The organism is Taklimakanibacter deserti (assembly GCA_003574785.1).
This window is the reverse complement of the sequence record QORU01000014.1, coordinates 1-113735: the sequence shown is the minus strand read 5'-3', so window position 1 is coordinate 113735 and position 113735 is coordinate 1. Positions and strand designations below refer to the sequence as shown.

Sequence of the window (113735 nt, the reverse complement as noted above, 5' to 3'; positions counted from 1 at the left end):
CTGCTCCGTGGCATCGGGGGTTGCGTGGGCAAACAAGGTCGGGCGCATTTGTCCGGTCCGTTTTCCTTCCGCCAGCAGATAGCCCAGCATCGAGATCATCGGCGTAATGCCAATACCGGCCGAGATGAAGGCGCAGGGCCTGTCAAGATACGGGTCGAGGTAAAAATCGCCGTGTGGGTCAAGCGCTTCCAAGACATCCCCAACCTTAAGCTGGTCGTGGATTTGCCGCGACAGATTATGGCCTCGCTTGATCGACAGGCGCAGCTGATCGGCGAACGGCGAGGCGGAAATGGTGTAGACGCCGTTGAGCGGTCGGGCCCTGCCCGCCGGTGTCCACCTGATCGGGAGGAACTGTCCTGGCTTGAAGGCTGGCCGCGGCCTACCGTCATGGGGCGCAAGGTAGATCGAGCGGACAAGCGGAGTTTCGCTCACGACAGATTCCACGCGATAGGATCGGTAGATCTCCCTGCCCCCCGTCTCCTCGAGCACTTGTTTCGTCTCGGGCCAGGACCCTGTCAGGTGGATGGAGGGTGCGCTCTCCTGGAAGGCCCAGCGAAAAGGCAGCATTCCTTTCAGCCGCCAGCCATGCGAGATGCTGACCCGCCATAGCCTCTCGGCGCCACGCCAGGCTCTCAGTTCGGCACCATCCCAGACGATCTGTACCGTACCGGCAAGATAAATCAGGTCGCCGGTCGAGAAGTCGGGAAATAAGAGGCCCGCTTTCGGGTTGATCAGGAAGTTACCAAGCGTATTGAAGAAGGCGTTCCCCTTGAAATCGGGGATTACGAGGTCATTCCCATCGACGCCTACAAAGCCCGGCTTGCCACCGCGGTGCGACATGTCGGCGCCGTGGACCGCTGGATCGCCTGGAAGGCCGCTGACAGACGCTACGAAGAATGTATCTGCTCTCGCGACAGCGGCGCGCATGCTGTCGTCGAGGCCAGGAAACCGCTGAACGACTGCGGGCCTGGACTGCGCCGATATATTGAAAGGACTGCATATTCTCGTCTGAATGTATTGCGGACAGTTGCCAAAGCTCTGATCGACCTGGATCATGAAACCGACCCTGGACATTTCTATGATCCGTCCATTCATGCGATTGCGCCGACGCGTTGCCAGATCGAGTCCGAGCACGCCAACGGCGCTGCCAACACGAAGGGCGGCTGCTGCGGGGTCCTCCGGTACAAACTGCGCACCGATATGCAGCAGCCGCGGATCAGGACTGGAAATGAAGCCCGGAGATCTGTGCAGCATGGTCGCGATGGGCCACCCATCTGCATCAACCGCGCTGAGGAAAACATAGGACAGGAGCGAGAAGAAGCTGCGGTGCTGGTCGGGCATGAAGTCGCGGATCGAGCGTTGCCCTTGCGCTTCGCTATAGTCGCGGCTGCCAATCCGCCGTTGCATTTCCTGCTCGCCCCGATGGAAAGGCGATGGCCGGGCATTCAGCTTCTGTTCCATGGCTCGCTCCTCACTCTCGAAAGTCTGACCAGCCAAACATATCGATTCCACTGCCAGCCATAAGTCGAGAAGAAGCGAATTCACTCTTTCATTTTTTGGAAGAACGCAGCGCGCAGCAAAGGGCTCCTGCCCGGACTAGCCTCCCAAATCGGGGGCCCTGTTGCCTCCGGCGCTCGCCCGGTCCAGATTTCCTGCAACGAACAGGGAGGAAGCGATGTCCGGCTTCGACTGGAACGATCTTTCATACTTTCTCGAATTGGCCCGGCAGGGCAGGCTGATGCCTGCGGCCAAGCGCCTTCGCGTCGACCATACGACGGTGAGCCGCCGCATTGCGGAACTGGAGAAATCGCTCGACTGCAAGCTTTTCGATCGCAACAATTCCGGCTTCGCTCTCTCGGATGCCGGTCAGCGCCTGCTAAGCTATGCCGAATCGATCGAAGCCAATGTGCTGGCGATCGCGCAGAATGTCAGCAGCAAGCCGGCGCAGATTTCCGGATCGGTACGTCTCGGCACGATGGAAGGCATTGCCAGCATGTTCCTGGCCGAGCATTTCCATGAGTTCCATCAGCGCCATCCCGCCGTGCTGGTCGAACTCCTCACCGAACGCCACGTCGCCAACCTGCCCAAGCGCGAGTCCGACATCTTGTTGTCGTTCATACGTCCCAACAGTCCTCGTCTGGTGGTGAAGAAGATCGGTGAGTTCGCGCTGCGGCTCTACGCATCCGCCGGCTATCTCGAGCGCCGCGGCACGCCGGCCAGTGCCAGCGATCTCGTGAACCACGTCTTCATCGACTATATCGAGGATATCGTGATCGTCCGCGAGACTCACTGGCTGCTCGATGTCATCAAGGATCCGACTGTCGTTTTCCGTACATCATCCATGCTTGCCCAGCAGCATGCGGCGGCGAACGGTGTAGGCATCGTCCTATTGCCGGCATTTTCGGGTTCCCTTGACAAGCGCCTTGTATCCGTCCTGCCCGATCAGGCTTCGCCCAAGCGAGACCTCTGGCTCTGCGTCCATGAGGATCTGGAATATATTGCCCGTATCAAGGCGGTCATGAAGTTCGTCGCCGAGCTGGTCGAGCGGCGGCAGGCATTCCTGATGGGCAACTCCTGATTCAGGCTGAGAGACACGGGACTGCACTTCGGCGCAACACCGGTTGCATCAATCCCAGTAGGTCCTCGGCTGCCGCCGTCCTAGATTCGCCAACAGTGATGACTGCAAAGGTCAGGCCGCATGAACCCCCGTCCGCCGCTAAGGCCACAAGGCATCGTCCGTCGGGTTCCACTCCTGCCGCATCAGATGTCGGACCCCATAACACCCGCAGGCGATCTCTTCGTCCTGGCGCATTGCGGCATTCCCGATATCAACGACACCACATGGTCGCTGACAATTGATGGCCTTGTCCGCAAGCCGCTCCGACTTACCCTGCACGACCTGAAGCAACTGCCGCCGAAGCAGGTGGAAGCGGTCCATCAATGTGCAGGCAATCCCCTGGAGCCGCATATTCCGGCGCGACGGGTCGCCAATGTAATCTGGCGCGGCGTCGATCTGCGCGACGTGCTCGCCCATTGCCAACCCAACGATGCAGCTTCATTTCTCTGGTCTTATGGCGCGGACTACGGCGACTTCGCGGGATTTCCTTGCGATTTCTATCTGAAGGACTTGCCGATGGACCGGGTTATACGGGGTGATGTGCTCCTCGCCTATGAGGTGAATGGGGCCCCAATTCCCCGCGAGAATGGCTTCCCGCTCAGGCTGGTCGTTCCCGGCTTTTACGGCACGAATTCGGTCAAATGGCTCTACCGGCTCACCTTGAGCGACCGGAGGGCCGACGCGCCCTTCACAACACATTTCTACAACGACCAGATCCTCGATGCCGGCGAAGGCGGTCACGATCAGAGACGCCCCGTCTGGGGCATAGCTCCGGAATCGCTCATCGTCGCGCCGGCACCGGGAACAACAGTGAAGCTCGGCCAAGCAATCTGCATCTGGGGCTGGGCCTGGTCGGAGCACCCGCTGGAGACGGTGGAGCTCAGCTTCGACCAGGGCCGCTCCTGGACGGGCGCCGCGCTGTATCGGCGAGCCGATTGGGCATGGCATAGGTTCAACCTGGATTGGACGCCCATTGAACCGGGTCGAAAAGCGATCCTAGCCCGCGCGACGGACGCAACGGGAACAGTTCAACCCATGCACGGATATCGCAATGCCGTCCACAGCGTCGAAGTCTGTGTCGATGGGTAAGTTGTGAATGATTGGCGCCGTCCCGTCCCGCCCCGCGCTGCGCTTCGCAGTCAGCCAGCCCGTCCAACACGCTCGACCTCGGCGTCGATGGCATCCCATACAATCGCCTCCAACCGAGCATCGTTGAGCCGGTTGATTTCCTGAATGCCAGTGGGACACGTCACGTTGATCTCGATCAGATAGCCGCCAATCACATCAATTCCGGCCAGGAGCAGTCCGCGATCGACCAGGATCGGGCCGATCACCGCGCAGATTTCCTTATCGCGGCTGGTCAAGTCGGATTTGACGGGCCGTCCCCCGGCATGGAAATTTGCGCGGGTTTCATGCTCGGCCGGTTGTCTCAGGACTGCGCCGATCGGCTTGCCATTGACCAGGATGATCCGCTTGTCCCCGGTACGCACATCCGCAATGTATTTCTGGATCACGAGCGGTTCGCGGCCGCGCGCGGCGTGCAATTCCAATATGGCCGGTAAATTCCGATCATCCGGCTCCAGGTGCACGACTCCAAAGCCACCAAACCCATAGAGCGGCTTGATGACAACCGCGCCGTGCTGTTGACGGAATGTGGCAATTTCCTCGACAGTCGATGAAATCAATGTCGGCGGCACCAAGTCCCGGAATTGTGTCACCATGAGCTTTTCCGGTGAGTTGCGGATTTGAGTAGGGTTATTGACGACCACGGTTGTCGGCGGCAGGCGCTCGAGCAGGTACGTCGCGGTGATATAGGCCAGGTCGAAAGGAGGATCCTGACGTACCAATACGACCTGGCATCGATCCAGCGACAGACGCTCGCTCGGGCCGAGGCGAAAATGATCTCCCTTTACTGGACGCAGCTCAAGCCGCTGCGATTGAGCGACGACCTTGCCGTCGGCCAAGCTGAGCGAATTCGGATTGAAGTAATAAAGCGTATAGCCGCGAGAAAGGGCTTCCAGGCCGAGCATGAGAGTTGAATCGGTATCGAAGTTGATCGATCCAACGGGGTCCATCTGAATGGCAACTGTCAGTCCCACGCTCCTCAGGCCCTCGGAAATTGCTTTCACATCGGCAATGGGGAAATTTCATTCCCACCGAGCACAACTTCGCTCACTGTCGGGAACGTATGAAATGCCTAAAACCGTTCGATTTCATAAATGGGCGGCATGATCGGAGTCGCTCACCCTTTCTCAGAGTCGCAGGCCTCCGATCGTATAACCGCCGTCCACCGTGATTTCCTGGCCGGTCACGAAGGCGGCATCGTCCGACAGAAGCCAGGCGACCGTGCCCGCCACATCCTCGGGCGTACCATTGCGGCGCAATGCGGTATGCGCGGCAAGACGGGCGGCCAATTCCGGGCTCAGTGCCGCATCGGCCATTGGCGTGAGGATAATGCCAGGATTGATAGCATTCACCCGAATCTTGCGAGGCCCCTGCTCCACCGCCAAGGTGCGCATCATGGCCAGTAACGCCCCCTTTGTGCCGGCATAGGCACCGGCCCCTGGCATCACGGCATTTGCAGTCCACGAGGCATTGATGAGGATTGCGCCCCCTTCCAGAACGGGCAGGCTGTGTTTGATTGTCAAAAAGGTGCCACGCAGGTTCGTGGCGATCAGAGAATCGAAATCCTCCACTTCGGCATCGGCGAGTGACTTGAACTCTCCCAATGCACCGGCATTGGCAAAGAGCGCATGCAAATGCCCGAAATGTGCGACGGCTTCCGCCATGGCGCGGGAAACCGCGCTCTCCTGCGAGATGTCACAGGCAATTGAGATGGCCGAGCCGCCGGCGGCCCTGATGTCCGATACCAGTTGATCGAGCGGATATTGCCGTCGCCCTACCAGGACGAGTTTCGCCTCCTCTTCAGCCAAGCGCAGGGCGGCGGCCCGTCCAATCCCGGTGCCGGCACCGGTGATGAGAACCGTTTTCCCCGTAAATCGTGATCGCGCCATGCCGCACTCCTTCTCAAGGCGGCAGCTACTGTAATCAATGGCATTTCCATGATAATGGGGGAGATATATGGATCTTTCTAAAGAAACTCTATTGAATGAACCTCTTCCGCTCCATGCAGGTCTTTGTTTCGACGGCACAGGCGCGTTCAATGAGCGCCGCTGCCAGCAAACTTGGCATCTCGCCAGCCATGGTCGGACAGCACATAGCCGCATTGGAGGAGCGGTTAGGCACGCGTTTGCTGAACCGGACGACGCGTCGGCAGAGCCTGACGGATTTCGGATCGAGCTATTTCGAGCAATGCCGCGACATATTGGACCGCGTGGCCGTCGCTGAACAGGAAGCGCAAGTTTCGCAAATCGACGCGAGAGGCCAGTTGCGAATCACCGCACCGATGACGTTTGGGACCGAGGTTCTGGTTCCGGCTTTGGGCCGCTATCGTGAACTCGCCCCTAAGGTAAAGCTAGACATCATTCTGACCGATCGCAACGTAGACCTGATCGAAGAAGGAATTGATGTCGCCTTTCGAATCGGAACGCTGCCCGACAACCGCCTGATCGCGCGCCGACTTGCTCCCTATGGAATGATGATCTGCGCGGCCCCGGAATATCTGGCGCGCAACGGCGCAGTGGACCATCCGACTGGGCTCTCGCATCACGAGATCGTTGCTTTTACACCCGCCGCGAGGTCGCCCTGGAAGCTGTCGAGAGGCAATGAGACGGTGGAAGTCACACCTCTCCAGATCACCAGCGTCAACAGCGGCCAGGCCGTAAGAGCCGCAGCCCTTGCCGGACTGGGCGTTGTCATGCAGCCGGTTGTTCTACTCGCCCCGGATGTCCAGTCAGGCAAGCTTGTACAGCTCTTGCCCGACTGGAGCCTGCGCCAACGTCGCATGTCATTACTTTACTATCGCGATCAGCGCATGACTCCCCGCCTGCGCAGTTTCATCTCTTTTGCCATGGCCGAATTTGGGGGGCCACCAGATGATCAGATTTCCGAACGCAATGAGATGTCTACTGGTAACCTGTAACAGGCGCGTATCATGTGTCCGCGGACTCGGCGTGTGGCCTCGGTCAATTCGTGAGGCTCGAGTGGAGGCAGCTATGGTTCAGCTGCGCCCCGTCATCCATTGATCGAGATCGGTGAGGTTCCGGCTCACGATTACCTTCTCCCCATCAAGCTGTTCCAGCGCGCCGCCTAGTCGATTAACCCAAATCGTCGGATATCCGAACCACGAGGCACCTGCAGCATCCCATCCGGCAAAAGCCACAAAGGCGATTTGCTCCTTTGGGAGGCGGAAGGCTTCAACACCAAGCCGATAAGCGTTCGGATCCGGCTTAAATGACCTGATAGCATCGGTGCTCAGCACGTGATCGAAAACATTCGTCAGATCTGAATTCACCAGCCCGGCTTCAAGCATACTGGCAGTCATGTTCGACAACAAACCAATGCGGTATCCTCTCGCCTTGAGGGCCTTCAGCGCTGCCGCTGAATCGGGCCAAGCCTTGAGGTTCAGGAAGGCGCCCCGCAACAGCTTGAGCGCATCTTTGCTTGCCACATCTCCGGTTTGCGCAGCAGCAAATATGTGGGCGTCGTCGACAATGGACAGGAAGTCCTTGTAGTGCGCGCCGAGCGCACGCAACCACTGATACTCGAAAAGGCGGGATTGAAAGATGCTGACGAACGCGTCCCCTGCTTGTGGATGCAATTGTTTGGCCAAGACAAGAGCCGGGCGCGGATCAAGGATGGCAAGACCGTCAAACGCAACCGCTCTGATCGGCTGCTCCGGAGTTGCAGCGGCTCCGCTGCCTGCTGCAACAGCCGCGGCCATCATCGCTAACATGTTTCTGCGAGTGTGGAACATCCCAATATGACCTCTTAATAACTTATGCAGCACATACGCTTTGGCAACAGCAGATGTTACAGCGGCCATAGGTGTTCTTGGACCGAGCAATTCGGATACCGATCACCGTGGAGATTGGGGACCGCGATTTCTGGCTAGAAACGCAAGGTAGCCCACTGATCACGGTTGAGTTATCGAGTCGAGTTCACGACCTTACCTTGAGAAAAATCACTTGTAGACTTTGCTTGATTTCTCGTCCGGCAGTCCCAACTCGCGGCGACAGACCCGCCTGATTGTCGGATTGGCGCTTCGCTGCGTGTCTGCTCGTTGCCTTCATAGCAAGCTCTGCGTGACATTGGAGTTGGTCACTTTGAGAAGATCACTCCGCTTCACGTAGTGCACTGTCTGTTACTGCACACGCTGCGCACACGACGATCTCTAACTCATTGATTTCTTTTGATTGTCGTGCCCATCCATCATGGGGGCCACGGAAAACCGGTGCCCGGGAAGCGGCGTCTTCGCTTCCGTTTCAATTGTTCCTAACATGCGGAGCGTTTTAGCCTGCCTGCCTTACCCTCTCAATTGGAAAAGGCGGGCAAATGCGGGTACGTCATCGTTCAGGCCGCCGTTTCGATATCGACGCCAGCGATCAACGAACCCGCCGAAGCGCCCGCTATGCGTCCGAAGACAGCGCCTGATGTCAGGCCAGTCCCGCCCGGATAGTTGAAATAGAAAATGCCCCCAACCAGCTCGCCCGCCGCAAAGAGACCAAGTATGGGTTTGCCGCCGACGTCGAGAACCCGCGCATGGCTGTCGATCGACAAGCCGCCGAAAGTGAAAGTGATCCCACAGGTGACGGCATAGGCTTCGTATGGTGGTGTATCGAGCCGATTGGCCCAGTTCGACTTGGGAACATCCAATTCTCTGGCGGCGCGTCCATCTTTCACGTTGGGATTGAACGGGGTCGCTGTATCGACGGCATCATTATAGGCGCGGATCTCCCGAAGAGCTTGCTCCTGATCGACGTCGCCAAGCTTACGAACCAGTTCCTCAATTGTGTCAGCAGTCACTTTCGTCACCTGCTTGATCCGATATTCATCGCGCAGGAGATGCGTCACCTTGCTGTCGAATATCTGCCAGGCGAATTGCTCGGGCTGCTCGAGGATGACGCGGCCATATTTGGCGTAGGTATAGTTGCGAAAATCGGCACCCTCATCGACGAAGCGGCGGCCGCGCGCATTGATCATGATGCCGAACGGGTAGCTGTGCTTCTGAAAATTGTCCCCAACGGCAAGATCGCCATAATCGGGCGCGTTGCGCTCCCAGCCTACCGCATGGCAGCCTGACCAGTTGCCACACGCCGCCGCACCGATGTCGAGCGCCATGCGCAAGCCATCGCCCTGGTTGAATCGCGTGCCGCGCACCTTGGCGAGATCCCAGCCCGGCCCCAGATAGCGCGTGCGCCATTCGGGATTGGCCTCAAATCCACCGGAGGCGAGCACCACGGCTTTTGCCGCTATGGTCACCACTCTGCCCATGGCGCGGACAACAACGCCGGTTACCGAGTCACCGGTGCGCAACAACCGCTCCGCGCGACAATCATAGAGGATCTCGATCCCGGCCAGCCGGCAGGCTTGAGTCAAGGCAGAGACCAGACCCGGACCGCCACCCCAGGCTTCGACCGTCAATCCGCCCCAGAACTTGAACCTGCCATCGACTTTGAAGGCCTGGCGGCCGTAGATCGGCGCGAAACGAACACCCTTCTCACGCATCCACAACAAGGTTGGAAAGCTGCGACTCACCACCAGGTCGGAAAGCTCAAGACTCGTACGGTACTGCGTCACCCGCGCCATATCATCGTAGAAGTCGCCGGCACTGTAGCTACCGAAGTCCGTGCGGTCCTTCTCCGCTTGCGAAAGATCCGGCATCAGCTGGGAGAGATCATCGACGCCGTTATAGACGACCCGCATTGCTCCGGCGGTGAACCGTGTGTTGCCGCCGCTTTCGGCTTCCGGCGCGCTTTCGAGCATTATGACATGGGCGCCCTTCTCGCGCGCGGCAAGGGCGGCACAAAGAGCGGCGTTGCCGGCTCCGACGACAACAATGTCAGTATCGCGATCGTTCATGCTTCCTCCGGCTATTTCGTCCTGAACCGCAGCTTGCCACTGGCAGATATGACACCACGACCGTGGATCTTGACCGAGCTGCCGTGAATGTCGGCCTGAATGATGCTGGGGCGACCCATGGCAGTGCCTTGCTCTATCCTGATTTTCCCAGGACGTGCGAGACCATGAGAAACGAGGTGATAGGCCAACGGACCCGCTGCCGTGCCCGTGGCTGGATCCTCGAGGATGCCAATCGTCGGATTGAAGAACCGCGCATAGGCGGTTGTGTCCGCCAGCCGGGTGTCCAGGCTGAACACATAGCAGCCCTCACCGGCCACGCTCTGGAGCACCGAGAGCAGGGCTTTCGTGTCCGGCTTGATGCGATCGACTGTCTCGCGATCTCTGATCGGCACCAATAAATGCTCCGCCCCGGTCGAGACAACCTGGGCCGGGACCTTCGCCTGAACAATATCCTCTGCGGCGAGACCCAGTGCGGCTGCCAGGGCTTCGACATTCTCGAGCCGCTTGTGTGCGACAGCGGCTTCCTGGTCCATGATGATGTTCTCGGGCTTTCCGCCGGCTGCCGATATCGACAGTGGCAGAACGCGATCGCCGATCTCCTGATGGAAACCTGTCCCGCCCTCTGAGAGCGTCAACCTGCCCGACTCCGCCAGCCACCACCATGCGCCAAGCGTGTTGTGTCCGCCGGCGCCGAACACCTCAACTCCCTCTGTCGAGAAGGAGCGCAACCGCCAATCTGCACCTGGCCGCGTGGGTGGAAGCACGAAGGTGGTTTCCGACTGGTTGAATTCCCGCGCGATGCGCCGGAAGACTTCCAGGGGCAAGTCCGCTCCGCCATCAACAACCGAAAGCGGATTGCCCGTCAGCGGTTCGACCGCAAAAACATCGACGAGATAGAAAGGAAGCGTTCCATCCTTGGTCATGTTCAACCTTTCACCAAGCCCGCCCGATACGCAGCCCCCTCAATCCATTTCGATCACGAGATTGAATGAGGCATCGATCCGGGCCTGCGCATCGGGCCCAATGACGCAAGTCGACTCGCGCTCTTCGACGAGAGCCGGACCGGCGAAGGCTGTCCCGGGGGGAAGCAAATAGCGATCATAGACCGCGCAGTCTTTCCATCCTTCCCCCTCGAATAGCACTTTTCGCGTCTCACGGCGTGCGGCGGTGAGGCTCGCCTTCGTTTGCTTGTGGCCCTCGCTGATGTCGATGTCGATGCTTGGCGCCGTGCAGGACAGGCGCCAATTCACTGCTTCGATCGGATTGTTCTCGAGCGCGCGGCCAAACTGCATCCGGTAACTTTCGAAGAAGTTGGCCCGGATGACGTCGAGATCGGCATCAGAGAGAACGAGTGACGGCAGGTCGAGCGAGATCTCAAAACCTTGCCCCGTATGCCGCATCTCAGCCGTCGGCCGGAAGGAGATGGTCTCAGGCTCGGCGCCAGCCTCGGTGAGGAGCCGCAGACCCTCGGCCTTCATTTCCGCAAAGTGAGCGTTGACCACCGCCCAGTCGACACGGTCGAGCCGAGCCACATGCGAGCGCACCATATCGGTCGCGGGCGGGGCCACCAGGAAGCCAAGGGCTGAGGCGACGCCGGCACCAAGCGGCACGACGATCTTCTTCACTTTGAGAAGCCTCGCAAGATTGAAGGCATGGACCGGCCCAGCTCCGCCAAAAGCAATGAGCGTATATTCGCGCGGGTCCTTGCCCTTCTCGGCCAGATGCATGCGGGTTGCTGCCGCCATCATCTCATCGACGATACGCTGGACGCCGAGCGCCGATTCCTCTTCGCCAATGCCGATCGCCGCCGAGATCTTCCCGGCGAAGGCCTTGCGCACGCGAGCGACGTCGAGTGAAAGCTCGCCCCCCAGGAAATAGTCGGGATCAAGCCGGCCGAGCACCAGATCCGCATCGGTGACCGTGGGCTGCTCGCCGCCTCTGCCATAGCAGACGGGACCTGGCACCGAGCCGGCGCTGCGCGGCCCGACTTTCAGGAGCCGCGAGGCTGGATCGATGCGGGCAAGGCTGCCGCCACCCGCGCCGATCTCGATCATGTCGACGACCGAGACCTTGAGCGGCATGCCGGAGCCCTTCTGGAAACGGCGCACGCGGCCAGCCTCGAAGTCAAATTTGTGATCGGGCCTCCCGTCCTCGACGAGACAGATCTTAGCGGTCGTGCCGCCCATGTCGAAGGAGATCACCCTGTCGATGCCCGCGGTCTTCGCGATGAATGACGCCGCCATCGCCCCCGCCGCCGGACCCGACTCGATCAGCCGGATCGGAAAGTCCCTAGCGTCGCGCGGTGTCGTGATGCCGCCGCTCGACAGCATGATATAGAGCCGGCCGGCAAAGCCCAGCGACTCGAGCTTGGCTTCGAGCTTGTCGATATAGCGATGCATCAAGGGCTGCACATAAGCATTGGCGCAGGCGGTCGTCGTCCGCTCGAATTCGCGGATCTCGGGCGCCACTTCCGATGACAGGCTGAGCGGCAGCGAGGGGTAGAGATTGCGCACGATCTCGGCCGCGCGCCGCTCATGCGCCGGCGAGCCATAGGAGTGCATGAAGGAAATGGCGAGCGCCTCGGCGCCTCCCTCTTCGACCAGCCGGCGCGAGGCATCGGCAACCGCATGCTCGTCGAGCTTGACCAGGACTGCGCCGTCGACGCTCACCCGCTCTGCCACTTCGAGCCGGCGCGAGCGCGGCACGATCACTGGTGGGCGCTCGAGGAACAGATCATAGAGGTCATAACGCGTCTCGCGGCCGATCTCGATCGTATCGCGGAAGCCTTGCGTCGTGATCAAGCCGACCGTTGCTCCGGTCCGCTCGATGATCGTGTTCGTCACCAGGGTCGTGCCATGCACCACGCTGTGCAGGTCGGCGGGCATGAGGCCCGCCTCACCCAGGACGCGGGTAATACCGCTGACAATGGCGACGCTCGGATCTTCCGGCGTGGTGAGGAGCTTGCCGGTGAGTGCCAGCTTGCGCACCGGATCATGCAGCACGAGGTCGGTGAAAGTGCCCCCGACATCAACGCCAATGCGCGTGGAACGTACTTCTTTGGCCATATTCGTCACTCCATCCCGTAAAGCTGGCGTGCCGCTGCTTGCGATATGTAGCCATCGGCGATGTCCGCCCGCACCGCATCGCGGTCACGCGTCTTCGGATCGCCATAGCCGCCTCCCCCGGCATAATGGAGCAGAACACGACGGCCGGACTGAACGATGCTGCGCGACTTGGGATGAGGTTTCGTGCCGTCCTCGAAGACGATCAGCGAGGGCGCACCGGCAAGACCGCCCAGCATCCCGGAGGCAGGATGGTCGTGCCGGTCGGAGAGCAGCGAGAGCCGGGCGGCGCCCGGTGTGCGCAATTCGATCTCGACCTCCTGGCCGAGCCCGCCGCGGTACTTCCCGGCGCCGCCGCTGTCGGTCAGGAACTGCTTCTTCCATACGAGCAGGGGCGCCACGCTTTCATAGGCCTCGATGCTGCCCGCGCCGACATTGGTGGGGAAAGCCGTCGTCGAGAGACCATCCTTCACCGGTGTCGCGCCCATGCCGCCGCTCGCGAACAGCACTTGCGAGAAGGGCGACCCGTCGCGGCGCACGCCGCTGAACAACGCGCGCATGGTCGGCGCACCACCACTCTCGGCGATCACTTTGTCGGGCAATACATCGGCCAGTGCCTGATAGATGACGCCCGCCAGCAGATGTCCGGTGAGCTGGCGGGCGCTGCAGGGCGCCGGAAAGACCGGGTTGAGGATCGAGCGTTCGGGTGCGGCCACCGTGATCGCCTGATACGATCCTTCATTGCGCGGCGACAGCGGATCGAGCGCGCATTTGATCGGATAGACGGAATAGGCATGCGTGTATTTCATCACGCAATTGATGCCGCGATTGAGCTGCGGCGAGGTGCCCGCATAGTCGATATGCATGCGTTCGCCGGCGACCGTCACGGCACAAACGATGCGGGTGATGTTGTCATCGAAGCCATCTGCTTCCAGTGTCGCGCGATAGATGCCGTCGGGCACCACGGCAATGGCGCGCCGCATCGCGGTGTCCGCGCGCTCATGCAGGATCGCTGCAAGCGCCTGAAGGTCAGGGAGCTTCGTGTCTTTCAGGAACTCGACCACACGCCGCGCCGCCACGTCATTGGCGACGACTTGGGCGCCGAGATCACCGAACACCTGGTCGGGCACGCGAACATTGCCGAGAAGCACATCAAGCAGCGTCTCGTTCCATTCGCCGGCGCGCAGCAACCGGCTCGGCAGGATGCGGATCCCTTCCTCGAAGATCTCGTGGCAATCGGCCGACCACAGCGCGCCGCCGACATCCGGGGAATGCGCGATCGATCCGGCGAAGCCGACGAGCCGCCCGTCATGGAAGATCGGCGAGACGACGGTGAAATCAGGCAAATGGCCGGTCGCCAGCCACGGATCGTTGGTGATGGCGGCATCGCCAGGGCGCCATGTCTCGATCGGATATTTTTCGAGGAACGCCTTGGTGGTGCGCGGGAGGATGCAAGAGAAGGACGCGATGCCGCCGGTGTTCTCGCAGATGCTGTCGCCATTGCGGTCCATGATGACGGTTGCGTAGTCGTTCGACTCGCGCACGATGGTGGAGAAGGCCGTCCGGACCAGACTGGTCGCGGCCTCGTCAGCGATCGAGATCAGCCGGCTCCAGTAGATCTCGAGCGAGATCGGGTCGAAGGTTTTGGTCGGGCTGTCGAGCATCGCAAATCTCCGGGAAGGCTCTGATGCTCCCGAGAGTGCTTCACCCCATTGATATTGTACAATACATGTTACGACCGCTATGATATGTTCTGCATATGGAACTTCGTCATTTCCGTTATTTCGTGGCCGTCGCCGAGGAACTGCATTTCCGCCGCGCGGCGGAGCGCCTGAATATTTCGCAGCCGCCGCTCAGCCAGCAGATAAGGCTTCTCGAACTGGAGCTCGGCACCGAACTCTTCGAGCGCACCAACAAGCGCGTCGCGCTGACCCAGGCCGGCCGCTTGTTCCTGCCCGAGGCGCGCGCTGCGATCGCGCAGGCAGAGCACGCGGCCGAAGTTGCGCGGAAAGCCGAGCTCGGCGAATTGGGCGAATTGCGCATCGGCTTTTTCCCTTCGGCACCGCTGCTTCCGGAAATCGCCAAGGCGATCCGGACCTATCGCGAGAAGAACAGCGGGGTCAGCCTCATCCTCAACGAGCTCGAAAGCCGCGAGCAGATCATCGCTCTTGCCGAGGAGCGCGCCGACATCGCCGTGGTGCGCAGCATCACCGCCCCGATCCTGCCGGCGGGCATTGTCTCGCGGCTGATCACCGAGGAGCCTCTGGTCGTGGCACTGCGCGCCGATCACGCGCTCGGCAAGCGCCGCGTCATCTCGATCGAGCAATTAGCGGACGAGCCCTTCGTCTTCTATGGCGACAAAATGGGCGTCGTGCTGCCGCAGATCGTGCTCGAACTGTGCCGCAGTGCCGGCTATGAGCCGCGCGTCAGCCAGCTTGCCAATGCCAATACGACGATGCTCGGCCTGGTCGCGGCGGGCGTCGGGATTGCCATCATTCCGCGCGCGCTGGCCCACCTTGCGCATAAGGATGTCGCGATCCGCCCCCTCAAGCAGCCGAAGGCAACGATTGCCGCCTGGGTCTTGTGGGATTCGCGCCGGCAATCGCCGCTGGTCGAGAAATTTCTCCGGCTGATCTAGCCCAGCGAGGGCTGTCGCTTGTGCCAGTCGGTGACGCGTTGATAGGCGTGAGCCGCCGTGAGCACGCCCGCTTCGGCAAAATGCCGACCGATGAGCTGGAAGCTCGCCGGCAAGCCGCTGGCGGTGAAGCCCGCCGGAATGCTGGCCGCGGGCAGTCCCAGATAATTCATCGCGCGCGTGAAGTCCATGATGTCGCTGGCGCCGGTTCCGGCCTCGCCTTCCTTATCCTCAGCGATCGAAGGAACGGGAACCGGAATGCAGGGCAGAAGCAGCAGATCCGCTTTGGCGAAAGCCCGCTCGACGAAGCGTCTCGCGATCTTGCCGCGCAGCGTCAATGCCTCAGCGTAGCGTGTCGCGGGCAAATGCAGGCCGGTCTGCAGCCGGCTCAGCACATGAGGCGAGAAGTCCTCGGGCCGCTCGGCCACTTCGCGCCGGTGCTGGGTCGAAGCCTCGACCACCAGCACGGTGCGGTTCAGCACATTGACAGGCTCGAACGCGTCGATGTCGGCCTCGACGATCCGTGCCCCCAGATCTCTGAAGACCGCCTGGCTGCGCTCAAGGATGGCCAGAATCTCGGCATCGACACGCGCGAGCAAGGATTGAGGAAGGACACCGATGATTGGCGCTTTCCATGGCCGCCTGATCGCCGCCGAATAATTCACATGCGGCGCATGCAGTGTCACCGGATCGGACACATCCGGTCCGGCAATGACATCGAGCAGCAGCGCGCAATCGGCCGCACTGTGCGCCATCGGGCTGATGCAATCGAGCGATGAGGCCAGCGGCAGGACCCGATCCTTGGCAATGAGGGAATAAGTCGGCTTGATGGTGGTGATGCCGCAGGCGCCGGCCGGCGCGCGGGCCGATCCGCCGGTATCAGAGCCCAGTGATGCCGGCACAAGTCTTCCGCCGACCGCGGCGGCCGAGCCGCTCGATGATCCGCCGGTGATGAAGTCCGTGTTCCATGGGTTGCGGCAATAGCCCAGATGCGCGTTGTAGCCGGTCGGGCTGAGGCAGAGCTCCGACATATGCAGGCTGCCGAGATTGATCGCCCCCGCCTGCTCCAGCTTGCTGATGGCGCTGGCCGTGCCTATCGCGCGGTAATTGGCTCTCACTTTCGAGCCCGCCGCCACGATGCGGCCCGCAACATCGAACGCATCCTTGTGCGCCATCGGCACACCGTGCAAGGGGCCGCGGCTCGCCCCGCGGGCGCGATCCTTGTCGGCCCTTTCGGCCGCCTCCATCGCCTCATCGCGATATGTCGCGACAGTGCAGTTCAACTTGCGCCCAGTCGTTTCGAGGGCGTCAAGGCTAGTTTGCGTCGCGTCCCGCGCGCTCACATCGCCGGCCGCGAGCAAAGCCGCCAGGTCACAGAGCTCGAGCTCAAGCATTTGCCTCGGCCTCCGCCTTTTGCGCCGCTTCGATCAGCAGCTTGGTGAAATCGGAAGCCGAGAGGTCCGGCTCCATCTCTTGCGCCGCCAATTCCCGCACGAGATCATTGGTCTGACGCGCCAAAAGAGCGGTGGCTGGTGACAGCCAGTCGGTTCTGCCCAAACCTTGCAGTCCGGGCATGCCGTCGTCAGCTTGATCAGGCTTCATGCTGTTCTTATCCCTGCAATACGGCATTGAGGAACGCGCGTGTGCGCTCGCTGTCGGGCCGGGTGAATACTTTCTCAGGCTTGCCTGCCTCGGCGATGCGCCCGTTCTCGAAAAACAACACGCGATCGGCGATCTCGCGGGCAAAGCCCATCTGGTGGGTCACCATGATCATCGTCAGATCATGCTCGTGGGCCAGCATTCTGAGGACATTGAGCACCTCACCGACAAGCTCAGGATCAAGCGCTGATGTTACCTCGTCGAACAGCATGATGCGTGGCCGGAGCGCCAGCGCGCGTGCGATTGCGACACGTTGCTGCTGCCCGCCCGAGAGCCGGCCCGGATATTCGTGATGCTTGTCCTTGAGCCCGACAAGCGCCAGGAGCTCCTCCGCCCGCGCTTTGGCTTCCTTGGCAGGGAGGCCGAGCACGGAGCAGACCGGGTTCATGACATTCTTCAGCACCGTCCAGTGGGGGAAGAGGTTGAACTGCTGGAAGACCATGCCGACCTTAGAGCGCATCTTGCGCAGATGCGCTTCATTGGCCGGCACCAGCCTGTCGCCCTTTTTCATATGCCAGAGCGGCTCGCCATCGATCTCGATCTCCCCGCCATTGATGCGCTCAAGCGTCATGATCGTGCGCAGCACGGTCGACTTGCCCGAACCGCTCGGACCGATCAGCGCTACCTTCTCGCCTTGCGCCACTTCCATATTGAGGCCATCGAGAACGGTCAGCGGACCGAAGCTCTTGTGCACATCGGTAAGTTTGACGATCGGACTCATCGCGCGAGCCTCCCTTCAAGAATTCGCACGCCGGCGGAGGCAATCAGGCTCATGGCCAGGAAGATCAACCCGACGAGCGTCATGGGCTCGACATAGAGGAATCTCTCCGAAGCGATGATGTTGGCCGTTTGCATCAGTTCGATCACGGTTATCGATGCAAGGATCGGCGTATCCTTGAACATCACGATCATATAGTTGGTGAGGACAGGCACCATTGGCGGCAAGGCCTGCGGCAGGATGATCTCCGCCATGGCCCTTGGCTTGGAGTAGTTGAGCGCCACCGCCGCCTCCCACTGTCCCTTGGGCACCGATTCGAGCCCGGCGCGGTAAACCTCGGCGATATAGCAACTGTAGTGAATGCCAAGCGCGATCACGCCCGTCGTGAAGGGGGGCAGCGTGATGCCGAAATCCGGCAGCACGAAGAACAGGAAATAGATCTGAATCAGGAGCGGCGTCGAACGGATGAACTGGGCCACCGCCCAGATCGGCCAGGAAATCAGCCGCAGATGCGACCGCAAGGCAAGAGCCAGGATCAAGCCGCCGATCAGCGCGACGAACATCGCGAGGAATGTCGCTTCGACCGTGATGATCGAGGCCTTGAGGAGAAGCGGCAGAATCGCGCGCGCATATTCGATATCGAAGGGCATTAGCGCAGCCCTCCCCTGTCGAGCCCCGTGCTCGCCCACCTCTCGAGAAGCCGGAAGAATCCGGTGATCACGAGCGCCATCAGGAAATAGCTGATCAGAACCACGGTGAAGGGCTCCATCGTGCGCATCGTCGTCTGCTGCAAGGTCAAGGCCTGGAACGAAAGGTCATGCACGGTGATGAGCGAGACGAGAGCCGTCACCTTGAGGAGCTCGATCATCAGATTGCCGAAAGGCGGCAGCATGAGCGGGATCGCCTGCGGGACGACAATCAACCATAGTGTCTGGAGTCTCGAATAGTTGAGCGCGCAGGCCGCTTCGCGTTGCCCCCTGGGCACGGCAGCAACGGCCCCACGCACGATCTCGGCGCCATAGGCGCCGCTGCACAGGCCGAGCGCCAGAATGGCCGTCGTGATCGGCTCGAGATGGATATCGAAGAAGGGCAGCACGAAAAACATCCAGAAGAGCTGGACCAGGAGCGCCACGCCGCGGAACACCTCGATGTAGATGAGCGCTATCCAGCGCACGATGGCGAACCGGGAAAGCCGTGCGAGGCCTGCCGCGAAGGCCAGCACGAAAGCGAGCGCTCCTGCCGCCAGCGTTATCTCGATGGTGTTGAGCGCGCCTTCCAGCAGCACCCAGCGCGCCTCGTAGATCAGCGACATCAAACGACCCTTCGACCTGTGCCTGCGGGCGCCGTGCCGGCAACGGAACAGCGCACCGCCAGCACTCACCCGTTACTCAGCACACGCCTTCTCGGTCGTCATGCCGGGCTGGACCATATCATCCTTGGTCAGGGCATACTTGTCCATGAGCGCGGCATATTCCGGCGTATCGCGGAAGGCGACAAGCCGCTTGTTGATCTCGGCAAGCAGGTCCTGGTCGTCGAGCCGGACCGCGAAGCTCCCAATGCCGTATCTGGGCTTGCCGTCGACGACCGGCTGCTCGAAGGGATGCGCCCTCTCCACGCTGTCGTCCTTAAGATTGCGCAGTTGCGTCTCGAGGACGATCGCCACGTTGACAAAGGCGTCGGCACGGCCGGCCTTCACCGCAGCATAGCCGCTGAGCTCGTCCGGAATGGTGACGATCTGCTCGTCCTTGACGCCCAGCGCCTTGGCGTTGTCGCGCAAGCCGGTGCCACCTGCGGTATTGGCTAGCTTGAGCGAGGGGTCCTTGGCGATATCGGCATAGCTGTGGAGCTTCTTCGGATTGCCCTTCGCCACGGCAATGGCGTCACCCAAGACATAGAGCGGCTCGGCGAAGGCCACCTGCTTGCAGCGGTCGGGACGAATATAGATCGCTGACGTCACCAGGTCGAAACGCTTGGCGACGAGGCCCGGAATGAGGCCACCGAAATTGGTGAGCCCGCCATCGAGATCCTTTATGCCCATATCGGTGAAGACATGGCGCAGCACTTCGATATCGAAGCCGGTGAGCTCACCATCGGGCGTCGCATAGGAGAACGGCGTTTCGTTGGCGAAGCCCACGCGAATGGTGCCGCTCGCTTTCGCCTTTTCGAGCGTGTCTCCGGCATGCGCCGCGATCGTCATCATGGCGAGAGCAGATGCAAGCGATAGTGCGGCGGCCGCCAGATGGCGGGCCGTCAATCTTTTTACTGTGTTCAACATCGGTCTTCCTCCCTTGTTATTCGGTGCAGGCTTTTTCGGTGGTCATGCCGGGCTTGACCGCTTCGTCCTTGGTCAGCGCGTATTTGTCCATCAGCGCGGCGAATTCAGGCGTGTCGCGGAAGGCAACAAGCCGCTGGTTGATCTCAGCGAGGAGATCCTGGTCGTCGAGGCGAACCGCATAGCTCGCGAGGCCGCGGGGCTTGCCGTCGCCAAAATCCGGTTGCGCGAAAGGATGGGCCCGTTCGAGGCTGTCGTCGTTCAGATGACGCAGCTGTGTCTCGAGAATGATGGCGACATTGACATAAGCATCGGCGCGCCCGGCCTTGACCGCCGCATAGCCGCTCGTATCGTCGGGGATGGTGACGATCTGCTCGTCCTTGACTCCCATGGCCTTGGCATTGTCGCGCAAGCCCGTACCGCCTGCCGTATTGGCCAGCTTCAGTGACGGATCCTTGGCAATGTCGGCATAGCTGTGCAGCTTTTTGGGATTGCCCTTGGGCACCGCGATCGCGTCACCCACGACATAAAGCGGTTCGACAAAGGCCACCTGCTTGCAGCGGTTGGGCCGGATATAGATCGCGGGGATGATGTCGAAGCGCTTGGCGGCGAGACCGGGAATGAGACCGCCGAAATTGGTGAGTCCGCCTTCCAGGTTCTTGATGCCCATATCCGCGAGGACGTGCCTCAGCACTTCGATGTCGAAACCGGTGAGCTCGCCATCGGGTGTGGCATAGGCGAGCGGCGCCTCATTGGCGAAGCCGACACGCAGCGTGCCGCTCGCTTTCGCCTTGGCGAGCGTGTCACCGGCCTCAGCGTCGATTGCCGCGGCGGACAGTAGTGACAGCGCCGAAATGGCCGCCACTGCGAGGTGCCGAGTTGTACGTCGTGCTGCTGCCTTCAGCATTGATGTCTCTCCCCGTTGTTGCTGGCACCTGTTTCGGCGCTCGTTAACCTGGCGAATAATTGACAACAATTTTGTCATCTTTGTCAAGACAGTTATCGCATCCTCATTCTATTGTTCACTTAAGCTACTGTTTAACATATACAATATTAAACTACAAATTTTATCCAACGGACCAGCCATGCGAAACTGCGATTCAAAATATTGTTGACAAAAATGCTGACCGCATTCTACGAAAGAGGGAAAGCACAGCATCCAAGGGACGACAGAAGACGATGCCGAGAGACCGCGCCATTGCTCACCGCGTAGCGAGCCTTCGCCCTTCCGCAACGGTCGAGATGACGGAGAAAGTCCGTGCCGCGAAGGCCGCCGGCCGCCGCATCCTTTCGCTGGCAAGCGGCGACCCCAACATCCCGACCGATCCGCGCATCATCGAGGCGGCGCATGCGGCACTCAAAGCCGGTGACACCCGCTACGGCCCCGTGCTCGGCGATCCGAGGCTGCGCGCCGCGCTCGCCGCGCATGAGCAACGTCGCTCCGGCGCGCAATATGAAGAAGCCGACATCATCATCACGCCCGGCGGCAAATTCGCCCTGCTCACGGCTCTCATGGGTATTGTCGAACCCGGTGCCGAGGTGCTGGTGCCCGAACCCGGCTGGGTGAGCTATGGTCCGTGCGTCGAGCTCTGCGCCGGCAAGCCGGTGCTCCTGCCCATGCTCGATCGCATCGGCCTTCCGGCCCTCGAAGCCGCCATCACCGAGCGCACGGTCGCGGTCATCGTCAACTCCCCCGTCAATCCAACTGGCCGCGTCATCACCCAGAAAGAGATCGACGGCCTTGTCGATCTCGCCGAACGCCACAAACTGTGGATCGTCTTCGACCAGGTCTATTCGGATCTCGTCCACGACACTTCCTTTCCGACCCCGCAAGGGACAGCAAAGGGCCGCGCCTTCACCTTCGTCGTCGACAGCTTCTCCAAGACCTTCGGCATGACGGGCTGGCGGCTCGGCTATCTCGCGGTGCCGCCGGGCCTGTCGAAGCCTATCAGCCGTTTCATTCAGCATTCGATCTATTGCGTGCCCGGTGCGGTCCAGGCGGCCGGCCTCAAGGCTCTGCAAATCTACGACGAGGTCCTGCCCGGCTACCGGGAGATGTTTCGGCGCCGTCAGCGCGACGCGGCGGCCCGGCTCGATGCCGTTCCCGGCATCAAATGCGCAGCACCGAACGCCTCTTTCTACCTCTTCCCTTCTGTCGCGGCCGACGACCGCGCGCTGGCTGCACGCTGGCTCGACCAACATGATGTGGCAACCGTCCCCGGCTCCGCTTTCGGCGGCACAGGGTCAGGCCACTTGCGCCTGACCGTGACCGCGTCGGACAAGGAGATCGATGAGGCGCTCTCTCGCATCGCGGCAGCGGGCGTAGCGTGAGGCGGCCATGAGCAGCGGCCTCACCGAAATCCCCTGCACCTTGATGCGCGGCGGCACCTCCAAGGGCCCGTTCTTCCTCGCCCAGGATCTGCCATCCGATATCGCGACGCGCGACCGCGTCCTCCTGGCGGCGCTCGGCTCACCGGACACGCGGCAAATCGATGGTGTCGGTGGTGCTGATCCCTTGACCAGCAAGGTCGGGATCGTCTCGCGCTCATCGCGCAGCGATGTCGATCTCGAATTCCTCTTCGCGCAAGTGAGCGTCGACAAGGCGCAAGTCGATACCACGCCCAATTGCGGCAACATGCTCGCCGCGGTCGTTCCCTTCGCGATCGAGCGTGGCTTGATCGCAGCGCGTGACGGCTCGACGACGGTTCGCGTATTGACTCTCAATACCGGTACTATTGCCGACATCACCGTCGAGACACCGGCCGGTGCGCTCACTTATGTCGGCAACACCCGTATAGATGGCGTTCCTGGAACGCATGCGCCGATCTCGATCGCCTTCCGTGACACCGCAGGCTCGGTCTGCGGCAAGCTGCTGCCGACTGGCAATACGCTCGATGTCATCGATGACGTGCCATGCACGCTGATCGACAATGGCATGCCGGTCGTCATATTGCCGGCCGAGCGGCTCGGCATCACGGGCCATGAGACACGCGATGCGCTCAATGCCCATGGCGACCTCAAGACCACGCTCGAGCGCATCCGCCTCAAGGCTGGCATGCTGATGGGCCTCGGCGATGTCGCAGCGAAACCCATTCCCAAGATGACCTTGATCTCACCGCCGCGTGCCGGCGGTGTGGTCAATACACGCACCTTCATCCCGCATGTATGCCATGCGAGCATTGGCGTGCTCGGTGCGGTGACCGTGGCCACCGCCTGCGTGCTGAAGCGCTCGGTGGCCCAAGGCATTGCCGCAGCATCCTCCTCCGGCCCGATGTCGATCGAGCATCCAAGTGGGGAATTCACGGTCGATCTCGACATGAGCGAAGGACCTGAAGGACCACAAATCATCAAGGCCGCACTCATCAGGACGGCGCGCCGGCTGTTTTCGGGCTCGGTCGCCGTGCCGCGCTCGCTCTGGGCGGGTGCTGATCAGTTGAAAAGAACTATGAAGGGAGAAGCCGCATGACGGCCAAAACAGGATTGATTGTCAGCGCGCATTCCGCCGACTTCGTGTGGCGTGCCGGTGGCGCCATCGCGCTCCACGCTGCGCGAGGCTATCATGTGCGTGTCGTCTGCCTGTCATTCGGCGAGCGCGGTGAATCCGCCAAGCTCTGGCGCGAAAAGGACATGACGGAGGAAATCGTCAAGCGCGAGCGGCGCAAGGAGGCTCTGGCTGCCGCGCAAATCCTCGGCTGCGAGGTGGTGTTCCTCGACCGCGGCGACTATCCGCTCACCTCCGACAAGGAGCTGCTCTTCACGCTGGTCGATCACTTCCGCGAGCTCATGCCGAGCTTCGTGCTCTCGCATTCGCTCGCCGATCCTTATAATTTCGACCATCCGTTGGCGACGCATCTGGCCCAGGAAGCCCGGATCATCGCCCAAGCCCACGGCCATAAGCCCGGAGGCAGCGTCCTCGGCGCGCCGCCGGTCTATCTCTTCGAGCCGCACCAGCCCGAGCAATGCGAGTGGCGGCCGGAAGTGTTCCTCGATATCGGCCCGGTCTGGGACAAGAAGCGCAAGGCCTTCGAATGCATGGCCGCGCAAGAACACCTCTGGGAATACTATACCCGCACGGCGCTGCAGCGCGGCAACCAGGCGGCGCGCAATACCGGCCGGAAGGTCATCTATGGCGAAGCCTATCAGCGCGTATTCCCCGATCTCGTGGAGCACTTCTGATGAAGCCCGTCGCGATAAGAAATATCCCGCGCGCCGATGCCCATGTCATTGCGCGCCTTGGCGCCGCCGGCGTCTCCACGGCTCATGAAGCCCAGGGACGCACCGGACTCGCCAAACCCTATCTGCGACCTGCCTGGCCCGGCGGAACGGCTTTCGGCAGCGCCGTCACCGTTCTGGCGCGGCCGGGCGACAACTGGATGATCCATGTCGCGGTCGAGCTTTGCAAGGAAGGCGATGTGCTGGTTGTCGGGCTCAGCTCCGACAATGCCGACGGCATGTTCGGCGAGTTGCTGGCGACATCGCTCATGGCGCGCGGCGTGCGCGGGCTCATCATCGATGCCGGCTGCCGCGATGTCTTCGCGCTCAAGGAGATCGGCTTCCCCGTCTGGTGCCGCGCCGTCAGCGCGCAAGGCACCGTCAAGGCCTCGCTCGGCGCCGTCAATGTGCCCGTGGTGGTCGCCGGCGTCTTGGTGGATCCCGGTGACGTCGTCATCGCCGACGATGATGGCGTGGTGTTCGTGCCGCGCCTGACGGCGAGCGACATCGCCGAAAAATGCGACGCGCGGCTTGCCAAGGAAAGCTCGGTCCGCGCCCGGCTCGCCAAGGGCGAGCTCGGACTCGATATCTATGGCATGCGCGATGCGCTTGCCAAAGCGGGCCTCGTCTATCTCGACGATGCGAACGCGCTTGAAGGCCCTAATAGGAAGGACGCATAATGCCTTACTGGTACGAGACCGTCATCGAGGTCTTCAAGCGCAACGAGATCCGCCTTGTCACCTATGTGCCCGACAAGGTGCTGGCGCCGCTTATCAAGGCCATCGAGGCGGATGATTATTTCACGAGTTTCATCCCGGCGCGCGAAGAGGAGGCGCTGGGCATCGTCTGCGGCGGCTGGATGGGCGGCATGCGCGGCATCGTGCTCATGCAGACCAGCGGCTTTGCCACGCTCGCCAATGTTCTGGCCTCGCTCGCCGTGCCCTATCAGATCCCGCTTCTCATGATGATCTCGGAACGCGGCACGCTTGGCGAGTTCAATCTCGGCCAGGCCATGGTCTGCCGCACCATGCGGCCGCTCCTTTCTTCGCTCGGCATCGAAACCTACACGCTGTCGCGGCGCGACGAGCTCGACTTCATGGTCGACCGAACGATCAGTCAGGCGCTCGCCACGCATGCCCCGGCGGCCCTCATCCTTTCACCCTTGCTCACCCACGCCAGACGTCAGGAGGCCTGACGATGACCGTCCATGCCGCAATAGCCGAGCCGCGACTGAGCCGCTTCGATCTCACCTGCAGGCTCGTGTCCCGGCTGAAGAATGACGAGGCCGTCGTCGGCGGCATCGGCAACAGCAATTTCGATCTCTGGGCCGCAGGCCCTCGCCCGCAGAATTTCTATATGCTCGGCAGCATGGGGCTCGCCTTCCCCATCGCTCTCGGCCTGGCTTTGGCGCAACCCAATCGCCGCATCGTCGCCATCGAGGGCGACGGTTCATTGCTCATGCAACTCGGCTGTCTCGCGACGATTGCGGAACGCTCACCATCCAACCTGACCCTGCTCGTCATGGATAACGGAACCTATCAGATCACGGGCGGACAGAAGACTGCGACGCATCACGGCGCCGATCTTGTTACGATCGCTCGCGGCTGCGGGATCGCCGACAGCAACTGGGCGGCGGATACGGAAGAATTCGAAGACCTGTTGGGCACCGCGCTTGCCGGCGATCGCCCGCATGTGATCGCCGCGAAAATCGACGGGGCTTCTGGTCGCGAGACCACGGATCGCGATCCGGCCTGGATCCGCGACAGCTTCATGCGCGGCCTTGGCACGCGAAACTAGGAGCGGGCATCCATGTCTCAGGCGGCGGAGCTGCGCTCGTTCATTGGCGGTGGCTTCGTGCCGGGCGGCCAAAGATTCGAGGTCAAAGACAAGTATCTCGGGACCCGGCTCGCGGAAGTGAACACGGCGAGCGACGCTAACGTCGAGCTTGCCCTATCTACCGCCGAGCGCGCCTTTCGCACCGATGTCCCGGCCCCCGCGCGCCGCTTCGAGATCCTGTCGACTGCTTCCCGACTACTCAGCGAGCGCCGCAATGCTTTCGCCGCGATGCTGACGGCCGAGGCCGGTTTCACGCTCGCAGACGCCGCCAACGAGGTCGATCGCGCCGTGCTGACTCTCAGCCTCTGCGCGGACGAGGCTCGCCGCATCGCGGGTGAGATGGTCCCGCTCGCCGCCTCGCCGCGCCAGGAGAACCGCGTCGCCTTCACCATCCGCATCGCCATTGGCGTCGTTTGCGCGATCACGCCGTTCAACTCGCCCTTGAATGTCGTGCTGCACAAGATCGGACCGGCCCTGGCGGCGGGCAATGCCGTGATCCTGAAGCCATCGGGCTTGACACCCCTCACTGCGCAAATGATCGCGGAGCTTTTGATCGAAGCTGGCCTGCCGGCGGGGCTGATCTCGGTGCTGCATGACAGCAAGGGAGAGGCGGCACGCGCACTGCTCGCCGATCAGCGTGTCGGCTTTTATACCTTCACCGGCAGTACCCGCGTCGGCAGGCTGATCCAGAATGCCGCCGGCCTGCGCCGCACTCAACTCGAGCTCGGCAGCATCGCCAGCACCATCGTCTGCGCCGACGCCGATCTCGAACGCGCACTGCCCAAGATCGCCAACGCCGGCTTCCGCAAGGCAGGACAGGTGTGCACATCCGTGCAACGCCTCTATGTCCAGAGCAAACGCTTCGAGCAGGTACGTGACAGTCTTGTCGATCTTGCCCGGCACATGCCCGCGGGCGATCCGCGTGACAGCGCAACGCGCATCGGCCCCATGATCTCCGATGAGGCCGCAAGTCGCGTCGAAGGCATGTTGCGCGAAGCCGAAACATCCGGTGCCGGGATCTGCTGTGGCGGCGTCCGAACCGGACCGGTGCTCTCCCCGACAATCCTGACGAATGTAAAGGCGGGGCTGCGGGTACTGGATGAGGAGATCTTCGGCCCGGTGCTGTCGATCCTTCCGTTCGAGTCGCTCGATGAGGCCATCGCTTCCGCCAACGCCACCCCATTCGGTCTTTCCGTCGGGTTGTTCACGCAAGATCTCTCCACCGCCCTTCCCTCCGCCATGAAGCTCCGCTTCGGCTCGGTTCATATCAACGAGACCTCAAGTGCGCGGGCCGATGCGATGCCTTTTGGCGGGGTCAAGGACAGCGGCTTCGGGCATGAGGGCCCGAAATATGCCGTCCGGGAATACACCGAAGAGCGCCTCGTCACGCTCACGGCGTGACGAATTTGCTCACATCAACCCTTGACTGATGGCAATATTGTTGACAATATAGATGTCATAATAGTTATCAAAAAAGCTACGTTGGGTTGAGGTGTTTTATGACGCCCACCAGCGCATTCAAGGGGAGAGAACATGCGTCGAGCCTTATTGCGCATGAGAACCGCTTTTGTCGGTCTGATGCTTGTCAGCGGATTCTCGGGTGGCGCTTTCGCCGAGACGACCCTCGAAAAGATCAAGGCACAAGGCAGCATCCGAATGGGCTTCACCAATGAAGCGCCCTTCGCCTATGCGACGCCGGACGGCCAATTGACCGGTGTCGTCATCGATGTCCTGCATCAGATCTTCGACAAGATGGGCGTCAAGGAATTCGACGGCGGTCTCACCACCTTCGGCGGCCTCATTCCTGGCCTGAAAGCCAAGCGCTTCGACCTCGTCACCTCATCCATCTACATAAAGCCTGACCGCTGCGCCCAGGTCGCCTTCGCCGAACCGCTCTATATTCTGGGAGACGGCATTGTCGTGACGGCAGGCAATCCGAAGAAGATCCACAGCTATGCCGACATCGCAAAAGATCCGACGATCAAGCTCGCTTATACGGTCGGCGGCACCGGTATTACCGACAACGCCAAGGCGATGGGCGTGAAGGACGAGCAGCTTGTCGCGGTCACCGACGACCCTGGCGGCTATGCCGCGGTCCAGGCGGGCCGCGCCGATGGTTTCGCCAATCCGGCGACCATCCTCGAAGGCCAGCTCAAGGCACTCGGTGATTCCGGCCTCGAGCGCGCTTCGCCCTTCGAGCAGCCCTCCGAGAACGGCAAACCGCGCTATGGTTTCGCGAGCTTCGCGGTGCGGCTTGAAGATCAGGACCTGCTTGCCGAGATCAACAAGCATCTGGCGGAGCTGCGGACCCGGCCGGAATTCATGGCGATCATGGAGAAGTATGGCTTCACCAAAGACGATATGATTCCAGCGGGTGTGACGACCACGAAAATTTGCGCGGGCTAGCCTGAGAAACCGGCAGACGGAAGGAACATATATGTCAGAACTAGGTTTGATTCCGGCGCGGCACGGCAAAGCGGTATTGCTGCGCAGAGGCGAGACGATCGAAGTCATCAATACACATGGCCATCAGGCGGTCGATACCTGGGCCTTCAACGCCAGCGATGTGAGCGAGATGATGTCGATGGAGCACACCCGTTCCGTCAACAGCCGCGTCTATGTCAATGAAGGCGACACCCTCTCCAGCAATCTGCGCCGCCCGATGCTCACGATCGTCAACGATACCACTCCCGGCCGGCACGATGCTCTTCTCTGTGCCTGCAACCAGTCCGTCTATACCGAGCTCGGCGCCAAGGAATACCACCGGAACTGCCAGGACAATCTCGCCGAGGCCTTGCAGGAGTTCGACGTCACGCCACCGACGACGCCGAGCCCGCTCAACCTGTTCTTCAACGTGACGGTCGGCCCGAAAGGCGAGGTCCTTCGCCAGCCGCCGGTCACCAAGCCGGGCGATCTGGTCGCGCTCCGCGCTGAGATGGACTTGTTCGTCGTGTTCTCGAGCTGTCCGCAAGATATCACGCCCGTCAACGGCCCGGCGCGCACGCCGCGCGATGCTCACTACAGGATCATTTCCGACCGCCAGAGATGACGCTCTCCTACCGATTCGCAACTGATTGAACAGGGACTTCGAAGGAGATACCCGCAATGAGCGAATTCGAGCACAAGCTCAAGATAGCGACACGCCTTGCCGGCAAGAGCAAGGTCTCACGCCGCGACTTCGTCCAACTCGCCCTGGCGGCAGGCTTCACGGCCGCCGCCGGCAATGCGATGTTCATCAAAGCGGTGCGCGCCGAACCAAAGAAGGGCGGCTCAGCCCGCTTCGGCCTCGCGCACGGCGCCACCACCGACACACTCGATCCAGTGGGTTACCCCGACACTTTCACCCAATGTGCCTTCTGGGGTGGATTGTCGAACAGCCTCACCGAAATCGACGCCAAGGGCGATATCGTTGCCGATCTCGCCGAATCCTTCGAGCCTTCCGATGGCGCCAGGAAATGGGTATTCAGGCTGCGCAAGGGCGTGACTTTCCACCATGGCAAGACGGTCACACCGGATGATGTCGTGGCTTCATTCCGCCATCATATGGGGCCTCAATCCAAATCAGCCGCCAAGTCGCTGCTCGAGCCGATCACCGACATCAAGGCGGATGGTCCGGAGAATGTGATTTTCACGCTCAAGGACGGCAGCGCCGACTTCCCCTATCTGGTAAGCGACTATCACATCCCGATCATGCCGACCAACGACGGCAAGTCAGACTGGCAGTCCGGCATTCGCACCGGCCCCTTTACACTGGAGAAATTCGAGCCGGGCCTGTCCGCACGACTCAAGCGCAACCCGAACTACCACAAATCGAACCAGCCCTATCTCGATGAGGTCGAGTTCATCGCCATCACCGATGTGACGGCGCGCACCAATGCGTTGACCACGGGCGCGGTGGACTGGATCGGTCGCGCCGATCTAAAAACGCTTGACCTCTTGAAGCGCAATCCTGACGTCGAGCTCCTCGAGCTTTCGGGGTATGGCCATTATGTTCTGCCGATGAACACGACGGTGGCGCCTTTCGACAACAACGATGTGCGCATGGCCATGAAATACGCGATCGACCGTGACGAGATCCAGAAGAAGATTTTCCGCGGCCATGCGACGGTCGGCAACGACAATCCGATACCCAAGTCGGTCAAATATGCGATCGACCCCGAGCCCAGGCACAAATACGATCCCGACAGGGTCAAATTCCATCTGAAGAGGGCAGGCCTTGACAGCCTGAAGGTCGATCTCTCCGCCGCCGATGTGATCTTTGCAGGCGCCGTCGATGCGGCCATCCTCATCAAGGAGACGGCGGCCAGATGCGGTATCGACATCAATGTCGTGCGCGAGGCGGATGATGCCTATTGGGACAATATCTGGATGAAGAAGTCCTGGTGCGTGGCGTCGTGGAGCGGCCGCCCGACCGCCGACTGGATGTTCTCGACCGTCTATGCCGCCGATGCGGCTTGGAACGAGACCTTCTGGAAGAACAAGCGCTTCAATGAGCTACTCCTGCAAGGCCGCGCCGAGCTGGATGAAGCCAAGCGTGCGGCCATTTACGCCGAGATGCAGCAGCTCGTGCATGATGATGGCGGTGTCATCGTCCTCGTCTTCAACAACTTCGTGACCGCCAATTCAAGGAAGCTTGCCCATGGCGATGTCGCCGCCAATTGGGAGAATGACGGTCTGAAGATCGCCGAGCGCTGGTGGCTGGCATGATTGATGGGGCCGCCTTGATGCGGCCCACGATCACCGCTCACTAAAGGGGTTCTGGCGCACGGTGAGATTGATGCCGAGCGTGTCGGCGGTGTCGAAATAGGTGAAGCCCCAACCGTCTTCATGCCGTCCCTTCTGCTGCACCTCAAGGCCGAGTTCCTTGCCTTTGGCCTCGGCTGCATCCACGTCATCGACGAGAAAACCGATGCTAAACACCCCTTCCCCGCGAATCTCAAGGAAGGTCTTGTGCCGGCTCGGCCGGTCATCCTTGGGCGACATGAATTGCAGATCGACGCCGTCGATGCGGCAGAACTTGTAGTGGATCGAGGCCAGCGTCTCGGCGTCATTGCCCTCGAGGAGCGTGTAGTTACCCGGGTGATCGTAGTCGGTGAGCTCGATGCCGATGGCGCGCAGGAAGGATTCGACCTTCGCCATGTCGCGGACGATGACATGGACGTGGTGGACACGGCTGAAGGGATAGTTCGCGGGCATTGCGGGCTCTCCTTTGTTCGGTGAAGATCAGCTTTCAGTGGCGCAAGTGATCGGCGCCTTGCCGAGCCGCTCGCAGCCGGTGTCGGTAACGAGGAAGGTTTCGCCGGGAATCCCGCTCACACCTTTGTCGGTGATGGCGAGGAACATAAAGAACACCATGCCCGGCTCGGCGATCACCGGATTGTCGCGATAGAGCATTGGCCAGTCCATCCAGTTCGGCGAGAAGGTGGTGCCGAGACTGTAGCCGCAAGCATTCAGGTTGTTCTCGATGAAGCCGGCCTTCTCGAGCGTCCGGATATAGACGTTGAAGACATTGCCGACCGGATCGCCAGGGCGTAGCGCATTGGAGCTCGCCTCCAGTGCAGCCATGGCATGCTTGTGGATCTCGAGCTGCCGCGCATTCGCCTTGCCAATGGTCACCACGCGCATCAGGCAGGAGTGATAGTGCCGATAGACGCCGGCAAATTCGAGCGTGAGTTGCTCGCCGGCGGCGACATGGCGCCTGCCGGACGTGTAGCGGCCGAGATGCGACCCGGGGCCCGACTGGATGATGAATTCGTTTCCGGAATAGTCGCCATCGCCTTTGAACACGGCGCCCTGCATGGCGGCAAGAATGTCGCCTTCGAATGCGCCGGGCTTCGCCAGCCGCAGACCCTCGGCCAAAGCAGCATCCGCCAGTTCCGCAGCCTTGCGCACATAGGCGATCTCGGCCGGCCGCTTCACGACACGTTGACGCGTGATCAGGAGCGAAGCGTCCACCAGCCGACAGAAGCCTTCGAGGGCTGCGGCAAGCGCCTGGCCATTCTGCGCCGTGAGCCCGTAGGCCTCCCATTCGACGCCGAGACGGTGCCCCGCGCAGCCATGCTCGGCCAGTATCGTCTTGAGCTCGGCAGCGGGATTGGCGTCCGGTCGATCCGCCCATATGCGGATGTCTTCTATATTTGACGTGTAGCGGGCGGCGCGTGCATCGGGTGCGCGTGTCAGGAGCGTCGTGCGCCCATCGGCCCCAAGATACAGACACTGGAAGAAGACATAGCCGAAGGTGTCGTAGCCGGTCAGGTAATACATGCTTTCCTGGCGGAACATCAGCAGACCATCGAGGCCGTCCCGCGCCATCCGGGCGATCGTCTCCGCTTTGCGGGCGGCGAATTCCTGGTCCGTGAAATGCAGTGGCATCGGGCGTCTCCCACCTCGGATACCTTCGCTTATAACTGTTATCAATTTTGTCAACAAAATAGTATAGAGCCAGCTCTGTTAATGAGTTTTGCGCAATATTCTCCACAAGTTAATCAATTGACATTGTCGCCCAAATTGATGACAATCGTGCGAATCAAACACTGAGCTCGATCGGCATGACCCACCGTCTCTGCATCATCGGCTTCGGCGAAGCCGGAGCGATTTTCGGTGCTGCGCTCACCAGCCACGTGCCTGTCCGCAGCTACGACATTCTTCAGGGGACGCCTGCTTTCACGAAGAAGGCGGCGCAGTTCACAGGCAGTGGGATCGAATTCGCGGTGTCGGCTGCTGAAGCCGCGCAAGGTGCGCAAATCGTTCTGTCTCTGGTCACCGCAGCCGCATCGCTCGATGTTGCGAGAGAAGCCGCAACCTATCTCAAGCCCGGACAGATTTTCCTCGACTTCAACTCGGTCTCGCCCGGCACCAAGAAGGCAAGCGCCGCTGTGATCGAGCGATCAGGAGCCGCCTATGTCGATGGCGCGATCATGGCGCCCGTGCCGTCACGCGCGCTCGCCGTTCCAATCCTGCTGGCCGGCAGCCATGCTGCCTCCGTTGTCAACGGGCTCTGCGGCTATGGCATGAATCTCGAAGTCGTCGCGGACCAGGTCGGCATTGCCGCCGCGACCAAGATGTGCCGGAGCATCATCATCAAGGGTATCGAGGCCCTGTGCTCGGAAGCTTTTCTCGCGGCGCGCGCGCATGGCGTCGAGAGTCGCGTATTGGCTTCACTGAACGATACGTTTCCGGGAACCGACTGGAATAAGTATGCGGGCCATCAAGTGGGGCGCTCGCTGGTGCACGGGCGCAGACGCGCCGCCGAGATGCGCGAAGTCGCGACCACGGTCAGGGAAGCAGGGCTCGAGCCGCTCATGGCCATGGCGACAGCGCTTCGTCAGGATTGGGCCGCCGACCTTTCTGACGGCAGTCCCGCCCTGAAAAAGAGACACGATGACGAGTGGCTTGAAACGCTCGACCTGATCCTGGCAGCGGGCGCAGGCGATCACGTTCGTGCAACCGGCACGTAACGAGAGCACGGGGACAAGCGGAAAGGAACGAGGGACGTGGCACGCAGCAAGGAAAAGAGCGATCCGACAGCGGTCTTGCGCAAGGCGATCGAGACTGGTCATTTCATGCCGAGCCAGCGGCTGGTCGAGGCGGATCTGGCAGCGTGGCTCGGCACCAATCGGTCGAATGTCAGGCTGGCGCTGGGCAAGCTCGAGCAGGAAGGCCTGGTCGTCTCCGAGCCCAATCGCGGGGCCCGCGTCCGGGTCATCAGTGAGCAAGAGGCGCTGGAAATCCTGCAAGTGCGCGCCTCGCTCGAATCGCTGATCGCCCGGCAGGCGGCCGCCAAGGCAAATGCCGCCGACCGCAAGCGGCTGCGCGACATTCTCGAAACCATGCGGGAAGCGATCGACAAGGAAGATTTCACCACCTATTCCGGCCAGAATGGCGCCTTGCATGCAGAGATCCGTAAGATCTCCGGGCATCAGACGGCGAGCCGGTTGCTCGCGACGCTGAACTCGCAGATCGTGCGCTTCCAGTTCCGCACCATCCTGTTTCCGGGCCGCATCCACCAGTCCATCCGCGAGCATACCGAGATCGTCGAGGCGATCTGCGCCGGTGATCAGGACCGTGCCGACAAAGCGATGCGCAGTCACCTGGCGAATGTAACCGAAACGCTCGAACGCAGCCTGGCGGCTCTCGCGCGGCACGCGGTCTGAAGCTCCACGGATTCACATGAAGATCTACGGCGATATGATCTCGCCCTACGTCCGGATATGTTTCGTGGCTGCACATGAAGCCGGGCTGGGCGGCGAGCTGGAGCTCATTGCGACCGACGTCAAAGTGGCGACCGAGAATGAGGAGCTTGCCGCTCTTTCTCCGATCGCCCAGATACCCGTCCTGGTTACACCGGACGGAGCCGTGCTTCACGATTCCCGCGTCATTGTCGACCACCTCAACCAGGCGTGCGATCAGAAACTGCTCGCCCGTGGTGGGGACGAACGTCACCGCACCTTGACGCTGCAGGCCATCGGAATCGGGATTGCCGATGCGGCCGTCGCATATCGCAATGAAATCGCACAGCGGCCTGAGCGCTTGCATTGGCACACCTGGCTCGACCGCCAGAAGCTCAGGGTGGAGCGTGCGCTCGATGCACTCGAAGCTCGCTGGCAGCGCGAGCTCTGCCAAGTGAATGTTGGCTCGATCACTGTCGCCGTCGCACTTGCCTATCTGGACTTCCGCTTCGATGCATGGTCATGGCGAAACGGCCGGCCATCGTTGACCACCTTTCACCAACGATTCAACACACGATCGTCGATGCAGGCGACCGTCCTCCCCGGGCTTGATACGACTATATATCTGCGTCACCAGCCGTGAGCAAAAAGGATGGGTGTTTATGGCCTCAGCAATTGTCGTTCCAATCCACAATTGGAGTTATGGCTCAGCCCGCAACATTTATCAGAATCTTCAGATGATCGTTGCCGGCCTCTGTCAACGTCTCGAATCCTTCTGTGACGGCTTGCTCCAGGCTCACGCGTCCGGTGATGATCCGCTCCGCCGGAAATCTGCCGCTCGCGATCATGGCAACCAGGCGCGGCCCGAGCGTAATGTCATTGCCCCAGCAGCCGACGAGCCTCAGCCCCTTCTCGCACAGCTTGAACATGTCGACCTCGGGTTTCTCGACAAAGAGGCCGACTTGCGCAATCGTTCCGGTGCGCTTCGTCACCCTGATGCACAGGTCGAGTGCCGCAGGATGGCCAGCGCATTCGATGGCGGCATCGACGCCGACGCCCGATTCCGTCTCGGCTTCGATTCTTTGGACCAGATCGTCGGTCGATCCGCCATGAAGCGACAAGCCTTCGAAATCCGCGAGCCGCGCGCGGCGACCGTCATTCGGCTCATAGACGAAGATCCTCGAGGCGCCGGCCGCGCGCGCTGCAAGCGCGGTCAGTGCGCCGATGGGACCGGCGCCGGTGATCAGCACGGTGCTTCCCGCTACGATACCGGCATTGTCGATGGCATTCACCGCCACGGCCGAAGGCTCGAGCACGGCGCCCTGCTCGTCGCTCACATTGTCCGGAAGCCTGACGACATTCTGCTCCGGCACCAGGGCGTATTCACCCATGCCGCCCCAATGCCAGGTGAGGCCCACGAGGCCCGTCGCCGCGCTGAACTGGCCCAGATTGCGGCGCGCATAGTAGTCCCCGGCCTTCATCAGATGCGGGAGGATCGCCACGCGATCACCCGGCCTGACCGTCGTTACCGTCTTTCCGACATCCGTGACCACGGCCGAGAATTCATGGCCCAGGATGATGGGGATCCTGGCACCGGTCACGGGATGGGGCTCAATTGGCAGGATGATCGGCCCGGCGACATATTCATGCAGATCAGTCCCACAGATGCCGCAATGCGAGATCTTCAGGATCACTTCATCGCCGACCGGCTTGGGTGGCGGAGGAACGTCTTCGAGCCTCAGGTCACGAGCCTTGTGGAAACGCAGCGCTTTCATCACGGAAACCTCACCGTCATCCTTATCTGAATCCCCGATACCATAGCTTTGTCGGGCCTATGAAGGCTTCCGGTGATTGGGAAAGGCCGCCGGGCGATTGCTGGGATGGCACGGCATCGTGCGCGGGGCATAGGGAGCCTCCGCACCCAACTCCTCCGCGGCGTGCCATATCCAGCGCGGATTCCACATGGCCCCGCGCGCAAGGCACACGAAATCGGCCTTGCCGCCGGCGAGAATATCCTCAGCCTGGCGCGCCGACGTGATGAGACCGACCGCGACGGTTGGAATCTGCGCCTCTTTGCGGATCGCCTCGGAAAACGGCACCTGATAGCCGAGCGCGAGCGGTATCTTCTGCGCCGGATGGAGCGCACCGCTCGAGGCGTCTATGTAATCGCAACCCAGCGCCTTCAGCTCCTTGGCGAGCACGATCGAGTCTTCGACCGACCAGCCGTTCTCGAGCCAGTCCGACGCCGAGAGGCGCACGCCCATGGGCTTGTCCTCGGGCCAGGCCGCACGGGCCGCGGCGAACAGCTCTAGGCCAAAGCGCAAGCGGTTCTCGAGGCTGCCGCCATACCCGTCCTTACGCTTGTTCGACAGCGGCGACAGGAACTGATGCACCAGATAGCCGTGGCCGAAATGGAGCTCGACCAGATCATAGCCGATGCGCTCGGCGCGCCGCACGGCGCTCACGAAGTCGGCTTTCACCTGCTCGATATCCGCCTCCGTCATCGCGCGCGGCACATGCCAACCTTCATCATAGGAAATGGCCGACGGCGCCACCGTTTCCCACGCCCCCTGCTCGCCGGACAGCGGCTTTCCGCCGAGAGCCGGCGGCAAGGTGGAGCCCTTGCGTCCGGCATGCCCGAGCTGAAGGCCGTGCTTGGCGACACCATATTGCCGGCAGAAGTCGATGACACGCTTCATCGCCGCCTCGTTGGCGTCGCTGCACATAGCCGCGCATTTGAGCGTGATGCGACCCTGCAGATTGACATGGGTCGATTCCGTCATGACCAGCGCGCCGGTTCCGCCGAGGGAGAACTGGCCGAGCTGCAGAATGTGCCAGTCATTCGCCGAGCCTTCGTTTGAATTGTATTGGCACATGGGCGATACGATCGCCCGGTTCGCGAGCGTCAGGCCGCGCAAAGTGATCGGGGTGAAAAGAGTGCTTGTCATCCAGTGCTTCCAGTCTTTCTGCGGTCGGTGGAGGCTTGCCCGACAAAGCGCTGACACGAGAAATCGTCCGCCTGCCGACAAAGCGGGCGCCAGCCGTCGGTGCAGGTCAATCCTCCCAAGATGCGCGAAAATGGCAGAAGGGAGCCGCGAGAACACGCGGCAACATTCTCAAAATGGAAATCGAACCCGCAGCCTCGTCGGAACGGCAATTCAGCTCAGTCGTGAATGGCGACAAGGGCACAGCACAAAGCCCAAAAAACCGCATATTCGTTTCCGCCGATATTCCACAACCATTTCCCGTGCGACACGCGATAAATGGCGCCTGCTACAATGCACAAATGGACAGTCGCGACGACAGCGGCCCATGGACTAAAAAGCCCGAAAACGAGAAGAACCGTCAGAATCGCTTCAACGACACCGGCCGTATACATCCAGAATTTGGGTGGTTTGAATCCGGCCGTCTGAAAGAACCCCAACGCCGCGGGCTCAAAGAGCTTTCCTGCAACATGCGGGATGAAAAACAGACCACACAGAATTCGCAGCACGTCCACTGTATCGTGAACGTTAAGCACTTCGCTGAGAATGCCCATCACTCGACCCCGGTCTGTTGACGCGCTCTGGCAAAATCTCGCTTCCATTGCATTCGAGTTCACGACTGTGTTTCATCGCAGAAGGATGCCCCATATTCCGGACATGACGGCGCGACGGTATTCTCAAAATGAATATACTCTCACGTGACGGGCTCCATGATCTTGCATCAAGATAATCCGGCAAGTGAAGAACATCGATAACAGGCCAGCGACCCCCTTTAGTGGCTGAGAAGCATGCTGCGCCAAATTTGACGGACGTCGACAGGGCTGAGCGAGATCGAGCAATCCGAGAATACGCGAGGTCCTCGAACCAATCATGGGAGGAACCTTATGAACATGAAATCGCTTCTAGGCTTGGCTGGCGCTATCGCCATACTCACGGGGGCGTCCTGGACGCGGGCCGCTGAGGTGAGCGTCGCCGAATTCACCAGTCTCGATAATGAGTACTGGTCGAATTTCGACAAAGGTGCGCGCCAGGCTGCCGAGGCGCTTGGCCTCGAATACCGCGTCCTTACAAATGGCGGTGACGCTTCCAAGCAGATCGGCAACTACGAAGCACAGATTACGGCTGGTGCAAAGATGTTCTTCGGCAATGCCCAGGACGTCGGCAATGTCAAGCAGATGGCCGAGAAGGTAAAGGCTGCCGGCGGCACCTATGTCGGTATCTGGGACGCGCTGCCGTGGTTTCACCCCATAGACAATGGCGCCGACAACTATGCCTACGCCACCTTCTTTGCGCCCGACGGCGAGGATAACGCCTATGTCATCGCCAAGGCTCTGTTCGAGAAGATGGGCAAGAAGGGCAATCTCGTCCACATCACCGGCTATCCAGGTTCTTCGGCGGAGATTTCTCGCACGCTGGGCGTCGACAAGGCGCTGAAGGAATACCCGGAGATCAAATTGATTGCCCGTCAGCCCGGGAATTGGAACCAGATCGACTCGCGAAAGGTCATGGAAGACCTGATCGTCGCAAACCCGCAGATCGACGGCGTATTCGGCCAGAACGATTCGGTCGGAGTCGGCGCCATGCAGGCGCTCGAGGACGCCGGACTGAAGGACATTCCGGTTGTTGGTCTCGACGGCAACGCCGAGACCATGGACCTGATCAAGGAGGGTCGCTTCTTCGCCACCATGAGCTTCACCCCGGCCTGGCAGGCGGGTTTCTCGCTGGTCCGCGCCTATGACGTTGCCCATGGATGGAAGCCGGGCGCCTGCGAGCGCATGATGTACATGGGCGCGACGCTGATAACGGCCGAGAATGTCGAGGCTTATACAAAGTTTCTGGAAGGCGACAAGCTTCCGTTCGACTGGAAGAAGATGTCGCGGACGCTCAATCCAGACAACTGGGATCCGCAGAATCACGTATGGCCGATCGATGCCGCCCAAATGTGGCGTACTGCTGAGAAGCCCGCCGGCTATGAGCTGCCCAAGGAATATACAGCGGAGTTTGGCGCAGGCTGCGTCGACAAGCTCAAAGCAGACTATGAGTCGCACTATAAGTCACGGATCCCGGAGTGACGGTGGAGATGGCGGGCCATTGGCTTGGCCTGCCATCCTTCGACCTTCATGAAACGCTGTGAATTCCATCCCTTGACGGCAACCAGCCCAACTCGCGCGGCGCTAGACATGACGCGACTGCGACACCTCGCTCCGTTGCTGGTGCTCGCGCTGCTCGCCGTCGTCTTCGGTGTGCTGAACCCGGCTTTTGTCACGCCTGAGAACGCTCGCAATATTCTCTTCCAAGCCTCGGTTCTGCTGGTGGCCTCCTGTGGGGCCACCTTCGTGATCCTGATGGGCTCGATCGACTTGTCGGTAGGTGCGGTCGCCACGCTGGCGGGAGTTGTGGCGGCCTTGCTGGTGCCGAGCCTCGGTTATGGCTCAATCTTCGTCGCAACGCTCGTCGGGTTCGCCATTGGCACAATCAACGGCCTCCTTTATGTCTATTTGCGAATTCCCTCGATATTGGTGACACTTGGGGTGGGAACGTCGCTTACCGGCGTCATCCTCTTCCTCTCCGATGGCGGTTCAATCCCCATCCGCGACGCCCGATACATCGCCGTCACACAGTATGAATTCATAGCCTATTTGCCCATGATCGTCGTCTTTGCCATCCTTGTGTACGCTCTCTGCGTTCTGATCGGCGAGCGGACACGCTTCGGCCGAATGACACTGGCGATCGGCAGCGACGAGGAGACCGCCAAGCTCGTCGGTGTCTCCGTCGACTATGTAAAGGTTCAGGCCTTCGCGCTCTCCGGGGCCCTCTGCGGCCTCTGCGGCGCGCTCCTGGCTTCGCGGCTCGGCACGGCCACGGGCACGATGGGTGACTTCCTGATGCTGGAAACCATTACGGCCGTCGTCGTCGGGGGCACGGCGATCGCCGGTGGCATTGGCGGCGTCGCGCGCACTCTGCTCGGTGTTCTGGTCGTTGCGATGCTTTCGAATGGTATGAACATTCTTGCAGTGCATCCCTATCTCCAGACTATTATCAAAGGTTGTGTCATCCTCCTGGCCGTCATCGCGACGAGCCGCTCTCTTTCGGCGAGGAACCTCTCGTGAGCGATGGCCGCAAGCCAATCTTTCAAATGCGTGCCGCCGCCAAGAGATTTGCCGGCGTCACAGTGATCGAAGGCGTCGACCTCGATATCTTCGCGAATGAGATTGTCGGCATCGCCGGCGAGAATGGTGCCGGCAAGTCGACCACATTGAAGATGATCGCCGGCATCTACGGCCCGAGCGAGGGATCGATGGCTCTCTTCGGGCGCGCCTTTGCTCCCGAACGATATACCGACGCGGTGCGCGCTGGCGTCTCCATGGTATTCCAGGAGCAGGCGCTCGTGCCACACTTGCGCGTCTATGAGAATTTCTTTCTCTCACATGAGAGCAGGTTTTCACGTGCCGGTGGTCTCGTCGACGCAGGCCGCATGATTGATCTGTCGGAACGACATCTCCGAAAGCTTGGGCTCGGCCACATCGATCCGCGCAAGGTGACTGCAAGCTACGAATTCCACGACCGGCAAATGATCGAAATCGCCAAGGCCTTCGTGCTGGCGGACTTTTTCGAGGTCGAGCATCCGATCGTGCTGCTCGACGAACCTACGGCTGCCATCGGCGACAAGGAGGTGGCCGTCCTGTTCGGGAGCATCCGGCGCTTCCGCGATCGCGCGTCTTTCGTCCTCATCACGCATCGCCTTTCCGAATACATGACACTCTGCGACCGCCTCTATGTCATGAAGGACGGCCGCATGGTCGCCGAGATGGCCAGGGGAGAGTTCTCCACGCCGCGCATCCATCAGGCTATGGTCGGCCGCGAACGCGATGAGGAATACTATAAGGAAAAACGCCAGCGGACAGTCGCAGACTCCGACGAAATCGCGCTCTCTGTCGATGACCTTTCCGGCGGTCATGTCAAAAGCGTCTCGTTTGCGCTGAGACAGGGTGAAATTCTCGGCGTCGGAGGGCTCGTCGGTTGCGGCAAGGAAGAGGTGGCGCGCGCGGTCGTAGGGTTCGAGCCTTTCCCGACTGGCGGTACCGTCAGTATCAGAGGGAACAGACTGCCGGTCCGCAATCGCGGAAAATCCTGCGTCGCCGCAAATGTCGGATTCGTGCCGAAGGAGCGCAAGATCGAAGGTATCATTCCTTACCTCTCCGTCGCGGCCAATATGTCCCTCGCTGCGCTCAACAAGGTAACTGTTCTGCCGGGCTTCATCTCCGCCGTACGCGAATCACGACTAGCGCGGGACTACATCAAGCTCATGCATATTCGCGCCACCGGTCCCGGCCAGCTTTGCCAGTATCTTTCCGGCGGAAACCAACAGAAGGTCGTCATGGCCAAATGGCTGGCCAAGAGCGTGAATGTCTTGGTGCTTGATAATCCGACGCGCGGGGTGGATGTCGGCGCCAAGGAGGAGATCTATGCGTTGATGCGCGATCTCACGGCGAGGGGCGTCGCGATCCTGCTCGTCACCGATGACTTGCTCGAGCTGATCGGCCTGTCCAACCGTATCCTCATAATGCGAGATGGCGAGGTCGTCACTGAGCGGCCGGCGCCACCGGAAGCAAAGCCGACCGAGCAGGAGCTCGTCGGCTTTATGATCTGAGGAGGCCGTCATGGGCGCGATCGGCGCATTCTACCAAACCCACCGAACAACACTGGGAGTCCTCATACCGCTTGCCTTCCTCATTCTCCTCATAGCGGTGTTCACATCGTTCAACGAGCGTTTCCTCTCCTGGGTGAACGTGTTCAATTTGATGCGCCAGTCCTCGATCCTGTTGCTCGTCGCCACAGGAACGACGTTTGTCATCCTCATGGGCGCGATCGACCTTTCTGTCGGCTCGATTGTGACGGTGGTGGCAATTACGGCAGCTCTTTTATTGAGAGAAGCAGGCATGAACGCTATCGAGGTTGTGGCGATTGGCGCAGCCATCGGCGCGGTCTGTGGTGCCATCAACGGCGCACTCGTCGTTTACACACGAGTCCCCTCCTTCGTCGCGACCTTATCCACCATGATCGTGTTCGGCGGCATCTCGACCTGGGTCGCGGGTGGAGCGAACGTTACGTTCCGCAACGCCGAAATGACCTGGCTTGCTTCCGGCAAGCTCATTTGGCAGATCCCCAACTCAGGCCTCTGGGCGCTGGTCATCTTCGCGACCGCGGCTTTCGTCGGTGCCCGCTCTACATTTGGCCGGGCGCTCTACGCCATCGGTGCCGGCGGGACCGCCGCCAGGCTGTCCGGAATCGATGTATCGCGCATCCAGATGATTGCCTTCATCGTGTCGGGCATCCTCTGCGGCCTGGCGGGCCTGCTGCTTGTCGCCCGCACGTCGACAGGAACCGCACGCATGGGCGATGATCTGCTCCTGGAAGCGATCGCGGCAGTCGTGATGGGAGGAACGGCTCTGTCCGGCGGTGCCGGGGGCGTCCATCGAACGATTCTCGGCGTCCTCGTCATCAGCGTGTTGAAGAATGGAATGAACGTCGCCGGCGTCCATCCTTATGCCCAGATCGGCATCACCGGCTTGATCGTGATCATCGCCGTAACGCTGACGCTCGATCGTTCGCGGCTCGCGTCGGTAAAATGACAAGGTACCTCACCGCAGGACTCCCATTCTGAACATAATGACAGCGGACGGCGACACTGCGCCTGTTACCCTAGACACCGCTACGTGACGGAAAGGGGGCGTTTTGCCGTCGCGTGAATAGCCGAGAATTTGGGCATCCCGACAGGAGGTGGGAATGAGAACTGCAAAGACTCTCAAAGTTTTGGCATTGCTCTCGAGCATGTTGATGGCCGTATCGTACGCTTCGGCGGATGAGAATAAAGACGGATACAAAGGAAAGCCTCGCACGCTTCTATGGGCAAGCCGTGATCTCGAATATGTCGACACATCGAAATACAAGAAGGACGGCCCTTTCGTCATTGGCTTTTCGAATGCCTCGATCTCCAATATCTGGCGCGTCGGCCTCCTGCATTCCATCGAGAAAGCCGCGGCCGACAATAAGGACAAGATCAAACAACTCATCATTACCGACGCTAATGACGACCCTGCCAAGCAGGTATCCGACGTGCAGGACCTGTTGCAGCGCCAGGTGGATCTTCTGATCGTATCTCCAGCCACAGCGCAGGCTCTCGATCCCATCGTCTCGCAGGCGATGGACCAAGGCGTGCCCGTTGTCCTGGTGGACCGTCGTGTATCCGGCGATAACTACGTCTCCTTCGTTACCGCTTCGGATCAGGCGCTCGGCCGCACCATGGCGCAATGGATGGCCGAGCGGATGGGCGGAAAAGGCAACATCATCATGATCGGAGGCATTGCCGGCGCCAGTCCTGCCGAGCTTCGCATCGCCGCAGCCAAGCAGGTCTTTGCCGAGTTCCCGGATATCAGGATCCTCGACGTGCAATATTCCGACTGGAGTCCTGCAAAGGGCAAGCAGGTCATGGCCGCGATGATCCAGAAATATGGTGATCAGATCAACGGGGTATGGAACGACTCGGGGCTGCAGGGCTCAGGCGCCCTCGAGGCATTTGTCGAGGCAGGTTGGGCCGATGGCAAGATTCCGCCGATCACATGCGCCGATCTGAATGGCTGTGTGAAGCTCGCCGTGCAGCACAAGGTACCGGTCATGAGCTTCGACTATCCGCCGGCAATGGGCGGCGTGTCTGTAGCTGTCGCACTGAAGGTGCTCGCCGGAACGCCGGTACCCAAGCAGTATGAGGTGAACGCGGATATCGCGGTTTCCAAAGGTGATGAAACCGCTTCGGTGAAGGCTGACCGTTGGGTGGAGGATTACGCACGGCTTGACCGGCCGAACGACTTGATTCTCTCAACCGGACTCGGGCCGGACTACGATCCCTCGACCTTCAGCGTGGACTATCCCAAGTGACAGGTGCGGGCCTGGCTTCGTCAGGCCCGCACCTAGGCAATCCTTGGGTGATGGCATTCATCAGGTCGGCAATTCGGCTTTCTCCGCTTCCGTCCCGGCACCACCCGGCGGCAGGAAGCTCGCGGCGAAAGCGAGGCAGCGCACCGGGCCGCCAACCGGCGCAATCGAGTGCACTTCGTTCGCTGGAATATGGATGAGGTCGCCCGGCGTCACTTCACGCTTGTCGGCGCCAATCTGCATGAGAGCCTTGCCTTTGAGCACATAGTAGAATTCATGCGTATCGTGACGGTGCGGCTCGAGATGCGAGCCTGCCGCAATCTCGAACTCTGCGACATATTCGAGGTAAGAGCCATCGGTTTCGGTACGCATCGCCTCTTTCGGGATCATAAAATAAGTATGGCACGTGCCGCCATGCTCGATGGTCGGCTCAACCTTGGCATTCATGACATTCATGGTGTTTATCCTCTCTGTGACCGTCACTGCGCGAGATAGCCGCCGTCGACAACCAGCTCGCTGCCGGTCACGAAGGAGGAATCGTCGCTGGCGAGGAAAAGACAAACATTGGCGACCTCGCGCGGGGTGCCCATGCGCCCCATCGGCGTCGCCGCGATGATGCCGGCATTCATCTCGTCCGATTGGGCTTCGACCAGCGGCGTGCGGATCAGTCCCGGATGGACCGAATTCACCCTGATGTTCTCCGCCGCATAGCTGACGGCGGCGTTTTTGGTGAGGTTGCGCACCCCACCCTTGCCGGCGCTGTAGGCGGCAGCACCGCCGACGCCAACATTGCCCCAGATCGAGGAGAAATTCACGATCGAGCCCTTGCCGGCCTTGCGCATGGCGGGGATGGCCGCCTTCATGCCGATGAATGTCCCGGTCAGGTTGACTGAAACCACAGTGGTGAAATCGTCAAGCTCGGTGTCGAGCACCTGGCCGTAGGCGCGCACGATACCGGCATTATTGATGAGAATATCGAGCTTGCCATGCTTCGCCACGATCGTATCGACGGCGCTTGCCCAGCCCTTCGCGCTGGTCACGTCGAGCGTGACCGGCGTGATCCGCTGTGCGGCGGCGACGGGCTTGACGTCGCCCGCATAGACGGTGGCACCCTCCTCTGCGAAAAGTTCCGCCACCGCGCGGCCGATTCCCTGTGCGGCGCCCGTCACGAGCGCGATCTTGCCGTCAAGTTTGCCCATCCTTTTTTCCTTCCTCCTCGAGCCGGTCGCAGGACCTTCAAACACAGTTATGCGGGTACCGAAAGATCAAATTTATCCAGAATGAGCAATGGGGTGGCCCCCTCGCCCGTCGCAAATCGATGTCCAAATTGAGAATCTTTTGAGGCGATTTGACCATGCGACTTTGGCATGGTCCGCGACAAGCGGGGAACGGACGTCACCAAATGGCATCAAAAACGAAAGTTGTTTCAACCGAGCATTTGGCCAATGACGATATCGGCCAGGATGTCCGCCTGGAAATCTTCCGTCTGCAGGTCGAAATCCGCGACTGCGAAAAGCGCGCCAACGACCTCTTCTTCCAAAATCTGATCAAGGGCACCAGCCATCTCTCGCTCGGGCAGGAAGCGGTCGCGGCGGGCGTGGCGACGGCCATGCAGCCCGGCGACAAGTCGTTTTGCACCTATCGCGGGCATGCTCACACATTGGCGCGCGGCGTCTCCATGGAAAAGGTTCTCGGCGAGCTCATGCTGCGCGACAACGGACTGATGCGCGGCAAGGGCGGCTCGATGCATCTGACATCGGCCGAACATGGCGTGATGGGCTCCTATGCCATCATCGGCGCGCATTTGCCCATCGCCTGCGGTGCGGCCTGGCGCGCGCAATATCTCGGCGACAAGGACGTGTCGGTCTGCTTCTTCGGCGACGGTACCACCAATATCGGCGCCTTCCATGAAGCGCTCAATTTCGCCGCGGTCTGGAAGCTGCCGGTTGTCTTCATCTGCGAAAACAACCTCTACATGGAATATACGCCGATCGGCGAGGTGACCGCCGTCGAGCATCCGGCGGCCGATCGGGCCTCGGCCTATGGGCTCGAGCGTATCATCATCGACGGCAACGATGCCGATGCGGTCCATCGCACGGCACTCCAGGCCTTCGCCAAGGCACGCTCCGGCGGAGGACCCTCGCTGATCGAGTGCCTCACCTACCGCCATTCCGGTCATTCGCGCGCCGATCCGGCGAAATACCGTCCGCCCGGTGAGCTGGAGAGATGGCTGGAGAAGGACCCCATCAAGCTCTACCGCAAGCGCCTCCTCGAGTTCGGAATAAGCCAGGAGCAGATCGCCGCCATCGAAGCCGAGAGCAAGCGCAAAGTGGACGCCGCGACCGAGGCCTGCAAGGCGGCTCCCCCGGCGCCAGTCGACCAGCTCACCGCCGATGTCTATGCCGATGGAGGCTGGTCGTGGCGGAACTGACCTATCGCGACGCAGTCACACGTGCCATCGCACAGGAAATGGAGCGCGACACGAAAGTCGTGTTCCTTGGCGAGGATGTGGCCAAGGCCGGCGGCGTGTTCAAGGCGACGGTCGGTCTTTACGAACAGTTCGGGGGCTTGCGCGTGCGCGATACGCCGATCTCCGAACAGGCGATCCTGGGCGCCGCGATGGGGGCCGCGATGACCGGTCTCCGGCCGATCGCCGAGATCATGTTCTCCGACTTCGCCGCCGTGTGCTTCGACTTCATCGCCAACGAATTCCCCAAGCTGCGCTACATGACCGCCGGCCAGCTCGGCTGCCCGCTCGTCGTGCGGACCGGCAATGGCGGCGGCGCGCGCTTCGGTGCGCAGCACTCGCAGTCGATCGAGAACTGGACGATGATGATCCCCGGCCTCAAGGTCGTGGCGCCCTCCTCGCCGGTCGATGTCATCGGCCTCATGGCGGCCGCCGTGCGCGACGACAATCCGGTGATCTTTCACGAGCACAAGTCGCTCTATGCGGTGAAAGGCGAGGTTCCGGAGGGCGAGATCGTCGACACGCTCGGAACGGCGAAGATCCTGCGGCCGGGCAAGGATGCCACCATCGTGGCGCTGGCCCTCATGGTGCCGCGAGCGCTCGAGGCCGCGCAGACGCTCGCCGCCGAGCATGGCATCGACTGCGAGGTCATCGATGTGCGCTCGCTCGTGCCGCTCGACACCAATACGATCCTGAGCTCGGTCGCCAAGACCGGCCGGCTGTTCACCGTCGAGGAGAATCCACGTCTGTGCGGCTGGGGCGCCGAGATCGCCTCGATCGTGGCCGATGAAGCCTTCTGGGACCTCGACGGGCCGATCGTGCGCATCACCACGCCACATATTCCGCTGCCGGCCGCCGACCACCTCGAGGACCTGGCGCTGCCCAACGCACCGCGCATCGTCGAGCGCATCGCGCGCGTCATGAACGGATCGGCAAGATGAGCATCGACGTCCTGATGCCGCAGCTCGGCGAGACCGTTGCCGAAGGCAAGATCGTGGCCTGGCTCAAGTCGGAGGGCGACGAGGTCAGGGAAGGCGACAATCTGTTCGAGATCGAAACCGACAAGGTCACCATGGAGGTGCAAGCGATCGCCGCCGGCAAGCTGGGGCAAATCCGCGTCAAGGCCGGCGAGGTCGCCAAGGTCGGCGCCATCGTGGCGGTGATCGGCGCCGACGGCGGAAAGACTGCCGTCGAATCACCGAAAGCCGCCCCTGCCCTTCCCCCCGCAAGGCATGAGCCCGCGGCGATGCGGTCCCCCTTCGAAGAGGTTTCGACCCCTCAGGAAATCTACGGGAGGGCGAAGGGGCCGCAAGGTGTGCGCATCACCCCCCTGGCCCGCCGGCTGATCGCCCAGAACGGGCTTGATGTCGAAGCGATCGCCATGACCGTTTCCAATGCCGGACGCGCCAAGATTTCGCAAAGCGACGTGCGCACGGCATTGGCTGCGGCTCCAGTGGCGGCCTCGCCTGCCTTGCCGTCGCCCGGCGGCGTCTTCCAGCTCAATACCATTCGCAAGCGCACCGGCGAGCGCCTTCAGAAGAACTGGCAGACCATCCCGCATGTCTTCCAGGCCATCGAGGTCGATTTCACCGGCGTCGAAACCGCTCGCTCCAAGGCCAAGGAAAAGTTCAAGGCCGCGACTGGATTTTCCCTGACCTATCTGCCCTTCATCGCGCGCGCCGCCTGCATCGCATTGCGGAAATTCCCGCAGATCAATGCCCAGCTCACCAGCGACTCGCTGACCTTGGCGTCGCAGATCAATCTCGGCATCGCCGTCGACCTGTCGCATAACGGGCTTGTCGTCCCCGTGGTGCGCAATGCCGATGACCTTACGCTCCCCGGTCTCGCCAAGGCCATCGGCCGGCAAGTCGACAAGGCCCGCGGCGGCAAATTGACGAGCGATGATTTTGCCGACGGCACCTATTCGCTGTCCAACAACGGCGCTTTCGGCACCGCCTTCACGGCCCCGATCATCAATGCGCCGCAAGTCGCCATCCTGTCGAGCGATGCGATCCGGCTCCGCCCGGCGGTGGTGGAGACACCGCAGGGCGCCTTCGTCGCGCCGCGGCTCACCGGCATGGTCGGCCAGAGCTTCGATCACCGTGCCTTCGACGGCGCCTATTCGGCGGCGTTCCTGTCACACCTCAAAACCATCATCGAGGAGCGCGATTGGGCGGCCGAGCTCGCCTGATCCGTTCGCAGCATATGAAACGAAGGCGGAGGAGCCCCAGTCTATGAAATACAACAGCCCTCATTCCACGGCGTCCTGGGGACAAATGGCGAAGGACTGGGAGCAAGGCGTCAATTACAGCCGGCTCTCCAAGGACCGCCTCGCCCGCGCCCAGAAGGCGATCAGGCATGCCGGCCTCGGCGCCGTGCTGTGCTTCAACTTCGACAATATCCGCTATGTGACCGCCACCCATATCGGCGAATGGGCGCGCGACAAGTTCATCCGCTATGCGCTGTGCCCGGTCGAAGGATCGCCCTTCCTGTGGGACCCGGCACCGCCGGCCAAGCGCGTGTCTTCGCCCTGGATCGCCGACAATGTCGCGGCACCGCTCACCACCATGCAGGGCGCCATCCCGCCGCACATGAACGTGCAGCGCGATTTCGCCCGGCAGATCAAGAAGGCGCTGGTCCATTACGGCATCGAGAAGGAGCCGCTCGGCATCGACCTGATGGAGCTCGGCATGCTGCGGGCCCTGGAAAAGGAAGGCATCGAGGTCGTCGACGGGCAGCAGGCGCTGCTCGACGCGCGCGAGATCAAGACCACGGACGAGATCGAGCTCTTGAAGATGGCGGCGGCCATGGTCGATGCAACCTATGTCGATATCGCCCGCGCCATCCGTCCCGGCACCAAGGAAAACGAGCTGGTGGCGATCGCCAATGACCGCCTGTTCCGCATGGGCTCGGAGCGCGTCGAATGCGTGAATTCCGTATCGGGCCAGCGCGGCCGGCCGCATTCGCACACCTTCTCCGACCGTATGATCCAGCCGGGAGACATGATCTTCCTCGACATCATGCATTCCTACAACGGCTACCGCACCTGCTACTACCGCACTTTCATCTGCGGCGAGCCCAATAATGCGCAGATCGATGCCTATGAGACCGCCTCCAAATGGCTCAGCGCCTCGATCGACATGATCCGTCCGGGCATAACCCCCGATGAGGTCGCGGCGGTATGGCCCGATGCCCAGGAATTTGGTTACCGCGACGAGGCGGAAGCCTTCTTGCTGCAATACGGCCATGGCGTTGGCCTGTCGCTGTGGGAGCGCCCGATCTTCTCCAAGCGCTTCCGGGGACAGAACACGCCTCTGCAGGAGGGCATGGTGTTCGCGCTCGAGACGTGGAAGGGCGCCGAAGACGGAAGCGGTGCGGCCCGCATCGAGGAGGAAGTCGTGGTGACCAAGAATGGCTGCGAGATCATCACCAACTTCCCTTCCGACCGCCTGCTGTCCTGCGGCCTGCCGGGCTGCGCGGTGTTCTAAGCCGTCAGGGCCTCGTACTGAAGCAGCGACCGGCGCGACAGGTCGGCAACCTCCTCCGCCGACTTGGTCGCCAGGCTGGCGGAGAACACTTCCGGCCCGATCTGCATGAGCCCGCCTCTCTCATCGAGCGTGTCGAGGATGGCGGAGATCGCGAAGTCACCCTCCCCCGGCCACAGCCGCTCGAAACATTCCAGTTCCAGCGTGACGCCCGGCCGCAGCGGGACATGGCCGTCGCAGAGCTGGACGCAGTGGACAGGTTGCCCGGAATTTGCCGCAACGTCTCGAGCGAGGGATTGCTGCGGGTGAAATGCGTGCAATCGAAGACGAATCCACCATTCTTCGCGCCCGAGGCCTTCAGGATCTTCCACCCCTGTTCGAGGCTGACAACGCCCCACATCGGGATGCATTCGAGGTCGCAGGTCACGCCATGCTCAGCGGCCTGGCGACAGATCTCGGCATAGAAGCCAGTAATCTGCTCGTTCGTGTAGCGGCTCGCCGGGAAGGTCGCGTTCAAGCTCATATACCTGCAGCCAAGCTCGTCGCAAAGATCGAAGAACACCTTGGGCGAGATGTCGTGCGCGCGGGCATAGTCGGCGCCGAAGTTGGTCGGACGCCAATCAGGCACCCATGGGCACAGCGGGTCGAGACGTCCGATCTCGATGCCGCCATCGGCGGCAATCGATTTCATGTCGGCGATCGACAGCCCCTCGGCGACAAGCTTCAGCACCTCCTGGGGCTGGATCGTCATTTGCCGCAGGCCGGCGAGGCGCGTCGCCTTGACCTTGTCGGCAAAGGGCAGATGCAGCACGTTGGAGAACGGCATGGCAAAAACGAGGTCGGAACGAAGGTTGGGCATGTGAGGGCTCCGGTCGGTGTGAGAGGCACATAAGGAGATGGAAGCTCAGCTGTCGCGGATGGGGAGGCGGCCGCCGAATCCGATGAGGCCCAGAACGAGCGCCAGGATCAGAATGATGCCGGTCGCCAGATACTGGTAGTAAGAGCTCACGCCGAGCAGGATCAGCGCGTTGTTGACCATCGCGAACAAAAGTGCTGCCGCCGCCGTGCCGAGCAAAGTGCCGCGTCCGCCGGCAAGGGCGGTGCCGCCGACCACCACGGCGGCGATGGCGTTGAGATTGTAGTTCGTGGCCTGGGTGGCGATCGCCGAGGCGAGATAGCCGGTCAACAGAATGCCGGCGAGGCCGGTCAGGACGCCGGACATCACGAACAACAGCAGATAGACGCGCCGGAGATCAATGCCGCTGACATGGGCGGCGCGGAGGTTGCTGCCCGCGGCGCGGATCCAACGGCCAATATGCAGGTGGCGCAGGAACAGGTGACAGAGCAGGAAAACCACCAGCATGATGACGAAACTGTAGGGGATGACGTCAAAAAGGCGCCCGCCGGCGAGATCCATCACGAATGCGTTGGACACATAGACCGACGTGCCGTTGGAGATGATGTAGGCGATGGAGGTGAAGGCGAACAGCGTACCGAGGGTCGCCACGAAAGGCACGACACGGCCGCGTGTCACGATCAGCCCGTTGACAAGGCCACATAGAGCGCCGGCGAGGACCGACACCAGCACCATCACCGGTCCCGGCATGTCGCCGAAATAGATGAGCGCCACCAAGGGGGCGAGCCCCATGATCGCCGTCACCGAGAGGTCGAAGGCACCTGCCATGATGAGGATGGTCATCCCAGCGGCGCCTATTCCGAGGATGGCGGCGTCGTTCAGCACCGCAGCGATATTGCCGCGGCCGTAGAAATTCGGGTTGGCCCAGGCCATGTAAGCGAGGATCAAAGCGATCAGTATCCATACGCCGCGCCGCTCGCGCTCGAAGCGCGCCATGAGCCAGGCCACGAAGGCGCCTTGTGCCCGCTCGCCTTTGGGCTTGGCTGCGGTATGCGCACTCTCGGCTCCGGCCATGATCCCGTCCTCCCCTAAAGCGCCAGCATGCCCTTGCGGCCTGTCTCACGACGCAGACCATCGACGATGAGGGCCACGATCAGGATGCCGCCGAATACAAGGTCCTCCCACAAGGGCGAGACATTGGCGATGTTCAGACCCGACTTGATCGCCGACAGCAGCAAGGCCGCACACAGAGTGCCGAACAGATTGCCGCGACCGCCCGAGAGGCTGGTGCCGCCCACGACCACCACGGCGATAGCCGTCAACTCGGCGCCGACGCCGATGGTGGAGTTGACGTTCTGGAGCTGGGCCGCGGTCATCAGTCCGGACAGCGCGGCGCATAGCCCGACCAGCACGAAGGCGCCGGTCGTCACAAGGCGGACATTGATGCCGGCGCCGACAGCCGATTTGAGATCGCCCCCGATCGCCGCGACATGGCGGCCAAAGGGCGTGCGGTAAAAGATCAGCCATGTCGCGGCGAACACGATGAGCGCAATGACGACGGCGCCTGGAATGACGCCGAACATGTTGCCGACGACGATTCGGTTCAGTAAGGGCGTGTGGATGGATACGGTCTGGCCGTCCGTTATCAAAAGCTCGATGCCGAAGATCATGGACAGCGTTGCCAGTGTCGCCACGAATGACGGGATCTTCAGCAGTGTGATCAACAGGCCGTTGAGCAATCCCAGAAGGCCGCCGGCAGCAAGCCCGGCAAGCACCACCAGCGGCATGGCGACGCCGCGCACCAGGAGCTCCGCCGCGACAATCGCGGCGAACCCCATGACCGAGCCGACCGACAGATCGAGCGCCCGCATCGAGATGATCAGCGTCATGCCAAGACCGGTGACGGCGAGGATGGCGGCGCGCACGACGATATTCTGGATATTGATGAAGGTCAGGAAATGCGGGCTGACCAGCGAGAAGACGACCAGCACGGCCACCAGGGCGATCACCGCCGCGGCGGAATCGGCGCCAAGCCATTTCTTCAGCGTCGCCTGCATCAGCCTGCCATCATTTCGAGAATCGTCTGTTCCGCGGCTTGCGCGGCCGGCAGTTGCCCGACAATGCGGCCGCCACGCAGCACCTGGATGCGATCGCTGAGGCGGATGAGCTCGCCGATCTCGGAGGAGCTGACGATGACGGCGATGCCCTGCGCGGCGAAGGCATCGATCGCAGCATATATCTCCTCCTTGGCGCCGACATCCACGCCGCGCGTCGGTTCCGAGAGGATCAGCACGGAGGGCTTCGACAGCGCCGCACGGGCAAACAATGCCTTCTGCTGATTGCCGCCGCTCAGCGCGGTGATCGGCGCCGTGGCGCCGGGACAGCGGATGCCCAGGCGCTCGCGCATGGCCGAGAAAGCCGAGCGCTCTATTCCGCCTCTGATCACGTTGAGGCCGGATGCCTTGCTCTTTGCTGGCTCGGCGACGAAATTCAGGATGACATTCTCGCGCACATCGAGATCGGCGAACACGCCGTCGAGCTTGCGGTCCTCAGGCAGCAAGAATGTGCCTTGCGAAAGCGAGTGCCTGGGCTCGGCGAGAACGGCTGGAGCTCCGCGCAACCTGATCTCGCCGGCATCGATGCTGCGCAGCCCATAGATGGCCTCGCAGAGTTCCGAACGGCCCGAGCCGATCACACCCGCAAGCCCCACCACTTCCCCGGCAGCGACCGTCAGATCGATCTCCTTGAGCAGTCCGCCGGACGAGATGCCTCGGAGCTCGATGGCCGGCTCAGAGGCGGCATGGGACATGCGCGGCGCTCGGTCTCTTTCCGCTCCTTCCAGTAGCGAGCTTTTGGGCCCGAGCATGGCCCGGATCACGGCGCGAACATCGGTATTGCCGATCCCCTCGGTAAAGATCCGATTTCCATCCCGCACCACGGTGACGCGATCCGCTATCTCGAAAACCTCCCATAAACGATGGGAGACGTAGAGAATGGCGACGCCCGCCGTCTTCAGCCTCCGAACGATCTTGAATAGCCGTTCCGTATCGGAAAGATTGAGGGCCGATGTCGGTTCGTCCATGATCAGCACGCGGAAATCGCCGATGACCGCCTTGGCGATCTCGACGAGCTGCTGATCGGCAACACCTATCGTCGATACGATCTGATCCGGATCGATATCGAGACCCAGTTCGCGCAGGACCGCGCGGACCTTGCGGCCGGCATCGCCCCAGCGGATCAAGCCATATGCCGTCGGCTCGGCGCCGAGGAAAACGTTCTCCACCACGCTCATGGTCGGGACGAGCTCGAGCTCCTGAGCGATGACCGACACGCCGGACCGGCGCGCCGCCAGCGGATTGCGAAAACCGACCGGAACGCCGTTGAGCGATATCTCTCCCGAATCCGGCTGCAGACGCCCGGACAGCATGTTGATGATCGTGCTCTTGCCGGCGCCGTTCTCGCCAAGAAGCGCATGAACCTCCCCGGGATGAAGCCCCAGATCGACGCCATGGAGCACCTCTACGCCGCCGAAGCTTTTGCGCAGGGCCGACGCCGCCAGGGTCGACGGCGCCGGGCGAGCCTTCGTCATCATTTGAGGTTCTTCTTGAACTCCTCGAGGGTCTCGGGCGTCACGAGCTTCACGGGAACGTTCAGCGTCTTGGTGGCGGCGTCGGTGAACTTCGGCGTCTCGCCGTTGAGATAGGCCCAGGCCATGTCCACGGCGGAAACGCCTTGCTGATAGGGATCCTGCGCCACGTCGGCGGCGAGCTTGCCCTTGGCCAGCAACTCGAGCGCGATCGGGTCGCCGTTGAAGCCGACAAGCACCGGGTTGGTGAGCTGGTTCTTGTCGCCACCCGCCTGGTCGATGGCCTGGGAAGCGCCGGCGGCCATCGAATCATTCAGGCAGTAGATCGCCGCGATATTCGGATTGGCGGCCAGGATCGCCTGCGCCGCGGCAAAGCCACCTTCCAGCGTCTGCTTGCCCGAAATGTCGGAAACAACCTTGATGTTCGGGTTCTTGCCGATCGTATCGGTAAAACCCTTGGTGCGCGGCACATTCACCGACGTCGTGGGGTTGAGCGATATGATCGCGACCTCCTGAACGCCTTCCTTGCCTTTGAGTGCGTTCTGGATGAATTCCGCCGCCAGCACGCCGCCGGCATAGTTGTCGGAGAGAATGAAGCCGTCATAGTCGCCGGAGGCGCCGACGTCACCGACGATGACCGGTATCTTCTCGCGATGCGCGGCCGCGATGGTGGCGGCAAGAGCGCTCGGCTCATGCGGCGAGATGATGAGCGCGCTGATGCCATTGTTGATGAGCGCGATGCTTCCCGAAGTCTGCTTCTGGGCGGACGCCTGGCTGTCCTGCGTCAGCAGATCGGTGAAGCTGTATTTCTTCATCTGCTCCTTGATGCCGCGCAAATAGCCTTGCCAATAAGGATCCTGCGCGGACTGAATCGAATAGCCGATCGTCAGCGGATCTTTCTTGGCGAAATCGGCGGCCTGGCCGGCACCGATTGGCAATAGCGCAAAGCTCATCGCCAGAGCGGCGAGCGCCGACTTCGTCAAATTCGGACGCAATAGTGCTGTAATTTGTTTCATCTTGGGGTTCCTCCTCGAGCCACTTGGTGGCGTTGTCGTTATGTGGAGCTTGCAGCCGCCCCTTAAGGAACCAGCCGCCTTTGCTCCCGGTGGCTCCGGCGACGGACCATCTGATGCCGCCGCTCTCGCCTGTGCCTAGGCTATCCATGCCGCTCCGAGCGGCTCAACATGGAAGACTCTCATTCTGGGAGGTTTGCGGCGGACGGGAATTGTCAGCCTGCCACGGTCGTCTCTTATAGGCTGACCGTCCGGCCGTCCTCGGCCGAGGATCTGACGATCGCCTCGAAGATGCGGATATTGTCCACAAGCTCGGCGCTGGAAAAACGATAGCGCTTCTCCCCGGCGACGGCGGCGGCCCAGGACTCGAAATTGGCCGTCACCGTATCGGTCGGATGATAGACGGTCACCTGCCGCGGCGCCTGCGTGCCGGTGCACTGCGTCACGACGGTCGGCTTGCCCTGATCGACATTGCCTTCCGTCATGACTTCCACCCAGCCCTTGTCGCCAAAGACGGTAACCCGGCCATAATAGGGCACGCATGACAGCAAGGTGATCGTGGCGCGCGCACCGGACTTGAACTTCAGCGCCGCGGTGACGAAGTCGCTGGCCGGCGGCGCGAAAGTGAGGCTCGCGGTCTCAGCCCGCACCTCGCACGGCTCGCCGAAAAGTGCCACACAGAGATCGGTCTGATGGATCCCGGTCGCGGTCATCATGCCGGCCGGCGCGTGCTTGGGATCGAGGCGCCAGTTGCTGCGATCGATGTTCTTGAACAGATCATGGCTGATATTGGCTTCGTAAAGCAGCAGCGTGCCGAGGGCGCCTTCACCGACAAGCTCCTGCACCAGCTCGAAACATTCTTCATAACGGCGCTCATGCCCAATGCCGAGGACCTTGCCTGCCCTTTCGCAGGCATCGACGATCCGCCGCGCCCCAGCCGCCGTCATGGCCAGCGGCTTCTCGCAGAACAACTCCTTGCCGGCCGCCAGCACCGCCAGACATTGCTCTTCATGCAGCTGGTGCGGCGTAGCGAGGATGACGCCGTCAATATCGGGATCAGCCAGCACCGACGCCAGATCAGGCGCGTGGCGGATATTGAGTGAAGAGAGGAAATCCAGCGCACTCGCGGACGGCAAGGGGTCGACACCGTAGCGAGTGTCGAAGCGCGGACTCTTCTCGAGACATGAAATGATCTGCTTGCCCCACCAGCCGAGGCCCGCCACGGCCACTCTCATGGCACGCTCCTTCCCTCTTGCGAACGCCGGTCAGCCATTCTTCCTGATGAAGGCCGTGATGGTGACCTTGTCCCAGACGCCCTCTGTGCTGAAAGGATCGGCGCCGTTGAAGCGCTGCACGCCGTCGCGCTTATCGGCCTCGACGACAAGCAGGCTGCCCTTGGTGGTCACACCATCATCCTCCACCAGCGGCCCGGACATGACGATCCGAACGCCATAATCGGAAGCTGTCTTGAGGTGAGCGAGATGCGGCTCCTGATGGATCTTGCGCAATTCAAGGCCACGGGAACAATCAAGTGCGTGAATGGCGAACAACATGACGGTCTCCTCCCCTGGCCCGGTGCAAGACGATAAGGTCAGCTCGGCTGCGGCATGGACAAAACTTTTTTCATTATGAGAATAGGCTGGGATCACAGGTGCAAGGAGTATCGACATTATGCCGCAATGGCGGTTTCATGGCGGATTGCGAGGGGGTTCGATGCGTTTCGCAATGTTCTTCGAGGGCGGCAAACGCCGTCTTGGTGTGGTTGATGACGGCAAGCGCATCGCTTCGCTCGGCTCCATAGGCGCCGATCTCGATTCCCTGTTCGATCCGGCGGGACTGGCCAGTGCAAAGGAAGCTTCGGCCAATCTGCGGGCCTCCGACTGGCGAGCGCTCTCGGAGGTGACCTTAGCGCTGCCCCTCGCCCGTCCCGGCAAGGTAGTATGCCTAGGCCTCAACTATCGCGCGCATGCGGCGGAAGGCGGCTTCACCGTCCCCGATTATCCAGCACTGTTCCTGCGCGTGCCGACATCGCTCGTCGCGGCCGGCGCGCCAATCCGCCTTCCCCCTGTCTCGGAGCAGCTGGATTATGAGGCGGAACTGCTCGTCATCATCGGCAAGGCCGGTCGCGCCATTCCCGGGGCGCGGGCGCTCGATCATGTCTTCGGCTACACCTGCTTCAATGACGCTTCGGTACGCGACTATCAGCGCAAGACGCATCAATGGACGCCGGGCAAGAACTTCGACGCGACTGGTGCGGTGGGTCCGGTGGTCGTGACCGCCGACGAGCTGCCATCCGGTGCATCGGGCCTGCGCATTGCCTGCCGCCTCAACGGCCGGACGCTCCAGGACGCCAATACCAGCGACATGATCTTTCCCGTCGCCAAGGCAATAGCGACCATCTCCGAATTCATGACACTGGAACCGGGCGACATGATCGCCATGGGCACGCCGCAGGGCGTGGGCCATGCCCGCAAGCCGCCTTTGTGGATGAAGGCCGGCGACACGGTTGAAGTCGAGATCGAGAAGATCGGCATCCTGCGCAACCCGGTTGAAGCAGAAAGCGCGCTATAGTCGATCTCATAAGGAGAAAGCGGCAGGGAGGACTGCACCATGCGCGACATCACCACGGAAAACATCACCCGGGCGGTGCAAGAGTCATGGGCGAATGCGGATGATCCCCGCCTGAAGGAGGTGCTGCAGCGCCTCGCGCATCACCTGCATGCCTTCATCCGCGACGTGCGGCCGAGCCATGACGAGTGGCTGGCCGCGGTCGATTTTTTGTGGCGCTGCGGGCAGATCAGCGACGACAAGCGCAACGAGTTCGCGCTTCTCTCCGATGTCATGGGGGCGACCTCGCTGGTCGATCTGATGAACGATACGCCTGAGGCGACCGTGGGCAGCGTGCTGGGTCCCTTCTATACCGACGACAGCCCGACCGTTCCGTTCGGCGCTGACCTGGTCGGAGACAATGAGGGCGACGCCATCCTCCTCACCGGTGTCGTACGTGACACCGCCGGACGGCCGATCCCCGGCGCCGTTGTCGATATGTGGCAGACCAATAGCAAGGGCGTCTATGCCACGCAGGATCCGACGCAGGCCGATGACAATCTCCGCTGCAAGCAGTTGTGCGATGCCGAAGGACGTTATGCCTTCACCACCGTCGAACCGGGCCCTTACACGATACCGACGGATGGCCCGGTCGGAAAACTGGTGACACACATGCGCCGCTCGCCGTGGCGGCCGGCCCATTATCATTTCATCGTCAAAGCCGAGGGCCACCAACCCATCGTGACGGAGATATTCTTCCCCCACGATCCTTATCTCGGCAGCGACGCCGTGTTCGGTGTACGCGCACCGCTGGTCAGGGACATAAGCCCGGTCGCGAACAGTGCCGGACCGCCGGTCGCCACGCAAAGACGGCCGCTTCATCGCATCGACTTTGATTTCACCCTCATGCCGGTCGCTTCCTGACCGGCATCGCTTCGATCCAGGACCGGGACGCCATGACCGAACGCATACTCATCAAGAATGCCATCGTGCTGACGATGGACGCCAGGCTCGGGGCCTTCCAGGACGCAGACGTTCTGGTGGAGGGTGAGAGGATCGCCGCCGTTGGGCCGAACCTCACCGCCGAGGGCGCCGAGACAGTTGCGGGGCGCGGCCGGATCGTCATCCCGGGCATCGTCAATGGCCATATGCACACCTGGCAGACGGGCTTGCGCGGCCTCTGCTCCAACATGACCCTGCTCGAATATTTCCGCTGGGTGCATCGGGGGCTCGCCACCGCCTTCCGACCTGAAGACATATATATAGCCACTCTTGCCGGCGCGCTCGGTCAGATCAACGCGGGTGCCACGACGCTCGGCGACTGGTGCCACAATAACCCGACCCCAACCCATACCGACGCGGCCGTCGATGGACTTGCGGAGAGCGGCATCCGCGCCGTCTTCCTGCACGGCTCTCCGAAGCCCGATCCCAAGCCGGGCGAGCCGCATTTCTCGGAGGTCCCGCATCCGCGCCATGAGATCGAGCGCCTGCTCAAATCACGCTTAGCCAGTCGCGATCAACTCGTGACGCTGGGCATGGCCATCCTCGGCCCGCACTACTCGACGATGGATGTGGCGCGCACCGACTTCAGGCTCGCCCGCGAATTCGGGCTGATCGCCTCGATGCACCAGGGCGGCGGTGAAGCCAAGACGCCGGGCGGCTGGGAACGGCTGGAAGCGGAAGGCCTCGTCGGCCAAGGCATCAACATCGTGCATGGCAACAATCTGAGCGATGAGCAGATCAGGCGCTTCGTCGATGCCGGTGTCTCCTTCACCGTGGCGCCTGAGAACGAGATGGTACAAGGGCATGGCTGGCCAGTCACCGGGCGGGTGCTCGCGGCCGGCGGGCAGCCGACCTTCGGGGTCGACATCGAGTCGCTGGTCTCGGCCGACATGTTTGCTGTCGCGCGCATGGCTCTCGCCTGCCAGCGCGCGCTGGACAATGCCAGCCATCGCGCATCGCATGGCGGCATTCCCGACAACTGCACGGTGAATACGAAGGACGCCTTGCGCTGGATCACCATCGAAACGGCCCGCATGCTCGGCATTGACGACAAGGTCGGTTCGCTGACGCCCGGCAAGCAGGCCGACATCACGGTCATCGACGCCACGGGCTGGAACATGTGGCCGGTGCACGACCCCTATTCCACCGTGATCATGCAGGCGGGCGTCGGCAATGTGGAGCATGTGCTCATCGCCGGGAAATTCCGCAAGCGCGCCGGCAAGCTGCTCTGGCCGGATGCCCAGCGCGTCAAGCGCGATCTCGAGGCCTCGGGCCACCGCATCGTCGCCAAGCTCGGCATCCCGACGCAGATGGTCGCCTAGCCTCTCATCACGGGATCAGCTTCTCCGCCCGCAATTGCGCGAACAGGTTGGTGAACGACTTCTCGCTCGACTGGAAGACGTGGAAGCCAGCCTCGCGGCTCTTCGTCATATCGGTCATGATCTCGATCGGACGGCCGAGGTCCAGATCGGTGTGCCAGGGCGAAGCGAGACGGTCGAGATCGGCTTCCTTGAGACCGTGCTTCTTGACCATCTTAGCCCAGATCGCCGGGGCATCGGCCATTTGAGCCTCCAGCGGATGGATCTCGCCATCCCAGCCGACCCATTCCACGTCGAACCATTTGGCGATGCGCGGCCACAGCCAGCTCCAGCGGAAATAGTCACCATTGACGACGTTGAAAGCCTCGTTCTGCGCCGCCACCGTATTCGCCGCCCAGACCAGATGCTTGGCGAGCACGCGTGCGTCGGTCACATCACAGATGCCATTCCACTGCCCCTCCGAACCCGGCCAGCGAAACTTGCGGCCCGCCTCCTTGCAGATCGAAGCATAGACGGCGAGCGTCGAGCCCATGTTCATGGCGTTGCCGATCGCCTTGCCGATAACGGTGTGCGGACGCTGGATCGTCCAGGTGAAGCCGTCGCGCTTGGCGGCCGCATAGACCTCGTCCTCCTGCGCATAGTAGAAATTCGGCAGGTCGAGACGCGACTGCTCCTCGCGCAGCGGCGTCACCGGCCGGAAGCCGCCGGTGACATAGGCGTCGAACGGCCCGAGATAGTGCTTGAGACCGGTCACAAGGTCGATATGACGTACGCACTTCTTCGGCGACAGGGCGGTCAGCACGTTGCGCACCATGGCGCTATTGACCTCTATGTTCTCCGCCTCCGTGGGGCGGCGCGTCCAGGTCGCGAAGAATACATGGGTCGGGGATACATCTTTGAGGGCCGCCTGGACACTCCCGGCGTCAAGCAGATTGGCGGCGACGGGAATGACGCCGGCGACGGCCGTGTCATTGGTCGGATTGCGCGACAGGCCGTAGACCTTCCACCCGTTCGCGAGCAGCTCGCGGGCGGTGTTGTTGCCGATTATGCCGCTGACGCCCACGACAAGCGCGATGCCCTGCATGTTATTCTCCTCTTTTCCTTCTCTGCTTTCCTGATGGCACCCGGAGAATAGGACCAGCGGTGCCGTCAACAATGCCGATATTGCCCAGTTTGATAAGTTCTGGCCGGAGGGCGACGGGCGACATTCTGTTCAAATTGACAATTTTGCCAGTTGCGTCGCCGTGGACGGCACCGAAATATGCAGCCGCAACGAAGGATAGCGGGGCATATCGCCGGTGCACGTCATGCGGACGGCATCCTGATTCCTCTGGTATCCACTGAGCGAGCTGACCTGAGCCGGAGGAAAACGATCAGATGCCGAACACGCCGGAATTGCTGGCCGCCTATTGGACCATCTCCGGAGACCGAGAGCCGATGGGGCCGACCGAGATCAGCCCCTATACGTTGCGCGAGCGTGTCGAGGTTGCCGCAGCGGCGGGCTATGTCGGCATCGGGCTCGTGGTGCAGGACATCATTGCCAACAAGGAGAAGTTGAGCCTCAAGGGCATGAAGCGGATCTTCGACGACAACGGCATCAAGCATATCGAGGTCGAATTCCTGGGCGACTGGTTCGAGACCGGCGACAAGCGTGCAAAGTCGGACAGGATCCGCAAGGAGCTTCTCGAAGCGGCAGCCGAGCTCGGGGCGCGTGACATCAAGGGCTCCGGCCAGATGTATGGCCAGACGATCGACATTCCGCATTATGCCAGAGAACTGGCGCAGTGGTGCGACGAAGCAAAGGCGGTGGGCTCGGACATAGCCATCGAGGTATTGCCATTCACCAATATCAGTGACCTCAAGACGTCCCGGCAGATCCTCGACCTCGCCGGCAGGGCGAATGGCGGGCTGTGCATCGACATCTGGCACATGGCGCGCGGCAACATCCCCTACAGCGAGGTCGCTGAATTCCCCGCCAAATACATCAAGTCGGTCGAGCTCAACGATGCGCTTGCCGAGGTCAAGGAGTCGCTCTGGATCGACACGATCCGCGAGCGCGTCTATCCGGGCGAAGGCGTATTCGACGTGCCTGCCTTCATCCGCGCGATCAGGGCGACTGGCTGGGACGGGTTCTGGTCGGTCGAAATCCTGAGTGAGAAATACCGCGTCATGCCGCTGAAGGATCAGGCAAAGCGTTCCTTCGACACGACGATGGAAATGTTTGAAAGAGCCGGCTGAAGCCGCAGATCGGGAGGACGAAATGAAAACCAATCTCGCCGGAAAGACCATTCTCATCACCGGAGCGGCGAGCGGCATTGGCCGCTCCATCGCGCTTGCCTTCGCCGATGAAGGCGCCCATGTCGGCCTGGTCGATATCGACAAAGCAGGCACCGAGACGCTGGCCGGCGAAATCGAAGCCAAGGGAGTGAAGGCCGGCGTCGGTCTTGGCGACCTGAGCACGGCTGATGGCGTCACGGGCTCGATCGGACAGGCGCTCAAGCCGTTCGGCGGCACGCTCGACGTTCTGGTCAACAATGTCGGCTCGGGTGCCGTGCGCAGCTTTGATCAACTCACCGACGCGGAATGGGAGAAAACCCTGCAGCTCAACTTCATGAGCTATGTCCGGGCGACCCGGGTCGCCCTCCCGGTGCTCAGGCAGAAAGGCGGCGTCATCATCAACAACGCTTCCGATCTCGCCCGCCAGCCCGAGCCGGTCCCGGTCGATTATGGCGTTTCCAAATCGGCCGTGCTGGCGCTGACCAAGAGCCTGGCCCGCGCCGAGGCGCCGAAGATCCGCGTCAATGCCGTGGCGCCGGGTCCGATCTGGACGCCCTTCTGGTCCAAGCCCGGCGGCTTCGCCGAGACAATGGGCAAATTCCACAAGCGCCCGCCGAAGGAAGCGGTCGAGTACGAGATGAGCTTGCGTCAACTTCCGCTGGCGCGCCTCGGCGAGCCGGAGGAAGTGGCCAATGTCGTGGTGTTCCTCGCCTCCGACCTCGCCTCTTTCGTGACCTCGGCCGTGTGGGGCGTCGACGGCGGCTCGATCCGCGGCATCGTTTGATTCCTGCCGCGCTTTCTCATTTTGATCATCTTGCGCGTTGAACCGGTGGCGCATGCCATCAACACTCCTCCCAGGCCGACACTGAGAATGTCGTGGCCAATAATGGGAGGTTAGCATGATGAAACAATCGCGGGTGAAGTCCCGTCGCGTTGCGCTCACCGCGGCGATCTCGGGTGCCGCGCTGGCGCTCGTCGCCTCGGTTCTGCCGGCTGCCGCGCAGCAGAAACTCGGCTATTCCGCACCGTTCCTGACCGATCCGTTCCAGGCCATCATGGCCAATCAGACCCTTGCCGCCGTCAAGGACGCCGGACTCGAGGCGATGCCGCCCACCAATGCCAATGGCGATGCCGCCAAGCAGTCTACCGACGTGCGCAATCTGATCTCGGCCGGCGCCAATGTCCTGATCATCAACCCGACCGACAGCCAGGCGATCGCGCCGGTGCTGGACTTTGCAGCGGAAAAAGGCGTGCCGGCGGTACTGATCGATATTGCACCGGCCAAGGGCAAGACGGCGATGATCGTGCGCGCCGACAACAAGGGCATCGGCGCCAAGGCTTGCGAGGCCGTGGGCAAGGCGATCGGCGGCGAAGGCAAGGTGCTGTCGCTGATGGGCGACCAGGCCACAACCAACGGCCGTGATCGCACGACCGGCTTCAACGACTGCATGAAGGAGAAATTCCCGAAGGTCGAGATCATCGAACGCCCGACCAACTGGAAAGCCGACAAGGCGACCTCGGCGGCGCAGACCGTCGTGACCACGACGCCGGACCTCAAGGCCATCTACATGCAGAGCGATTCCGTGATGCTGGCCGGTGTGCTCAATGTGCTCAAGAGCGCCGACAAGCTGACCAAGGTCGGCGAGCCGAATCACATCTTCCTCGCCTCGGTCGATGGCACGCCCTATGCGATGGAACAGATCCGCGACGGTTACCTGGATGTCGCCGTCGCCCAGCCGCTCGATCTCTATGCCAAATACGGCGCCTTTTACGCCAAGGCGGCTCTTGAGGGAAAAAGCTTCAAGGCCGGTCCGACCGACCACAACAGCGAGATCGTGCCGGTCGGCGACAATCTCATGGACTATCTCCCGGCCGCCGTGGTGACCAAGGAGAATGCCAGCGATCCGACGCTCTGGGGCAATCAGGCCGGGAAGTAAGCGAACCGTGATTGGGGCGCCTTGCGGCGGCGCCCCGGTCTGCCATATCCTGCAACAGGGGTGAGCATGGCTGCCGTCGACACTGCATCCGTGCACGATCAAACGACCGGTTTCGCCGCCGAAGCCCACGGCATCGTCAAGCGCTTCGGTCCCATTGAAGTGCTGCGCGATGTCGCCATCGAGATTCCCGTCGGCGACGCGCGTGCCCTTGTCGGGCGCAATGGCGCCGGCAAGTCGACGCTGGTCAGCCTCCTCACTGGCATCTACGGCGCAAATGCCGGCGAGATCAGGCTTGCCGGACAACCCTCGCCCTCGCTCGGCGACCGGCGAGCCTGGCGCGAGCGTGTCGCCTGCGTCTACCAGCGCTGGATGATGATCCCCCATCTCACCGTCGGCGAGAATCTGTTCCTCAACAACCAGCCGCGCGGAGCGCTGGGCCTCGTCGACTGGCGGCGCCTGCGCGAAAGGTCGATGGCGGCGCTGAAGGAGTGGGACCTCGACGTCTCCCCGGACCTGGACGCCTGGCGGCTCACCGTCGAGCAGCGGCAGATCGTCGAGATCGCCCGTGCCCTCTTGCAAGGCAGCCGCTTCATCATTCTCGACGAGCCGACAGCCGAATTGGAACGCAAGGAGGTCAACCGGCTCTTCGACCGCATTCGCGGCCTGCAGGCAAGCGGCGTGACCTTCCTCTACATCTCGCATCATCTCGAGGAAATCTACGAGATCTGCCGGACCGTGACGGTGATGCGCGACGGACGCGTGGTGGCCGATGCCCGACTCAAGGAATTCCCGAAAGACCGGCTGGTCGCCGCCATGGTGGGCGACGCAGTGATGATGAAACGGGAGAGGCGGCCCGCCGCCGTCACGCCGGACGCCGTGCCGGGTCTCGCCCTGAAAGCGCTCACCCTCGCCAATGGCTTCGACGCGGTCGATCTCGAGGTCGCCGCGGGCGAGTGCGTCGGTCTTGCCGGTCTCGCGGGTTCCGGCAAAGACAAGGTCGCCGAGGCGGTTGCCGGACTCATCAAGCCCGACGCCGGGACGATCTCGATCGGCGGCCGACCGGCGCCTGCGGGAGACGTCGAGGCGATGCGCGCCGCGGGCATCGGCTATGTCGCGCGTGACCGGCATGTGCGCGGCCTCTTCCCGCTGCTGTCGGTCGGCGACAACCTCACGGCCACCGTCATGCACCAGTTCGGCAAGGCCGGCTTCGTCTCCCCGGCCCGGCAAGAAGCGACGGTGCGGCGTCAGATCGCTACCATGGGCATCGTCGCCGCCTCAGGCGAGCAGCCGATCCGCGAGCTCAGCGGGGGCAATCAACAGAAGGCGATGGTCGGCCGGGCGCTGGCATCGAACCCCAAGGTCCTGGTGCTGACCGCGCCGACGCAAGGCGTCGACATCGCGTCCAAGGCGGCGCTCTACGACATCATCGAAAAGGCGAAGGCGGGCGGCATGGCCGTTCTGGTCGTTTCCGACGATCTCGATGAACTGGTTGTCTGCGACCGGGTCGAGGTGATTTTCCGCGGCCGCATCACGCGATCCTTCCCGCGCGGCTGGAAGGATCATGACATGGTTGCCGCAATTGAAGGGCTTTACTGAAATGACCAGCACCGCATCCCGGACCGAAACAGCGGCGCCGGCCGGCCCCAATCTCTTCGCCCGGATGAAACTGCGCGACCTGGTGCTGGTTCCCGTTATTGTCCTGGTGTTGATCGTCGGCAGCTTCGTATCGCCGTCCTTCCTGATGCCGGAGAACCTGCTCAATGTCTTGCAGCAATCATCCGAGCTGTCGATCCTGGTGATCGCGCAGTCGCTGATCCTGATCTGCGGCAAGTTCGACCTGTCGCTGGAATCGACCGTCGGGATCGCGCCGATGGTCGCGGCCTGGCTGATGATCTCGGATACCTATATCGGCGGGTCCGGCATCGGCATCAGCGGCTATGCCGGCATTGCGGTGCTGTTCGCCGTCGGCCTCATCGTCGGCACGATCAATGGCCTCCTGGTGGTGAAGCTGAGACTCAATGCCTTCATCACAACACTCGCCATGCTCATCCTGTTGCGCGGCATCACGCTCGGCATCACCAATGGCCAGACGCTGTTCGATCTGCCGGAGGAGTTCCTCTATCTGGGCAATGCGAAGTGGTTCGGTATTCCCGCCTCGATCTGGATCGCGGGCCTCCTCTTTCTCTTTTTTGGCCTGATGATGCGCTACCACCGCATCGGCCGCGCCATCTATGCGATCGGCGGAAATCCAGTGGCCGCCCGCGTGGCAGGCATCCCGGTCGAGCGCATCACCATCGGCGTCTTCATCGCCGGAAGCCTGCTTGCCGCCCTTGCCGGCCTGCTGCTCACCGGCCGCATCGCTTCGGTCATGTCCGGCCAGGGGCAGAATATGATCTTCTACGTGTTCGCCGCCGCGGTGATCGGCGGCATCAGCCTGAATGGCGGCCAGGGCCGCATGATCGGCGCGCTGACCGGCGTGTTGCTGCTGGGGCTGCTGCAAAACGTGCTGACGCTCTCCTCGGTCGCCGCTTTCTGGATCGACGCCTGCTACGGCGCAATCATCCTGCTGGCGCTGATCATCACCCGGTTGAGCGGCGAAGCGCCGCGCGAATGACTTAGGCGGGTGGCCAGTTAGTCACCCCGATACAGCAAGAGGATCAGACATGTCCCGGAAACCGACTTTCACCCTTACCCTGCCCTCGACCGTCGTAGTTACCGGCGCTTCGTCGGGTCTCGGCGGCGAACTGTGCAAGCTGCTGCTCGATGCCGGTGTCGAGACCTTGGGCGTCGACCGCGCCCCGGCGTCTGAGGATCTGCGGCAGGACAACCGCTACATGCATGTCACCGGCGGTGTTTCCGATAATTCGACCTGGACGCAGGTGAACGCGCTGCTCGACAAGTCCGGCACAGGATCGCTCGGCCTCGTCACCGCCGCCGCGATCCTCGACACGGTCGGATCGATCCTCGAGACGAGCAAGGACGTGCTGGTGCGCACCCTCGATGTCAATGTCGTGGGCACGGCCATGGCGATCAAGGCGCTCTTACCACGCATGATTGCCAATGGCGGCGGACAGATCGTGGCGGTCGGCTCGGTGTCGGGCTCCTTCGGCGAGCAGCAGCTCGCCGCCTATACCGCTTCGAAGGCAGCGGTACGCGGTCTTGCCAGGACCATCGCCATGGACCATGCCCGCCAGGGCATCCGCGTCAATGTGCTCTCACCCGGGCCCATGATGGTGGGCCTGTTCAAGCGCCACATGGAATCGGCGGTCGACAGCCGGAAGTTCGAGGCCACCCGGGCAAATCGTCAGCCGGCCGGCAGGATCCTCGATCCGAAGCATGTTGCGCAGGCGGCGATGTTCCTCCTTTCCGAGGAATCGGCCGCGTTCATCGGCGAGGACCTGATGGCCGACGGTGGCCTGAGCACCAGTTTCGATTTCCGCACCGGCGCCGAAGGCGCGTCGATCTGAACAGAAGAGCCGGCCCCAGGGTCAGCTCGCCTCCTCCACCCCCGCCAGCTCGGCAATCTCCTTGACAAGCACGAAGATGTCACGCTCGCCCTTGCCATGCAGATAGGCTGCCTCATATTGCTGGCGCACCTGCGAGGCGAGCGGCAGCGGTACATGCATCTGGCGCCCCACAGAGAGCGCTATGTCGAGATCCTTCATCATCTGTGACACTTCGAAGGCGGGATCGTACTTGCCTTCGAGGATCGTCGCTCTCTTATATTCGAGCAGCGGTGTCGCGACCGCGCTCTTGGAATAGACCTCGAGCGCATCCGCCAGGGAAACCCCGCCTTTGCGCGTGAAGGCGAGCGCTTCGGCCAGCAGCGGCGACATGGCGGCAAGCGTCGAATTGACCGCCAGCTTCATGAAGCGGGCCTGCTCGCTCTCCCCCAACCAGAGACGCACTTTGGTGAAGGTCTCGAACAAAGGGACCATCCGCTCGAAGCCATCGCGAGGGCCCGAAACCATGGTGGTGAGAGCGCCGGCAGCCGCCGTCGCGGTCGAGCCGGAGACCGGCGCGCGCAGATAGGTGACGCCTTTGGCCGCCAACAGCCTCGCCACCTCGGCAGATGCCTCCGGCGAGACCGTGCTCGTATCGATATAGGTCTGACCGCGGCCCAGATGCGAAGCCAGCGCGCCCTCGGCGGCAACCGTCTCGTGCAAGGCGGCATCGTCGGGAATGGACGAGATCACGACCTCGCATGCGCCGGCGAGCTCCGCCATCGACATGGCGACCGTGTAGCCTGCCGCCGTCGCCTTCCCGGCGCTTGCGCCATTGCGGGCAAAGGCGATGATCGCATGTCCGCCTCCCGCCACCCGCTTGGACATCGGCATGCCCATCTTGCCCAAACCGATCCAACCGATCTTCATCTCATACTCCTTGACTTGAGCTTGGCGGCGCGCTCGTCACTTGGTGAGCCGGCGCGAGGCTTCCTCCAGCATCCTGGCCGCCTCCCGCGCCTTGAAGGTGCGCTGACCGACCCGATCCAGCAATTCGACGATTTCGCGCAGTTCCGCTCCGGTTATGCCCTGCGTGATGAAGACGATGCGCGTACGGTGGTCCTTGTCGGGCCATCGTTCCAGCCAGGTCATGGTATGCAGCAGATGCTGGGCGCCCTGGATGACGGCGGGCTTGCCGGTCTCGTCGGCGATATTGACCAGCCCTTTTACGCGCAGCAAGCCCGTACCGAGATTTTGCGTGATGCCGTCCAAAAGAAACTGCAGCTCCTCGCGCGACAGCGGCTTCTCGCGCAGCAGCACGAAGCTTTCGATGCCCTTGCCGCGCAGGTGATAATGCGCCGTGTGACCATCATGATCCTGGTCGTGGTCATGGTCATGATGATGATCATGCCCGTGGTGTTCTTCGGCTTCCTGGCGGGCAAGATGCTGCGTGAGCCTGAGCCAGGGTCTTGGATCCGCCTTCGGATCCGCCGCGTCGAAGCCGGGCGTGGTCAAGAGGCTCGCCACGATCTTCGGCGACAGATCGATCGACATGACCTCGGCCACCGGGTTGAGGTCGGCGATATCGGCACGCACCGCCGCTTCCAAGCCCACTTCGCCAGGCAGATCGAGCTTGGTGAGCACGACCTTGTCGGCGAAGGCCACTTGGCGCAGCGCCTCGTCGTGGCGCTCGGCGGTCTCCTTCCAGTTCACCGCGTCAACCAGCGTGATCACCGTGGCCACGCGATAGAGGCCGTCCAGGGTCGGTTCCGACAGGAATGCCTGGAGGACTGGGCCGGGTTCGGCAAGGCCTGAGCTCTCGATGACGACATGATCGAAGGACGGTATCCGGCCGGCGGCGCGGTCATGATAGAGACCGTTCAGCGTGCCGATGAGATCGCCGCGCACCGTGCAGCACAGGCAGCCATTCTCCAGCACCATGACCTGGTCGCTGCTGGCGGTGACGAGCTGATGATCGAGTCCGACCTCGCCGAACTCGTTGACGACCACGACAGTCCTTGCCATTTCCGGCGCGCGCAATGCCGCGTTGATCATGGTGGTCTTGCCGCTGCCGAGGAACCCCGTGACCAGTGTCACAGGAATGCGGATCGGTGCGCGGCCTGAGGATTTTGCTGGTGCAGCCGTCATCATCGGCTTCCTTCTCTGAACCGTTTCCGGCGGGTGCCGGTCTCTCGGGCCGAGCGCCCAATCACATAATCAGAACGGGACGGCGGATCAATCGCCGGTCAACCCGTCCCAAGCGGAAGCCAAAACCCACGCCGCCCGGCAGTCCGTTGTCGTACAGCATCAGTCCTCCGAGCCCCCTGAGGAATGCCAAAGACACACCCGGATTGCATGGGCCAATTTTTTCAAAATGAACAACAAAACCGGCATCATTGGCCACCCTGCTCCCGGGTGGAGGCCACGTCCGAAAGATTCTCAAAATGAGAATTCCTGGTGGCGCGCGGCTGGCCGACTTTGGTAGCATGCCGTCAGAAAATGGGAGAAACCGGCGCCAAAGATCCCCGCCGCCGACTTCGACGTCCCGATCGCCAAAGGCGAAGAGACATGTCGATGCAAGTGGGCCGCTGACGCTTCGTCATGCGAACGTCATCGGCCGCACGGTTGGCGAGTGGAGCGCGGCGCATATCTGGGCGTGCATTCGCGCGCAACTATCGGTACGTCAAGCGTGCTGAATGCCGCTACGGTCCCCTCCCCGCGAGATTGTCGAGCATGAACCACGGGGTCAGCGCACCGTGCTTCCGAGGAACTGCGACCATCACGGTCACCTTACGGCTGGTTTGACCGAAACAGACAGGGCCGTCGCCCGCGGCGCGGCGCATGGCATCGCCTTGTTCGCCGGGCTCCCCGATTTTCGTTTTTCGATGCCCCGGATGGAACTGGTAGCCCACTCTTGGCGACCCGCATCACCGACGGGGCGGCTCTTTGATCGATGGAGGCGAGGATGATAGTTTTTCCTGCGGAGGTCGATGCCTTGGACCGCATGACGGACTATGAACTGCTCCGGATCATCAACTTCCTTGAACGGATTCGCACGCCCTATGACGAAAAGATCGGCGGCGCCGATCCGGATCCGGTCTGGAACATCGTCCTCTATCTGATGAAAAGCCATCTGCGCGGCGACGTCGTCACGATGTCGTCGCTCGCCTCGGTCTCGCAGATTCCTTTCGCCAGCGCGATGCGTCGCATCCATCGCCTCATCGAGGACGGCGAGATCGAGCAACATTGCCGCAATCCCAACGGCAAATCCTTCTATCTGGTCCCAAGCCGGAAGCTGAAGTCGACCTTCATCTCCTATGCGATGAAGGTGAAGGTGCTGCTGGCCGAAACCTTCGGGCTCGGTAAAGGCAGTGCCAATGCCGGCGAATATTATTTCGGCGGCTCCTACATGACCGATCAGATCATTCCGCCGCTCAAGATCATCGAGAGCCGGCTGACGCCGGCGCAGGACCTGCGCTTCCTGCTCCATGACGACAACTATTTCGACTCCATGCGGAACATGTGGTCGGATTTCCGTTCAAAGCTGTCCTCGCGCAAGAATTTCACGCTGCGTGCACTGCCGCAGCTTTACGAGGAGCTGTTCAGCAACGCCCGGCGCAAGGAAAGCGAATACGACGTCATCTGCATCAATATCCCCTGGCTCGGCGAAGCGGTGAAGAACCGCATGGTCCAGCCGTTGAACAGCTATCTTGCCGAAAGCAACATGAACCCCCTCGACTTCCATCCCAATATCTGGTCGACGGGAGGGTGGGACAGCAAGCAGTATGGCGTGCCGATCTACAGCACCATCGAGACGCTCGCGATCCGCAAGGACCTTTTCGAAGCCCACGAGCTGCATGCGCCCACCACCTTCGAAAAGGTGCTCGATGCGGCGCGCCAGCTGCACCAGCCCAAACACGGCATGCAGGGCATCGTCTGGAACGCGGCCAAGGGCATGCCGATGGCGCATTCCTTCATGTTCTTCATGGGCTGCTGCGGCCAGCCGGTTCTCAACGTGCCGATGTCGCGCGTCGCCTTCGACTACAGCCATATGGCCGGTGACATGTACCGTCCAAAGGTCTTGAGCGAAGCCGGGTTCAAGACACTCGACTATATGCGCAGGCTGCTCGCCTTTTCGCCTCCGGATATCCTGATCATGGACTGGAACAGGGCGTTGGACTGCTTCCTGCTCGGTCATGCGGCGATGATCTACTGTTGGACCATGCGCGCCGCGCGTTTCGAATATGACATCCGCTCGGTCGTGAAGCGGAAGACCGAGTACCTTCCCTACCCGCACGGGCCCGGCGGCCAGATGGTCAGCCCCATCGGCGGCTTCCTGCTGGCGATCCCGGCTGGCCTGCCGCCTGAACGCTCCAAGCTCGCCTTCGAGGCGATTTCCTGGATGGCATCGCCGGCCGCCATGAAAGAGCATGTCAAGAACGGCATTCCGGTAGCCCCCCGCTTCAGCGTCACCGCCGATCCCGAAGCCAACGCCACGACCGCCATCGTGCGCTTCGTCGATCGCCTCGCCAAGCAGAACAAGCTGCATACCTGGCAGCGGCCGCCAATTCCCGAATATGCCCAGATCGAGCATATCATCGGCGAGGAGATCTTCGCCGCGCTCAATGGCGAGCTGACCGACCGCGAAGCGCTGGAGCGCTGCCAGAACCACATCGACAGCATCATGCGAGCGGCCGGCCATTACTGACAATGGCCGGCATGCTTGACGTGTCCTCTCGCGTGTCTCGCAAACTCTCATTCTGAAAAATTTTCCGATTTGATCCGGACCTTCATGCTGCGACTGTCTGACGAGCGCCGGTAAGGGCGCTCCAGTCGAAGTCGACCGGATAGAAGTATCGAGCCTGCAGATCAGGTACTGCATTTGGCTATGCAGAGGCAGTTCGCCGATCAGTCTCATAGGGAGGAAAAGCATGAAATCCGTAACCCGTCGCCTCGCACTCGCTTTCGCCGGCGCCGCAGGCGTTGCCGCGCTGGCGATGCCGGTCCTGGCGCAGAGCAAGTTCTATGAAGGCGCCCCGCGCACCTATCTCTACAATCCCGATACCGAGGTCTGCTTCAAGGACACATCGCAATATAAAAAAGACGGCCCCTACGTTATCGGATTCTCCAATGCCGGCCTCGGCGACTCCTGGCGCGTGGTGATGCTCCATTCGCTTCAGAAGGCCGCCGCCGAGCACAAGGGCAAGATCAGCAAGCTGATCATCACGGATGCCGGACATGACGACGCCAAGCAGGTCGCCGACATCCAGGACCTGATCTCGCGTGGCGTCGATCTGCTCATCGTCAGCGCCAACACGCAGCAGGCGCTCGACCCGGCGGTGCAGCAGGCGATGGCCCAGGGCATACCGGTCGTGATGATGGACCGCCGCGTCGCCTCGGACGACTTCGTCACCTTCGTGACCGCTTCCGATGCCATGATGGGCCGCCTCTTCGCCCAGTGGATCGCCGAGAAGCTCAACGGCAAAGGCAATGTCATCATGCTGGCCGGCCAGGCGGGCTCGAGCCCGTCGGAGAACCGCGAGAAGCCGGCGCGTGAAGTATTCGCCCAGTATCCCGGCATCAAGGTGCTCGAGACCGTCTATTCCGACTGGTCGCCGGTCAAGGGCAAGCAGGTGATGCAGGCGATGATCGCCAAATACGGTAAGGAGATCAACGCGGTCTGGTCGGCGCATGGATTGCAGACTCCCGGTTCTATCGAGGCTTTCATCGAGGCCGGCTACAAGGACGGCGAAATCCCGCCGCACACGACAGCGGACGTCAACGGCCCCCTCCAAATGGCCATCCAGCACAAGGTGCCGATGCTCGAAGTCGGCTACCCGCCGGCCATGGGCGGCGTCTCGGTCAATGTCGCCCTGCAGGTCCTTGCCGGTGCGCCGGTGCCCTGCATCTACACGATCAATTCGCAGATCGCGGTCTCGGAAGGCGATGAGACGCCGTCGATCCAGACTTCGCTGCGTCTGACCGACATGGTGGTTCCAAACGGCCCTGCGGACATGTTGATCACCGGCGGCATGGGCGCGGATTACGATCCGAAGACCTTCAAGGTCGATTATCCGCAATAGGCCGGCCGGCTCTTGCGACCAGGGTGCCGAGAGCACAAGTCCCGGCACCCGTCATTACAGGATCACGGCATGCTGAAGCTGACGGGCATTTCCAAAGGCTTTACCGGCGTCCAGGCGTTGTCATCGATCAATTTCGACGTGCGCGCCGGGGAAATCCACGCGCTCATCGGCGAGAACGGCGCCGGCAAGTCGACGACGATCAAGATCATCGCCGGCGCCTTCAAGCCGGATGCCGGCCAGGTCGAGTTCGACGGCAAGGAAGTCCACTGGTCGCGCCCGGCCGATGCCAAGGCCGCCGGCATCCATGTCGTCTATCAGGAATTCGTCCTGTTTCCGCATCTGACCGTTGCTGAGAACATCTTTCTCGGCCATGAGCGGCGGGGTGCCTTCGGCCTGATCGATCATGCCAGGACCCGCAAGGATGCCGCCGCCTTGCTGCACAAGCTCGGTGTCGACATCGATCCGGACAAGCTCGTTTCCGAGCTCACGGTCGCCGACCAGCAGATGGTCGAGATATCGAAGGCCCTGGTCCACAAGGTCAAGCTGCTCATCCTCGACGAGCCGACAGCGGTGATCTCCGGCCGCGAGGCCGATCTCCTCTTCGCGCGGCTTTCCGCGCTGAAGGCCGAGGGCGTCGCCATCGTCTATGTCTCGCACCGCCTCGAGGAGATCTTCCAGATCGCCGACCGGGTGACCGTTTTCAAGGACGGCCAGCATGTGATCACCGCCGATATCGGCGGCGTCAACCGCAATCGCCTGATCTCCTATATGGTGGGCCGCGACTTGCGCGACATCTTCCCGGTCAAGCGCAAGGCTCCCCCATCCGACAAAATTGCCCTCAAGGCCCAGAATATCAGCGTGAATGGCCGGGTCCGCAACGCCGGCATCGAGCTTCGGGCTGGCGAGATCACCGCCCTTGCCGGCATGGTCGGCGCCGGGCGCACCGAGCTTGCCATGGGAATCTTCGGCGGCCTGCCGATCTCGTCGGGAAGCATCATGATCGAGGGTGAGCGCATGGACCGCATGACGCCAGCGCTTGCCATCAAGAAAGGCGTTGGCTTCGTCACTGAGGATCGCAAGAGACAGGGACTCGCGATGCAGCTCGACGTGGCCGCCAACATTTCAGCGGCCGATCTGTCGGCGGTGACCAGCCGAGGGCTGATCGACCGGCAGCGCGAGAACGACATCGCGCGCCAGGAGATCGACACCTATCGCATCGCCTGCCGCGGTCCTGCGACGCCGGTGGCGACCATGTCGGGCGGCAACCAGCAGAAGGTCGTCGTCGCGCGCTGGGCCCGCACCGGCGGCAAGGTGCTGATCCTGGACGAGCCGACCCGCGGCGTCGATGTCGGCGCCAAGACCGAGATCTACCGCATCATGCGGGCTCTCGCCGACAAGGGCATCGCCATCCTGATGATCAGCTCGGAGCTGCCTGAAGTCGTCGGCATGGCCGACAGGGTCGTCGTGATGCGCGAAGGCCTGATCAGCGGCGAACTGGAAGGGGCTGCCATTACCGAGGAAGCGATCCTGAGCCTGGCGACGCAGCATCCGACGCAGGAGGTGAAATGAGCACGCTCGTCTCGGCGGGCATGGCCCGCAGCATCCGCAAGAATCAGGGCGTCTTCATCGTCATCGCGCTGCTCGTCGCGCTGCTGGTGTTCGGCGCCGTGATATCGGACCGCTTCCGCACGACCAACAACGTGCTCAACATTCTCGAGCAGTCGACCGGGCTGGCGCTGGTCAGCCTCGGCCAGACGCTGACCATACTGACCGGCGGCATCGATCTGTCGGTCGGCTCGACGATCAGCCTCCTCAGCACCCTGACCTCGGGCCTCATCAACGGCGATGCCTCGATGATCGCACCGGTGATCTTCGGCATCCTGCTGCTCGGGCTCGTCATTGGCCTCATCAATGGCCTGCTGATCATCTGGCTCAAGGTCCATCCGCTGATCGTCACCCTCGGCACCGGCACGGTGCTGCAGGGCCTGGTGCTGCTCTATTCTCTGGGTCCAGCCGGCAAGGTGCCGAAGGGCTTCACATTCCTCGCCTATGGCAAATTCCTCGGGATCCCGCTCGGCGCGATCTTCGTCGTGGCCATTTTCGCGCTGGTCGGACTCTTCATCACCTACTTCCGGCTCGGACGCTACATTTACGCGGTCGGCGACGACGACGCGGGTGCGCGCCTGATGGGGCTTCCGCGGGCGAAGGTGATCCTCACCGTCTATGGGTTTTGCGGGTTCTGCTGCGCGCTGACGGCGATCTATCTCACCGCCCGTTTCGGCGTCGGCCAGCCCTATACCGGGCTCAATTACACCCTCACCTCGATCACCCCGGTCGTTGTCGGCGGCACGCTGCTCTCCGGCGGCAAGGGCGGCGTGCTCGGCACGCTGCTCGGTGTCTACCTGATCTCGCTGCTCAACAATGTGCTCAACTTCATGGACATATCGACCCATTACCAGCTGATCGCCCAGGGCCTCATCGTGATTGCCGCGGTGTCGATCTATGTCGAAAAGAGGAAGCGGATCTGATGGTCGACCTGTCGCACGCCAAGAGCGCGGAATTGACCGGCCCGGCGGCGGGAATCGTCGGCCGGCTGGCGCCCTATGCGCTGCCGATCTTCCTCGTCCTGCTGATCGTCGTTGCCGGCATCATCTCGCCGGCCTTCCTGTCGGCGAACAACATTTCCAACATGCTGCTGCAGGCAGCACCCCTCGGCATCGTCGTCATCGGCCAGGCTTTCGTCATCATCCTGCGCGGTCTCGACCTCTCGGTCTCCTCGGTGATGGCGACGGCGGCGGTCATCGCCACCGGCTTCTCGGGCCAGAATGCCGATGTCGCACCGATCCTGCTGATCGCCGTCGGAATCGGCGTCGTGACCGGGCTCGTCAACGGCCTCCTGGTGACCAAGCGCAGCGTGTCGCCGTTCCTGGCGACGCTGGCGACCATGATCGTGCTGCAGGGCATCCGCTTCGCCTACACGCAAGGCGCGCCCTCGGGCAATGTCCCCCCGTTCTTCCGCACGCTGGGTTCGGCAACCTGGAACGGCATCCCCTACAATCTGATGCTGCTCGTCGTTCTGGGCGTGATCTTCTGGATACTTCTGGCGAAGTCACGGTTCGGCCGGGAGGTCTATATCACCGGCGGCAATCCGACGACCGCCCGGCTGCTCGGCATCAATGCCGACCGGGTGACGATCATCGGCTACATCATCTCGGGCGGGCTGGCGGCCATCGCGGGCCTCGTGCTGTCGGGCTATGTCGGCATTGTCGACAACTGGGTCGGACGTGGCTTCGAGCTCGACTCGATCGTCGCAGCGGTGATGGGCGGCATTTCGCTGGCCGGCGGGCGTGGCGGCATCGTCGGCGGGCTGTTCGGCGCGGCGGTGCTCATCGTCGTGTTCAATGCGGTGCTGCTTTTCGGCCTTCCGGTGCAATTCCAGATCATCATCAAGGGCATCGTCATCGTGGCGGCCGCGGCCTTCTATGTCCGGCGCACGCAATAGCGGCATAAGGGAAAGTGAGTGACCCATGGGTAGGCTAGAGGACAAGGTTGCGATCGTCACCGGCGGCTCGCGTGGCATCGGCGGCGCGACCGCGCGCCGCTTCATCGAGGAAGGCGCCAGGGTCGCCATTTTCGACGTGCTGGTCGCTGATGGTGAAAAGCTTGCCAGGGAACTCTCGGCCGACGGCTCCCGGGCGATCTTCCTCAAGGTCGACATCACCAGCGAAGCCGAGGTCGAAGCCGCGGTCGCCAAGGTCGTGAAGAAATGGGGCACGGTCGACGTGCTGGTGAACAATGCCGCCATTCCCGGCGCCAATAAATTCGCGCATGAGTGCAGCGCCGACGACTGGGACAAGGTCTTCGCCATCAATGTCAAGGGCTCGTTCCTGTGCACCAAATATGCGGTGCGCCCGATGATGGCGCAAAAGTCGGGGTCGATCGTCAATTTCTCGTCGATCTACGCGCTGATCGGCAATGACGACATCCCGCCCTATCACGCCACCAAGGGCGCCGTGCTGGCGATGACCAAGACGGACGCCCTGTGCTATGCGCCGCATGGCATAAGGGTGAATGCCGTGCATCCGGGCTCGACCATGACCGAATTGTTCCTCAAGGCGGCGGATACCTATCCGAAGGGCCGGCAGGCCTATCTCGACATGATGAAGGAGAAGCACCCGCTGCGTCTCGGCGAACCGGTGGATGTGGCGAACTGCGTGCTCTTTCTCGCCTCCGAGGAAGCGCGCTTCGTCACCGGCGCCAGTCTGGTGATGGACGGCGGCTATACGGCGCAGTGAGCGGGAGCGGGAAGATGAAGGCGGTCAGGTTTCACGGCAAGAAGGACATAAGGGTCGAGGACGTGGCGGCGCCGACGGCGCGCCTTGGACCCAATGATGTCCTCATCCGGCCGAAAGTGAGCGGCATCTGCGGCACCGACCTGCATGAATATCTCGCCGGACCGATCGTCACGCCGGCAACGCCGCATGCCTATACCGGGGCGATCAACCCGCAGATCCTCGGCCACGAGTTCAGTGCCGTGGTGGAGGACACGGGCTCCGCGGTCACCAATGTCAGGCCGGGCGATCGCGTGTCGATCCAGCCGCTGATCTCGCCGCGCAACGATTATTATGGCCGGCGCGGCCTCTACCATCTCAGCCCGAAGATGGCTTGCATCGGACTCTCCTGGCAATGGGGCGGCATGGGGGAGAAGGCGATCGTCAACGACTATAATGTCGTGAAGGTCCCGGATGGCGTGTCCGACAGGCAGGCGGCGATGATCGAGCCGGCGGCGGTCGCCATCTACGGTACCGACCGTGGCGGCGTGACTTCGGGTTCGACCGTGCTCGTCTCCGGCGCCGGTCCGATCGGGGCGCTGACCGTGCTCGCCGCCAAGGCAGCGGGTGCCGCGACGATCTTCGTCAGCGAGCCCAATCCGAACCGACTTGCGAAGGCGGCCGAGATCGTTCCCGGCATCATACCGATCGATCCGGCCAAAGACGATCTCGAGACCATCATCAGGGACAATACGGAAGAAGGCGTCGGTGTCGACGTGGCGCTCGAATGCGTCGGGCTCGAGGCCAGCCTGAACGCTTGCGCCAAGGCGGTGCGCCGGCAAGGCAAGGTCGTCCAGACGGGCCTTCACATGAAGCTTGCGAGCATCGACGCCATGCTGTGGGCGCTGAAAGACATCACCGTCGAGGCGACATGGTGCTATCCGGTGCAGATCTGGCCGCGCATCATCCGCATGGTGGAGGCCGGCCTCCTGCCGCTTGAAAAGGTGATCACCGCCGAGATCGCCGCCGAGGATGTCGTCGACAAGGGTTTCGAGGCGCTGCTCGACAAAGCCGGCAAGCATCTGAAGATCCTGGTGGCCGTCTGAAGGGCGCCATGCAGATTCCTCAATTCCAGCTCGTGAAGGAGACATGATGACGAAGGACGCATTCTCGAATTACTCCCTTGCCGGAAAGACGGCGGTCATCACCGGCGCCGCCGGGGGTATCGGCGCCGCCATCACCGAGCGGCTTGGCAGCCTCGGCGCCACCATCGTGCTCGCCGATGCCGTGGACCGGGTTGCCGACGCGGCCAAGGAATGGGCCGACAAGGGCTTGAAGACCAAAGGGGTCAAGCTCGACGTCACCGATTCCAAGGCGGTCGAGAAAGCGGCCCAGCGCCTCAATGAGGAGTTCGGCGCCATCGACATCCTCGTGGCCAATGCCGGCATCGCCTATGAGAGCAATACCCAGGATCATTCCGATGACGACTGGCACCGGGTCATGAAGATCAACCTCGACGGGGTCTTCTTCTGCCTGCGCTCCTTCGGCAAGCGCATGGTGGAGCGCCAGCGCGGCGCGATCGTCGCCATCTCCTCGATCGCCGGCGTCAAGGCGGTGCGCCCGGAGCTTCATGCAGGATATGACGTATCGAAAGCCGGCGTGGCCCATCTCTGCCGCGTGGTGGGCGTCGAATGGGCGCCGTTCAACGTTCGCGTCAACGCCGTCGGCCCCGGCTACACCGAGACCGAGATGCTGAGGAAAGTTGGCATGGCGCAGCCTGCCGTGATGAAGGTGTGGCTCGATGACATCCCGACCCGGCGGCTGCTGCAGCCCTCGGAGATCGCCGCCACCATCGGCTTCCTGGTCTCCGACGCGGCCAGCGGCATCACCGGCCAGATCGTCATGACCGATCACGGCTATTCGACCGCCTAACCAACATAACCCTTGGAGAATGCGTAAGTGAGTATTGGATCTGGACCCGTCAGGGTCGCGATGGTGGGCCTCGGCTGGTGGGGACGCAAGATGGTCACCGTGCTGAAGGCGGCGGAGGCGCATCTCGACGTGGTGGTGGCGGTAGAGCCGGATCCGGCGGCGCGGGCATTCTGCGCCGAACATGATCTTGCACTCACCACCAGCTACGCGGAGGCGCTTGCGCGCGCCGATGTCGAGGCGGTGGTGCTGGCCACACCCCATTCACTGCACGAGGAGCAGATCGAGAAGGCGGTCGCTGCGGGCAAGCATGTGTTCTGCGAGAAGCCGCTCGCCATGACCAGGGCCGGCGCCGAAAGAGCCGTCGCATCATGCAGGAAAGCCGGGCTCACCCTCGGCATGGGTCATGAGCGACGCTTCGAGCCGCCGGTCGCTCAAATGCTCGAAGCCGCCGCCGGCGGCAAGCTTGGCCGCATCCTTCAGGTCGAGGCGAATTTCAGCCACGACAAGTTCCTCGCTCTCGACAAATCGAACTGGCGCCTCAACGCCAAGCAGGCGCCCGCCGCCGGCATGACCGCCACCGGCATCCACCTCACCGATCTGTCGGTGAAACTGCTGGGCCCCGCGCAAGACGTGCGCGTGGCGTGCGAGAATCTCGCTTCGGAATTTCCGCAAGGCGATACATTGTCGGCCCATATCCGCTTCAAGGATGGCGGCACGGCCTATGTGTCGGCGACATTGGTGACGCCGTTCGTGTCGCGCTTCGCGGCCTTCGGCACCAAGGGCTGGATCGAGATCCGCGACAAGGCCCATGTCGAGGCGCCGGACGGCTGGGTCGTCACCAGTGCCTGGACCGGCACGCCGATCACGGTGCGCGAGGTCCCCCCGGCCGAGCCCGTGCGCGACAATCTCGTGGCCTTCGCCAAGGCCGTCCGTGGCGGCGACAGCTATCCGATATCCGGCGACGACATGATCAACAATATCGCCCTCCTGGAAGCTATCGTGGCCTCGGCCAGGACGGGCCAGGTGGTATCCGTCGCCTGAATGAAAGCAAGGAAAGGATGTGAGGATGCGCGCGCTCATTTTCGAAACCCCCGACAAGCCCATCATCGTCGACAAGCCCATGCCGGAGATCGCCGATACCGAGGTCCTGGTGAAGACCAGGGCCGTGGGCATATGCCATTCGGACTATGAGCTGCTCGCCGGGCGCTACATCATCCCCATCTCCTATCCGGTGACCCCTGGTCATGAGTGGGCGGGCGAGATCGTCGAGGTTGGCCGGCAGGTACGGGACTACAGGGTCGGCGACCGCGTGGTCGGCGAATGCGTGGTCCGCACGCCCGAGCGCCTGCATCATTTCGGCTTCTCGATGGACGGCGCCGATCGCGAATATTTCGGGGTCAATCCGGAATGGCTGCACAAGCTGCCGGAAGGCATCGACGACAAGCGCGCCTCCCTCATCGAGCCTTTCACCTGCGGCTTCTATGCGGTGCTGCGGTCGGGCGGCACCAATGCCAGCGAGACCGTGGTGGTCTCGGGTGGCGGCACGATCGGTCTCGTTTCGGCGGCCGCGGCCATCGGCATGGGCGCCCGTGTCATCGTCGTCGATCCGTTGAAGTCGCGCCGCGACGTCGCGCTGAAGCTCGGCGCGGCCGAGGTGGTTGACGCGTCCGAGGATCCAATCTCGAGGGTCAAGGAGCTTACCCAAGGCAATGGCGCCGACCTCGTCATCGAGGCCTCGGGGCACGACGCCTCGCTTGCCAATGTCTTTGAATTCGCGCGGCAGGACGGGCGCGTCTCCATGGTCGGTATCAATATCGGTAGGAAGATCCCGGTCGAGCTCGGCAAGATCCAGATGAGGAACCTGGTGGTGAAGGGATGCATCGGCTCGCCCGGTGTATGGCCGGCCGCCATCCGGTTCCTCGAGCGCACCGGTATCGACCTATCGCCGATCCAGACCCACAGTTTCGCGCTCGAGAATGCGGTCGAGGCCTTCGAGCTCGGCAAGGATGCGAAGAAGGCGATCAAGATCACCCTCACCAGCGGCGGCAACTGAGACATCAACGGACCACAATGGAGGAATGCTGATGGCCAAGCAGCTGACCGTTATCGCCCATCTGGTGGCGAAGCCGGGCAAGATTGAAGACACCAGGACGTTCCTGCTGTCGCTGATCACCAAGACGCGCGCCGAGCCGGGCTGCGTCGACTATGACCTGCATCAGGACGATGCCAATCCGGCCGAGTTCACCTTCTATGAGAACTGGACGAGCCGGGCGGAGTGGGACAAGCATATGGAGATGCCCTATCTCAAGGAGTTTGCAGCCCGGAAGAGCGAGCTCTTCGCGGTGGAGCCGCATATTCGCCTGATGACGATGATCTCCAAGCGGGCCTGATCCGCACCGCTGCTTCTCTCAATATGACAATAGTCGGTTTTGCATCGATCGCCCGAGGATGTCGAAATGTCGGTTCGATGTTGAATGGAGATGATCATGGAGCTTGCAGGAAAGACAGCCGTCGTAACAGGTGCCGGCCGCGGCATCGGGACGGGTATTGCCACCGTACTCGCCATGCATGGCGCCGATCTGGTGCTCACCGACCGCGAGACCACAGGTGCGGAGGAAGCGGCGGAGAAGATCCGCAAGTCCGGCCGCAAGGTGTTGGTCCTTCAGCACGATGTCACCTCCTGGCCGTCAAGCCAGGCCGTCGCCGAGACGGCGCTGGAGCAGTTCGGCAAGGTCGATATTCTCGTCACCAATGCCGGCGTGTCGAAGAGCGTGCCTTTTGCGGAGCTGACTGCCGAAGAATGGGACCGCGTCAATGATGTCAACGCCAAGGGCGTCTTCCTGTCCTGTCGCGCCTTCGTGCCGCATATGATCGAGCGCAAATACGGCAAGATCGTCAATATCTCCTCGATGGTCGGCAAGGAGGCCATTCCCTACTTTGCCCATTATTGCGCGTCGAAATTCGCGGTGATCGGCCTGACCGAATCGATGGCCAAGGAGCTCGCACCGCACAACATCAACGTCAATGCCGTTTGCCCTGGCGTGGTGCGCACACCTTTGTGGGACCCGCTGCTGCAGCAGCTCTCGGTCAACAAGAATATTTCGCAGGACCAAGCGTGGGCGGAATTCGTCGACGGCATTCCGTTCAGGCGCCCGCAATCGCCCGAGGACATCGGCGAGGCGGTGGCGTTCCTCGCCTCCGACCGGGCCCGCAACATCACGGCCAGCGCGGCCAATGTCTCCGGCGGCCAAATGATCTGGTGAGCCGACCGCTGAGTGCTAGGTTTGTGCGAGACGTGTGATGTGCATGTACGGATGAGTGCCGTGCCCGATAGCCGATGTCTTCACGCATAGCGTCTACGGCATCGTCACCGGCGCGGGTGTTATAGGTCTCGCCGTCGCGAGAGTCGTGGCGCGCGACCGATCGTCAATTTTGCTCGAGACAGAGAGCCCAGGCCTCACTTCGAGCCTGGCATGTCTGCCGCTTAGCGGCTGTGGTGTGAGGACCAAGCCGCCCAGCCGCGCTCAAAGCCGGTGCAAGTAGGCCGAGCGTGTCCAAGCTCGGCCGGCAGTTGGCCCCTCGACCTAACCCTTTGTTTTAATGCACTTATCCTCAGCATTTTGCCATGCAAGCTCGGTCTTCCAAAAAATTGGCAGGCCGATGAGGTATCGGTCAATTTTCTATTTTTTAAATGACCTGGTTAGAAATTCGACAATTCTAAAGGATTTTTGATTCCTGTCGATTTCGTTTCGAATTTATGCCAGAAGTGATATCAAACGTCGTTCCGGGGGGCTGACAACACATCTCGATTGCCAGTGTAATTCGTCAAACGGGAGATAGAAAGTTGGTACGCATTGGCAAAACAGGCCTTACGCTCGGCAGCTCAGCCTATGAGGCAATCCGGTTCGACATCATCGAAGGAAACGTTCAGCCTGGATCAAAGCTGCAATTTGATGCGCTTAGAGAGCGTTACGGCATTGGGATCAGTCCCATCCGCGAAGCCCTTAGCCGGTTGCAGTCCGAAAGATGGGTCGACCGTGAGGAACAAAGGGGCTACCGCGTCGCTGAAGTGAGCAAGGACGAGTTGCTCGAACTGGTAAAGACGCGGATTCTCATCGAAGGCCTCGCCGTGAGAGAGGCCTTGATCCGCAGCGACGCAAAGGCCGAGGAAGATTTGGTCCTGGCATTTCACCGTCTGAGCAAGGCTCACCGTCTCGATTCCACCGGCGGACGCAACCCTGAATGGGAGAAATTGCACCGGCAATTTCACCTTGCGCTTGTCTCTGGCTGCGAAATGAAATGGATCAAACAGTTCTGCCATCAGTTGTTTGACGTCGCCGAGCGCTATCGGCTGTTGTCGGTTGCTGCAAATCCCGAACGGCGGGAACTTGAAGAACACCGCGCCATACTTGACGCCTACATCGAAGGCGACGCCGACAAAGTGCGGGAATGCCTGCAAAATCACTATCAAACCACCGTCAACTATGTCCTCCAACACAAGGCTGAACTCACTGCGTCAGTGGTGAAGAACGAGTCCGCGGAAACTTGACAGGTCAATCCGACGTCAAAGAGATTGGACCAACTTCTGGAGGTTTTCGAAGCCCGGCCTTAACCGGCCCTTTTCGATCTGATGCGCAAGATCGGTGATGGCTTCGTTGACAGGCGCGGATCTGCCGAGGCGCTTGGCCGTTTTCGCCACGAGACCATTGAGATCGTCGACCTCGCTGTGACGTCCCTTCACCCAGTCCTGCAAGACAGTCGTCTTGGTGCTTGGCAGAGTAAATCCCGACAGGAGGGTGTCAAGAAGAGTATCGACCAAACGGTTGGTCTGGTGGATGTTGTCCGGCTTCAAGCCAAAGATTGGAAGGGCGGGATGCCCGATCGCCTCGCCCACATCAAGCGCCTCTTGCCCGGCATGCACCATGAGTGCCCGCATTTCCGGAATTGCGGCCGCCTCGTGAATCGACAAGCCAAGTATCGCCGTGGAGACGAGTGTCGTCGCGTTGCTCACAAGCTTCATCCATTTCGTCGCCTGAATGTTGTCAACAACATCAACCGCGCCGGAGCAACGGAGCAGTTCGGCCACCTCGTTCTCACGTCCCCTAGCGCCCGAACTCAGGCTTCCGACGGCAAACCAGGAGCGCTCATGAGGCGAATCCCGGGTAACAATCCCTGGACTCATCATTGCCGAGGAAATCTCGAGGACACTCCCCATCGTACGGTCCGGACCAACGACCTCGGCAATCGTGTCGGCCGTCATTCCGTTCTGAACACCGACAAGCAGTCCGTCCGCTTTCAGATGGGGTTCAATCAGATGGGCCCCCCAACGCGCGTCATACGCCTTGAGAACCATGAGGACGATGTCAAACGGCTCCGTGAGGGTGCACACATCGCACAGATTGTAGGCCCTGACGGGAGTGACCACAGTCCGGCCGGGCATTTCCACACGCACGCCATTCTTCCGCATGGCCGCCACGTTCTCGGGCCATTGGTCTATCAGCGTCACATCATGACCCGCATTCGTCAGATCTGCGCCGATCGAGGCACCATTCGCGCCTGTCCCCAACACCGCAATTCGCTTTGTCATGTCTGGCTCACAATTTCCATGGTCACTCGGGCACAAGGATCACGCGACGCGTCGATTGCCATCCGCGATGTACAGGGCGGACGCGGCGATAACGATAATGCCTTTCAGGATCATCTGGACCTGCACCGGCAAACCGAGAAGGATGACCGCATTGAACATGACAATGAGGATGAAAACACCCAATAGAGCCCCGAGGACGTTGCCGCGGCCACCACTGATGGCAACTCCACCCATGACAGCTGCAACAATAGAGTCGAGGTCATACCCCTTTCCCGTCCATTGATCGACTTGGCCGACGTATCCAACAAGGCACAAGCCGGCAATAGCGGCGACCATCGAGCTAATCACATAGCAGCTGATGATGACGGCATCCGTCCGGATCCCCACAAGCATCGCTCCGCGCGGATTGCCGCCAACAAGATAGATCTTCCTACCGAAGCGAGTGAAATGAAGCACAAAACCAAGTAGCAAGGTCAGTGCGATCAGGATCAGCAGGTTCACGGGCAGGCCGAGGAACCGGCCTTGGCCAATCACAGCAAATCCATTGGGCAACGTGCTTCCGCTCGAGCCTTCCGTGTAGAGGAAGCGAATTCCCTGCAAAACAATAGTTGTCGCGAGAGTCGCCAGGAATGGTGAAACGCCACGCTTTGCGACGAGAACGCCGTTAGCGAGACCGACGACCAGTCCCAGCGTCAGAGCGGCCGCAAAAATGACCGGCATCATTGAGTTGTCAGTTGCGGCGAAACTGGTTGCAAGCACCGCCGATGTTGCCATGACAGACGCAACCGACAAATCGAGGCCGCGAACGAGAAGGCAGAAGACCTGACCGACGACTACCATCCCCAACGGCGCTGCCTGCGTGAGTATATTCAGAAGATTCTCCGGCTTGAGGAAGGCCGGTGACAGTATGGATACCACCGCGATATTGAGCGCCAGAAATGCCGCCAGACCGTAGTCACGCAGCAGCGACTTCATCGACAACGATCGGCGTTGGAATGCATCAGACGAGCGTTCCTGACCATTCATGTCTTCTTGCCTCGCTCAGTGTTGATCGCAACCGCCGTAATGATGATCAGACCCTGGATGATCCACTGATAGAAGGTTGAAACATCAAGGAAGTTCAGCAGATTATTCAACAGAGAGATCAAATAGACTCCCAGCAATGTTCCAAGCACGCCGCCGCGGCCGCCAGCCAGAATGGTTCCGCCGACAACTACTGGCGTGATGGATGCGAGTTCAAACCCCTCGCCACGCCAGGGATCGCCTCCTCCCATCCGGCTTACTAGATAGACGCCGGTGAATGCCGCCAATGCTCCAGACAGGCTGTAAGTGATGGCAAGCGTCCGGGCGACTGAAATACCGAGCAGGTGTGCACCGCGTGGGTCGCCTCCGACTGCGAAAATCGCGTTTCCAGTCCTCGTCAGGTGAAGAAAGATTGCAGCCAGCACAAACAGACCCAGCATCAAAAGACCGCCAATGGACACCCCAAGCACCCGTCCATAGGCGAGAGCCTGAAATTCCGGGGTCACCTTGCCCGCGGGCGCTAGTGAATACAGCAGTGTAACGCCCTGCAGTATTGAAGCCATTCCCAGCGTCACAATCAGCGGATGGATCCTGAGGTAATGGGTCAAAAGCCCATTGATGTAGCCGATGGCTGCACCCAATGCGATCACGCCGATCACGACAGGCAAGACGCGCTGCGGCTCACCGTTGATCAGACCGGATGTGAGATTGGAAGTCAGGGAGATCATCGCGCCAACCGACAGGTCGATACCGCCGGTCAGCACGACGAGGGTTTGACCCAGACTCACAATGCCTAGGCTCGTGGCTTGCTGAAAGACATTGAAGAAGTTCCTCGAGGTCGCGAAGCGGTCACTCAATGCGGTGCCCGTCACAAGAAGAAGAAGCAGGAGCGTCACTACGACCATGAGTGATAGCGGCACGCGTCTGATCCACCAGCTCCATGAGCGGGATTGAGTGACTGCGGTCTCTGTGGTCACGCGGCAGCCTCATGGATTGTGTCACTGCGATTTGAAGCAACAGCCAATTCCAAGACGTGCTCCTCGGTGATCTGGTCCCCTTCCAATTCTCCGGTCTTGCGGCCCTCGGAGATGACAACCACCCGGTCACAAAGCCCGATGATTTCCGGGAGTTCTGAACTGATGACAAGAATCGCCATGCCGCGGTCCGCGAGCTGCCGGATGATCTTGTAAATCTCAATCTTGGCGCCGATGTCGACGCCTCTGGTGGGTTCGTCCAGGATAAGCGCGGTGCCGCTCGATGTTACCCAGCGGCCCAGCAAAACCTTCTGCTGATTGCCTCCAGAGAGATTTGCCACGGCGGCGCCCGCGCCTGTCGCCGCGATGGCATAGGTCGAAATCTGCTCTTCCGCCAACTTCGCCTCAGCCGTCTTGCTTAGGCGCAGCGCGGTCCCGATTTTGCTTAGAATCGGCGCGGAAATGTTGACTGCAATGTTCAACAGCATAAAAAGGCCTTCTTCCTTGCGGTTCTCCGTAAGAAAGCCAATTCCATGGTCTATTGAATGCCGTGGGGAAACTCTCGTCAGAGTGACACCACCTTGCACCACGCGACCGCGATCGAGCGGCAAGCTGCCGAAAATGGCATGGGCAATTTCTGTCCGACCCGAGCCAACCATGCCGGCAAGACCGACAATTTCACCTTTCCACACTTGGAGGCTCACGCCTTTGACCCTGGATCCGGACCAGATGTCATATGCTGCGAGCACCGGCTCGCCAACCGGCTTGGCCTTTGCCTTGGACGGAAAAACATCCGCCAACGGCCTGCCTATCATCATTGAAACGAGCTTGCTTGGGCTCAATCTATTCACTGGCAAGGTGCCGATGAGTTTGCCGTCCTTGAGGACGGTTGCCGAATCCGCGATCGTGAACACTTCATCGAGGCGATGTGAAATGAACACTATCGCAACGCCGCGCCTCTTGAGCTTGGCGATCAACCCAAACAGTATTTCAACTTCGTGTCCTCCGAGGACGGCCGTAGGCTCGTCGAAGATAATGAGCTTTGCGTTTGAATTGAGCGCCCGTGCGATTTCGACCATCTGCTGGCTTGCGACGGTCAGATCCTTCACTTTCTCATCGGGATCGATCGTAGAGCCAAGCTCGTTCAGGATTTTCCTTGCGCGGCGGCGCATTTCCCTCCGATCGATCAGTCCGATTCTGGTCTTTGGCTGATCATTGACGAAGATATTCTGCGCGACACTCATCTCAGGGAACTGAATCAACTCTTGATAGATGACGTGAACGCCGGCCGCTTTCGCCGCATGTGGCGAATCCCAATTGGCGCTATGCCCGTCAAACGACAACTCCCCCTCATCAGCGCGATAGGCACCGGCAATGATCTTGATCAGAGTGGACTTCCCGGCGCCATTTTCGCCTACGAGAGCCCGCACCTCGCCCTCCATAACCTCAAAATCCACGTGATCGAGAGAGCGAACGCCAGGAAAGCTCTTTGATACTCCGGTGGCAGTTACGATGGCACGCATCATCCAGGGGCCGGTGCGCTAAAAGGCGTTGAGACGATCGCCGGGACACCGAGGGAGCGACGGTGTCCCCGACGGTCAGTTGCGGCTTACTTCGGGTAGTCGGCCGAGAATGTCTGAGGATCGTAGTCCGGCCCCAAACCCGACGACAGGATCAAGTCGTTCGGCTTGTCCATTCGGACATAATCCTCGGCCCAGCGATCGGCCTTGATCGAAGCCGTCTCGTCACCCTTCGATACGACGACATCAGAGTTCACGAAGTAGAGTTTCGGAACGGCCGCTCCCGACAGCACCTGCAATGCCAGCTCGACGGCAGCGCCGCCCATTGCTGGGGGATAGTCGAAATTCAGCACGGGCACCTTGTTTTCGAGCGCGATCTTCAGGCAACCATTGAGATCGGCGCAAGTCACGGGCGGGATTTCGCCGGGCTTGTATCCGGCCGCCACAAATGCCTCCAGCGAGCCGCCGCCCTGGACACCCGAGTCGTTCCAGATTCCGTTGATGTCCTTTCCAAACTTCTGGATCATCGCCGATACGATCGACTTCGCTTTTGCCGGACTCCAATCCGTATATTGCAGGTCCAGTATCTTGATGCCGGGGTACTGGGCGAAGATCGACTTTGCCGCCGCGATGCGAAGTTCCGCCGGACTAGCGCCCGCTTGGCCTGGCAGCATGATGACATTGCCTTTTCCATTCAGCTTTTCGACCAGCCATTGCGCAAAGAGACGGCCGGTCACTTCATCCGATGCCGTGACGAAGCTTACGAAGTTTTCTGACGTCACGCGGCGATCGACCATGATGACGGGAACGCCGTCATTCATGGCCTGGGTCACGATGGGGTCAAGCGCATCGGCCTTGGAGGCGCTGATCAACAAGATGTCAACACCACGTTGCAATAAGTCTTCAACGTCCGAAACCTGTTTCGAAGGATTGTTGTTGGCGTCCGTGATGATCAGCTGCTTGATCTTGTCTTTATGCTTGGCCGCCGCTGCCTGAATGGCGTGCAGCTGCGCAAGCCGCCACGTGTTGTCCACGGATGCGTTTGAAAAGCCGATGACGTACGGCCCTTCCTTCTGGTATTTAGACGTGTCGCTATACTGCAGCTGGACAGGCGACCACAGTTCCGTGCGGGGGGCGCCCGTGTATCCGTTTCTCTGTTCCTGGGCTTCCGCCGTCGAGATCGCGAACATCCCGGCCACCGCCAGCGTTGCTGACAAAAGAGAGCGTCTGAGCATTCCGTTGTTCCTCCCTATGTAACTTTCAAAATGGCGCGATGACCGGAGCATCGCGGCGAGAGATGAGTTGAAGAGGCGCATCAGGCTTGTGTGGAGACGGCTGAACAAGCGTCTCAACTCGGTTCAGTGCGCTTCGGCCGCAATTCCCTTTGCCTCCTCAACGGCGTTGCCGCGTGGCCAGCAAAAAACTGGCGGACGCTCACTCTCCTGCACAGCCCAACGAGGGCACTGTCCCAAGTCGGAGCTTGAGCTTGGTTCCAAATTATTCGCTCTGTCAAGATATTTTCGATATTAATCCATAAATCTTATTATTTTCGTTTTGAGAATATAACTGCGACTAGGATTCCATCACGTCGACTGGCCTGAATTGTGTAAGCGAAAAGGCTCAGATCAGGCTGAAGCGCCACCGAGGTCCGAAAAACAAAGCGGTTTTCAAGTAGTCCGATGCGCCGACGAGAGCGCCGGGGCGATGCCAACTAAAGGTGGGTTTTCTTGAGATCAGCGGTTGTCGACACGCTTGAGAAAAGGGTGGATTGAAATGCGACTCCACAAGCCGGCCTTGAAAAACGGATCATTACGGTTGAGCGTTTCGACCTCTGTCACACTTGCGGCCTCCACAAGAAAGCAGCTGCCGACCGGTGTTTCATTGTCTTCCGCCAGCAGCGGACCTGAAATCACGACCTTGACCGGCGATGCTGCGATATAGGTCTTGTGGGCTTCGAGGTGATCGCGCCGTGTGGCGGCAGCCCCGGGCTTGTCGATGCAGTGTATGATGAAATGCATGCTTAAAACCCCTCATTCACAAGAATCTACATCCGAGATTTTAATTTGCGAAGAAGAAGTTTCGATAATTTAATTGACATCATCATATTTTGGAAAGAAATTCATCCTTTCGAATGGCTGTGTGCAACGTCCTCGATTGATCTCAGCCTGTGGGTGAACACGAAATACGGACCTCATCAATGAGCTGGGATAAAGGCCGCAGTCCCCGGATTGCATTTCTAGGAACCGGAGCCCAGGGCGCTTCCATTGCGGCCGACTTTGCGTTGGCAGGCCTGAACGTCACCTTTATCGATCAATGGCCCGACCACATCGAAGCCATTCGCCAGAAGGGCATTACCGTCAATTTGCCCGCCCGAACGATCAACGTTGCCGTTCCTGCCTTCCATCTCTGCCAGGTAGCTGAAATTAAAGAACCATTCGATGTCGTCTTTCTTGTCGTGAAAGCATACGACACGCGCTGGGCGTGCGAGCTGATCAAGCCGGTTCTTGCTGCGGACGGTTTGATCGTTGGCCTTCAAAACGGCATGACGCATGAAGACATTGCGGAAATTGTGGGCCGTGAACGCACGATTGCCGCCGTCATCGAAATCGCGTCCAACATGTGGGTTCCCGGCGTGACAAACCGTCAGAATGACCATGATGAGTCATGGTTTGCCCTCGGTGCGCTTGATCCCAAGATGCAAGGCCGCGTGGAATCCGTTGCCACCCTGCTTCGGAACGCGGGGCGCGTGGAAGTTATGGAGGACATCCGCTCTGCGAAGTGGATGAAACTCGTCGTCAATGCTGCGGAACTCATTCCATCCGCGATCGTCAACCTGCCGCTCGGTGACGCCGCCCGCCTCCCCGAAATGCTGGGGGTCATGCGGGCAGCGGGTTACGAAGCCATGCAAGCAGCGCTCGATGACGGGGCAAAGATTATTCCGATCATCGGGCTGCCGCCAGTGACCACCAATCACCCAGATCGCTATGTCGATCAGATCTTCGAGGAGGTGCTCAAGACCTTTTCGAGGCCAGACACGCTCACCACGTCACTCCAGGATTGGCGCAAGGGACGGCGTGCGGAAGTCCAGGAAGTCAATGGCTGGGTCGTCGACATGCTTCGCAGTCACGGCCGGTCCGCGCCCATCAACGAGCGCGTCGTGGAACTCGCCCTTGAAATTGAGAGCGGCAAACGCGAAGCCCACGTTGACAATTCAAAACTCCTGATTGAGACCTTACGGGAGTTCGTCGAGCACCGTGATGGCCACCAGGAACTTGGGAAGCTCCAGAATTGAGTTGCGGTGGCAACTCAGCCCCCTGTGAGCGAAACCCTTATGCGGGCCCAGGAGGCCCTTGAATTGGCAATCCAGAGGCAAGCCTTGGTGAATTATGCGGCGGGAAATCTGGTTCGATTGTCTGTTAAAACAGGTTCAGTCGACAAGGTGAACGAGGCGTTGGATGCCCTCGTCGACTCTACCGAAGCGCCGCGCAAGGGAGACTGCGTGTTGGATACCGACTGGTGTGATGAGGCAGAGGCGCTTGGCGCCGATAGGGAGATGATATCCTGGATCAGGTCGGTCGCCGAGACACAAATGGAGCACACGCGCAGGCTTGCGCCCAAATCGCAAGCCAAAACATGAGATTTGGGAATATCAGATCGGGTGATGTGTGCCCCGGCGATTGCTGCCGGACTCTGTAGCTGCTGTTGCTACTTTACTTCCAAGCGCGGACAGCACGGGGACAATGTCATCGAGCGTAGTGCAAGGATGGCATCCGAGCTTCTGAAGATCCGCCGTGACATCGACCGGAAGACCTGAATTCGAATCATCCGGAACCTGGTTGAGGCGGCCGCCGACGACAATCGGAATTTTGAGATTGCGCGACGCGAGCTGGTCCATCACTTCGCGGCAGAAGCGCAGCGCCACTCCATTATAGGTGCTGATGGCGATGAAATCGGCGCCACTCTCGACGGCCTTGGCGACCAACCTATCGGCATCGACCGAGACGCCGCCATCCACCAGCGCGATATCGAGACCGGAAAGCGCCTTCTCGACCAGATATTTGCCATGCTCATGCACGTCACTGGTGGCGACACAGGCTTTGAGCCCCTTGGGCAGTACCGGTGCCAGGCCGGGCTTGGTCGCGACGATCCATCGTTTCGCTGTTTCGTCAAGCTCGCGCGCCCATTCGGCGAGGACCAGGGGCTTCCTCTGGCCGCCATCGCGCGCCACGCCACCGGGACCGAATAGGTCCTCGAGCCGCTTCGGTCCCATGCGGCGGATCGCCAGCAGTAGCTGGGCCGCATCGGTCGTATCGACGCCGAGATCGCCGAGTCCTTTAAGGACATTCCCGGCGAAACGGCGCCCGTTCCGCACCAGTTCATCCGCCATAGCCTCGACTTTCGGCCACTCGACCAGCGTCTCATGGAAAGGCGCATGTTCCCTGAGCCTTGACGCGAAAGTCTGGGCGTCGATGATCTCGTCGATATCGGGAATGCGGCTGTTCTCGGTCACTGGCACCGGATTGACGGCATGCCCCGTCGGCCAGCGCCGCAGCGCCATGATGTCGGCAAGGAGGTAGTTGGCGAGGCTGGCATAATTGCCGGCAGGCGAGGACTGATAGCTCACCGTATTGCCGAAGATCATCGTGCCTGGCGTGTCGGTAACCTGATGGAGGGCCGAATGAAAAGCCATGCGCGACAGCGGATCGGAGAAATGATGGCCATAGCAATGGCCGAGCCTGGCGCCCGCCAGTTCCTCGATGATGTACTTTTCGACGATCACCATGCCGAGGCTGCAGCACATGTCGAGGAAAAGCCCGGCAAAGCCGTCATCGAGATTGGAATGGACGAGGATTTCGGCATCCTGCGCCGCGATGAGGCCCAGCGCCTTCACCGTCGCGACCGTCGTCGCCACCTCATCGTCCCAATGCGGCAGGCGGAAGGTGAAATACTGGCCGAGATTGCCGATCGAGGTTGCGCCTGCGCGCAAGGCGGCTTGCGTGTTCTCGAGCGCGCCCGGCAGCCCGATCATGAAGTCGCCGAAATGCGCCGCCGCCGGCGACGCTTCGGTGATGCGCACGAAGTCTTCAGGGCCGGTGAGCACGATGCCCGTGCCACGCGGCGCCGATTTGCGCATAGCCTCAGGATAGCCCATCGACCAGTCAAGCGTGATGCCGAAGCGGTCGACGGTGACCCCGGCAGCGGCGCATTTCTCATGCACCTCGGCAATGGCGCCGAGGGTACGCTCGACATTGCGGAAGCCGATATGTGCATGCTGGGTGACACGCCGCTCCATGGCCGCGGCGCGCTTGCCGGCTGCTTCGGATGGATAGCCGGTCTCGCGCATGTAACGGCTGGCGCCGAGACGGCAGCTTTGGGCCAGATCGCGGCCCGCCGCGAGAAGCTCCCGGCCGGACGGCAACGATGGGGCGATGAGGTTTATCCGCGTCATTTCAGTCATCTCTTCAGAAATTCGTCGAGAAGGCGAGCGAAGATGTCCGGCTTCGTAGCAGGATAGAAATGTCCACCCTGCACGCGCACGAGCCGTGCTCCTTCTATGGCCTCGGCAATCTCGACACTGTGCTGCATTGGAATCATCAGATCGTCTTCGGCAGCGATCACCAGTACAGGCACCTTGATCTTGCCAAGCTCGGCAAATCTGTCGAAATCGAGCAGCATGCGGATGCGCGCTTCCATCACCGGCAAGGGCGTCAGCCTTTCGGCCGCTGAGGCCACCGCAGCCTCGAGGCTTTCTCCGTGAGCCGCGATCCATTCCGGCGTATAGCCCAGCACATGAGTGAGCGTCTGGTATTCAGCAACCATACCCTCACGCAACAGGCTCGAGCGCACGCCAAACAACATGCGCATGCGGGCATCGGGCCTGGCCCAGCTTCCACTGATGGTGCAGGAGAGGCTTCTATCCGGCGCATCGAGGGCAAGGCTCTGCACGATGGCGCCGCCCGTCGAATGTCCCACGAGATGCGCTCGCTCGATCTTTTCCTGGTCGAGAATGCCGACGATGTCCTCGGAGATGACGCTGATCCGATATTCTCCTTCCGGCCGGTCGCTGCGGCCGGCGCCACGGTGATCGAGCGTGATCACGCGGTAGCGGTCTGTCAGAAGCGCCACGACACCGTTCCAAAAGCGTCCATCGCCACCCAGCCCCGGCATCAGCATGACAGGCGGCCCGGAACCTTCGGCTTCATAATGGATGCGGCATCCGTCCTTAGCCACGTGGATGCTCATGCCGCCCTCGCCATGACCTGGCGATGATCCTCGAGCAGGCGGATGACGCTGAAGGCCGTGATCAGCGAGGTCTTGGGATTTTCGGGATCGGGCGCATTGTCGAATTCCATATGCGCGCTGCCGAGACGACTCTCGACATCGATCTCATGGCAATTGCCGGAAACTGCCGGGTCGGCGATCACGCGCACTTGCACGGGCGCAGGCGATGCCGCGAGCGCCACGGTGAGCGCGGCATTGAGATTGCGCGGATAGAGCTTCGCCCCCTCGGACGGCGATCCCTCGAACAACGCCACCGGTTGCGACAGGCTGTCAGGGTCGTGCCCGCACGCCGCGAGCTCGGCGCGCCAGGCGGCAACGGGCTTGCGCGAAGAGTAGCGGATTCGAGCATCGGGCATGAGCGCCGCGATGCGCACATAATCGAGCCCGGCAACCGCACCGCCTGCAATTGTGAGCGCCACTCTTGCATTCTTGGCGCAGTGGATGAGTCTCGAAAACAACGCGCCATCGGCCAAGGCGCCCGTCGAGCAGATGATGACCGGAATGCCGTTGTTGAGGATCGGCTCCATCAACTCCACGACGGCTTGCTGACCCGCCGCCTCCACGACGATATCGGGCCGATGCGCCAGAAGTGCTGCGAGACCGTCCACGGCTGAAATCTTGATGCCGTCCGGAAGACGCTTGCCCCGGCGCATCAGCAATGTCACGGAATCCTCAGGCCGATGGCCGAGGTGGGCCAGCACCTGCTTGCCGATGGCGCCCGCTCCGATCAGTCCGACATGCATGCTGGATCAGGGCTGGCGCTGGTCTTGCGGCTGTGCGGCGAAGACGGTGCGCCGCTCGATCTCCAGCACATCGGCGGGGCGCGGGAAATTCACCGGCACCTTGTCGCCGGCCTGGCGCGGGCGCCCGATCTCGCGGAAGAAATCTTCAAGTCCATTGGGAATGATAAGCCACACCCATTTGAGATTGCCCTCGCCTTCATTGATGAACATATGCCGGTTGTTCTTGCCGAGGAACAGCGCGGTGCCGGGCAGCATCGGGAATTCCTCGCCCTCGACCACCGCCCGCCCCTTGCCCTCGAGGACGAAGATGGCCTCTTCATTGCGGTCATGGCTGTGCTCGCGCACATAGCCGCCGGGCGCCACCGTCTGGGTTCCCATGGCGAAAGGATGCTCCATGTTGACCAGATGCGGCGCCAATTGCACATCGATATGGCCATTGGCGGGAACCGGCTGCCAGTAGCTTTGCGTCTTTTCCGGTCCGTTCACCAGCACCGCTCCCTTGGCGACAGGCTTGCTCGCGACAGACATGATTTCCTCCTGTTATCAGCGACCTGCGGTCAATTTCATCTCACAGGTTAGCACGCTCATAAGTGCATACACAATAGTAGACACTTGTGGCGACTTGCTTCATACTCGCTATCGTACAGGCAAAGGCCTGTGAGGATCGGTTGAGGCCAATGAACATCTCACAACAGGCCTGCGATGTCCTGATCATCGGCTCCGGATCTGCCGCACTCTCGGCTGCGCTGCGGGCCGCCAGATCCGGGCTCGATGTCCTCATTGCCGAAAAGACCGGACTGCTTGGCGGCACCAGCGCCATGTCGGGCGCGGGCGTCTGGATACCGGCCAATCATGTCGCCAAGGCTGCCGGCATCGCCGACAGCCGCGAGGACGCGCTCACCTATTTGCGCGCCGCCTCTCCTGAAGGCTGGGCGCAGGACGAAGACCCGCTGTGGCAGGCTTTCGTCGAGGCGGCGCCGCGCATGCTTGAATTCATCGAGCGCGAAAGCCCCCTCTCCTTCGCGCTGGTCAATGAGCCTGATCCGATCGCCGAGAAGCCGGGCGGCAAGATAAGGGGCCGTATGGTTTCGCCGAAGCCCATGAGCCGCCGCATCCTTGGCTCCTTCACGCGCAAGATCCGGTCTTCGACTCTGGTACATATCTTCACCTATCAAGAGATGGTCGATCTCGATCCCTATCATCATCCGATCAGAGCCGGCCTTCGTGTCCTTCATAAGCTTGCCTGGCGCTGGCTCACAAATAGCGGCGGCCAGGGAACCGCGCTGATGACGGGCCTCATCCGCGGCTGCATGGATGCTGGTTGCCGCTTCCTGCTCGAGTGCCGCGCGCTGCACCTGACGACGAATGAGATCGGCAATGTCAGTGGTGCGGTCTTCGCCCGCAACGGAGAAGAGCTTCGGGTCACGGCGCACCGCGGCGTGGTGCTGGCGACGGGCGGCTTCGAATGGGATCCCGAACTGCGCCAGAAACACTTTCCGGGTCCGCTCGACCGGTTGGGCAGCCCTTCCACCAATACCGGCGATGGCCAGCGCATGGCGGCCGCCATTGGCGCGAAGCTCGATCGCATGGATCAGGCCAATGTCTATCCCAGCCTGCCGACCAGGTATGAAGGCAAGCCATATGGCCTGCCGATGACCTTCCAGGCAGAGCCGCATTCCATCGTGGTCAACCGCCATGGCCGGCGCTTCGTCAGCGAGAGCGATTTCAATATAGGCGAAGCGCTCGACCGTCGTGATCCCACGACCGGCGAGCCCATCCATCTTCCGGCCTGGATCGTCGCCGACAAGCGCTTCCTGTCGCGTTCTCTGCCTTTCCGCTGGTATGCCGCTTACGACAAGTCCTGGATCGTGAAGGCCGACACACTGGCAGACCTCGCCGCAAAGATCGGCCTTCCGGCAGAGGCCATCGCCGACACGGTCGCGCGCTACAACGACCACTGCGACAAGGGCCGCGACACGGATTTCCATCGCGGCGAGTCGGGCTGGGAAGACTACAAGACTCATGGCCCGGCCAATCGGCTGGGCCGCATCGACACCGGCCCTTTCATCGCCATGTCGCTCAACCGCTCGATCCTCGGCACCAAGGGTGGTGCGCGCACCAATGCCAAGGGCCAGGTGCTCAGGGAAGACGGCAGCATCATTGGCGGGCTTTATGCGGCGGGCCTCGCCATGGCCAATCCGATCGGCACCCGCGCTCTCGGCGCCGGGACGACACTCGGTCCCAATCTCACCTGGGGCTTCATCTGCGCCGAGACAATCATGAAGCAGAATGCCGGCTGACGAAGGACTTGCCCGAATGAAGAATGCCCCCTCGATCGAAGAGCATGTCGAGATGTACCGCAAGATGATCGTCGTGCGCCGGCTCGAAGAAGGTCTTGGCCGCCTGCACAAGGAAGGCAAGACGCGCGGCCCCATTCACCGCTGCGACGGCCAGGAGGCGGTCGGGGTGGCGGCCGCCGCGGTGCTGCGCGAGGGCGACAAGCTCACCAGCACCCATCGCGGCCACGCGCACTACATCGGCAAGGGCCTCGACGTCTATCCGGTGATCGCCGAGATCTTCGGCCGCGCCACGGGTTCCTGCGGCGGCCGTGCCGGCCACATGCTGATCGCCGATGCCGCGAAAGGCCTCATCGGCGGCAATGCCATTGTCGGCGCCGGCATCCCGGCGGCCACCGGCATGGCGCTCTCGATGCAGGTTCTGGGCAAGAAGGATGTCGCCATGTGCATCTTCGGCGATGGCGCCGCCCAGACCGGCATCTGCCATGAGGCGATGAACATGGCCGCCCTCTGGAAGCTCCCCGTCGTCTTCGTGCTCGAGCACAATCAGTTCGGCCTGACGGTGCCCTCATCCGTCCAGTCTTCGGTCGCCGATCTCTCGCTGCGCGCTCAGGGCTACGACATGCCGGCCGAGATCGTGGACGGGAATGATGCCGTTGCCGTCTATCGCGCTGTCGCTTCCATGGTGGATCGGGCGCGGCAAGGTCGGGGCCCGGGCCTGATCGAGGCCAAGACCTATCGCTGGGAAGGCTTCTCGACTTCCGACATGGGTGGTTACCAGACGCCCGAAGAAATCGCCGCCTGGAAAGCGCGCGATCCCATTCGTATCGCCTATGAAGCATTGAAGAATGAAGTAGGCGCGGCCGCTCTCGATGAGATCGAGCGCCGCGCCACCTCGGAAGTGGAGGAAGCCTTCACCAGGGCGCTGGCGGATCCCTTCCCGGCCTTCACCGTGCCTGCCCCCTATGCCGCCTATGCGGGAGCGCAGTGACATGGCGATGATGCGTTATGCCGAAGCCCTGAATGCCGCCTTGCGCGAGGAGATGCAGGCGGATCCGAGCGTCTTTCTCTTCGGCGAGGATATCGGCCGCTATGGCGGCGTGTTCAAGGTGACGAAGGGCCTGATGGAGGAGTTCGGCGAAACGCGCGTGCGCGACACACCGATTTCCGAGCAGGCGATGACGGCGATGGCGGTGACGGCGGCGATGACCGGCACGCGGCCGGTGCTCGAGATCATGTATGCCGATTTCGTGCCCCTGTCGCTTGACGCGCTGATCAACCAGGCCTCGATCTATGAATATATCTGGAACGGCCAGGTGCGCATGCCCTTCGTGCTGCGCACCCAGGGCGGCGGCGGCGCCGGCGCCGGCGCGCAGCATTCGAAATCGCTCGATTCCATGCTGGCCCATGTGCCGGGCATCAAGGTGGTGGCGCCAGTGACGCCGGCCGATGCGAAGGGCATGCTCAAATCCGCCATCCGCGACAGCCAGCCGGTGGTCTTCCTTGAGCACAAACTCCTCTACAACACGCGTGGCGATGTGCCGGATGATCCTGATGTCACCGTGCCGCTCGGCAAGGCGGTGACCCGCCGCCAGGGCCGCGATGTCTCGATCTTCGCCACGTCGCGCATGGTGCTCGAAAGCCTGAAGGCGGCGGAAGCCTTGGAGAAGGACGGCATCTCGGCCGAGGTCATCGATCTGCGCTCCCTCCGCCCGCTCGATGTCGATGCCATCGCTTCATCGATCGCCAAAACCAACCATGCCGTGGTCGTCAATGAGGGCTGGAACTTCTGCGGCTATGCGGCGGAACTGTCGGCTACCATCATGGACCGTTGCTTCGATGATCTCGATGCCCCGGTGGCGCGCGTGACCTTGCCCGACATGCCGGTTCCCTATAGCGAGCCTCTGGAAATGGCGGTGCTGCCCGATGCCGGCAAAATCCGCGAAGCCGTGCTGCGGACGGTGAAGTGATGACGCAAGCGCTACGCCATCCGATCGTCATCGGCAGCGCCGGCGGCGAATATATGGAATCCGTCGTAGTGGTGGACTGGGCGATAGAGCCCGGCGACCCGGTCAAGACCGGCCAGACCATCGTTACCGTCGAAACCGCCAAGGCCGCGACCGAGATCGCCGCCACGCAGGATGGCTTCCTGGCCGAGATCCTCCATGCCGCCGGAAGCGAAGTGCCGGTCGGATCGGTGCTGGGCTATGTGAGCGACCGGCCCGAGGCAGCCGCACCGTCGAGAGCCACAGCGGACGAGCCGGCCCCTGCTCCCATCGAGCATGTCGTTGCTTCTTCACCGCGGGCCGCGCGACCGATCGTCAGCCCGCTCGCCCGCCGCCTCGCGGCCGAAGCCGGCCTCGATCTGTCGCAACTGAAAGGCAGCGGCCCGAATGGCCGAATCAAGAAGCGCGATATCGAGAAGCTTGCGAGACCCGCCATCTTGCCGGCCAGCGATAGTGCGCTTCCCATCGTCTTCCTGCATGGCTTCGCCGCCGACCGCAATATCTGGCGCTGGGTGATACCGCTTTTGCGCCTGCGCAACCGCGTGATCACGCCGGATCTGCCGCGCCATGGCGGCGCGCTCGAGACTCCGGCGAGAAGCATCAGCGATCTCGCCGCCGCCGTCGCCACTTCCCTCGAAGGCCAGGGGATCAGCGATGCACATGTCGTCGGCCATTCGCTGGGCGGTGCGGCGGCACTCGCTCTGACGGGCTTTGGCGCCTTGCGGATCCACTCTTTATGTCTGCTCGCGCCAGCGGGCCTTGGCCCCGAGATCAATGGTGGATTCCTCGGCGGCATTGCCGGGGCGCAAACGCCGGAGAGCCTCGCCCCCTGGCTCGAGGCGATGGTTGGCGATCCCAAGGTCCTGCCTGCCAATTTCGCGCAAGCCGTTCTCCGGCAGAGGCGCCAGGATAATTCGGCTGAAGCGCAGTTGCGGCTTTCCGCCGATATTTTTCCGAATGGCACGCAGCAGCAGGACCTCGCCGCCAATCTGAAGGCTCTACGCATCCCCGCCAAGATCATCTGGGGCAAGAAGGACCGGATCATCCCCATGGCGCATGCGTTCAAGGCGCCGGGTACGACTGCCCTTCATCTTCTCGACGAGACGGGCCACGTGCCCCATCTCGAATGTCCCGACATCGTCGCGCGTCTCATCGACGAGCTCATTCTCGCCACCGGCCGATAGCCACAAATTCAGGAGCACGAAATGATCTTCGATCACCGCATCTACACCGCCCGCCCCAATCGTATGGGGCATTTCCTCAAGCTCTATGAGGAAATGGGCTTGCCCATGCAGCGCCACTATCTGGGCGAGCCCTTCGGCTTCTTTCAGACCCACATTGGCGAGCAGTCGCGTATCGTGCATCTGTGGAAATATGACAGCCTCGCCGACCGCGAGGCGCGCCGCGACACGATGGAGGCCGATCCCGAATGGCAGGCTTACAGGCGCAAGGTCATCGAGACGGATCATCTCCTCGACATGCGCAACCAGATCCTGAAGCCCGTCACTTTCTTCAATCCGAACAAGTGAAGCAGGCGGCATGAAACTCGACTTCGAATCGGGCGGCGAGCGCTGGAGCATCAGCTGCGAGGAGGCGAAAGCGCCGCGGACGCTGGCCTGTCTCGCCTCTTGTCTGCCCTTACCGCTGCAGCTCCACACGCCGAAGATCGCCGGCAATCACATCTACTGGCATGCACCCTTCGTCACCGAAGTGGAGAGCGGCATGGATGTCGTGCGTACCCCGCCGGGCGCCTTCATCTATTGGCCGGTCCGCCAGTTTCTCGAAATCACCTTCGCCCCGCTGCAGGCCGAGACCGCGACCGTGACGGTGCTGGGCCAGCTCGACGGACCCGTCGACGGCATCGCCCGGCTGGCGGCCAGATTGCGCGAGGATCAGGGACGGCAAATCTTTACGGGTAAGCTCTCGTTCGCCGGCGCTGCTTCTTCGCCCGCTCCATCGCCGAAGACCTTGCTCATTCCCAACGACCTTCACGCGGCGCGGCTCAAGCTTTGGGCGGCCTGTCCGGAGGATGTGAAGAAGCTGACCCAGTCGCGCGGGATCATGCATCCGGCGGGGCCGGTGCTGATGGCCGAATCGGAAGCCCGCATCCTGCATGAGAATCTGTGGTGGATCCGCGAACGCCGCGCCGGTGGCGAAGTCATAGCACTTCGCTATGCGGCGGCTCTCGCCTTGAACCGCGCGGCGACCCGCTTGCGCGATTTCTGCCATCTGACCTCATCGTCGAAAATCCTGTTCGATCTGGAGACGGCGATCGACTCTGATCCCGCTCTGTTCGAGCCTCTGCTCGACGAAGCCATTCTGTGCAGCGGACGTCTTGCCGCCTGGATCGACCTGCAGATTCCGTGGAACGCAATCAATGAGAAGTTCCGCGCGGTCCTGGCAGCACATCCAGCACCCGCCATGGCGGCTGTGGCAACATGACGGCCGCAACTGATATCACCCGCCGCCCGGTCGGCGTCGTGGGCTTCGGCATCATCGGCCAGCGTTGGGCGGCGGCTTTCATCCATGCCGGGCTCACCGTCAGGGCCTATGATCCGGATGAGGGACAGTGGCAGCGCTTCGCGGAGGTGCAGCCGGCCCTTCTTGCCGATCTCGACGCTCTGCACGGCCCCGCTTCGCGCAACGGCACCATGATCTTCTCGACCAATATGGCCGAAGCCCTGGCCGGAACGGGTTTCATTCAAGAGAACGGCCCCGAACGGCTCGAGCTCAAGCAGGAGCTGCTGCGCGAGATCGAGCGCCATGTCGCGGATGATTGTATCATTGCCTCGTCGTCTTCGGCGCTCTCGGTCTCGGAGATGCAGAGCCGTTGCGTCAGGCCCGAGCGCGTCGTTCTCGGCCATCCCTTCAACCCCGCGCATCTGATGCCACTGGTCGAGATCGTCGGAGGCGCGAAAACACAGGCCCAAACCGTTGCGGTTGCGCGCGCTTTCTATGACTCCATAGGCAAGAAGCCGGTCGTCCTCAATCGCGAGATCACGGGACACCTGGCTTTGCGGCTGATGGGAGCGATGTGGCGCGAGGCTATTGCCCTCGCCCGTGACGGCGTCGCCAGCATCGCCGATATCGACCGCGCCTTCATGTATGGGCCGGGACCGAAATGGACCTTGCAGGGCTCCTTCATTTCCAATCATCTCAATGCCGAAGGCATCGAAGCGTTCTTCCGGAAGTATGGCGGGACCTATCAGGACATCTGGGACGACCTTGGCGTCGCGAACTTGAACGATGAGACCGCTGCGGCTGTCGCGGCATCGATGCAGAGCGCCGTCAAGGGGCGCAGCCATGCGCAATTGCGCGCCGAGCGTGACGAGGGCCTCATCGACATCCTCAAAGCACTGAACCGTCACGGTGCTCTTTAAGAGAACGGAGTTGGCCCCATGGCATTGCAACCCTATCGTTCGGCATTGGTCACGGGTGGATCGAAAGGCATTGGCGCAGCCATCTGCCGCAAGCTAAGAGAGCGCGATCTGACGGTCTATGCCGTAGCCCGCAATCGCGAAGCGCTCCAAGATCTCGCGCGCTCGATCGGCATCATCCCTGTCGTCGCCGATGTGCGCGACACGGCTGCCCTCGTTGCGAGTCTCAAGGGCGCCGAGATCGACATACTGGTCAACAATGCCGGTGGTCTCGCCACCGTGCGCCCATTGCATCTGCAGACGGCGGCTGAGATCCGCGACACGATCGATCTCAACCTCACCGCGCCCTTGCAGCTCGTCCAGGCGCTGCTGCCCGGCATGATCGGGCGCAAGCGCGGGCATGTCTTCAATATCACCAGCACGGCGGGCCATGCCGTCTTTCCGGGCACCGTCACCTATGGCGCCGCCAAAGCGGGCCTTGCCCACGCCGGCAGCATTCTGCGCTACGATCTCGCCGGCTCGAATGTGCGGATCACCGAGGTAAGCCCTGGCCGGGTCGAGACCGAATTCTATTTGCAGGCCTTTGGCGGCGACCGGCAGGGCCTGAAGCAGAAGATGTACACCGAGCAGCGCGCCCTGACGCCCGATGACGTCGCAGCCGTTATCGCTGCGGCACTCGCCATGCCCCAACATGCCGACCTCGCGCGCATCAGTGTCGAGCCCACCGACCAGGCGACCGGCGGACACATCTATGGCACTTTCCATCCCGAGTGACCGCGGATTCAGGTCTCAGCTTTGGCGCAAGCGCGCCAGCACGGCGTCCGAGGCTTCCGACCATGCCGCCGACACATTGCGGCGCTCCAGTGTCTTGAGGCCGAGCTCGGTGATGCCGCCCGGCGTGGCGAGCTGGCGGAGGATCGTCTCCATGTCGCCTTCCGCCTCATCGGCCATGCGTCCTGCGGCCACGAAGGTCCGCGCCATCAACTGCCGCGCGGTTTCGGCCTCCACGCCATGGCACTCGATCCATGCCGCACTTTGCCGGATCAGATCCTGCACCCAGCCATATATTGCCGCACTCACCGTCGCCGTCTCGAATTCTTCCTCGCTGCGCAACACGATGACGGGACCCAATGGATCGATCAGCGGCCGTGCCGCGGCGATGTCCGGGAAGATCGTCGTCGGACTCGCCCCCAATTCGCAAGCCGTGATGGGCATGGCCCGCACGATCCGCGCTGGTGGCGCCGCCTCCCGCAATTTCCCGATCGTGACGCCGGCGCAGGCGGAGACGATTGTATGGCGCTGGGTCCAGGGCAGGCCGGCCAGGGCTGAAACTGCGTCCTTGGGCCGGACCGCCAGGAGCACCAACGGGCAGCCTTCCACCAGCTCCCGATTGCCGGCCGCGACCGGAATGCCATGCCGAGCAGCGAGTTGCGGTGCCTGCCCGCGGGGCGAAAGCAGGAGGTCTGTAGGCTTCATGCCACTATCGAGTAGACGAACAATGATGGAGCGTGCCAGATGGCCTACGCCGAGAATGCCGACAGTCATCGCCTGGGTCCTTGCGCTCGCCCGGTTGACAAGCAGAATTTGAGAGGTTCGAGGAGATGCAGAAGCCCAAACGGACGCCGACGGCCCGCCGATCCGCCGATAGCGGCGAGCGCGCCTATAAGGCGATCCGCAAGCAGCTGGTCGAGTTCAAGCTGAAGCCCGACCAGCGCATCAACGAGATGGCGCTGGCCAAATCGCTCGGCGTCTCGCGCACACCGATCCGCGAAGCGCTGAACCGGCTGGCGAGCGAGGGCTTCATTGCTTTGACCCCCAATCGCGGCTTCTTTTTCAAGGCCCTCGATATCGACGCCCTGCTCGATCTCTATGAGCTGCGCGCCATCATCGAATGCGCCGCCTTCACGTTGATGTGCGAGAGGGCCTCCGACGCCGAGCGCGACCGATTGCAGTCCTTCTGGGACGACGCCAAGGTGGGTTACCGGGAACGCGATCCCGATGACATCCTGGTGCTCGATGAAGCCTTTCACCTGCTGATCGCCGAGCTCTCCGGCAATCCGGAGATCGTCAACCAGCTCGAGGCCATCAATGCCCGCATCCGTTTCATCAGGCGCATCCAGATCCAGCATGTTTCGCATGATTTCGACATGGTGAACGCCCATACGCAGATCGTCGCGGCCGCGATGAACCGCGACGCCGCCGCCGGTACCGCGGTGCTCAGGGCCCATCTCGAGATGACGGTTTCGGCCGCTCAGCGGGCCCTGAAAGACGCCCTGCTCAACGTCTATATGGAGAAGACAGACGCCTCCCCCCGCCGCCGGGGAGCTATCCGGTCCCGCTGATCTCATCTTTCTACATTTTTGTCTTCAGTGCTGTCTACACTTTTCTTGACGTCTCCTCCGTTGTCTGTTGTGATGGATTCAAGGCTCGCAGACGGCAAGCCGACGTCGGCCGGACAAGGTTTTTTTCGCAATCCTTGGAAATCGCGAAACCGCGCGCCCGGAACAAAGGACAACTGGAGGAACACGATGAGGAAATTCGCCGCAACCCTTCTCGCCACGGTCTTCATGGCGGGCTCCGCCTGGTCGGAGGAGATCACTATCGGCCTGTCCGGTCCGCTCTCGGGACCGCAAGCCTATTTCGGCTCGACCTGGCACAACGGCTTCAAGCTCTATGTCGACAAGCTCAATGCGGCGGGCGGCGTCAATGGCGTGACCGTCAACTACAACCAGCAGGACGACAAGGCGGACCCCCGCGAAGGCACGCTCGTCGCGCAGAAATTCTGCGACGACGACACGGTCGTCATTGCGCTCGTCAACTTCAACAGCGGCGTCGCCCAGTCGACCTTGCCGATCTATGACGAATGCACGCTGCCCAACATGACCTTCGGCTCCAACCCCTCGCTGACCCAGCAGGGCTATAAATACATGGTGCGCCCGGTTGCCAATGATCTGGCCGGCGCCCTGCTCCCGGCCGAATATGCCGTGAAGAAACTCGGCCTCAAGACCGCCGTGGTCATCAATGACAAGCAGGTCTTCGGCCAGGGCATTTCCGAGATCTTTACCAAGAATTTCGAAGCCGCCGGCGGCAAGGTGCTCTCGACCGTTTCGGTGACGCCGACCGATGTCGACTTCACCGCGGTTCTGGCCCAGGTCAAGACACAGAATCCCGATGCCATCTATCTGGGCGCCGTCATGCCGCAGCTCGCCCTGTTCGCTCGCCAGATGAAGGAGCAAGGTGTCGGCGCCAGGCTTTTCGTTCCGGACGGCGGCTACACGCCCGACCTCATCAGCCAGGCAGGCGAAGCGAATGCCCAGAAGGTCGTCGTCGCGATCCAGGTGCCACCCATGGATGCAAGCCCCGCCATCGAGGACTTCGCCAAGCAATACAAGGAGAAATATGGCGAAGAGCCCGGCGCCTACTCGATCTATGGCTTTGTCCAGGGCCAGATCCTCGAACAGGTGCTGAAGACGACCAAGGGCCTGACGCGCGAGGACCTCAATACCGCGCTGCATGGCGTCAAGGTCTCGACTGCGGTCGGCGATCTCGAATTCGACGAGACGGGCGAGCTCAAGAAAGCGCCGTCCTATCTCTATGAGGTCGACGGCAAGACCTTCAAGCTGATCGGCTCGTATTGAGGAACCCGGACCGCATTTGCATGCGTTCCGGCCAGCGTGTACGCCAGTCCGGCGAGGTACCGGACTGGCGGGACCGCAATGGAACATTCAGTCACGCAGGTCATAGGTCATGTGGGGTACGATCGTACAGCAAACCTTCAATGCCCTGACGATCGGGGCAATCTACGCGCTGATCGCGCTCGGCTATACGATGGTCTATGGCGTGCTGCGCATGATCAATTTCGCCCATGGCGAGATGTTCATGCTCGGCGCCTACGCCGCCTTCGTCCTGCTGGCGCTCATGGTACCCGACATCGGGGCGGCGGGTGCACTTGCTTTGACGGCTGCCTTCTTCGGTGCGGTGCTCGCGGTCGGCTTCATCGGCGTCGGCATCGAGCGGTTGGCCTACAAGCCTTTGCGTCATTCGACCAGGCTTGCGCCGATGCTGAGCTCGCTTGGCGTCTCGCTCTTCCTGGTGACCGGCGTCCAGATCGCCGCAGGCCCGCAGCCGCGGATGTTTCCCGGCATCTTCCCGCACCAGCGCTATGAGATTTTCGGCGGAACGATCACCAGCACGCAGATCGGCATCCTGGTCGCGGCCGTCATCTTGATGCTGGGCCTCCATTTCTTCGTCAACCGCAGCCGTCTCGGCATCATTGTGCGCGCCGTTTCCGAAAGCCGTCCCACCGCGCAATTGCTCGGCATCAGCGTGAACGGCGCCATCAGCCTGATCTTCTTCTTAGGCCCCCTGCTCGGGGCCGCGGGCGGCATCCTCTATGCGAGCTATTATGGCATCATGACGCCGACCATGGGTGCGGTCGTCGGGATGAAGGCCTTCACCGCGGCCATCCTCGGCGGCATCGGCTCGATCCCCGGCGCCGTGCTCGGCGCCTTCATCCTGGCTTTCGTCGAAGTCATCGGCACCGCCCTCTTGCCGATCGTGAGCCACGGCGCGCTCGGCACCGAATATCGCGACGTCTTCGCTTTCGTCATCCTCATCCTCGTCCTTCTCTTCCGCCCGGCCGGCCTTTTGGGCGAGGCCGTCTCGGAAGAGAGCATGGTCTATAAGAGGGAGTTCTGATGACCTCGACCGCCTTAACCGCGACGACCGCGCGCGCGCCGCGCTGGCTCGCCTTCCTCCTGATCGCGGTTGCGGTGGCGCTGATCGTGGCGACGCCTTTCCTGCCCAATTACTATATCCGCGTCGTCAACAGCCTTCTGATCTATATCCTGCTCGGCATCGGCCTCAATATCGTCGTCGGCTATGCCGGGCTCCTCGATCTGGGCTTCGTCGCCTTCTATGCGGTCGGCGCCTATACTTATGCGCTGCTCGCCAGCAATCAGATCGGCGTTCATCTGCCGCTCCTCGCCATCCTGCCCATCGCCGCTCTGATCGGCGCCACGACCGGCATATTGCTGGGGCTCCCGGTCTTGCGGTTGCGCGGCGACTATCTCGCCATCGTGACGCTGGGCTTCGGCGAGATCATTCGCATCGTCATCAACAACATGGACCGGCTGACCAACGGCCCCAAGGGCATTCCGGCCCTCGACCGCGTCGATGTGCTCGGCATATCCGTGGCGCGGCCGGCCGGGATCTTCTGGCTCCTCGTCGTCACCTGCATCCTTGCGGGCCTCGCCGCCTGGCGCCTTCAGACATCGATCCTCGGCAAGGCCTGGGCGGCCATTCGCGAGGATCAGGATGCAGCGGCGGGTGTCGGCGTCAACACCACCAATGCCAAGCTCGCGGCCTTCGCCATCAGCGCCACCATCGGCTCGATCGCCGGCGTCATCTTCGCCGCCTCGCAGCGCTTCGTGAGCCCGGAAAGCTTCACCCTTCAGGAATCGATCCTGATCGTGCTTCTCATCGTCATTGGCGGCATCGGCAATATTCTCGGCATCATCGCCGGCGCCGCCATTCTCATTCTCCTGCCCGAGATCCTGCGTGAATTCGCCGAATGGCGCATTCTGTTTCTCGGCCTTCTGATGGTCGTCCTCATCATCATCCGTCCGGGTGGCATCGTGCCGCGCAGCCTGGGACCGGATGTCCTGTTCAGATCGCTGTTTCGCCGATGAACCTGGTATTCGAGAATCTGCGCAAGCAATATGGCAACAACGTCGCCATCGATGACGTGTCGGCGGTGTTCGAGCCGGGGCTGATTCACGGCATCATTGGCCCCAATGGCGCGGGCAAATCCACGCTCATCAACATGACGGCCGGCTCCTATACGCTGACATCGGGGCGCATCCGGTTAGGCGACATGCAAATCAGCGGCCTCAAGAAATACCAGATCGCCAAGAGCGGCATCGCCCGCACCTATCAGAATATCCGGCTCTTCGACCAGATGACGGCGCTCGAAAATCTCGAAGTCTGCTATTACGCCGATGACGCGGCGCTGGCCTGGAAGGAGGTCCTGTGGCCGCCTTATGCGCAAGCCCGCGGCGCCGAGCGCCGCGAGCACTGCCGCAGAGCGCTGATGAAATTCGACCTTCTGCCCTGGACCGATGAGCATGCCGGCAGCCTTCCCTATGGCCGCCAGCGCATGCTGGAGATTGCGCGCGCTCTGGTGCGCGATCCGAAAGTCCTGCTGCTCGATGAGCCGGCTGCCGGCCTCAACCACGCCGAGACCGCCGAGCTCACCGCGAGACTCTCGGCGCTGCGCGCGCCCGACCGCATCATGGTCATCGTGGAGCATGACATGGATCTGGTCATGGCGCTCTGCGACCGGATCCTAGTCATGCATCACGGCAAGCTCCTGTTCCAGGGAACGCCGGCCGAAGTGCAAAGCAACACCGAGGTACAACAAGCCTATCTGGGTACGTCCAATGACATCGACGAGATCAAATCCGCTGCTCAGGATCGAAGGACTAAGCTCGGGCTACGGCCACGCCAACGTTCTGGCTGACATCGATCTCACGGTCCACAGCCAAGAGATCGTCGTCATTCTGGGCCCCAATGGCGCCGGCAAGACGACTCTGCTCAATTCCATCTCGGGCGTCGCCAACATCACCAAGGGCCGGATCAGCTTCGACGGCCGAGACATCACCGGCGCCCGCCCCGAGACCGTGGTGCGCTCGGGCCTGACCCATTGTCCGGAAGGGCGCCAGATCTTCCAGCGCCTCACTGTCGAAGAAAACCTCATCGCCGCCCATATCGGGCGCGGGCCGAAGAGCTTCGAAGCCTTGCGTGAAGAGGTCTTCGCCCTCTTTCCGATCCTGAAGGAACGCCGCAACAGCATGGCGAGCCGCATGTCGGGTGGCCAGCAGCAGATGCTGGCGATCGCCCGCGCCTTGATGGCGGAGCCTAGTCTCCTGATGCTCGATGAGCCCTCTCTTGGCCTCGCCCCCAAGCTCGTGCACCAGATCTTCCGTATCATCCTTGATCTGTCGCAGACCGGCATCTCGATCCTTCTCGTCGAGCAGAATGTGCAACTGGCGCTCGAATGCGGCGACTATGCCTATCTGCTCTCGACCGGCCGCTGCAAGCTCGATGGCGATGCGCGCGAGATCGCCTCCCACAGCGCCATGGGCGAGCTCTATCTCGGATCGGCTACAGAAGACCATTTGCATGTTTGAGATCGACTGGAAGACACCGCATCTGTGGCGCAAGAATGCCGGACAGCCTGAGACGCGCTATCCCGCATTGACCGGCGAAGCGAGCGTCGATGTGGTCGTTGTGGGTGGTGGTTTCACCGGTCTTTCCGCCGCCATCGCCGCAGCGGGCACCGGGCTCAAGGTGATGCTGCTCGAAGGCAACGAGATCGGAAGCGCTGCTTCCGGGCGCAACAACGGTCTCGTGATCTCGCATCATTCGAAGGCGTCTCCTTCCGAAATCGAGGCCGCCTTCGGGCCGATTTATGGCTCGAGATTCAATTCTCTCGTTGCCGAGGCCGCACCGGCCGCTTTCGCACGCATGCGCCAATACGGCATCGATTGCGACCAGGTGCAGAATGGCTGGATCCAGCCCGCCCATTCCAAGCAGGCGCTTCTGCGGGTGCGCAAGTTCTATGAGGAATGGATGGCCTTCGGCCAGAAGGCGACGTGGCTCGAGGCGGCGGACATCCTGGATCAGGTCGGCAGCCGCTATCCGGGCGGCTGGATTCTCTATAACAGCGGGCATGTCAATCCTTACGCCGCGGTTTGTGGCTTCGCATCGGCCGCGGCAAGACTGGGCGTAAATGTCCGTGAGACATCTCGCGTCACAGCGATTACGCGCGACGGAGGGCGCTGGCGCCTTGCGACCGCGCAAGGCAGCGTGACCGCCGATCAGGTCGTCGTGGCCACCAATGCGCTCACCGGGAAGTTCTGGCCGCAGCTCAACCGGGCCATGGTCCCGATCCAGGTCTTCCAGGGCGCCACTGCGCCCATCCCGCCGGAGCTGCGCAGCAAGATCCTGAGGAACAATCCGGCCGTCTCCGACACGCGCCGCGACATTCGCGCCTTCCACTACGACCGCAATTTTCGCATCGCGACGGGCGGCACGCACATGGTGTGGCTTGATGCCCATGAGCGCGGGCTCGCGAGCTTGCGCCGTCGCCTTGCCGACGCCTTCCCTGAGCTCGGACGGAATCCGCAGGTCGAGGAATATTGGGAAGGTGTGCTCGCCGTTGTTCCCGACCGCAAGCCGCGCCTGATGCGGCTCGCGCCCGGCATACTGTTCGGAGGCATCTATTCGGGGCGCGGCGTTGCGCTTTCAATCTCCCTTGGCGAGAAAATGGGACTGTGGGCCGCCGGGAAACTTGACGATGCCGCAATGCCAATGCCTGTTACAAATCTTCGCTTGGTGCCCTGTCATCCACTCGCCGTTCAGGTCGCCCGTCGAATCCATGTCGTGCACAGAATGCAAGATCGAATCTGCTAGGCATAAGGAGCGCCTGGCCGAGCTTCAGTGCTGGTTCTTGGACGCCGCCAGCGCCGCGCAGATGTCAGCCGCGCATCGACTTATCATAGCTCGATGAACAGCAGGGGTCTTGCGCGGACAAAAAGGCGTTCACTCCTCTTCAGGCAAAGCGCTGTCTCTTACTGCACACGCAGCGCACACGAATCCATCTAACATATTGAATTACTTGGATTATTACTCCGATCCCTCATCGGGCAAACCGAGAAGCTGTGCCCCGGAAACAGCGTCTTCACCTCAATCTCATTTCTTCTTCGCATCCAGAGTATTTGGCCCGCCTTTTCCTTCCGTCACAATGGAAAAAGGCGCCAAGAGACGCACAGGGCCCCGCCGGAAAATGAGTGCCCCAGTGCGGGTGAGTTCACAACTCGGTCCAGATTCAACTCTGATTTCCACTGTTGTTCAAACGGCGTGGTGAGAAACGGCTGCGCGTCAACGGCAGGACAAACCCTGCGCACCGAATCAATCTGGAGACCACCCATGAACGTTCACGTGAAACCGCCGAACTCGCCACTAAACGGGGTCGGCAGGCTGAAAAAGACACTGATTCTCTCTTTATTATGCCTGTTTGCAGCGAACAGTTCCTTCGCCGGCGACGGCGAATCTTCCGGCAGCCGCCTGTTCACGAAATGGCAAAAGAATCAGATATCGATTTCCAACGACAACGGCGGCTACATTGTTGAGTATGCGTTGCGCAAGGCGTCAATCAATAGATCCAGTTCGAAAGTAAGATTCAGCGGCCGTTGCGCTTCGGCCTGCACCATGTTTCTGGGCCTGCCTCACCATAAGATGTGTATCGCGCCCGGCGCCTCCTTCCAGTTCCACATGCCGCGGGCAGGCTCGGTCGGCGCGACACGTCAGGCAAAACGCTTTCTCTACCGCAATTATCCTGGCTGGGTGCGCTCCTGGATCGCCTCGCGCGGCGGCCTGTCCAGTACAATGATCACGATGAACCATAACTACGCCAGCAAGTTCATCAGAGCCTGCTGACGGGAAAGGCCATGCATGGTGCGTTGACCCTCAACTAGGGCCTGTTTACAATCAGCGGATAGCGAAGAAAGCGGCGACGAGGCTGATGAACCCGGCAAAGCAAGCATCGGTCTTTTCGTAGCGGGTTGCG

110 protein-coding genes (1 of these 110 running past the window's edge) are annotated in these 113735 nt (G+C 61.6%); 66 read left to right on the top strand and 44 right to left on the bottom strand.

Annotation, left to right across the window (positions count from 1 at the left end):
- On the bottom strand, positions 1–1461 hold the 5' portion of the coding sequence (locus DS839_RS26905) for a pyridoxamine 5'-phosphate oxidase family protein (protein ID WP_119273594.1). The gene continues 606 nt to the left of window position 1, outside the view; 1461 of the gene's 2067 nt are visible here — the first part of the coding sequence; the start codon lies at positions 1459–1461; its stop codon lies off the left edge, out of view.
- A gap of 214 nt (positions 1462–1675) precedes the next feature.
- On the opposite strand from DS839_RS26905, the gene DS839_RS26900 reads away from it, so the two are divergent.
- Positions 1676–2578 (top strand): LysR family transcriptional regulator, encoded by a 903-nt coding sequence (locus DS839_RS26900; RefSeq protein ID WP_119273593.1) that lies wholly within the window; start codon positions 1676–1678, stop codon positions 2576–2578.
- 186 nt (positions 2579–2764) lie between these two features.
- Positions 2765–3706: a molybdopterin-dependent oxidoreductase gene (locus DS839_RS26895; RefSeq protein WP_162918830.1), complete on the top strand. Its 942-nt coding sequence runs from the start codon at positions 2765–2767 to the stop codon at positions 3704–3706.
- Between the two features lie 50 nt (positions 3707–3756).
- Here the strand turns inward: DS839_RS26895 and gshB are convergent, their stop codons facing one another.
- Complete coding sequence (gene gshB, locus DS839_RS26890) at positions 3757–4716, bottom strand: glutathione synthase (protein ID WP_119273591.1); 960 nt, start codon at positions 4714–4716, stop codon at positions 3757–3759.
- Positions 4717–4869: 153 nt separating this feature from the next.
- On the bottom strand, positions 4870–5631 hold the full coding sequence (locus DS839_RS26885) for an SDR family NAD(P)-dependent oxidoreductase (RefSeq protein ID WP_119273590.1): 762 nt from the start codon (positions 5629–5631) through the stop codon (positions 4870–4872).
- Between the two features lie 95 nt (positions 5632–5726).
- On the opposite strand from DS839_RS26885, the gene DS839_RS26880 reads away from it, so the two are divergent.
- Entirely contained in the window at positions 5727–6659 is a 933-nt protein-coding gene (locus tag DS839_RS26880) for a LysR family transcriptional regulator (protein ID WP_119273589.1), read from the top strand.
- Between the two features lie 78 nt (positions 6660–6737).
- On the opposite strand, the gene DS839_RS26875 is transcribed toward DS839_RS26880, so the two are convergent.
- The 5 genes from DS839_RS26875 to DS839_RS26855 form a co-directional block, all read right to left on the bottom strand.
- Positions 6738–7562, bottom strand: a complete 825-nt coding sequence (locus DS839_RS26875) for a haloacid dehalogenase type II (RefSeq protein ID WP_119273588.1) — start codon at positions 7560–7562, stop codon at positions 6738–6740.
- Between the two features lie 527 nt (positions 7563–8089).
- Positions 8090–9598 carry an FAD-dependent tricarballylate dehydrogenase TcuA gene (gene tcuA / locus DS839_RS26870; RefSeq protein ID WP_119273587.1) on the bottom strand — a complete coding sequence of 503 codons (1509 nt, stop codon included), beginning with the start codon at positions 9596–9598 and terminating at the stop codon, positions 8090–8092.
- Between the two features lie 11 nt (positions 9599–9609).
- The gene (locus DS839_RS26865; RefSeq protein ID WP_119273586.1) at positions 9610–10521 is read right to left on the bottom strand and encodes a PhzF family phenazine biosynthesis protein; all 912 of its coding nucleotides are present in this window, start codon (positions 10519–10521) and stop codon (positions 9610–9612) included.
- Between the two features lie 39 nt (positions 10522–10560).
- Positions 10561–12663, bottom strand: coding sequence for a hydantoinase/oxoprolinase family protein (locus tag DS839_RS26860; RefSeq protein WP_119273585.1), 2103 nt, complete (start codon positions 12661–12663; stop codon positions 10561–10563).
- 5 nt (positions 12664–12668) lie between these two features.
- Positions 12669–14324 carry a hydantoinase B/oxoprolinase family protein gene (locus DS839_RS26855; RefSeq protein WP_119273584.1) on the bottom strand — a complete coding sequence of 552 codons (1656 nt, stop codon included), beginning with the start codon at positions 14322–14324 and terminating at the stop codon, positions 12669–12671.
- Between the two features lie 95 nt (positions 14325–14419).
- Between DS839_RS26855 and DS839_RS26850 the strand changes: the two genes are divergently transcribed.
- Complete coding sequence (locus DS839_RS26850) at positions 14420–15298, top strand: LysR family transcriptional regulator (RefSeq protein WP_119273583.1); 879 nt, start codon at positions 14420–14422, stop codon at positions 15296–15298.
- On the opposite strand, the gene DS839_RS26845 is transcribed toward DS839_RS26850, so the two are convergent.
- The 7 genes from DS839_RS26845 to ehuB (DS839_RS26815) form a co-directional block, all read right to left on the bottom strand.
- Entirely contained in the window at positions 15295–16689 is a 1395-nt protein-coding gene (locus tag DS839_RS26845; protein ID WP_119273582.1) for an amidase, read from the bottom strand. The two genes, DS839_RS26850 and DS839_RS26845, sit on opposite strands and share 4 nt — an antisense overlap.
- Positions 16682–16897, bottom strand: coding sequence for a hypothetical protein (locus DS839_RS26840; protein ID WP_119273581.1), 216 nt, complete (start codon positions 16895–16897; stop codon positions 16682–16684). Before DS839_RS26840 ends, DS839_RS26845 begins: the two co-directional genes overlap by 8 nt.
- 7 nt (positions 16898–16904) lie before the next feature.
- Positions 16905–17675, bottom strand: coding sequence for an ectoine/hydroxyectoine ABC transporter ATP-binding protein EhuA (gene ehuA, locus DS839_RS26835; protein ID WP_119273580.1), 771 nt, complete (start codon positions 17673–17675; stop codon positions 16905–16907).
- Entirely contained in the window at positions 17672–18322 is a 651-nt protein-coding gene (gene ehuD, locus DS839_RS26830) for an ectoine/hydroxyectoine ABC transporter permease subunit EhuD (RefSeq protein WP_119273579.1), read from the bottom strand. Before ehuD ends, ehuA begins: the two co-directional genes overlap by 4 nt.
- Positions 18322–18984 carry an ectoine/hydroxyectoine ABC transporter permease subunit EhuC gene (gene ehuC, locus DS839_RS26825; protein ID WP_119273578.1) on the bottom strand — a complete coding sequence of 221 codons (663 nt, stop codon included), beginning with the start codon at positions 18982–18984 and terminating at the stop codon, positions 18322–18324. Before ehuC ends, ehuD begins: the two co-directional genes overlap by 1 nt.
- Before the next feature lie 72 nt (positions 18985–19056).
- On the bottom strand, positions 19057–19947 hold the full coding sequence (gene ehuB, locus DS839_RS26820) for an ectoine/hydroxyectoine ABC transporter substrate-binding protein EhuB (RefSeq protein WP_119273577.1): 891 nt from the start codon (positions 19945–19947) through the stop codon (positions 19057–19059).
- Between the two features lie 16 nt (positions 19948–19963).
- A complete protein-coding gene (gene ehuB / locus DS839_RS26815) occupies positions 19964–20809 on the bottom strand; it encodes an ectoine/hydroxyectoine ABC transporter substrate-binding protein EhuB (RefSeq protein WP_162918829.1) in 846 nt (281 codons plus the stop codon).
- 377 nt (positions 20810–21186) lie between these two features.
- Between ehuB (DS839_RS26815) and DS839_RS26810 the strand changes: the two genes are divergently transcribed.
- The 10 genes from DS839_RS26810 to DS839_RS26765 all read left to right on the top strand — a co-directional run bounded on the left by DS839_RS26810 (position 21187) and on the right by DS839_RS26765 (position 30699).
- On the top strand, positions 21187–22275 hold the full coding sequence (locus tag DS839_RS26810) for a pyridoxal phosphate-dependent aminotransferase (protein ID WP_162918828.1): 1089 nt from the start codon (positions 21187–21189) through the stop codon (positions 22273–22275).
- Between the two features lie 7 nt (positions 22276–22282).
- Positions 22283–23410, top strand: coding sequence for a 4-oxalomesaconate tautomerase (locus DS839_RS26805; protein ID WP_119273574.1), 1128 nt, complete (start codon positions 22283–22285; stop codon positions 23408–23410).
- Positions 23407–24120: a PIG-L deacetylase family protein gene (locus DS839_RS26800; protein ID WP_119273573.1), complete on the top strand. Its 714-nt coding sequence runs from the start codon at positions 23407–23409 to the stop codon at positions 24118–24120. Before DS839_RS26805 ends, DS839_RS26800 begins: the two co-directional genes overlap by 4 nt.
- Entirely contained in the window at positions 24120–24836 is a 717-nt protein-coding gene (locus DS839_RS26795; protein WP_119273572.1) for a 4-carboxy-4-hydroxy-2-oxoadipate aldolase/oxaloacetate decarboxylase, read from the top strand. The genes DS839_RS26800 and DS839_RS26795 overlap by 1 nt, the downstream gene beginning before the upstream one ends.
- Complete coding sequence (locus DS839_RS26790; RefSeq protein ID WP_119273571.1) at positions 24836–25351, top strand: decarboxylase; 516 nt, start codon at positions 24836–24838, stop codon at positions 25349–25351. The genes DS839_RS26795 and DS839_RS26790 overlap by 1 nt, the downstream gene beginning before the upstream one ends.
- Before the next feature lie 2 nt (positions 25352–25353).
- Entirely contained in the window at positions 25354–25953 is a 600-nt protein-coding gene (locus tag DS839_RS26785) for a thiamine pyrophosphate-dependent enzyme (protein WP_119273570.1), read from the top strand.
- A 12-nt stretch (positions 25954–25965) separates the two neighbouring features.
- The gene (locus DS839_RS26780) at positions 25966–27393 is read left to right on the top strand and encodes an aldehyde dehydrogenase family protein (RefSeq protein ID WP_119273569.1); all 1428 of its coding nucleotides are present in this window, start codon (positions 25966–25968) and stop codon (positions 27391–27393) included.
- A 153-nt stretch (positions 27394–27546) separates the two neighbouring features.
- Entirely contained in the window at positions 27547–28398 is an 852-nt protein-coding gene (gene ehuB / locus DS839_RS26775; protein ID WP_162918827.1) for an ectoine/hydroxyectoine ABC transporter substrate-binding protein EhuB, read from the top strand.
- Positions 28399–28429: 31 nt separating this feature from the next.
- Positions 28430–29041: a DUF1989 domain-containing protein gene (locus DS839_RS26770; protein WP_119273567.1), complete on the top strand. Its 612-nt coding sequence runs from the start codon at positions 28430–28432 to the stop codon at positions 29039–29041.
- A 56-nt stretch (positions 29042–29097) separates the two neighbouring features.
- Complete coding sequence (locus DS839_RS26765; protein ID WP_119273566.1) at positions 29098–30699, top strand: ABC transporter substrate-binding protein; 1602 nt, start codon at positions 29098–29100, stop codon at positions 30697–30699.
- Positions 30700–30729: 30 nt separating this feature from the next.
- On the opposite strand, the gene DS839_RS26760 is transcribed toward DS839_RS26765, so the two are convergent.
- The gene (locus DS839_RS26760) at positions 30730–31188 is read right to left on the bottom strand and encodes a VOC family protein (RefSeq protein ID WP_119273565.1); all 459 of its coding nucleotides are present in this window, start codon (positions 31186–31188) and stop codon (positions 30730–30732) included.
- Positions 31189–31215: 27 nt separating this feature from the next.
- Positions 31216–32364, bottom strand: coding sequence for a M24 family metallopeptidase (locus DS839_RS26755; RefSeq protein ID WP_119273564.1), 1149 nt, complete (start codon positions 32362–32364; stop codon positions 31216–31218).
- 176 nt (positions 32365–32540) lie between these two features.
- Here DS839_RS26755 and DS839_RS26750 point away from each other — a divergent pair, with 176 nt between their 5' ends.
- From DS839_RS26750 to DS839_RS26740, 3 genes are read left to right on the top strand one after another with little or no spacing between them, the layout of a single operon-like run.
- A complete protein-coding gene (locus DS839_RS26750; RefSeq protein ID WP_119273563.1) occupies positions 32541–33449 on the top strand; it encodes an NAD(P)-dependent oxidoreductase in 909 nt (302 codons plus the stop codon).
- Between the two features lie 36 nt (positions 33450–33485).
- A complete protein-coding gene (locus DS839_RS26745; RefSeq protein WP_119273562.1) occupies positions 33486–34145 on the top strand; it encodes a GntR family transcriptional regulator in 660 nt (219 codons plus the stop codon).
- A 16-nt stretch (positions 34146–34161) separates the two neighbouring features.
- Positions 34162–34803 (top strand): glutathione S-transferase family protein, encoded by a 642-nt coding sequence (locus DS839_RS26740; protein WP_119273561.1) that lies wholly within the window; start codon positions 34162–34164, stop codon positions 34801–34803.
- A 64-nt stretch (positions 34804–34867) separates the two neighbouring features.
- Here the strand turns inward: DS839_RS26740 and DS839_RS26735 are convergent, their stop codons facing one another.
- From DS839_RS26735 to DS839_RS26725, 3 genes are all read right to left on the bottom strand, one after another.
- On the bottom strand, positions 34868–35935 hold the full coding sequence (locus DS839_RS26735) for an alcohol dehydrogenase catalytic domain-containing protein (protein ID WP_119273560.1): 1068 nt from the start codon (positions 35933–35935) through the stop codon (positions 34868–34870).
- 57 nt (positions 35936–35992) lie between these two features.
- A complete protein-coding gene (locus DS839_RS26730) occupies positions 35993–37108 on the bottom strand; it encodes an NADH:flavin oxidoreductase/NADH oxidase (RefSeq protein WP_119273559.1) in 1116 nt (371 codons plus the stop codon).
- 215 nt (positions 37109–37323) lie between these two features.
- A complete protein-coding gene (locus DS839_RS26725) occupies positions 37324–37698 on the bottom strand; it encodes a DoxX family protein (RefSeq protein WP_162918826.1) in 375 nt (124 codons plus the stop codon).
- 330 nt (positions 37699–38028) lie between these two features.
- Between DS839_RS26725 and DS839_RS26720 the strand changes: the two genes are divergently transcribed.
- The 5 genes from DS839_RS26720 to DS839_RS26700 all read left to right on the top strand — a co-directional run bounded on the left by DS839_RS26720 (position 38029) and on the right by DS839_RS26700 (position 44080).
- Positions 38029–39216, top strand: a complete 1188-nt coding sequence (locus tag DS839_RS26720) for a sugar ABC transporter substrate-binding protein (RefSeq protein WP_119273557.1) — start codon at positions 38029–38031, stop codon at positions 39214–39216.
- Between the two features lie 108 nt (positions 39217–39324).
- A complete protein-coding gene (locus tag DS839_RS26715; protein WP_162918825.1) occupies positions 39325–40254 on the top strand; it encodes an ABC transporter permease in 930 nt (309 codons plus the stop codon).
- On the top strand, positions 40251–41795 hold the full coding sequence (locus DS839_RS26710) for a sugar ABC transporter ATP-binding protein (protein WP_119273555.1): 1545 nt from the start codon (positions 40251–40253) through the stop codon (positions 41793–41795). The genes DS839_RS26715 and DS839_RS26710 overlap by 4 nt, the downstream gene beginning before the upstream one ends.
- Before the next feature lie 10 nt (positions 41796–41805).
- Positions 41806–42777: an ABC transporter permease gene (locus DS839_RS26705; protein WP_119273554.1), complete on the top strand. Its 972-nt coding sequence runs from the start codon at positions 41806–41808 to the stop codon at positions 42775–42777.
- A gap of 154 nt (positions 42778–42931) precedes the next feature.
- Positions 42932–44080, top strand: a complete 1149-nt coding sequence (locus DS839_RS26700) for a substrate-binding domain-containing protein (RefSeq protein WP_119273553.1) — start codon at positions 42932–42934, stop codon at positions 44078–44080.
- A gap of 60 nt (positions 44081–44140) precedes the next feature.
- On the opposite strand, the gene DS839_RS26695 is transcribed toward DS839_RS26700, so the two are convergent.
- A complete protein-coding gene (locus DS839_RS26695) occupies positions 44141–44533 on the bottom strand; it encodes a cupin domain-containing protein (RefSeq protein WP_119273552.1) in 393 nt (130 codons plus the stop codon).
- Positions 44534–44556: 23 nt separating this feature from the next.
- Complete coding sequence (locus tag DS839_RS26690; RefSeq protein ID WP_119273551.1) at positions 44557–45276, bottom strand: SDR family NAD(P)-dependent oxidoreductase; 720 nt, start codon at positions 45274–45276, stop codon at positions 44557–44559.
- 203 nt (positions 45277–45479) lie between these two features.
- Here DS839_RS26690 and DS839_RS26685 point away from each other — a divergent pair, with 203 nt between their 5' ends.
- Genes DS839_RS26685 through DS839_RS26670 form a run of 4 tightly spaced genes read left to right on the top strand, consistent with a single transcriptional unit; the run spans position 45480 to position 50032 of the window.
- Positions 45480–46508, top strand: a complete 1029-nt coding sequence (locus tag DS839_RS26685; RefSeq protein WP_119273550.1) for a thiamine pyrophosphate-dependent dehydrogenase E1 component subunit alpha — start codon at positions 45480–45482, stop codon at positions 46506–46508.
- Entirely contained in the window at positions 46496–47485 is a 990-nt protein-coding gene (locus DS839_RS26680) for an alpha-ketoacid dehydrogenase subunit beta (RefSeq protein ID WP_119273549.1), read from the top strand. Before DS839_RS26685 ends, DS839_RS26680 begins: the two co-directional genes overlap by 13 nt.
- The gene (locus DS839_RS26675) at positions 47482–48735 is read left to right on the top strand and encodes a dihydrolipoamide acetyltransferase family protein (protein ID WP_119273548.1); all 1254 of its coding nucleotides are present in this window, start codon (positions 47482–47484) and stop codon (positions 48733–48735) included. The genes DS839_RS26680 and DS839_RS26675 overlap by 4 nt, the downstream gene beginning before the upstream one ends.
- A 43-nt stretch (positions 48736–48778) precedes the next feature.
- Positions 48779–50032: a M24 family metallopeptidase gene (locus DS839_RS26670; RefSeq protein ID WP_119273547.1), complete on the top strand. Its 1254-nt coding sequence runs from the start codon at positions 48779–48781 to the stop codon at positions 50030–50032.
- 4 nt (positions 50033–50036) lie between these two features.
- Here the strand turns inward: DS839_RS26670 and DS839_RS26665 are convergent, their stop codons facing one another.
- From DS839_RS26665 to DS839_RS26635, 7 genes are all read right to left on the bottom strand, one after another.
- Positions 50037–50888, bottom strand: a complete 852-nt coding sequence (locus tag DS839_RS26665; RefSeq protein WP_368911943.1) for a sugar phosphate isomerase/epimerase family protein — start codon at positions 50886–50888, stop codon at positions 50037–50039.
- A gap of 45 nt (positions 50889–50933) precedes the next feature.
- Positions 50934–51959, bottom strand: a complete 1026-nt coding sequence (locus DS839_RS26660) for an ABC transporter permease (protein ID WP_119273546.1) — start codon at positions 51957–51959, stop codon at positions 50934–50936.
- 14 nt (positions 51960–51973) lie between these two features.
- Positions 51974–52942, bottom strand: a complete 969-nt coding sequence (locus tag DS839_RS26655) for an ABC transporter permease (protein ID WP_119273545.1) — start codon at positions 52940–52942, stop codon at positions 51974–51976.
- Complete coding sequence (locus tag DS839_RS26650; protein WP_119273544.1) at positions 52942–54477, bottom strand: sugar ABC transporter ATP-binding protein; 1536 nt, start codon at positions 54475–54477, stop codon at positions 52942–52944. Before DS839_RS26650 ends, DS839_RS26655 begins: the two co-directional genes overlap by 1 nt.
- On the bottom strand, positions 54474–55487 hold the full coding sequence (locus tag DS839_RS26645) for a substrate-binding domain-containing protein (RefSeq protein WP_119273543.1): 1014 nt from the start codon (positions 55485–55487) through the stop codon (positions 54474–54476). The genes DS839_RS26650 and DS839_RS26645 overlap by 4 nt, the downstream gene beginning before the upstream one ends.
- Positions 55488–55720: 233 nt before the next feature.
- Positions 55721–56719 carry a Gfo/Idh/MocA family protein gene (locus DS839_RS26640; RefSeq protein WP_119273542.1) on the bottom strand — a complete coding sequence of 333 codons (999 nt, stop codon included), beginning with the start codon at positions 56717–56719 and terminating at the stop codon, positions 55721–55723.
- A 30-nt stretch (positions 56720–56749) separates the two neighbouring features.
- Positions 56750–57037: a YciI family protein gene (locus DS839_RS26635; RefSeq protein WP_119273541.1), complete on the bottom strand. Its 288-nt coding sequence runs from the start codon at positions 57035–57037 to the stop codon at positions 56750–56752.
- A gap of 160 nt (positions 57038–57197) precedes the next feature.
- Here DS839_RS26635 and DS839_RS26630 point away from each other — a divergent pair, with 160 nt between their 5' ends.
- From DS839_RS26630 to DS839_RS26620, 3 genes are read left to right on the top strand one after another with little or no spacing between them, the layout of a single operon-like run.
- Positions 57198–58055 (top strand): fumarylacetoacetate hydrolase family protein, encoded by an 858-nt coding sequence (locus DS839_RS26630; protein ID WP_119273540.1) that lies wholly within the window; start codon positions 57198–57200, stop codon positions 58053–58055.
- Positions 58056–58094: 39 nt separating this feature from the next.
- Complete coding sequence (locus tag DS839_RS26625) at positions 58095–58955, top strand: dioxygenase family protein (protein WP_119273539.1); 861 nt, start codon at positions 58095–58097, stop codon at positions 58953–58955.
- Positions 58956–58987: 32 nt separating this feature from the next.
- Positions 58988–60355 (top strand): amidohydrolase family protein, encoded by a 1368-nt coding sequence (locus tag DS839_RS26620; RefSeq protein ID WP_119273538.1) that lies wholly within the window; start codon positions 58988–58990, stop codon positions 60353–60355.
- Between the two features lie 7 nt (positions 60356–60362).
- Here DS839_RS26620 and DS839_RS26615 read toward each other — a convergent pair whose 3' ends face one another.
- Entirely contained in the window at positions 60363–61436 is a 1074-nt protein-coding gene (locus DS839_RS26615; protein ID WP_119273537.1) for an SDR family oxidoreductase, read from the bottom strand.
- Positions 61437–61729: 293 nt separating this feature from the next.
- On the opposite strand from DS839_RS26615, the gene DS839_RS26610 reads away from it, so the two are divergent.
- The 6 genes from DS839_RS26610 (at position 61730) to DS839_RS26585 (ending at position 68033) form a co-directional block, all read left to right on the top strand.
- Positions 61730–62590: a sugar phosphate isomerase/epimerase family protein gene (locus DS839_RS26610; protein WP_119273536.1), complete on the top strand. Its 861-nt coding sequence runs from the start codon at positions 61730–61732 to the stop codon at positions 62588–62590.
- 22 nt (positions 62591–62612) lie between these two features.
- Positions 62613–63413 (top strand): SDR family NAD(P)-dependent oxidoreductase, encoded by an 801-nt coding sequence (locus DS839_RS26605; RefSeq protein WP_119273535.1) that lies wholly within the window; start codon positions 62613–62615, stop codon positions 63411–63413.
- 115 nt (positions 63414–63528) lie between these two features.
- Positions 63529–64566: a sugar ABC transporter substrate-binding protein gene (locus DS839_RS26600; RefSeq protein ID WP_119273534.1), complete on the top strand. Its 1038-nt coding sequence runs from the start codon at positions 63529–63531 to the stop codon at positions 64564–64566.
- Between the two features lie 66 nt (positions 64567–64632).
- Positions 64633–66162 carry a sugar ABC transporter ATP-binding protein gene (locus DS839_RS26595; protein WP_119273533.1) on the top strand — a complete coding sequence of 510 codons (1530 nt, stop codon included), beginning with the start codon at positions 64633–64635 and terminating at the stop codon, positions 66160–66162.
- On the top strand, positions 66128–67180 hold the full coding sequence (locus DS839_RS26590) for an ABC transporter permease (RefSeq protein WP_368911942.1): 1053 nt from the start codon (positions 66128–66130) through the stop codon (positions 67178–67180). The genes DS839_RS26595 and DS839_RS26590 overlap by 35 nt, the downstream gene beginning before the upstream one ends.
- A gap of 49 nt (positions 67181–67229) precedes the next feature.
- Entirely contained in the window at positions 67230–68033 is an 804-nt protein-coding gene (locus tag DS839_RS26585; protein ID WP_119273531.1) for an SDR family NAD(P)-dependent oxidoreductase, read from the top strand.
- 21 nt (positions 68034–68054) lie between these two features.
- Here the strand turns inward: DS839_RS26585 and DS839_RS26580 are convergent, their stop codons facing one another.
- The 3 genes from DS839_RS26580 to DS839_RS36690 all read right to left on the bottom strand — a co-directional run bounded on the left by DS839_RS26580 (position 68055) and on the right by DS839_RS36690 (position 70413).
- Positions 68055–68939 (bottom strand): NAD(P)-dependent oxidoreductase, encoded by an 885-nt coding sequence (locus tag DS839_RS26580; protein WP_119273530.1) that lies wholly within the window; start codon positions 68937–68939, stop codon positions 68055–68057.
- Between the two features lie 36 nt (positions 68940–68975).
- On the bottom strand, positions 68976–70157 hold the full coding sequence (locus DS839_RS26575; RefSeq protein ID WP_162918824.1) for a CobW family GTP-binding protein: 1182 nt from the start codon (positions 70155–70157) through the stop codon (positions 68976–68978).
- A gap of 61 nt (positions 70158–70218) precedes the next feature.
- Complete coding sequence (locus tag DS839_RS36690; protein WP_162918823.1) at positions 70219–70413, bottom strand: hypothetical protein; 195 nt, start codon at positions 70411–70413, stop codon at positions 70219–70221.
- Positions 70414–70974: 561 nt separating this feature from the next.
- On the opposite strand from DS839_RS36690, the gene DS839_RS26570 reads away from it, so the two are divergent.
- From DS839_RS26570 to DS839_RS26510, 13 genes are all read left to right on the top strand, one after another.
- Complete coding sequence (locus tag DS839_RS26570; RefSeq protein ID WP_162918822.1) at positions 70975–72717, top strand: extracellular solute-binding protein; 1743 nt, start codon at positions 70975–70977, stop codon at positions 72715–72717.
- A 223-nt stretch (positions 72718–72940) separates the two neighbouring features.
- Positions 72941–74092, top strand: a complete 1152-nt coding sequence (locus DS839_RS26565) for an ABC transporter substrate-binding protein (RefSeq protein WP_119273527.1) — start codon at positions 72941–72943, stop codon at positions 74090–74092.
- 69 nt (positions 74093–74161) lie between these two features.
- Positions 74162–75661, top strand: a complete 1500-nt coding sequence (locus DS839_RS26560; RefSeq protein ID WP_119273526.1) for a sugar ABC transporter ATP-binding protein — start codon at positions 74162–74164, stop codon at positions 75659–75661.
- Positions 75658–76620 carry an ABC transporter permease gene (locus DS839_RS26555; protein WP_368911941.1) on the top strand — a complete coding sequence of 321 codons (963 nt, stop codon included), beginning with the start codon at positions 75658–75660 and terminating at the stop codon, positions 76618–76620. Before DS839_RS26560 ends, DS839_RS26555 begins: the two co-directional genes overlap by 4 nt.
- Positions 76620–77594 (top strand): ABC transporter permease, encoded by a 975-nt coding sequence (locus DS839_RS26550; RefSeq protein WP_119273525.1) that lies wholly within the window; start codon positions 76620–76622, stop codon positions 77592–77594. The genes DS839_RS26555 and DS839_RS26550 overlap by 1 nt, the downstream gene beginning before the upstream one ends.
- Positions 77595–77619: 25 nt before the next feature.
- Complete coding sequence (locus DS839_RS26545; protein WP_119273524.1) at positions 77620–78387, top strand: SDR family NAD(P)-dependent oxidoreductase; 768 nt, start codon at positions 77620–77622, stop codon at positions 78385–78387.
- A 14-nt stretch (positions 78388–78401) separates the two neighbouring features.
- Positions 78402–79469, top strand: coding sequence for a 2,3-butanediol dehydrogenase (locus tag DS839_RS26540; RefSeq protein WP_119273523.1), 1068 nt, complete (start codon positions 78402–78404; stop codon positions 79467–79469).
- Between the two features lie 46 nt (positions 79470–79515).
- Complete coding sequence (locus DS839_RS26535) at positions 79516–80295, top strand: SDR family NAD(P)-dependent oxidoreductase (protein WP_162918821.1); 780 nt, start codon at positions 79516–79518, stop codon at positions 80293–80295.
- Positions 80296–80322: 27 nt separating this feature from the next.
- Positions 80323–81336 carry a Gfo/Idh/MocA family protein gene (locus DS839_RS26530; RefSeq protein WP_368911940.1) on the top strand — a complete coding sequence of 338 codons (1014 nt, stop codon included), beginning with the start codon at positions 80323–80325 and terminating at the stop codon, positions 81334–81336.
- Between the two features lie 25 nt (positions 81337–81361).
- Positions 81362–82348, top strand: coding sequence for a zinc-dependent alcohol dehydrogenase (locus tag DS839_RS26525; RefSeq protein ID WP_119273520.1), 987 nt, complete (start codon positions 81362–81364; stop codon positions 82346–82348).
- Between the two features lie 31 nt (positions 82349–82379).
- Positions 82380–82685 carry a putative quinol monooxygenase gene (locus DS839_RS26520; RefSeq protein WP_119273684.1) on the top strand — a complete coding sequence of 102 codons (306 nt, stop codon included), beginning with the start codon at positions 82380–82382 and terminating at the stop codon, positions 82683–82685.
- Positions 82686–82781: 96 nt separating this feature from the next.
- Positions 82782–83558 (top strand): SDR family NAD(P)-dependent oxidoreductase, encoded by a 777-nt coding sequence (locus DS839_RS26515; protein WP_162918820.1) that lies wholly within the window; start codon positions 82782–82784, stop codon positions 83556–83558.
- A gap of 581 nt (positions 83559–84139) precedes the next feature.
- Positions 84140–84844, top strand: coding sequence for a GntR family transcriptional regulator (locus DS839_RS26510; protein WP_119273518.1), 705 nt, complete (start codon positions 84140–84142; stop codon positions 84842–84844).
- A 15-nt stretch (positions 84845–84859) separates the two neighbouring features.
- Here the strand turns inward: DS839_RS26510 and DS839_RS26505 are convergent, their stop codons facing one another.
- The 6 genes from DS839_RS26505 to DS839_RS26480 all read right to left on the bottom strand — a co-directional run bounded on the left by DS839_RS26505 (position 84860) and on the right by DS839_RS26480 (position 91417).
- On the bottom strand, positions 84860–85882 hold the full coding sequence (locus DS839_RS26505; protein WP_119273517.1) for a ketopantoate reductase family protein: 1023 nt from the start codon (positions 85880–85882) through the stop codon (positions 84860–84862).
- Between the two features lie 39 nt (positions 85883–85921).
- Positions 85922–86908, bottom strand: a complete 987-nt coding sequence (locus DS839_RS26500) for an ABC transporter permease (protein WP_119273516.1) — start codon at positions 86906–86908, stop codon at positions 85922–85924.
- On the bottom strand, positions 86905–87882 hold the full coding sequence (locus DS839_RS26495) for an ABC transporter permease (RefSeq protein WP_368911939.1): 978 nt from the start codon (positions 87880–87882) through the stop codon (positions 86905–86907). The genes DS839_RS26500 and DS839_RS26495 overlap by 4 nt, the downstream gene beginning before the upstream one ends.
- Complete coding sequence (locus tag DS839_RS26490) at positions 87879–89405, bottom strand: sugar ABC transporter ATP-binding protein (protein WP_119273514.1); 1527 nt, start codon at positions 89403–89405, stop codon at positions 87879–87881. Before DS839_RS26490 ends, DS839_RS26495 begins: the two co-directional genes overlap by 4 nt.
- 83 nt (positions 89406–89488) lie before the next feature.
- A complete protein-coding gene (locus DS839_RS26485) occupies positions 89489–90634 on the bottom strand; it encodes a substrate-binding domain-containing protein (RefSeq protein ID WP_162918819.1) in 1146 nt (381 codons plus the stop codon).
- A gap of 498 nt (positions 90635–91132) precedes the next feature.
- Positions 91133–91417 (bottom strand): YciI family protein, encoded by a 285-nt coding sequence (locus DS839_RS26480; protein ID WP_119273512.1) that lies wholly within the window; start codon positions 91415–91417, stop codon positions 91133–91135.
- A 179-nt stretch (positions 91418–91596) separates the two neighbouring features.
- Here DS839_RS26480 and DS839_RS26475 point away from each other — a divergent pair, with 179 nt between their 5' ends.
- The gene (locus tag DS839_RS26475) at positions 91597–92691 is read left to right on the top strand and encodes a ketopantoate reductase family protein (RefSeq protein ID WP_119273511.1); all 1095 of its coding nucleotides are present in this window, start codon (positions 91597–91599) and stop codon (positions 92689–92691) included.
- Positions 92692–92754: 63 nt separating this feature from the next.
- Positions 92755–93036 carry a hypothetical protein gene (locus DS839_RS26470; protein ID WP_162918818.1) on the top strand — a complete coding sequence of 94 codons (282 nt, stop codon included), beginning with the start codon at positions 92755–92757 and terminating at the stop codon, positions 93034–93036.
- Between the two features lie 12 nt (positions 93037–93048).
- Here DS839_RS26470 and DS839_RS26465 read toward each other — a convergent pair whose 3' ends face one another.
- The 4 genes from DS839_RS26465 to DS839_RS26450 are packed head-to-tail and all read right to left on the bottom strand — an operon-like array spanning position 93049 to position 96952.
- Positions 93049–94848: a cobalamin-dependent protein gene (locus tag DS839_RS26465; protein WP_368911938.1), complete on the bottom strand. Its 1800-nt coding sequence runs from the start codon at positions 94846–94848 to the stop codon at positions 93049–93051.
- A 5-nt stretch (positions 94849–94853) separates the two neighbouring features.
- On the bottom strand, positions 94854–95642 hold the full coding sequence (locus DS839_RS26460) for an alpha/beta fold hydrolase (RefSeq protein WP_119273508.1): 789 nt from the start codon (positions 95640–95642) through the stop codon (positions 94854–94856).
- Positions 95639–96424 carry an aspartate dehydrogenase gene (locus DS839_RS26455; protein ID WP_119273507.1) on the bottom strand — a complete coding sequence of 262 codons (786 nt, stop codon included), beginning with the start codon at positions 96422–96424 and terminating at the stop codon, positions 95639–95641. The genes DS839_RS26460 and DS839_RS26455 overlap by 4 nt, the downstream gene beginning before the upstream one ends.
- A gap of 6 nt (positions 96425–96430) precedes the next feature.
- Positions 96431–96952, bottom strand: a complete 522-nt coding sequence (locus tag DS839_RS26450; RefSeq protein ID WP_119273506.1) for a cupin domain-containing protein — start codon at positions 96950–96952, stop codon at positions 96431–96433.
- A gap of 149 nt (positions 96953–97101) precedes the next feature.
- Here DS839_RS26450 and DS839_RS26445 point away from each other — a divergent pair, with 149 nt between their 5' ends.
- The 8 genes from DS839_RS26445 to DS839_RS26410 are packed head-to-tail and all read left to right on the top strand — an operon-like array spanning position 97102 to position 104878.
- The gene (locus tag DS839_RS26445; RefSeq protein WP_162918817.1) at positions 97102–98724 is read left to right on the top strand and encodes an FAD-dependent oxidoreductase; all 1623 of its coding nucleotides are present in this window, start codon (positions 97102–97104) and stop codon (positions 98722–98724) included.
- A gap of 16 nt (positions 98725–98740) precedes the next feature.
- Complete coding sequence (locus tag DS839_RS26440; protein ID WP_162918816.1) at positions 98741–99712, top strand: thiamine pyrophosphate-dependent dehydrogenase E1 component subunit alpha; 972 nt, start codon at positions 98741–98743, stop codon at positions 99710–99712.
- A 1-nt stretch (position 99713) separates the two neighbouring features.
- A complete protein-coding gene (locus DS839_RS26435) occupies positions 99714–100691 on the top strand; it encodes an alpha-ketoacid dehydrogenase subunit beta (RefSeq protein WP_119273504.1) in 978 nt (325 codons plus the stop codon).
- Positions 100691–101911, top strand: coding sequence for an acetoin dehydrogenase dihydrolipoyllysine-residue acetyltransferase subunit (locus tag DS839_RS26430; RefSeq protein ID WP_119273503.1), 1221 nt, complete (start codon positions 100691–100693; stop codon positions 101909–101911). Before DS839_RS26435 ends, DS839_RS26430 begins: the two co-directional genes overlap by 1 nt.
- A 21-nt stretch (positions 101912–101932) precedes the next feature.
- Entirely contained in the window at positions 101933–102256 is a 324-nt protein-coding gene (locus tag DS839_RS26425) for an NIPSNAP family protein (protein ID WP_119273502.1), read from the top strand.
- Between the two features lie 10 nt (positions 102257–102266).
- Entirely contained in the window at positions 102267–103169 is a 903-nt protein-coding gene (locus tag DS839_RS26420; protein ID WP_119273501.1) for a hypothetical protein, read from the top strand.
- Positions 103166–104107 (top strand): 3-hydroxyacyl-CoA dehydrogenase NAD-binding domain-containing protein, encoded by a 942-nt coding sequence (locus tag DS839_RS26415; RefSeq protein ID WP_119273500.1) that lies wholly within the window; start codon positions 103166–103168, stop codon positions 104105–104107. The genes DS839_RS26420 and DS839_RS26415 overlap by 4 nt, the downstream gene beginning before the upstream one ends.
- A gap of 18 nt (positions 104108–104125) precedes the next feature.
- Positions 104126–104878, top strand: coding sequence for an SDR family oxidoreductase (locus tag DS839_RS26410; RefSeq protein WP_119273499.1), 753 nt, complete (start codon positions 104126–104128; stop codon positions 104876–104878).
- Positions 104879–104893: 15 nt separating this feature from the next.
- Here DS839_RS26410 and DS839_RS26405 read toward each other — a convergent pair whose 3' ends face one another.
- The gene (locus tag DS839_RS26405) at positions 104894–105649 is read right to left on the bottom strand and encodes a pyrroline-5-carboxylate reductase family protein (RefSeq protein ID WP_119273498.1); all 756 of its coding nucleotides are present in this window, start codon (positions 105647–105649) and stop codon (positions 104894–104896) included.
- 56 nt (positions 105650–105705) lie between these two features.
- Here DS839_RS26405 and DS839_RS26400 point away from each other — a divergent pair, with 56 nt between their 5' ends.
- The 8 genes from DS839_RS26400 (at position 105706) to DS839_RS26365 (ending at position 113605) form a co-directional block, all read left to right on the top strand.
- A complete protein-coding gene (locus tag DS839_RS26400) occupies positions 105706–106446 on the top strand; it encodes a GntR family transcriptional regulator (protein ID WP_119273497.1) in 741 nt (246 codons plus the stop codon).
- A gap of 186 nt (positions 106447–106632) precedes the next feature.
- Positions 106633–107742, top strand: a complete 1110-nt coding sequence (locus DS839_RS26395; protein WP_162918815.1) for a branched-chain amino acid ABC transporter substrate-binding protein — start codon at positions 106633–106635, stop codon at positions 107740–107742.
- Between the two features lie 109 nt (positions 107743–107851).
- Positions 107852–108802 carry a branched-chain amino acid ABC transporter permease gene (locus DS839_RS26390; protein WP_119273495.1) on the top strand — a complete coding sequence of 317 codons (951 nt, stop codon included), beginning with the start codon at positions 107852–107854 and terminating at the stop codon, positions 108800–108802.
- On the top strand, positions 108802–109794 hold the full coding sequence (locus DS839_RS26385) for an ABC transporter permease subunit (RefSeq protein ID WP_119273494.1): 993 nt from the start codon (positions 108802–108804) through the stop codon (positions 109792–109794). Before DS839_RS26390 ends, DS839_RS26385 begins: the two co-directional genes overlap by 1 nt.
- Positions 109791–110624: an ABC transporter ATP-binding protein gene (locus DS839_RS26380; RefSeq protein WP_162918814.1), complete on the top strand. Its 834-nt coding sequence runs from the start codon at positions 109791–109793 to the stop codon at positions 110622–110624. Before DS839_RS26385 ends, DS839_RS26380 begins: the two co-directional genes overlap by 4 nt.
- Positions 110545–111294, top strand: a complete 750-nt coding sequence (locus DS839_RS26375; RefSeq protein WP_119273492.1) for an ABC transporter ATP-binding protein — start codon at positions 110545–110547, stop codon at positions 111292–111294. The genes DS839_RS26380 and DS839_RS26375 overlap by 80 nt, the downstream gene beginning before the upstream one ends.
- Positions 111287–112579 (top strand): NAD(P)/FAD-dependent oxidoreductase, encoded by a 1293-nt coding sequence (locus DS839_RS26370; RefSeq protein WP_162918813.1) that lies wholly within the window; start codon positions 111287–111289, stop codon positions 112577–112579. The genes DS839_RS26375 and DS839_RS26370 overlap by 8 nt, the downstream gene beginning before the upstream one ends.
- Before the next feature lie 516 nt (positions 112580–113095).
- Positions 113096–113605: a hypothetical protein gene (locus DS839_RS26365; protein WP_119273490.1), complete on the top strand. Its 510-nt coding sequence runs from the start codon at positions 113096–113098 to the stop codon at positions 113603–113605.
- Positions 113606–113735: the final 130 nt, after the last annotated feature.

Bases quoted from the DNA above. Each gene is read 5' to 3' on its own strand.
- DS839_RS26425 (WP_119273502.1), top strand. From the start codon at position 101,933: ATGATCTTCGATCACCGCATCTACACCGCCCGCCCCAATCGTATGGGG.
- DS839_RS26630 (WP_119273540.1), top strand. From the start codon at position 57,198: ATGCGTTTCGCAATGTTCTTCGAGGGCGGCAAACGCCGTCTTGGTGTG.
- DS839_RS26690 (WP_119273551.1), bottom strand. From the start codon at position 45,276: ATGGGCAAACTTGACGGCAAGATCGCGCTCGTGACGGGCGCCGCACAG.
- DS839_RS26590 (WP_368911942.1), top strand. From the start codon at position 66,128: ATGACATGGTTGCCGCAATTGAAGGGCTTTACTGAAATGACCAGCACC.
- DS839_RS26845 (WP_119273582.1), bottom strand. From the start codon at position 16,689: ATGCTTGAGCTCGAGCTCTGTGACCTGGCGGCTTTGCTCGCGGCCGGC.
- DS839_RS26560 (WP_119273526.1), top strand. From the start codon at position 74,162: ATGCTGAAGCTGACGGGCATTTCCAAAGGCTTTACCGGCGTCCAGGCG.
- DS839_RS26485 (WP_162918819.1), bottom strand. From the start codon at position 90,634: ATGCTCAGACGCTCTCTTTTGTCAGCAACGCTGGCGGTGGCCGGGATG.
- DS839_RS26805 (WP_119273574.1), top strand. From the start codon at position 22,283: ATGAGCAGCGGCCTCACCGAAATCCCCTGCACCTTGATGCGCGGCGGC.
- ehuC (WP_119273578.1), bottom strand. From the start codon at position 18,984: ATGTCGCTGATCTACGAGGCGCGCTGGGTGCTGCTGGAAGGCGCGCTC.
- DS839_RS26575 (WP_162918824.1), bottom strand. From the start codon at position 70,157: ATGACGGCTGCACCAGCAAAATCCTCAGGCCGCGCACCGATCCGCATT.
- DS839_RS26670 (WP_119273547.1), top strand. From the start codon at position 48,779: ATGAAATACAACAGCCCTCATTCCACGGCGTCCTGGGGACAAATGGCG.
- DS839_RS26645 (WP_119273543.1), bottom strand. From the start codon at position 55,487: ATGAAACAAATTACAGCACTATTGCGTCCGAATTTGACGAAGTCGGCG.
- ehuD (WP_119273579.1), bottom strand. From the start codon at position 18,322: ATGCCCTTCGATATCGAATATGCGCGCGCGATTCTGCCGCTTCTCCTC.
- DS839_RS26420 (WP_119273501.1), top strand. From the start codon at position 102,267: ATGAAACTCGACTTCGAATCGGGCGGCGAGCGCTGGAGCATCAGCTGC.
- DS839_RS26620 (WP_119273538.1), top strand. From the start codon at position 58,988: ATGACCGAACGCATACTCATCAAGAATGCCATCGTGCTGACGATGGAC.
- DS839_RS26365 (WP_119273490.1), top strand. From the start codon at position 113,096: ATGAACGTTCACGTGAAACCGCCGAACTCGCCACTAAACGGGGTCGGC.
- DS839_RS26695 (WP_119273552.1), bottom strand. From the start codon at position 44,533: ATGAATGTCATGAATGCCAAGGTTGAGCCGACCATCGAGCATGGCGGC.
- DS839_RS26800 (WP_119273573.1), top strand. From the start codon at position 23,407: ATGACGGCCAAAACAGGATTGATTGTCAGCGCGCATTCCGCCGACTTC.
- DS839_RS26685 (WP_119273550.1), top strand. From the start codon at position 45,480: ATGGCATCAAAAACGAAAGTTGTTTCAACCGAGCATTTGGCCAATGAC.
- DS839_RS26435 (WP_119273504.1), top strand. From the start codon at position 99,714: ATGGCGATGATGCGTTATGCCGAAGCCCTGAATGCCGCCTTGCGCGAG.
- DS839_RS26585 (WP_119273531.1), top strand. From the start codon at position 67,230: ATGTCCCGGAAACCGACTTTCACCCTTACCCTGCCCTCGACCGTCGTA.
- DS839_RS26440 (WP_162918816.1), top strand. From the start codon at position 98,741: ATGAAGAATGCCCCCTCGATCGAAGAGCATGTCGAGATGTACCGCAAG.
- DS839_RS26475 (WP_119273511.1), top strand. From the start codon at position 91,597: ATGAGCTGGGATAAAGGCCGCAGTCCCCGGATTGCATTTCTAGGAACC.
- DS839_RS26660 (WP_119273546.1), bottom strand. From the start codon at position 51,959: ATGGCCGGAGCCGAGAGTGCGCATACCGCAGCCAAGCCCAAAGGCGAG.
- DS839_RS26400 (WP_119273497.1), top strand. From the start codon at position 105,706: ATGCAGAAGCCCAAACGGACGCCGACGGCCCGCCGATCCGCCGATAGC.
- DS839_RS26780 (WP_119273569.1), top strand. From the start codon at position 25,966: ATGTCTCAGGCGGCGGAGCTGCGCTCGTTCATTGGCGGTGGCTTCGTG.
- DS839_RS26380 (WP_162918814.1), top strand. From the start codon at position 109,791: ATGAACCTGGTATTCGAGAATCTGCGCAAGCAATATGGCAACAACGTC.
- DS839_RS26525 (WP_119273520.1), top strand. From the start codon at position 81,362: ATGCGCGCGCTCATTTTCGAAACCCCCGACAAGCCCATCATCGTCGAC.
- DS839_RS26740 (WP_119273561.1), top strand. From the start codon at position 34,162: ATGAAGATCTACGGCGATATGATCTCGCCCTACGTCCGGATATGTTTC.
- DS839_RS26545 (WP_119273524.1), top strand. From the start codon at position 77,620: ATGGGTAGGCTAGAGGACAAGGTTGCGATCGTCACCGGCGGCTCGCGT.
- DS839_RS26635 (WP_119273541.1), bottom strand. From the start codon at position 57,037: ATGTTGTTCGCCATTCACGCACTTGATTGTTCCCGTGGCCTTGAATTG.
- DS839_RS26600 (WP_119273534.1), top strand. From the start codon at position 63,529: ATGATGAAACAATCGCGGGTGAAGTCCCGTCGCGTTGCGCTCACCGCG.
- DS839_RS26405 (WP_119273498.1), bottom strand. From the start codon at position 105,649: ATGACTGTCGGCATTCTCGGCGTAGGCCATCTGGCACGCTCCATCATT.
- DS839_RS26795 (WP_119273572.1), top strand. From the start codon at position 24,120: ATGAAGCCCGTCGCGATAAGAAATATCCCGCGCGCCGATGCCCATGTC.
- DS839_RS26520 (WP_119273684.1), top strand. From the start codon at position 82,380: ATGGCCAAGCAGCTGACCGTTATCGCCCATCTGGTGGCGAAGCCGGGC.
- DS839_RS26550 (WP_119273525.1), top strand. From the start codon at position 76,620: ATGGTCGACCTGTCGCACGCCAAGAGCGCGGAATTGACCGGCCCGGCG.
- DS839_RS26895 (WP_162918830.1), top strand. From the start codon at position 2,765: ATGTCGGACCCCATAACACCCGCAGGCGATCTCTTCGTCCTGGCGCAT.
- DS839_RS26385 (WP_119273494.1), top strand. From the start codon at position 108,802: ATGACCTCGACCGCCTTAACCGCGACGACCGCGCGCGCGCCGCGCTGG.
- DS839_RS26375 (WP_119273492.1), top strand. From the start codon at position 110,545: ATGACATCGACGAGATCAAATCCGCTGCTCAGGATCGAAGGACTAAGC.
- DS839_RS26480 (WP_119273512.1), bottom strand. From the start codon at position 91,417: ATGCATTTCATCATACACTGCATCGACAAGCCCGGGGCTGCCGCCACA.
- DS839_RS26765 (WP_119273566.1), top strand. From the start codon at position 29,098: ATGAGCGAATTCGAGCACAAGCTCAAGATAGCGACACGCCTTGCCGGC.
- tcuA (WP_119273587.1), bottom strand. From the start codon at position 9,598: ATGAACGATCGCGATACTGACATTGTTGTCGTCGGAGCCGGCAACGCC.
- ehuA (WP_119273580.1), bottom strand. From the start codon at position 17,675: ATGAGTCCGATCGTCAAACTTACCGATGTGCACAAGAGCTTCGGTCCG.
- DS839_RS26625 (WP_119273539.1), top strand. From the start codon at position 58,095: ATGCGCGACATCACCACGGAAAACATCACCCGGGCGGTGCAAGAGTCA.
- DS839_RS26790 (WP_119273571.1), top strand. From the start codon at position 24,836: ATGCCTTACTGGTACGAGACCGTCATCGAGGTCTTCAAGCGCAACGAG.
- DS839_RS26760 (WP_119273565.1), bottom strand. From the start codon at position 31,188: ATGCCCGCGAACTATCCCTTCAGCCGTGTCCACCACGTCCATGTCATC.
- DS839_RS26370 (WP_162918813.1), top strand. From the start codon at position 111,287: ATGTTTGAGATCGACTGGAAGACACCGCATCTGTGGCGCAAGAATGCC.
- DS839_RS26610 (WP_119273536.1), top strand. From the start codon at position 61,730: ATGCCGAACACGCCGGAATTGCTGGCCGCCTATTGGACCATCTCCGGA.
- DS839_RS26850 (WP_119273583.1), top strand. From the start codon at position 14,420: ATGGAACTTCGTCATTTCCGTTATTTCGTGGCCGTCGCCGAGGAACTG.
- DS839_RS26595 (WP_119273533.1), top strand. From the start codon at position 64,633: ATGGCTGCCGTCGACACTGCATCCGTGCACGATCAAACGACCGGTTTC.
- DS839_RS26675 (WP_119273548.1), top strand. From the start codon at position 47,482: ATGAGCATCGACGTCCTGATGCCGCAGCTCGGCGAGACCGTTGCCGAA.
- DS839_RS26450 (WP_119273506.1), bottom strand. From the start codon at position 96,952: ATGTCTGTCGCGAGCAAGCCTGTCGCCAAGGGAGCGGTGCTGGTGAAC.
- DS839_RS26900 (WP_119273593.1), top strand. From the start codon at position 1,676: ATGTCCGGCTTCGACTGGAACGATCTTTCATACTTTCTCGAATTGGCC.
- DS839_RS26655 (WP_119273545.1), bottom strand. From the start codon at position 52,942: ATGCAGGCGACGCTGAAGAAATGGCTTGGCGCCGATTCCGCCGCGGCG.
- DS839_RS26500 (WP_119273516.1), bottom strand. From the start codon at position 86,908: ATGAATGGTCAGGAACGCTCGTCTGATGCATTCCAACGCCGATCGTTG.
- DS839_RS26860 (WP_119273585.1), bottom strand. From the start codon at position 12,663: ATGGCCAAAGAAGTACGTTCCACGCGCATTGGCGTTGATGTCGGGGGC.
- DS839_RS26840 (WP_119273581.1), bottom strand. From the start codon at position 16,897: ATGAAGCCTGATCAAGCTGACGACGGCATGCCCGGACTGCAAGGTTTG.
- DS839_RS26455 (WP_119273507.1), bottom strand. From the start codon at position 96,424: ATGCATGTCGGACTGATCGGAGCGGGCGCCATCGGCAAGCAGGTGCTG.
- DS839_RS26415 (WP_119273500.1), top strand. From the start codon at position 103,166: ATGACGGCCGCAACTGATATCACCCGCCGCCCGGTCGGCGTCGTGGGC.
- DS839_RS26735 (WP_119273560.1), bottom strand. From the start codon at position 35,935: ATGAAAGCGCTGCGTTTCCACAAGGCTCGTGACCTGAGGCTCGAAGAC.
- DS839_RS26880 (WP_119273589.1), top strand. From the start codon at position 5,727: ATGAACCTCTTCCGCTCCATGCAGGTCTTTGTTTCGACGGCACAGGCG.
- DS839_RS26580 (WP_119273530.1), bottom strand. From the start codon at position 68,939: ATGAAGATCGGTTGGATCGGTTTGGGCAAGATGGGCATGCCGATGTCC.
- DS839_RS26720 (WP_119273557.1), top strand. From the start codon at position 38,029: ATGAACATGAAATCGCTTCTAGGCTTGGCTGGCGCTATCGCCATACTC.
- ehuB (WP_162918827.1), top strand. From the start codon at position 27,547: ATGAGAACCGCTTTTGTCGGTCTGATGCTTGTCAGCGGATTCTCGGGT.
- DS839_RS26605 (WP_119273535.1), top strand. From the start codon at position 62,613: ATGAAAACCAATCTCGCCGGAAAGACCATTCTCATCACCGGAGCGGCG.
- DS839_RS26770 (WP_119273567.1), top strand. From the start codon at position 28,430: ATGTCAGAACTAGGTTTGATTCCGGCGCGGCACGGCAAAGCGGTATTG.
- DS839_RS26750 (WP_119273563.1), top strand. From the start codon at position 32,541: ATGACCCACCGTCTCTGCATCATCGGCTTCGGCGAAGCCGGAGCGATT.
- DS839_RS26540 (WP_119273523.1), top strand. From the start codon at position 78,402: ATGAAGGCGGTCAGGTTTCACGGCAAGAAGGACATAAGGGTCGAGGAC.
- DS839_RS26535 (WP_162918821.1), top strand. From the start codon at position 79,516: ATGACGAAGGACGCATTCTCGAATTACTCCCTTGCCGGAAAGACGGCG.
- DS839_RS26650 (WP_119273544.1), bottom strand. From the start codon at position 54,477: ATGATGACGAAGGCTCGCCCGGCGCCGTCGACCCTGGCGGCGTCGGCC.
- DS839_RS26615 (WP_119273537.1), bottom strand. From the start codon at position 61,436: ATGCAGGGCATCGCGCTTGTCGTGGGCGTCAGCGGCATAATCGGCAAC.
- DS839_RS26505 (WP_119273517.1), bottom strand. From the start codon at position 85,882: ATGACAAAGCGAATTGCGGTGTTGGGGACAGGCGCGAATGGTGCCTCG.
- DS839_RS26640 (WP_119273542.1), bottom strand. From the start codon at position 56,719: ATGAGAGTGGCCGTGGCGGGCCTCGGCTGGTGGGGCAAGCAGATCATT.
- DS839_RS26875 (WP_119273588.1), bottom strand. From the start codon at position 7,562: ATGGCCGCTGTAACATCTGCTGTTGCCAAAGCGTATGTGCTGCATAAG.
- ehuB (WP_119273577.1), bottom strand. From the start codon at position 19,947: ATGTTGAACACAGTAAAAAGATTGACGGCCCGCCATCTGGCGGCCGCC.
- DS839_RS26395 (WP_162918815.1), top strand. From the start codon at position 106,633: ATGAGGAAATTCGCCGCAACCCTTCTCGCCACGGTCTTCATGGCGGGC.
- DS839_RS26665 (WP_368911943.1), bottom strand. From the start codon at position 50,888: ATGCCCAACCTTCGTTCCGACCTCGTTTTTGCCATGCCGTTCTCCAAC.
- DS839_RS26705 (WP_119273554.1), top strand. From the start codon at position 41,806: ATGGGCGCGATCGGCGCATTCTACCAAACCCACCGAACAACACTGGGA.
- DS839_RS26430 (WP_119273503.1), top strand. From the start codon at position 100,691: ATGACGCAAGCGCTACGCCATCCGATCGTCATCGGCAGCGCCGGCGGC.
- DS839_RS26445 (WP_162918817.1), top strand. From the start codon at position 97,102: ATGAACATCTCACAACAGGCCTGCGATGTCCTGATCATCGGCTCCGGA.
- DS839_RS26490 (WP_119273514.1), bottom strand. From the start codon at position 89,405: ATGATGCGTGCCATCGTAACTGCCACCGGAGTATCAAAGAGCTTTCCT.
- DS839_RS26390 (WP_119273495.1), top strand. From the start codon at position 107,852: ATGTGGGGTACGATCGTACAGCAAACCTTCAATGCCCTGACGATCGGG.
- DS839_RS26785 (WP_119273570.1), top strand. From the start codon at position 25,354: ATGACCGTCCATGCCGCAATAGCCGAGCCGCGACTGAGCCGCTTCGAT.
- DS839_RS26730 (WP_119273559.1), bottom strand. From the start codon at position 37,108: ATGACAAGCACTCTTTTCACCCCGATCACTTTGCGCGGCCTGACGCTC.
- DS839_RS26555 (WP_368911941.1), top strand. From the start codon at position 75,658: ATGAGCACGCTCGTCTCGGCGGGCATGGCCCGCAGCATCCGCAAGAAT.
- DS839_RS26855 (WP_119273584.1), bottom strand. From the start codon at position 14,324: ATGCTCGACAGCCCGACCAAAACCTTCGACCCGATCTCGCTCGAGATC.
- DS839_RS26865 (WP_119273586.1), bottom strand. From the start codon at position 10,521: ATGACCAAGGATGGAACGCTTCCTTTCTATCTCGTCGATGTTTTTGCG.
- DS839_RS26725 (WP_162918826.1), bottom strand. From the start codon at position 37,698: ATGGGCATTCTCAGCGAAGTGCTTAACGTTCACGATACAGTGGACGTG.
- DS839_RS26460 (WP_119273508.1), bottom strand. From the start codon at position 95,642: ATGAGCATCCACGTGGCTAAGGACGGATGCCGCATCCATTATGAAGCC.
- DS839_RS26410 (WP_119273499.1), top strand. From the start codon at position 104,126: ATGGCATTGCAACCCTATCGTTCGGCATTGGTCACGGGTGGATCGAAA.
- DS839_RS26885 (WP_119273590.1), bottom strand. From the start codon at position 5,631: ATGGCGCGATCACGATTTACGGGGAAAACGGTTCTCATCACCGGTGCC.
- DS839_RS26465 (WP_368911938.1), bottom strand. From the start codon at position 94,848: ATGACGCGGATAAACCTCATCGCCCCATCGTTGCCGTCCGGCCGGGAG.
- DS839_RS26515 (WP_162918820.1), top strand. From the start codon at position 82,782: ATGGAGCTTGCAGGAAAGACAGCCGTCGTAACAGGTGCCGGCCGCGGC.
- DS839_RS26565 (WP_119273527.1), top strand. From the start codon at position 72,941: ATGAAATCCGTAACCCGTCGCCTCGCACTCGCTTTCGCCGGCGCCGCA.
- DS839_RS26810 (WP_162918828.1), top strand. From the start codon at position 21,187: ATGACGGAGAAAGTCCGTGCCGCGAAGGCCGCCGGCCGCCGCATCCTT.
- DS839_RS26570 (WP_162918822.1), top strand. From the start codon at position 70,975: ATGATAGTTTTTCCTGCGGAGGTCGATGCCTTGGACCGCATGACGGAC.
- DS839_RS26700 (WP_119273553.1), top strand. From the start codon at position 42,932: ATGAGAACTGCAAAGACTCTCAAAGTTTTGGCATTGCTCTCGAGCATG.
- DS839_RS26755 (WP_119273564.1), bottom strand. From the start codon at position 32,364: ATGCCACTGCATTTCACGGACCAGGAATTCGCCGCCCGCAAAGCGGAG.
- DS839_RS26715 (WP_162918825.1), top strand. From the start codon at position 39,325: ATGACGCGACTGCGACACCTCGCTCCGTTGCTGGTGCTCGCGCTGCTC.